This is a genomic window from Pseudomonas sp. NPDC077408, assembly GCF_050269105.1.
Taxonomy (GTDB): Bacteria; Pseudomonadota; Gammaproteobacteria; order Pseudomonadales; family Pseudomonadaceae; genus Stutzerimonas.
Window position 1 is genome coordinate 1 of sequence record NZ_JBNNHS010000013.1, and the last position, 110136, is coordinate 110136.

97 protein-coding genes and 1 pseudogene are annotated in these 110136 nt (G+C 60.9%); 56 read left to right on the forward strand and 42 right to left on the reverse strand.

Annotation, left to right across the window (positions count from 1 at the left end):
• Positions 1-125: 125 nt before the first annotated feature.
• Together fadD1 and fadD2 are read right to left on the reverse strand one after the other, a co-directional pair.
• A complete protein-coding gene (gene fadD1 / locus ACQKEK_RS21540; protein ID WP_499144274.1) occupies positions 126-1814 on the reverse strand; it encodes a long-chain-fatty-acid--CoA ligase FadD1 in 1689 nt (562 codons plus the stop codon).
• Positions 1815-2026: 212 nt separating this feature from the next.
• Positions 2027-3715 (reverse strand): long-chain-fatty-acid--CoA ligase FadD2, encoded by a 1689-nt coding sequence (fadD2, locus tag ACQKEK_RS21545; RefSeq protein ID WP_128118798.1) that lies wholly within the window; start codon positions 3713-3715, stop codon positions 2027-2029.
• Positions 3716-3990: 275 nt separating this feature from the next.
• Between fadD2 and ACQKEK_RS21550 the strand changes: the two genes are divergently transcribed.
• On the forward strand, positions 3991-4461 hold the full coding sequence (locus tag ACQKEK_RS21550) for a MaoC family dehydratase (protein WP_046162517.1): 471 nt from the start codon (positions 3991-3993) through the stop codon (positions 4459-4461).
• A gap of 327 nt (positions 4462-4788) precedes the next feature.
• On the opposite strand, the gene ccoM is transcribed toward ACQKEK_RS21550, so the two are convergent.
• The 4 genes from ccoM to ACQKEK_RS21570 all read right to left on the reverse strand — a co-directional run bounded on the left by ccoM (position 4789) and on the right by ACQKEK_RS21570 (position 6192).
• Entirely contained in the window at positions 4789-4899 is a 111-nt protein-coding gene (gene ccoM / locus ACQKEK_RS21555; protein ID WP_045425123.1) for a cytochrome c oxidase subunit CcoM, read from the reverse strand.
• A 222-nt stretch (positions 4900-5121) separates the two neighbouring features.
• On the reverse strand, positions 5122-5283 hold the full coding sequence (locus ACQKEK_RS21560; protein ID WP_167369793.1) for a hypothetical protein: 162 nt from the start codon (positions 5281-5283) through the stop codon (positions 5122-5124).
• Entirely contained in the window at positions 5280-5906 is a 627-nt protein-coding gene (locus tag ACQKEK_RS21565) for an alpha-ketoglutarate-dependent dioxygenase AlkB family protein (protein WP_128118797.1), read from the reverse strand. Before ACQKEK_RS21565 ends, ACQKEK_RS21560 begins: the two co-directional genes overlap by 4 nt.
• On the reverse strand, positions 5893-6192 hold the full coding sequence (locus tag ACQKEK_RS21570) for an aspartate-semialdehyde dehydrogenase (RefSeq protein ID WP_128118796.1): 300 nt from the start codon (positions 6190-6192) through the stop codon (positions 5893-5895). The genes ACQKEK_RS21565 and ACQKEK_RS21570 overlap by 14 nt, the downstream gene beginning before the upstream one ends.
• A 179-nt stretch (positions 6193-6371) precedes the next feature.
• On the opposite strand from ACQKEK_RS21570, the gene rapA reads away from it, so the two are divergent.
• Entirely contained in the window at positions 6372-9221 is a 2850-nt protein-coding gene (gene rapA, locus ACQKEK_RS21575; RefSeq protein WP_128118795.1) for an RNA polymerase-associated protein RapA, read from the forward strand.
• A 163-nt stretch (positions 9222-9384) separates the two neighbouring features.
• On the opposite strand, the gene ACQKEK_RS21580 is transcribed toward rapA, so the two are convergent.
• Entirely contained in the window at positions 9385-13803 is a 4419-nt protein-coding gene (locus ACQKEK_RS21580; RefSeq protein WP_499144275.1) for a DEAD/DEAH box helicase, read from the reverse strand.
• Positions 13804-13925: 122 nt separating this feature from the next.
• Between ACQKEK_RS21580 and ACQKEK_RS21585 the strand changes: the two genes are divergently transcribed.
• From ACQKEK_RS21585 to ACQKEK_RS21610, 6 genes are all read left to right on the forward strand, one after another.
• Entirely contained in the window at positions 13926-14237 is a 312-nt protein-coding gene (locus ACQKEK_RS21585; protein ID WP_128118793.1) for a DUF1652 domain-containing protein, read from the forward strand.
• Between the two features lie 27 nt (positions 14238-14264).
• Entirely contained in the window at positions 14265-14960 is a 696-nt protein-coding gene (locus tag ACQKEK_RS21590; RefSeq protein WP_499144276.1) for an SDR family oxidoreductase, read from the forward strand.
• 218 nt (positions 14961-15178) lie between these two features.
• Entirely contained in the window at positions 15179-16474 is a 1296-nt protein-coding gene (gene egtB, locus ACQKEK_RS21595; RefSeq protein WP_128119276.1) for an ergothioneine biosynthesis protein EgtB, read from the forward strand.
• A gap of 3 nt (positions 16475-16477) precedes the next feature.
• Positions 16478-17443: an L-histidine N(alpha)-methyltransferase gene (gene egtD / locus ACQKEK_RS21600; protein WP_499144277.1), complete on the forward strand. Its 966-nt coding sequence runs from the start codon at positions 16478-16480 to the stop codon at positions 17441-17443.
• Complete coding sequence (locus tag ACQKEK_RS21605) at positions 17440-19191, forward strand: S8/S53 family peptidase (protein ID WP_499144278.1); 1752 nt, start codon at positions 17440-17442, stop codon at positions 19189-19191. The genes egtD and ACQKEK_RS21605 overlap by 4 nt, the downstream gene beginning before the upstream one ends.
• A gap of 504 nt (positions 19192-19695) precedes the next feature.
• A complete protein-coding gene (locus tag ACQKEK_RS21610) occupies positions 19696-21807 on the forward strand; it encodes a glycoside hydrolase family 5 protein (RefSeq protein WP_499144279.1) in 2112 nt (703 codons plus the stop codon).
• Between the two features lie 46 nt (positions 21808-21853).
• Here the strand turns inward: ACQKEK_RS21610 and ACQKEK_RS21615 are convergent, their stop codons facing one another.
• On the reverse strand, positions 21854-22234 hold the full coding sequence (locus ACQKEK_RS21615; RefSeq protein ID WP_128118789.1) for a transcriptional regulator: 381 nt from the start codon (positions 22232-22234) through the stop codon (positions 21854-21856).
• 154 nt (positions 22235-22388) lie between these two features.
• Between ACQKEK_RS21615 and ACQKEK_RS21620 the strand changes: the two genes are divergently transcribed.
• The gene (locus ACQKEK_RS21620; protein ID WP_499144280.1) at positions 22389-22685 is read left to right on the forward strand and encodes a hypothetical protein; all 297 of its coding nucleotides are present in this window, start codon (positions 22389-22391) and stop codon (positions 22683-22685) included.
• Between the two features lie 46 nt (positions 22686-22731).
• On the opposite strand, the gene ACQKEK_RS21625 is transcribed toward ACQKEK_RS21620, so the two are convergent.
• On the reverse strand, positions 22732-24078 hold the full coding sequence (locus ACQKEK_RS21625; RefSeq protein WP_128118787.1) for a DEAD/DEAH box helicase: 1347 nt from the start codon (positions 24076-24078) through the stop codon (positions 22732-22734).
• A gap of 181 nt (positions 24079-24259) precedes the next feature.
• On the reverse strand, positions 24260-24580 hold the full coding sequence (locus tag ACQKEK_RS21630; RefSeq protein WP_064480413.1) for a hypothetical protein: 321 nt from the start codon (positions 24578-24580) through the stop codon (positions 24260-24262).
• Positions 24581-24648: 68 nt separating this feature from the next.
• On the opposite strand from ACQKEK_RS21630, the gene ACQKEK_RS21635 reads away from it, so the two are divergent.
• The 3 genes from ACQKEK_RS21635 to ACQKEK_RS21645 all read left to right on the forward strand — a co-directional run bounded on the left by ACQKEK_RS21635 (position 24649) and on the right by ACQKEK_RS21645 (position 26679).
• On the forward strand, positions 24649-25581 hold the full coding sequence (locus ACQKEK_RS21635) for a LysR family transcriptional regulator (protein WP_128118786.1): 933 nt from the start codon (positions 24649-24651) through the stop codon (positions 25579-25581).
• A 64-nt stretch (positions 25582-25645) separates the two neighbouring features.
• Positions 25646-26197 (forward strand): peptidylprolyl isomerase, encoded by a 552-nt coding sequence (locus ACQKEK_RS21640; protein WP_045425088.1) that lies wholly within the window; start codon positions 25646-25648, stop codon positions 26195-26197.
• 68 nt (positions 26198-26265) lie between these two features.
• The gene (locus ACQKEK_RS21645) at positions 26266-26679 is read left to right on the forward strand and encodes a DUF6306 domain-containing protein (RefSeq protein WP_045425085.1); all 414 of its coding nucleotides are present in this window, start codon (positions 26266-26268) and stop codon (positions 26677-26679) included.
• Between the two features lie 44 nt (positions 26680-26723).
• Here the strand turns inward: ACQKEK_RS21645 and ACQKEK_RS21650 are convergent, their stop codons facing one another.
• From ACQKEK_RS21650 to ACQKEK_RS21695, 10 genes are all read right to left on the reverse strand, one after another.
• Positions 26724-27620 carry a CHAD domain-containing protein gene (locus ACQKEK_RS21650; protein ID WP_499144281.1) on the reverse strand — a complete coding sequence of 299 codons (897 nt, stop codon included), beginning with the start codon at positions 27618-27620 and terminating at the stop codon, positions 26724-26726.
• Between the two features lie 55 nt (positions 27621-27675).
• Positions 27676-28941, reverse strand: a complete 1266-nt coding sequence (locus ACQKEK_RS21655; RefSeq protein ID WP_499144282.1) for an Hsp70 family protein — start codon at positions 28939-28941, stop codon at positions 27676-27678.
• A 129-nt stretch (positions 28942-29070) separates the two neighbouring features.
• A complete protein-coding gene (locus ACQKEK_RS21660) occupies positions 29071-30423 on the reverse strand; it encodes a spinster family MFS transporter (protein ID WP_128118783.1) in 1353 nt (450 codons plus the stop codon).
• Between the two features lie 126 nt (positions 30424-30549).
• Complete coding sequence (locus tag ACQKEK_RS21665; protein WP_499144283.1) at positions 30550-31332, reverse strand: hydroxypyruvate isomerase family protein; 783 nt, start codon at positions 31330-31332, stop codon at positions 30550-30552.
• Entirely contained in the window at positions 31329-32216 is an 888-nt protein-coding gene (locus ACQKEK_RS21670) for an NAD(P)-dependent oxidoreductase (protein WP_499144284.1), read from the reverse strand. Before ACQKEK_RS21670 ends, ACQKEK_RS21665 begins: the two co-directional genes overlap by 4 nt.
• Before the next feature lie 68 nt (positions 32217-32284).
• Positions 32285-32608, reverse strand: a complete 324-nt coding sequence (locus ACQKEK_RS21675; RefSeq protein WP_046162533.1) for a protealysin inhibitor emfourin — start codon at positions 32606-32608, stop codon at positions 32285-32287.
• Positions 32609-32631: 23 nt separating this feature from the next.
• Positions 32632-33690 carry a M4 family metallopeptidase gene (locus tag ACQKEK_RS21680; RefSeq protein WP_499144285.1) on the reverse strand — a complete coding sequence of 353 codons (1059 nt, stop codon included), beginning with the start codon at positions 33688-33690 and terminating at the stop codon, positions 32632-32634.
• A 173-nt stretch (positions 33691-33863) separates the two neighbouring features.
• The gene (locus ACQKEK_RS21685) at positions 33864-34196 is read right to left on the reverse strand and encodes a hypothetical protein (protein WP_499144286.1); all 333 of its coding nucleotides are present in this window, start codon (positions 34194-34196) and stop codon (positions 33864-33866) included.
• 136 nt (positions 34197-34332) lie between these two features.
• Positions 34333-34668: a hypothetical protein gene (locus ACQKEK_RS21690; RefSeq protein WP_499144287.1), complete on the reverse strand. Its 336-nt coding sequence runs from the start codon at positions 34666-34668 to the stop codon at positions 34333-34335.
• 43 nt (positions 34669-34711) lie between these two features.
• Positions 34712-35038: a hypothetical protein gene (locus ACQKEK_RS21695; protein ID WP_499144288.1), complete on the reverse strand. Its 327-nt coding sequence runs from the start codon at positions 35036-35038 to the stop codon at positions 34712-34714.
• A gap of 323 nt (positions 35039-35361) precedes the next feature.
• On the opposite strand from ACQKEK_RS21695, the gene ACQKEK_RS21700 reads away from it, so the two are divergent.
• From ACQKEK_RS21700 to phnE, 4 genes are all read left to right on the forward strand, one after another.
• On the forward strand, positions 35362-36213 hold the full coding sequence (locus ACQKEK_RS21700) for a putative selenate ABC transporter substrate-binding protein (protein ID WP_128118777.1): 852 nt from the start codon (positions 35362-35364) through the stop codon (positions 36211-36213).
• Positions 36214-36290: 77 nt separating this feature from the next.
• Entirely contained in the window at positions 36291-37139 is an 849-nt protein-coding gene (locus ACQKEK_RS21705) for a phosphonate ABC transporter ATP-binding protein (protein ID WP_499144289.1), read from the forward strand.
• Positions 37133-37966: a PhnE/PtxC family ABC transporter permease gene (locus tag ACQKEK_RS21710; protein WP_499144290.1), complete on the forward strand. Its 834-nt coding sequence runs from the start codon at positions 37133-37135 to the stop codon at positions 37964-37966. The genes ACQKEK_RS21705 and ACQKEK_RS21710 overlap by 7 nt, the downstream gene beginning before the upstream one ends.
• A complete protein-coding gene (gene phnE, locus ACQKEK_RS21715) occupies positions 37963-38730 on the forward strand; it encodes a phosphonate ABC transporter, permease protein PhnE (protein WP_499144291.1) in 768 nt (255 codons plus the stop codon). The genes ACQKEK_RS21710 and phnE overlap by 4 nt, the downstream gene beginning before the upstream one ends.
• 13 nt (positions 38731-38743) lie before the next feature.
• Here the strand turns inward: phnE and ACQKEK_RS21720 are convergent, their stop codons facing one another.
• Entirely contained in the window at positions 38744-39061 is a 318-nt protein-coding gene (locus ACQKEK_RS21720; RefSeq protein ID WP_499144292.1) for a DUF2288 domain-containing protein, read from the reverse strand.
• A gap of 200 nt (positions 39062-39261) precedes the next feature.
• Between ACQKEK_RS21720 and ACQKEK_RS21725 the strand changes: the two genes are divergently transcribed.
• The 6 genes from ACQKEK_RS21725 (at position 39262) to ACQKEK_RS21750 (ending at position 45845) form a co-directional block, all read left to right on the forward strand.
• Positions 39262-40380, forward strand: a complete 1119-nt coding sequence (locus ACQKEK_RS21725; protein ID WP_045425062.1) for a branched-chain amino acid ABC transporter substrate-binding protein — start codon at positions 39262-39264, stop codon at positions 40378-40380.
• A 261-nt stretch (positions 40381-40641) separates the two neighbouring features.
• Positions 40642-41565: a high-affinity branched-chain amino acid ABC transporter permease LivH gene (gene livH / locus ACQKEK_RS21730; protein ID WP_128118773.1), complete on the forward strand. Its 924-nt coding sequence runs from the start codon at positions 40642-40644 to the stop codon at positions 41563-41565.
• Positions 41562-42818: a high-affinity branched-chain amino acid ABC transporter permease LivM gene (locus ACQKEK_RS21735; RefSeq protein ID WP_499144293.1), complete on the forward strand. Its 1257-nt coding sequence runs from the start codon at positions 41562-41564 to the stop codon at positions 42816-42818. The genes livH and ACQKEK_RS21735 overlap by 4 nt, the downstream gene beginning before the upstream one ends.
• Positions 42815-43582, forward strand: a complete 768-nt coding sequence (livG, locus tag ACQKEK_RS21740) for a high-affinity branched-chain amino acid ABC transporter ATP-binding protein LivG (protein WP_128118771.1) — start codon at positions 42815-42817, stop codon at positions 43580-43582. Before ACQKEK_RS21735 ends, livG begins: the two co-directional genes overlap by 4 nt.
• Positions 43583-43584: 2 nt before the next feature.
• Positions 43585-44286 (forward strand): ABC transporter ATP-binding protein, encoded by a 702-nt coding sequence (locus tag ACQKEK_RS21745; RefSeq protein WP_046162544.1) that lies wholly within the window; start codon positions 43585-43587, stop codon positions 44284-44286.
• A 203-nt stretch (positions 44287-44489) separates the two neighbouring features.
• Positions 44490-45845, forward strand: a complete 1356-nt coding sequence (locus ACQKEK_RS21750) for an 8-oxoguanine deaminase (RefSeq protein ID WP_499144294.1) — start codon at positions 44490-44492, stop codon at positions 45843-45845.
• A 182-nt stretch (positions 45846-46027) separates the two neighbouring features.
• On the opposite strand, the gene ACQKEK_RS21755 is transcribed toward ACQKEK_RS21750, so the two are convergent.
• Positions 46028-46552, reverse strand: coding sequence for a nucleoside 2-deoxyribosyltransferase (locus ACQKEK_RS21755; protein WP_499144295.1), 525 nt, complete (start codon positions 46550-46552; stop codon positions 46028-46030).
• Positions 46553-47406: 854 nt separating this feature from the next.
• On the opposite strand from ACQKEK_RS21755, the gene xdhA reads away from it, so the two are divergent.
• From xdhA to guaD, 4 genes are all read left to right on the forward strand, one after another.
• Positions 47407-48846 carry a xanthine dehydrogenase small subunit gene (gene xdhA / locus ACQKEK_RS21760; protein ID WP_499144296.1) on the forward strand — a complete coding sequence of 480 codons (1440 nt, stop codon included), beginning with the start codon at positions 47407-47409 and terminating at the stop codon, positions 48844-48846.
• Positions 48839-51229 carry a xanthine dehydrogenase molybdopterin binding subunit gene (gene xdhB / locus ACQKEK_RS21765; protein ID WP_499144297.1) on the forward strand — a complete coding sequence of 797 codons (2391 nt, stop codon included), beginning with the start codon at positions 48839-48841 and terminating at the stop codon, positions 51227-51229. The genes xdhA and xdhB overlap by 8 nt, the downstream gene beginning before the upstream one ends.
• A gap of 246 nt (positions 51230-51475) precedes the next feature.
• Positions 51476-52318: a xanthine dehydrogenase accessory protein XdhC gene (gene xdhC / locus ACQKEK_RS21770; protein ID WP_499144298.1), complete on the forward strand. Its 843-nt coding sequence runs from the start codon at positions 51476-51478 to the stop codon at positions 52316-52318.
• 223 nt (positions 52319-52541) lie between these two features.
• Entirely contained in the window at positions 52542-53846 is a 1305-nt protein-coding gene (gene guaD, locus ACQKEK_RS21775) for a guanine deaminase (RefSeq protein ID WP_499144299.1), read from the forward strand.
• Positions 53847-54191: 345 nt separating this feature from the next.
• Here guaD and ACQKEK_RS21780 read toward each other — a convergent pair whose 3' ends face one another.
• The 4 genes from ACQKEK_RS21780 to ACQKEK_RS21795 form a co-directional block, all read right to left on the reverse strand.
• Entirely contained in the window at positions 54192-55064 is an 873-nt protein-coding gene (locus ACQKEK_RS21780; protein ID WP_499144300.1) for a metal ABC transporter substrate-binding protein, read from the reverse strand.
• A 10-nt stretch (positions 55065-55074) separates the two neighbouring features.
• Positions 55075-55893, reverse strand: a complete 819-nt coding sequence (locus tag ACQKEK_RS21785) for a metal ABC transporter permease (RefSeq protein WP_499144334.1) — start codon at positions 55891-55893, stop codon at positions 55075-55077.
• A gap of 41 nt (positions 55894-55934) precedes the next feature.
• Complete coding sequence (locus ACQKEK_RS21790; protein ID WP_499144301.1) at positions 55935-56606, reverse strand: metal ABC transporter ATP-binding protein; 672 nt, start codon at positions 56604-56606, stop codon at positions 55935-55937.
• 385 nt (positions 56607-56991) lie between these two features.
• Entirely contained in the window at positions 56992-57747 is a 756-nt protein-coding gene (locus ACQKEK_RS21795; protein ID WP_499144302.1) for a GntR family transcriptional regulator, read from the reverse strand.
• A gap of 367 nt (positions 57748-58114) precedes the next feature.
• On the opposite strand from ACQKEK_RS21795, the gene ACQKEK_RS21800 reads away from it, so the two are divergent.
• Both ACQKEK_RS21800 and ACQKEK_RS21805 read left to right on the forward strand, forming a co-directional pair.
• Positions 58115-59461, forward strand: a complete 1347-nt coding sequence (locus ACQKEK_RS21800) for an NCS2 family permease (protein WP_064480431.1) — start codon at positions 58115-58117, stop codon at positions 59459-59461.
• Positions 59462-59624: 163 nt separating this feature from the next.
• Positions 59625-60251: a LysE family translocator gene (locus tag ACQKEK_RS21805; protein WP_499144303.1), complete on the forward strand. Its 627-nt coding sequence runs from the start codon at positions 59625-59627 to the stop codon at positions 60249-60251.
• A gap of 327 nt (positions 60252-60578) precedes the next feature.
• Here ACQKEK_RS21805 and uraH read toward each other — a convergent pair whose 3' ends face one another.
• Entirely contained in the window at positions 60579-60932 is a 354-nt protein-coding gene (gene uraH, locus ACQKEK_RS21810) for a hydroxyisourate hydrolase (protein WP_499144304.1), read from the reverse strand.
• Between the two features lie 355 nt (positions 60933-61287).
• Between uraH and puuE the strand changes: the two genes are divergently transcribed.
• From puuE to ACQKEK_RS21855, 9 genes are all read left to right on the forward strand, one after another.
• Positions 61288-62220 (forward strand): allantoinase PuuE, encoded by a 933-nt coding sequence (gene puuE / locus ACQKEK_RS21815; protein ID WP_499144305.1) that lies wholly within the window; start codon positions 61288-61290, stop codon positions 62218-62220.
• Positions 62217-62732 (forward strand): 2-oxo-4-hydroxy-4-carboxy-5-ureidoimidazoline decarboxylase, encoded by a 516-nt coding sequence (gene uraD / locus ACQKEK_RS21820; RefSeq protein ID WP_499144306.1) that lies wholly within the window; start codon positions 62217-62219, stop codon positions 62730-62732. Before puuE ends, uraD begins: the two co-directional genes overlap by 4 nt.
• Before the next feature lie 38 nt (positions 62733-62770).
• Positions 62771-63766, forward strand: coding sequence for an allantoicase (alc, locus tag ACQKEK_RS21825; protein ID WP_499144307.1), 996 nt, complete (start codon positions 62771-62773; stop codon positions 63764-63766).
• Between the two features lie 239 nt (positions 63767-64005).
• Positions 64006-64530 (forward strand): ureidoglycolate lyase, encoded by a 525-nt coding sequence (locus tag ACQKEK_RS21830; RefSeq protein WP_499144308.1) that lies wholly within the window; start codon positions 64006-64008, stop codon positions 64528-64530.
• Positions 64531-64667: 137 nt separating this feature from the next.
• Positions 64668-65921, forward strand: coding sequence for a urate hydroxylase PuuD (locus tag ACQKEK_RS21835; RefSeq protein WP_499144309.1), 1254 nt, complete (start codon positions 64668-64670; stop codon positions 65919-65921).
• 207 nt (positions 65922-66128) lie between these two features.
• Entirely contained in the window at positions 66129-67475 is a 1347-nt protein-coding gene (locus tag ACQKEK_RS21840; protein ID WP_499144310.1) for a nucleobase:cation symporter-2 family protein, read from the forward strand.
• A gap of 159 nt (positions 67476-67634) precedes the next feature.
• The gene (locus ACQKEK_RS21845) at positions 67635-69185 is read left to right on the forward strand and encodes a cation:proton antiporter domain-containing protein (protein WP_216707203.1); all 1551 of its coding nucleotides are present in this window, start codon (positions 67635-67637) and stop codon (positions 69183-69185) included.
• A gap of 215 nt (positions 69186-69400) precedes the next feature.
• The gene (locus tag ACQKEK_RS21850; RefSeq protein ID WP_127839912.1) at positions 69401-70900 is read left to right on the forward strand and encodes a nucleobase:cation symporter-2 family protein; all 1500 of its coding nucleotides are present in this window, start codon (positions 69401-69403) and stop codon (positions 70898-70900) included.
• A 76-nt stretch (positions 70901-70976) separates the two neighbouring features.
• Positions 70977-71798, forward strand: a complete 822-nt coding sequence (locus ACQKEK_RS21855; protein ID WP_499144311.1) for an outer membrane protein OmpK — start codon at positions 70977-70979, stop codon at positions 71796-71798.
• Between the two features lie 116 nt (positions 71799-71914).
• On the opposite strand, the gene ACQKEK_RS21860 is transcribed toward ACQKEK_RS21855, so the two are convergent.
• Positions 71915-72652: a methyl-accepting chemotaxis protein gene (locus ACQKEK_RS21860; RefSeq protein WP_499144335.1), complete on the reverse strand. Its 738-nt coding sequence runs from the start codon at positions 72650-72652 to the stop codon at positions 71915-71917.
• Between the two features lie 117 nt (positions 72653-72769).
• Positions 72770-73846, reverse strand: a pseudogene (locus ACQKEK_RS21865) (HAMP domain-containing protein); the annotation flags it as partial.
• Between the two features lie 339 nt (positions 73847-74185).
• Here ACQKEK_RS21865 and ACQKEK_RS21870 point away from each other — a divergent pair.
• The 4 genes from ACQKEK_RS21870 to ACQKEK_RS21885 all read left to right on the forward strand — a co-directional run bounded on the left by ACQKEK_RS21870 (position 74186) and on the right by ACQKEK_RS21885 (position 79335).
• Complete coding sequence (locus ACQKEK_RS21870) at positions 74186-74809, forward strand: TetR/AcrR family transcriptional regulator (RefSeq protein WP_499144312.1); 624 nt, start codon at positions 74186-74188, stop codon at positions 74807-74809.
• Between the two features lie 201 nt (positions 74810-75010).
• Positions 75011-77071, forward strand: coding sequence for a putative bifunctional diguanylate cyclase/phosphodiesterase (locus ACQKEK_RS21875; protein ID WP_128121862.1), 2061 nt, complete (start codon positions 75011-75013; stop codon positions 77069-77071).
• Between the two features lie 63 nt (positions 77072-77134).
• Positions 77135-77818 carry a spermidine synthase gene (locus ACQKEK_RS21880; RefSeq protein ID WP_499144313.1) on the forward strand — a complete coding sequence of 228 codons (684 nt, stop codon included), beginning with the start codon at positions 77135-77137 and terminating at the stop codon, positions 77816-77818.
• Between the two features lie 131 nt (positions 77819-77949).
• Entirely contained in the window at positions 77950-79335 is a 1386-nt protein-coding gene (locus ACQKEK_RS21885; RefSeq protein ID WP_499144314.1) for a sensor domain-containing protein, read from the forward strand.
• Positions 79336-79373: 38 nt separating this feature from the next.
• Here ACQKEK_RS21885 and ACQKEK_RS21890 read toward each other — a convergent pair whose 3' ends face one another.
• Both ACQKEK_RS21890 and ACQKEK_RS21895 read right to left on the reverse strand, forming a co-directional pair.
• A complete protein-coding gene (locus ACQKEK_RS21890; protein WP_499144336.1) occupies positions 79374-80219 on the reverse strand; it encodes a GIDE domain-containing protein in 846 nt (281 codons plus the stop codon).
• Between the two features lie 40 nt (positions 80220-80259).
• Positions 80260-80832, reverse strand: a complete 573-nt coding sequence (locus ACQKEK_RS21895) for a LemA family protein (protein WP_499144315.1) — start codon at positions 80830-80832, stop codon at positions 80260-80262.
• A gap of 188 nt (positions 80833-81020) precedes the next feature.
• Between ACQKEK_RS21895 and ACQKEK_RS21900 the strand changes: the two genes are divergently transcribed.
• From ACQKEK_RS21900 to ACQKEK_RS21930, 7 genes are all read left to right on the forward strand, one after another.
• Positions 81021-82361, forward strand: coding sequence for an imelysin family protein (locus tag ACQKEK_RS21900; protein ID WP_499144316.1), 1341 nt, complete (start codon positions 81021-81023; stop codon positions 82359-82361).
• Between the two features lie 170 nt (positions 82362-82531).
• Positions 82532-83947 (forward strand): di-heme oxidoreductase family protein, encoded by a 1416-nt coding sequence (locus ACQKEK_RS21905; protein WP_499144317.1) that lies wholly within the window; start codon positions 82532-82534, stop codon positions 83945-83947.
• 41 nt (positions 83948-83988) lie between these two features.
• Positions 83989-85062 carry an imelysin family protein gene (locus ACQKEK_RS21910; protein WP_499144318.1) on the forward strand — a complete coding sequence of 358 codons (1074 nt, stop codon included), beginning with the start codon at positions 83989-83991 and terminating at the stop codon, positions 85060-85062.
• Between the two features lies 1 nt (position 85063).
• Positions 85064-86158, forward strand: a complete 1095-nt coding sequence (locus ACQKEK_RS21915; protein ID WP_064480449.1) for a DUF1513 domain-containing protein — start codon at positions 85064-85066, stop codon at positions 86156-86158.
• A gap of 118 nt (positions 86159-86276) precedes the next feature.
• Positions 86277-87902, forward strand: coding sequence for a methyl-accepting chemotaxis protein (locus ACQKEK_RS21920; protein ID WP_499144319.1), 1626 nt, complete (start codon positions 86277-86279; stop codon positions 87900-87902).
• A 290-nt stretch (positions 87903-88192) separates the two neighbouring features.
• Positions 88193-89359 (forward strand): efflux RND transporter periplasmic adaptor subunit, encoded by a 1167-nt coding sequence (locus tag ACQKEK_RS21925; protein ID WP_499144320.1) that lies wholly within the window; start codon positions 88193-88195, stop codon positions 89357-89359.
• 32 nt (positions 89360-89391) lie between these two features.
• A complete protein-coding gene (locus ACQKEK_RS21930; RefSeq protein WP_499144321.1) occupies positions 89392-92439 on the forward strand; it encodes a multidrug efflux RND transporter permease subunit in 3048 nt (1015 codons plus the stop codon).
• Between the two features lie 51 nt (positions 92440-92490).
• On the opposite strand, the gene ACQKEK_RS21935 is transcribed toward ACQKEK_RS21930, so the two are convergent.
• The 5 genes from ACQKEK_RS21935 to ACQKEK_RS21955 form a co-directional block, all read right to left on the reverse strand.
• Positions 92491-92721, reverse strand: coding sequence for a hypothetical protein (locus tag ACQKEK_RS21935; protein ID WP_081262947.1), 231 nt, complete (start codon positions 92719-92721; stop codon positions 92491-92493).
• A 212-nt stretch (positions 92722-92933) separates the two neighbouring features.
• Positions 92934-94583, reverse strand: a complete 1650-nt coding sequence (gene groL / locus ACQKEK_RS21940; RefSeq protein ID WP_127839924.1) for a chaperonin GroEL — start codon at positions 94581-94583, stop codon at positions 92934-92936.
• Positions 94584-94640: 57 nt separating this feature from the next.
• Positions 94641-94934 carry a co-chaperone GroES gene (locus ACQKEK_RS21945; protein WP_019340746.1) on the reverse strand — a complete coding sequence of 98 codons (294 nt, stop codon included), beginning with the start codon at positions 94932-94934 and terminating at the stop codon, positions 94641-94643.
• A 249-nt stretch (positions 94935-95183) separates the two neighbouring features.
• Positions 95184-95648 (reverse strand): FxsA family protein, encoded by a 465-nt coding sequence (locus tag ACQKEK_RS21950; protein WP_127839925.1) that lies wholly within the window; start codon positions 95646-95648, stop codon positions 95184-95186.
• 126 nt (positions 95649-95774) lie between these two features.
• Positions 95775-96479: a HugZ family pyridoxamine 5'-phosphate oxidase gene (locus tag ACQKEK_RS21955; RefSeq protein WP_499144322.1), complete on the reverse strand. Its 705-nt coding sequence runs from the start codon at positions 96477-96479 to the stop codon at positions 95775-95777.
• 100 nt (positions 96480-96579) lie between these two features.
• Here ACQKEK_RS21955 and ACQKEK_RS21960 point away from each other — a divergent pair, with 100 nt between their 5' ends.
• Complete coding sequence (locus tag ACQKEK_RS21960) at positions 96580-97338, forward strand: SDR family oxidoreductase (RefSeq protein WP_064480455.1); 759 nt, start codon at positions 96580-96582, stop codon at positions 97336-97338.
• Between the two features lie 56 nt (positions 97339-97394).
• Here the strand turns inward: ACQKEK_RS21960 and ACQKEK_RS21965 are convergent, their stop codons facing one another.
• On the reverse strand, positions 97395-98411 hold the full coding sequence (locus ACQKEK_RS21965; RefSeq protein ID WP_128121876.1) for a DUF481 domain-containing protein: 1017 nt from the start codon (positions 98409-98411) through the stop codon (positions 97395-97397).
• Positions 98412-98538: 127 nt separating this feature from the next.
• On the opposite strand from ACQKEK_RS21965, the gene ACQKEK_RS21970 reads away from it, so the two are divergent.
• A complete protein-coding gene (locus ACQKEK_RS21970) occupies positions 98539-98910 on the forward strand; it encodes an MGMT family protein (protein WP_499144323.1) in 372 nt (123 codons plus the stop codon).
• Positions 98911-98946: 36 nt separating this feature from the next.
• The gene (locus ACQKEK_RS21975) at positions 98947-100647 is read left to right on the forward strand and encodes an AmpG family muropeptide MFS transporter (RefSeq protein ID WP_499144324.1); all 1701 of its coding nucleotides are present in this window, start codon (positions 98947-98949) and stop codon (positions 100645-100647) included.
• Positions 100648-100694: 47 nt separating this feature from the next.
• Here the strand turns inward: ACQKEK_RS21975 and ACQKEK_RS21980 are convergent, their stop codons facing one another.
• Together ACQKEK_RS21980 and ACQKEK_RS21985 are read right to left on the reverse strand one after the other, a co-directional pair.
• A complete protein-coding gene (locus tag ACQKEK_RS21980; protein WP_499144325.1) occupies positions 100695-101519 on the reverse strand; it encodes a mechanosensitive ion channel family protein in 825 nt (274 codons plus the stop codon).
• A gap of 86 nt (positions 101520-101605) precedes the next feature.
• Positions 101606-102085 (reverse strand): YajQ family cyclic di-GMP-binding protein, encoded by a 480-nt coding sequence (locus ACQKEK_RS21985; RefSeq protein ID WP_045425002.1) that lies wholly within the window; start codon positions 102083-102085, stop codon positions 101606-101608.
• Positions 102086-102228: 143 nt separating this feature from the next.
• On the opposite strand from ACQKEK_RS21985, the gene ACQKEK_RS21990 reads away from it, so the two are divergent.
• From ACQKEK_RS21990 to ACQKEK_RS22010, 5 genes are read left to right on the forward strand one after another with little or no spacing between them, the layout of a single operon-like run.
• A complete protein-coding gene (locus ACQKEK_RS21990; protein WP_499144326.1) occupies positions 102229-103194 on the forward strand; it encodes a response regulator in 966 nt (321 codons plus the stop codon).
• Positions 103194-104111, forward strand: coding sequence for a putative 2-dehydropantoate 2-reductase (locus ACQKEK_RS21995; protein ID WP_499144327.1), 918 nt, complete (start codon positions 103194-103196; stop codon positions 104109-104111). Before ACQKEK_RS21990 ends, ACQKEK_RS21995 begins: the two co-directional genes overlap by 1 nt.
• Positions 104112-104153: 42 nt before the next feature.
• A complete protein-coding gene (locus ACQKEK_RS22000; protein ID WP_499144328.1) occupies positions 104154-106169 on the forward strand; it encodes a sensor histidine kinase in 2016 nt (671 codons plus the stop codon).
• A gap of 14 nt (positions 106170-106183) precedes the next feature.
• Positions 106184-106768: a cob(I)yrinic acid a,c-diamide adenosyltransferase gene (locus ACQKEK_RS22005; protein WP_499144329.1), complete on the forward strand. Its 585-nt coding sequence runs from the start codon at positions 106184-106186 to the stop codon at positions 106766-106768.
• Positions 106761-107786: an ion transporter gene (locus ACQKEK_RS22010; RefSeq protein ID WP_499144330.1), complete on the forward strand. Its 1026-nt coding sequence runs from the start codon at positions 106761-106763 to the stop codon at positions 107784-107786. Before ACQKEK_RS22005 ends, ACQKEK_RS22010 begins: the two co-directional genes overlap by 8 nt.
• Here ACQKEK_RS22010 and ACQKEK_RS22015 read toward each other — a convergent pair.
• The 3 genes from ACQKEK_RS22015 to ACQKEK_RS22025 form a co-directional block, all read right to left on the reverse strand.
• Positions 107783-108556 (reverse strand): alpha/beta hydrolase family protein, encoded by a 774-nt coding sequence (locus ACQKEK_RS22015; protein ID WP_128121846.1) that lies wholly within the window; start codon positions 108554-108556, stop codon positions 107783-107785. The genes ACQKEK_RS22010 and ACQKEK_RS22015 overlap by 4 nt on opposite strands.
• The gene (locus ACQKEK_RS22020) at positions 108540-109667 is read right to left on the reverse strand and encodes a DUF3182 family protein (RefSeq protein WP_499144331.1); all 1128 of its coding nucleotides are present in this window, start codon (positions 109665-109667) and stop codon (positions 108540-108542) included. Before ACQKEK_RS22020 ends, ACQKEK_RS22015 begins: the two co-directional genes overlap by 17 nt.
• A 229-nt stretch (positions 109668-109896) precedes the next feature.
• On the reverse strand, positions 109897-110136 hold a 240-nt coding region (locus tag ACQKEK_RS22025), incomplete at its 5' end, for an FAD-dependent oxidoreductase (protein WP_256044805.1).

Consider the following 110136-nt stretch of genomic DNA (forward strand, 5'->3'; position numbering starts at 1 on the left):
CTGAATGGGCATAAAAAATCCGATACCAGAGGACTGGTATCGGATTTTCTAGAAGCCCCGGCCTGGACTCAAATGCTTAAGTGAACAGCATTACGCCAAGGCGGGGCTTTTGTGTACCACTACGGTTATTTCTTTCCGAGCTTCTTCAGCTCTTCGTCACGCAATTCGCGACGCAGGATCTTGCCCACGTTGGTGGTTGGCAAGGTGTCGCGGAACTCGACGGTCTTGGGCCGCTTGTAGCCCGTAACGTTGTCATGCATGTGCTGCATGACCTGCTCCTTGGTCAGGCTTTCGCCCGGTTTGACCACTATGAACAACTTGATCGCCTCGCCCGATTTTTCGTCTGGCACGCCAATCGCTGCACACTGCAGCACACCGGGCAATGTGGCGAGCACGTCTTCCAGTTCGTTGGGATAGACGTTGAATCCGGACACTAGAATCATGTCTTTCTTGCGGTCGACGATGCGCATGTAACCGTCGTCCTGGATGATGCCGATATCGCCTGTCTTCAACCAACCGTCAGCATCCAGGATTTCATCAGTGGCATCCTGGCGCTGCCAGTATCCCTTCATCACCTGAGGACCCTTGACGCAGAGTTCGCCGATCGCGCCCATCGGCAGGTCGTTACCCTCATCGTCGATGACTTTGCATAGTGTCGATGGCATCGGGATGCCGATTGTGCCGATCTGAATGCCGCCGAACGGGTTGACCGAGACTACCGGGCTGGTTTCGGTCATGCCGAAGCCTTCGCAGATCTCGCAGCCAGTGACTTGCTGCCAGCGCTCAGCAGCGGCCAATTGCAGGGCCATACCACCGGAGAACGTGGCTTTCAGTGAAGAGAAATCCAGCTTGCGGAAGTCTTCGTTGTTGCACAGCGCCACAAACAAAGTGTTGAGACCAACAAAACCGGTGAAACGGTACTTGCCGAGATCCTTGACGAAGGTCGGCAGGTCGCGTGGGTTAGTGATCAGCACGTTATGCGCGCCGATCAGCATCATGGTCATACAGTGAAAGGTGAATGCGTAGATGTGATAGAGCGGCAGCGGCGCAACCATGGTTTCGCAACCATTACCCAGCTCGGAGCCCATCAACGCACGGCACTGCAGCATGTTGGCGACGATGTTGCGGTGGGTCAGCATCGCTCCCTTGGCTACGCCTGTAGTACCACCGGTGTATTGCAGAACCGCCACGTCATCACTGGCCGGATTGGCTTCGCGCAACGCCTTGCCGCGACCCAGCGCCATGGCATCGGTGAACTTGACCGCCTTGGGTAAGTTGTAAGCCGGCACCATCTTTTTCACATGCTTGACCACAGCATTGACCAGCATACGCTTGACGGTCGGCAGCATGTCGCCGACTTCGGTCACCACCACGTGGCGGATGCCGGTTTTCGGAAGCACTTCTTCTGCTAGGTGGGCCATATTGGCCAGGCAGATCAGGGCCTTGGCGCCGGAATCATTGAACTGATGTTCCATCTCCCGCGCCGTGTAGAGCGGGTTGGTATTAACCACAATAAGACCAGCGCGCATGGCGCCGAACACGACGATGGGGTACTGGAGAACGTTGGGAAGCTGGACCGCGATGCGATCGCCGGGCTGCAGATCGGTGTTCTGCTGGAGATAGGCTGCGAATTCACCGGACAGTTTGTACAGCTCACCGTAGGTCAGGGTCTTGCCGAGGTTGCTGAAGGCCGGCTTGTCTGCGAATTGCTCACAGGACTGTTTGAGCACAGCCTGAATGTTCTGGTACTCATCGGGATTGATCTCGCTCTTGACCCCGACAGGATACTTATCCTTCCAGAAGTTATCGGTCATGGAACCCCACTCCTAAGCGACAGCTTTACTGCATATAGCAGCTGTTTTGTTGTGTTTTGTTAATTTTTGTACGGAAGTTCCCGCCAAAAAGTGGACTGGAGGTTAGCAGTTTTGGAACTGGCCGAACAGTGTCCGGCTAGCTCAGAAAGGACACAAAGTGACCGGGGCGGATTAGCCGGTCACTTCTAGAGCGTCATCAGGCGTCGCTCGGTTCAAGCCTGATCGCGCAATTCCCGGCGAAGAATCTTGCCCACAGGTGTCATCGGAAGCGAATCTCGGAAGACCACGTGCCGGGGCACTTTGTAGCCCGTGAAGTTTTCCCTGCAATAGGCCTTCAGCTCATCGACGGTCAGGCTGGCGTCGCTGCGCACAGCGAACAACTTCACGGCTTCACCGGACTTCTCGTCGGGCACGCCGATCGCTGCGCAGGCAGCCACCTTCGGGTGCGCCATGACCACGTCCTCGATCTCGTTGGGGTAGACGTTGAAGCCGGACACAATAATCAGGTCCTTCTTGCGATCAACGATGCGGACAAAGCCATCGGCATCAATCACCGCGACATCACCAGTTTTAAGCCACCCCTCAGCATCCAGCACCTCGGCAGTCGCGTCTGGGCGTTGCCAGTAGCCCTTCATAACCTGCGGACCTTTGACGCAGAGCTCACCGCGCTCGCCGAGGGGGAGCTCGCTGCCGTCATCGTCGATCACTTTCAACGTCGTGCCCGGCACCGGCAGGCCGACGGTTCCCAGACGTGAATGTTCACCATGAGGATTGGCGCAGACCACAGGTGAAGTTTCGGTCAAGCCATAGCCTTCGGTCACAGTGACGCCGGTCATGCCCTTCCAGCGCTCGGCTACCGCGGAAACCAGCGCCGTGCCGCCTGAGTTGGTGCCCTTGAGCGAGGCGAAGTTGATTTTCTTGAATTCAGGATGCGACATGAGCGCGACGAACAACGTATTCAGTCCGAGGAAGGCTGTGAACTCCCACTTCTGCAGCTCTTTGACGAAACCATCAATGTCGCGAGGATTGGTGATCAGCACATTATGGTTGCCGGTCACCATCATGCACATGCAGTTAACTGTGAAGGCGTAGATGTGGTACAGCGGCAGCGGCGCGATCATGATTTCCTGCCCTTCCTTGATGATCGTGTGCCCCTGCTCGTCCAGCTGCTGCATGTTGGCGTGAACCTGCTGCATATTCGCCACCAGGTTGCCATGGGTCAGCATGGCGCCTTTGGCCACGCCAGTCGTGCCGCCGGTGTATTGCAGGACTGCAATATCGTCCAGCGTCAGCGCAACCGGCTTGAGGCCATGCCGCCCACCATCACGCAGCACGTGCTTGAACGACACGGACTGCGGCAGGCTGTAAGCCGGCACCATCTTCTTTACATGCTTGACAGCAGCGTTGACGAGCAGCCCCTTGAGCGAAGGCAGCATGTCGCCGATACGCGCCTCGATGAGGACCTCGATACTGGTGTCGGGTACAACTTCCTGCACGAGCTTCCCGAAAGTATTCAGGTACACCAGTGCCCGCGCACCGGAATCCTTGAACTGGTGGCGCATCTCCCGCGCGGTATACAGCGGGTTGGTATTGACCACGATAAGCCCGGCGCGCAACGCACCGAACACAGCGATGGGGTATTGCAGCAGGTTGGGCATCTGCACTGCGATGCGGTCACCGGGCTGCAGGTCGGTGTGATTTTGTAGCCAGGCCGCGAAAGCCGCCGAGTAACGTTCCAGGTCCGCATAGGTCAGCGTCACACCCATATTGCTGAAAGCGGGACGGTCTGCGTGAGTCTTGCAGGAGCGCTCGAATACTTCCACCACCGAGCGAAAGCCGCCCAGGTCCACGTCGTTGGGCACACCAGCGGGGCGTTTGTCATTCCAGAAGTCAGGTTGCATTGTTATTGGCCTCTATACCTGAGAGTGTCTGGCCCACTCGCGGCGGGCTGTGGCGAACTTAACAGCTCCGCTGTGCCGCGCAATAGCGAGGCGGGTGTAATCAGTGGCGTGAATCTCCAGCCACTGCGCTAACCCTGCCCTGGAACAGGACAACCCCGCCGCAGACCTCTAGAATGCAGCCACCCAAGCGCCCACACCGGCGCGCCCGCCATTACCTGCCGCGGCTTCTGTCGAGGCTGGGGCTATCGTCCGTTTCCGTATTCCGAGGTTTACGCATGAGCACATTGAGCAATACCCCCTACGCTGATCTGGAAGTGGGCCAAAAGGCCACTTACAGCAAGACCGTAGAAGAACGCGACATTCAATTGTTCGCTGCAATGTCAGGCGACCACAACCCGGTCCACCTGGATGCCGAGTTCGCCGCCTCGACGATCTTCCGTGAGCGCATCGCCCATGGCATGTTCAGCGGCGCACTGATCAGCGCAGCCGTCGCCTGTGAGTTGCCCGGGCCCGGCACCATCTACATCGGCCAGACGATGCGCTTCGTCCTTCCGGTCAAGCTCGGCGATACCTTGACCGTGCGCCTGGAGATTCTTGAGAAGCTGCCAAAATTTCGCGTCCGCATCGCCACTCAGGTATTCAACCAGCGCGACGAGATGGTCGTTGACGGCGAGGCCGAAATTCTCGCCCCGCGCAAGGCACAGACCGTCGAAATCAAAGCCCTGCCCCCGGTCACAATTGGCTGAATCAACGAACATCGCTAGAGCCTTCCGCCGCACAAGCCCATCGTTTGACGGCTGCTGAACTATGCAGGGAGGCTCACGCACCACGGCGTCTGATTGTCGCCCTTCGGCAATTGACTGGCCCCAGCGACATGAGGCGCATCGGTACCTTGGGGAGCAGCCTTCAAGCACACGCCAAGACGCCAAGCCACGGTGTGCCAATGAATCAATATCCCGCCCTGAACCCGCCACTCGGTTCATGCGCCCCCAGCGCCGCCGCTGAAACGCAGGCAAAAAAAAGGGCGACCTAAGTCGCCCAAATGCCTTGCGTGCTCTTTGCCTCTAGCCGGATCACCGCTTCTTATGCGCGTCCCGCCAGATGAAATATCCGAAACCGCCAAGGAAGGCGACCATAAGGCCGACCGTGACCACCCCTGCGAGCACCACATTATCGACGAACATGATTTCCTACCTCCAAGCTGTTTCGCTGTCTGATGGCTGCATAGTCTTCCTCTCTGCCGATAAAAAAATTGACCGACGTCAATCGCTGCGGAGCCTTTGAACAAAGGCTCCGCAGGAGCTGATCTGGATCAAAAAAAACGGGGTTTCAGAAGGATGCTGCGGGACAAAAGCCACGCGATCGGCTGTCGCACTGGCTTGGAAACGGACGGTCAGAGAGACCTGTCAGCGCTTTTTCGGCTTGGTCTTGGGCTTCTTCTTCGGCTTGCTCAGCGGTAGCACTTGCTCGAAGGCCTGGCGCATCTCGACGAGTCGCTTTTCCTTGATGTCGTGGATGCGCTTTTCACGTTCAGCGCTGAAGTCGATCAGCTTTTCGTCACTGCTCATAGGATGGGCTCGCGGATGATCTGGCGGAAAGTCAGGTTGAGACGCGGTGCTCGGACCTTTCGTGTTCTGGCGATCTGGTGCTGCCAATGATGCTGTGTGAGACCGCTCATGACCAGCAGCGATCCATGCTCGAGCGCGATGGAGTACTCAATACGGCTGGTTCCCTTGCGGCGAAAGTCGAAGCGCCGCGTTGCGCCAAGATTGAGCGAGACTACCAGGGGCCGATGGCCCAGCTCTCGCTCGTCATCGCTGTGCCAGCCCATGGCGTCTTGCCCGTCGCGATAGAAATTGAGCAGCGCACCGTTCAACGACTGGCCGACCTGCTGTTCCACCTGCTGGCGGATATCAGCCAGCAATGGCGTCCAAGGAAGCGGTTCATGAGTGAGGCCTGAATACCGGTAGAGCGCGTCAGCATCGCCATACCAGGCGACCAGTCGCGGCACGGCGATGCTGCGGCCATAGAGTCTTATCTGTGGTTGAGTCCATGGCGTCTGTGCCGAAAGCTCCGAAAGCCATTGATCAGCCAGGCCTGCATCGACCCATTGCGGGAAGTAGCGCAGATCCGCATCTGGCAGCTCGATCACCTCGCTGTTGACTGTTCGAGTCGAATCAAACCTCGACATCCACCCATAACCCCTGTCGCGGAAGCTCTTCAAGGGCGGCCTGATCTTCTTCGGCGGTCTCGCCCTCGGCCAGCTCCTGAGCGGTATAGCCACGACGACGCTGCCGCCTGCGTTGCTCGTCGCGAAGCATCTGCTCGGCTTCCTGAGGGTGACGACGATCGAGGCCCACCGAGCTTTCGTTGGCGCTCGGCTGAACGGGCGTCACCGGCGCGATTTCAGGTCTCGGCTTGACCACGTCCTGTTGCGCGGTGACCTGGACTGTACCGGGTGGAATAACTGGCAGCATCTGTGCTCTCCAAAAGCAACGCCAAGATCAAGGGCCATTCGGACAGCCCTGAACCAACCGAACGCTTAACCTGCTGTCGACTTTAACAGCAACGCTACACTGACTGGCGCGGCATCTATCGTCGCTCTATCGGCAGTGTTCCGTTAATATAGCGGGCTTTTTCACAGCGGAGGCAGGGCATGGCGCAGCAGTATCTACCAGGGCAACGCTGGATCAGCGACAGCGAAGCGGAACTCGGTCTGGGAACCATCCTCATGCAAGATGGCCGCATGCTCACCGTGCTCTATCCCGCAACGGGTGAGACTCGCCAGTACGCCGCCCGCAGCGCCCCGCTGACCCGTGTGCGTTTTGTTCCGGGCGACGAGATCACGCATTTCGAAGGCTGGAAAATGACCGTGCGCGAGGTCGACGATGTCGACGGCCTGCTGGTCTATCACGGCCTGACTGCACAGAGCGAAGCCCGCACGCTGCCGGAAACCCAGCTGTCGAACTTTATCCAGTTCCGCCTTGCCAGTGATCGCCTGTTCGCCGGGCAGATCGACCCGCTGAACTGGTTCAAGCTGCGCTACCACACCCTGGAAAACCAGAGCAAACAGCTGACTTCTTCGCTGTGGGGGCTGGGCGGCGTGCGTGCGCAACCCATCGCGCACCAGCTGCACATTGCTCGTGAAGTCGCCGACCGCATCGCTCCGCGCGTTTTGCTCGCGGACGAAGTGGGCTTGGGCAAGACCATCGAAGCCGGCCTGGTGATCCATCGCCAGCTGCTCTCTGGCCGCGCCAAGCGCGTGTTGATCCTGGTTCCGGAAAATCTTCAGCATCAGTGGCTGGTGGAAATGCGCCGCCGTTTCAACTTGCAGGTTGCCCTGTTCGATGACGAGCGTTTCATCGAAAGCGATGCCAGCAACCCGTTCGAAGACACCCAGCTGGCCCTGGTGTCGCTGGAATGGCTGAAAGACGACGAGCGCGCTCAGGACGCTGCCTTTGCGGCCGGCTGGGACCTGCTGGTGGTGGACGAAGCGCATCACCTGGTCTGGCATCCGGAAAACGCCAGCGCCGAATACAAGCTGGTCGAGCAACTGGCCGAAGTCACCCCCGGTGTTCTGCTCTTGACCGCTACCCCTGAACAACTCGGTCAGGAAAGCCACTTCGCACGCCTGCGTCTGCTGGACCCGAACCGTTTCCATGACCTCGAAGCCTTCCGCGCCGAGAGCGCCAGCTACCAGCCGGTCGCCCGCGCGGTGCAGGAATTGCTCGACGAGGGTCGCCTGTCACAGGAAGCGCACCAGACCATCCATGACTTCCTCGGCGCCGAAGGTGAAGCCCTGCTCGCTGCGGCCACCGATGGCGACATCGAAGCCAGCAGTCGCCTGATCCGGGAGCTACTCGACCGCCACGGCACGGGCCGCCTCTTGTTCCGCAACACCCGCGCCGCTGTGCGCGGTTTCCCTGAGCGTCAGCTACATCCCTATCCGCTGCCCTGCCCCGCCGAGTACCTGGAGCTGCCGTTGGGTGAGCACGCCGAGCTGTATCCGGAAGTCAGCTTCCAGAGCCAGCAGGAGGAGCCGGATGCGCAGAACCGTTGGTGGAATTTCGATCCGCGCGTCGAGTGGCTGATCGACACCCTGAAAATGCTTAAGAAGTTCAAGGTGCTGGTCATCTGTGCCCACGCCGAGACCGCGCTGGATCTGGAAGACGCCCTGCGCGTGCGCTCCGGCATTCCCGCCACGGTATTCCATGAAGGCATGAGCATTCTCGAGCGCGACCGCGCCGCCGCCTACTTCGCCGACGAGGAGTTCGGCGCGCAGGTGCTGATCTGTTCCGAAATCGGCAGTGAAGGCCGCAACTTCCAGTTTGCCCATCATCTGGTGCTGTTCGATCTGCCAGCGCACCCTGACCTGCTGGAGCAGCGCATCGGTCGTCTCGACCGGATCGGCCAGGCGCATGTCATCCAGCTGCACGTGCCGTATCTGGAAACCAGCCCGCAGGAACGTCTGTTCAAGTGGTACCACGAGGCACTGAACGCCTTCCTCAACACCTGCCCGACCGGCAACGCCCTGCAGCATCACTTCGGGCCGCGCCTGTTGAATCAGCTGGAAGAAGGTGACGACGACGAATTCCAGAAGCTCATCGAAGAAGCCAGCGCCGAGCGCCAGCGGCTGGAAGCCGACCTGCACGCCGGCCGCGACCGCCTGCTGGAACTCAACTCCGGCGGTGGCGAACAGGGCAAGGCCTTGGTTGAAGCTATCGAAGAGCAGGACGACCAGTTCGCCCTGCCGATTTACATGGAAGAACTGTTCGACGCCTTTGGCATCGACAGCGAAGACCATTCCGAAAACGCACTGATCCTGCGCCCCAGCGAAAAGATGCTCGACGCCAGCTTCCCACTCGGCGACGACGAAGCCGTGACCGTCACCTATGATCGCGAGCAGGCGCTGGTCCGCGAAGACATGCAGTTCCTGACCTGGGAACACCCCATGGTGCAGGGCGGCATGGATCTCGTGCTGTCCGGCTCCATGGGCAACACCGCGGTCGCGCTGATCAAGAACAAAGCGCTCAAGCCCGGTACCGTGCTGCTGGAACTGCTCTATGTCAGCGAAGTGGTGGCACCGCGTGCCCTGCAGCTGAACCGCTTCCTGCCGCCACTGGCGCTGCGCTGCCTGCTGGATTCGAACGGCAACGACCTGGCTTCGAAAGTCGCGTTCGAAACCCTGACCGATCAGCTGGAAAGCGTCCCGCGCGCCAGTGCGAACAAGTTCGTCCAGGCCCAACGCGACGTACTGGCCAAGCAGATCGCCGACGCCGAAGCCAAGGTCACCCCTCGCCACACCGAGCGCGTCGCCGAAGCACAGCGCAAGCTGAAGGCGAGCCTCGACGAAGAGCTGGCACGCCTGACAGCACTGCAAGCGGTCAACCCGAGCGTGCGCGACAGCGAGATCGAAGCCGTGCGCAAGCAGCGCGAGGAAGGCCTGTCGATGCTGGAGAAGGCGGGGCTGCGTCTGGAGGCGATCCGCGTGCTGGTCGCTGGCTGAGGTTTACCACGGTACGAAAAGGCCGGCTGTGAGCAATCGCAGCCGGCCTTTTTGTTTGCGTGTCCGGACGGTTTTTCAGTGCTTGTCCATCGAGATCAATTACGTGCAACCGAGCAACCGCTCTCGCATGTTCAACCCTTCCCACATGAGAGTCGGTGCAGTACTAACGCCGCGCCACCGCCAGCAGTTGCCTGGCCTTTCGCTGGTCGTCTTCGTCCAGCTCTGCGAGCAGCTCCGGTTTTCCGGCAATTAGCAACGCCAGGGGTAAACCGTCGCGATAGAGGATGCGGTTGCCTGCAATAGCGGGGACGCGCTCGCCAGGTAGCAGCGTGCCGACCTGATTCAACGGGTCGACCGCCGAAACGGCAATCATCTCGCCGGTCAGCGGGCGCTTGCGTACCTCACGCAGCAGGCCAACCGCTTCGGGCAAGGCGAACTGTTCGCCCGGCACGCCCGCCACGAAACGCCCGCCGCGAATGTCTCCACGCGCTTCGAGCCGATGGTAGACCCGCAGAAGATCCCTCCAGGGCGGCAGCCAATCCGCCTCCCGGTCCAGCAAGCGCCAAAACACCACGCCGTAGCGACGCAGCAAGGTCATCGCAATGTGCTCCAGCACTTCGGGGTCGAGCGCGGGCCGACGCGCCGAGGTCTCGACCGGCGCTGGCGTGCCTTTGCGCACCAGCGCCCAACGGCCGGCATCAGCCATGCCGCCGATAAATGCGCCGCCGCGGCTCTGTCGGGTGCTGCGTGAACGCTTCGCAGCGGGCGCTAGTAGCGCCCGCAGACCGGCGAAGCTGTCCGCATTGACCAGCCCTACCGCGACCAGCTCACCTAAGGCATCCTCCAGTTCGCTGCGCAACAGGCGTGCGTCCTGCTGGAGTTCGTCGAAGAACAAAGCACCCTGTCCTTGCAACGTCTCGAACACTCGCTGCGCGCGTGACGAAAGCTCGGGCTGCGGCGCCTCGCTGGCCAGTGCATACCAGGCCGCCAGCTGCCGGCGCGGCAGCAGTACGATAGGCGTGCCGCGCACCGGCCCGCTGCTGGCTTTGATCCGCCCGGCCAGGCGCGTCCAGACGACGCGCCCGGAGCGACATAGCTCGTCCAGCCAGGTGCCGCCGTAATCCTTCAACCGCGCAGGCAGCAGGTCGCTTTCCCAAGCGCCCGCAGCGGCTTGGAAGCCTTCCAGTTGCTCGACCACGGTACCGAGCGCCTCGCGGCCCTGCATTCGCGTGGCCTCGGATAGGTGCTGCCAGTCGAACAGAAACCGCATGAAATCGGCGCGATCGACCGGTTCGATTTCGCGGCGCAGGCGCTTGACCGTGTAACGATGGATACGCGCCAGCAGGTGCCGCTCGCACCACTCATCTTCACGTGCGCCAGGCGTGAAGCGGCCGCGTAACACATAGCCTTCGGACTCCAGGCGCGTCAGCGCCAGCGCAACCGCCGAGGCCGGCAAGGCCAGCGGCCGGGCGATAAGCGGTACCGGCAAGGGGCCGAAGCCGGTCAGGCGCGCGCGGATCAGCTCGACCACCGCGTCGTCTTCGCTAGAGTGCTGATCGAAGCCCGGCAACAGCTTGAGCACCGGCTCGCAACGACTGCTGGGATAGATCGACTGCAGTAACGCCAGACGCTCGATGGGTAACCAGAGCGCGCGATCCTGCGCGACCTGCATCCGCGTTGCGCGCCCGCCACGAGCCAGTTCGCTCAGCCAGGCCAGCCACTGGGGATCGGCCTGCGCTTCCGCTTCAGCGATGCAGCCCAGTCCCGTCAGCGCTTCGTGCAACTCGTCCGGATTGCGTGCCTGGGGCCAGGCTTCCTCGCCCACCGCCTGGATCGCAGCGGCATCCAGCGCGCCGAGGTCATCGGAAGATTCAGGGTCGGTCCAGCGGCGATTGAGCACGGCCTGGGTTCGGCGCTCTTCCAGTGGCGCATCGTCGAGAAAGGCGTACGGCCGCGCGCCCAGCACTTCCATGGCCAACGGCGATGGTGCCGGCAGGTCGCGCGCCAGCAGCTCGATTTGGCCCGCCTCGATGCGCCGCAACAGCGCCAGCCAGCCTTCGCTGTCCATGGCCTCGTGCAGGCAGTCATTGAGCGTCTGTGCAACCAGCGGATGATCCGGCACCTCCCGCTCGCCGACGATGTTCTCCAGGCAGGCGACCTGGTCCGGGAAAACGGTGGCAAGCAGATCTTCACTCTTCATTCGCTGCAGTTGCGGGGCCACCTTGCGCCCGCCGGCCATCCGCGGCAGCGCCAGAGCGGTAGTCGCGTTCCAGCGCCAGCGCACCCCGAACAACGGCGCATCGAGCAGTGCCTGGATCAGCACCGCCTCGGCGCTGTTAGGGTGCAGGTAGCGCCACACCTCATCGAGCGGGAAACTGTGACTGGTGGACAGCGAAAAAATGATCGCGTCCTCGGTCGCCGCGGCCTGGAGCTCGAAATTGAAGGTGCGGCAGAAGCGCTTGCGCAGCGCCAGGCCCCAGGCACGGTTGATCCGGCTGCCGAACGGCGAGTGAATAACCAGCTGGGTGCCACCAGACTCGTCGAAGAAGCGCTCCATGATCAACCGCTGCTGCGTCGGCAGCGCGCCCAGCGCGGAACGGGCGCGCGCCAGGTACTCGACGATCTGCCGCGCCGCGGCGTCTGGTAGGCCAAGGGTGTCGGTGAGCCAGTCGATGGCCGGCTGGAGCCTTGAATAGACATCCGAGACAACGGTGCCATCGGCTTTTGTAGGAGCCAGCTCGCTGGCGATCCCAGCGGACTCAAAAGCATCGCCAGCAAGCTGGCTCCTACGAGACTCAGCTTTCGCCAGACGCTCATCAACCTCCCCTCGCAGTCGCGCCACCGCTGCGGATAACTCGTCGCTACGCCCGGGCGCCTCGCCAATCCAGAACGGGATATTCGGCGGCTGGCCTTGCGCGTCCTCTACCCGCACCCGCCCAGATTCGACCTTGATGATGCGGTAGGAGGTATTGCCCAGCTGGAAGACGTCGCCGGCCAGGCTTTCAACAGCGAAGTCTTCGTTCACGGTGCCGATATTGAAGCCCTGGGGCTCGAGCAGGACCGAATAGTCGGCATTGTCAGCGATGGTGCCGCCGGAGGTCAGCGCGGTCAGACGGCCGCCGCGTCGCCCGCGAAGGCTGCGGCTGACCAAGTCACGGTGCAAATAGGCGCCGCGCGCACCGTGACGGGTGGTGTAGCCCTCGGCGAGCATTGCCAGCAGCGCCTGATAGTCCGTCTCGCTCAATTTTGCGTAAGGCATGGCCCGGCGAATCAGCGTCAACAGCGCGTCTTCCTGCCACTCCTGGCAAGACACCTCGGCCACGATCTGCTGCGCCAGCACGTCCAGTGGCGCTTTGGGAATCACCAGTGTGTCCAGCTCACCGCGACGCACGCTGTCGAGCAAGGCGGCGCATTCGATCAAGTCGTCGCGTGAGCTGGGAAACAGGCGCCCCTTGGACACGCCACCGACCTGATGTCCGGCGCGCCCTACGCGTTGCAGGAAGGCAGAAATCGAGCGTGGCGAGCCCAGCTGGCAGACCAGTTCGACATCACCGATGTCGATGCCCAACTCCAACGAAGAGGTAGCCACCAGCACCCGAAGCTCGCCGCGTTTGAGCCGCTGCTCGGCATCCAGCCGTTGTTCGCGCGCCAGGCTGCCGTGATGGGCGGCGACCACTGCGTTGCCGAGACGCTCACTGAGGTGCCGCGCGGCCCGTTCGGCCATGCGCCGAGTGTTGACGAAAACCAGGGTGGTCCGATGTTCAGCCGCCAACGCGGCAAGCCGGTCGTACACCAGCTCCCAAACGTCGTTACTCATTACCGCTTCCAGCGGGACCGGTGGCACCTCCAGCGCCAGGTCACGCGCTCGCCCGTGGCCCACATCGACGATTTCGCAGCGGCGCTCCGCACCGACTAGGAAATCAGCAACTGCCTCGATGGGTTTCTGTGTTGCCGACAGGCCGACCCGCACCAGCGGGCATGCGCACAACGCCTCCAGCCGTTCCAGCGACAGCGCCAGATGGCTGCCACGCTTGTTACCGGCGATGGCATGAATCTCATCGACGATCACGCTGCGAACACCGGCCAGCATTTGCCGACCGGACTCGGAACCGAGCAGCACATAAAGCGATTCTGGCGTTGTCACCAGAATATGCGGCACCCGCTTGCGCATCGCTGCGCGCTCAGCCTGCGGCGTGTCGCCGGTGCGCACGGCGGTGCGAATTTCCAGAGATGGCAGACCGAGCGCTTGCAGCTGCGCGGAGATACCCGCCAGCGGCTGTTCCAGATTCACGTGGATATCGTTGGACAACGCCTTGAGCGGCGAGACATAGAGCACCGAAGTCTGGTCCGGGAGCCGGCCTTCGGCAACGCCCTGCTGCACCAGCTGGTCGATGGCGGCGAGAAAGGCAGTGAGCGTCTTGCCCGAGCCGGTTGGGGCTGCGACCAGCGTCGACTGGCCGGCGCGTATCAGAGGCCAGGCGCGGGCCTGAGCGGGAGTCGGCACCGGAAAGCTGCGACCGAACCAGCCGGCCACGGCAGGGTGAAACGCAGCCAGCGCTGGATGGACGAGAGAGTCTGTCATCTCCTGAATATGCTGCCGCAGCGGCTCATCTACAAGGCCGACTCAGCACATCCCGTCGCGTCAAAGGAAACGGCAGCGCCGCCTGGCGGTCCACTTCATACAGCCCGAAGACGGAGAAACCCATGAGCAACCAAGCCTTGAACCTGGACGAAGCGATGCAGCTCGTTTCAGAAGCCTTTCTACCTTGCGGTTGCGTGACCAGCGCCAACCCTGACGACGACAGCTTCGGCTTTACCGTGATGTCGGGCAGCGGTACCGAAGTGCTACGCGTTGCCAGCGTGTCACGCGAGGAATACACCAGCCCACAGCGCCTCGGCAGCGTCATCGAGCAAGCCAGGCTGGATGTCGAAGACAAGGATCAGCGCCTCGAGCCCTGGACCATGCCAGCCCTCGATGACGACACCGGCATCCCGGAAACCCCGCCGAACTATTGAGGCTTCTGCCAGCTGACGAGGACGACCATGAGCGACCCGGTACTTCTGATCACCGGCGCCTCCTCCGGGATAGGCGCTGCCACTGCCCGCCTCGCGGCTGAGGCCGGCTACCGCGTTGCCCTCGCCTCGCGCTCCGAGGACAAGTTGACGCGACTGGTGAATGAGCTTGGCGGCCCCGAGCGCGCGTTGGCGATCCGCTGTGACGTGAAGGAATACGCCGAGCAACAGGCCATGGTGGAGCAGGTGCTCAATCATTTTGGCCAGCTCGATGCGGTCTACGCCAATGCCGGCATGCCGGGCAGCGAAGGCGGCTTCAGTGGCGCCGATCCCGAAATCTGGCGCGAGATGTTGCTCACCAACGTCTACGGCGTCGGCCTGACGCTGCGCTGCAGCCTCGATGCGCTAAAGGCCAGCCGTGGCCATCTGCTGCTGACCGGCTCAGCCGCGGGCCGCTTCGTGATTCCCGGCTCCATGTACAGCGCCAGCAAATGGGCGGTGACCGGCATGGGCCTGAGCGTGCGTGAAGAGCTGCGCGGCACCGGCGTGCGCGTCACGCTGATCGAACCGGGGATGGTCGATACACCGCTGTTCGATCAGCCGCCCCCCTATGCGCTACAGCCCGACGACATTGCTCGCGCGGTGGTCTATGCGCTGTCGCAACCAGGCCATGTCGACGTCAATGAGATCCTGATCCGGCCAGTCCCGCCGATCGAAACCGGTTAGCCGGTCGGCTTTTTCAGACCGGACCGATCAAGCTGTGGAACAGCAGACGATGGAAGGTGGATGAGCGTCGAGCGGCCTGGCGATTCAACGCAGGGCTGCTTTCATGAATAACTTGGAAGAGGCGACCAGCCGCACGCTGCAGAAACTTTTGCGCCTCGCTTCGGGTCGCTTAATAGACGCGGTTTTGGCCGCTCCATGCATCGATCGGGGGGATGTCCATGGGTAACCTGGCGCAACAGCCGAAACAGCAACCGGCCCTGGCCGACATGGATCACTTGCTGCAGCGCTTCCAGCAGGTACGCGCCACCAGTGAGGCAATTTGTGCACCGCTGCAGATCGAAGACTACGTCATCCAGAGCATGCCCGACGTCAGCCCGCCGAAATGGCACCTGGCGCATATCAGCTGGTTTTTCGAGGCATTTCTGCTCAAGCCTTATCTGCCAGGCTACAAGCCGCTGAATGCGGCTTACGACCACCTGTTCAATTCCTACTATGAAACCCACAGCACGCCGTTCCCACGGGTTCAGCGCGGGCTGATCTCGCGCCCTGGCGTAGAGGACGTCTACCGGTTCCGCCAGCATGTCGATCGGGCAATGGGTGAGTTGCTGACCCATCCGCCACAACAGCACGCCGCTGAGATCATGCACCGGGTCGAGCTGGGTCTGCAGCACGAGCAACAGCATCAGGAATTGCTGTTGATGGACATCAAGCACATCCTTGCGCAGAACCCGCTGCACCCTGTCTATCGCAGCGACTTGAAACCTGCACCCGCACTGCATAACGACCGCGTTCGCTGGCACAGCTATGCCGGTGGCGTGCGTCATATCGGCCATGCTGGCAGTGGCTTCGCGTTTGATTGCGAGACGCCGCGACACCGCCAATTCGTCGAAGATTTTCAGCTGGCCGACCGCTTGGTCAGCAACCGCGAGTACCTGTCGTTCATCGCAGACGGCGGCTACGCGCGAAGCGAACTCTGGTTATCCGATGGCTGGGCGCATATCCGCCAGCACGGCTGGAACGCCCCGCTGTATTGGCATCGTGAGGACGGCGGCTGGTGCGAAATGACACTTGCCGGATTACAGCCACTGGACCTCGAAGCGCCCGTCTGCCACATCAGCTTCTATGAAGCGGACGCTTATGCACGCTGGGCCGACGCCAGGCTGCCCACGGAAGCCGAATGGGAGGTCGCCGCCACCGACCAGCCACGGCGCGGCAACTTTCTGGAAAGCGACCATCTGCAACCTGTTTGTGCCAGCGTGCCGCATGAGGGGCCGGCACAGTTGTTCGGTGATGTCTGGGAATGGACCGCCAGCGCCTATCGCCCCTACCCCGGCTTCCATCCGCTGGAAGGCAGTCTGGGGGAATACAACGGCAAATTCATGTCCGGTCAGATGGTCTTGCGCGGCGGTTGTTGCGCCACGCCTGAGTCGCACATCCGCGCCACCTACCGCAACTTTTTTCAGCCGGCGATGCGCTGGCAATTCGCCGGGCTGCGCCTGGCCAGGGAGCTATGAAACATGGCACTAGCCGTACACTTTCATGACCAGACGCAGCCGACCCACGATAGCTCCCTGCGCGACGAGGCACTGGAGGGTTTCGCCGCATCGCCGAAGCACATCTCGCCGAAGTTTTTCTACGACCGACGCGGCTCGGAGCTGTTCGAGCAGATCTGTCTGCAGCCCGAATACTACGTGACCCGCACCGAGGAAGAGATCCTCGCCAAGGCGGCAAACGAGATACTGGAAATCGCCGGCCCACAGACCGACCTGATCGAGCTGGGCAGCGGTGCCAGCCGCAAGGTACGCCTGCTGCTCGAGGGGCTGCGGCCGGTCAGTTACCTTGGCATCGATATTTCTGAAGACTTCCTGCTCACCAGTACTCAACGCCTCGCCGCAGACTATCCCTGGCTTGAAGTGCACGCAGCCTGCGCAGATTTCTCAGACGAGCTGAAGCTGCCGGACGATTTCACCTTGCATCATCCGCTGGTGTTTTTTCCGGGCTCTAGCATCGGCAATTTCACCCCACTGGAAGCTCGCAAACTGCTCGGGCACCTGCATGCAATCCTGCCGCCGGGCGGTGGCCTGTTGATTGGCGTCGATCTGGTCAAGGACCGCAGCGTCCTGGAGGCGGCTTATAACGATCGCGCCCACGTCACGGCCGCGTTCAACCTCAACCTGTTGCAGCGCATCCGCCAGGAGCTCGATAGTGATATCGACCCGTCGCGTTTTACCCACCGGGCGTTTTTCAACGAGCAGGACTCGCGGATAGAGATGCACCTGGTCAGCCGTGAGGCGCAGGACGTGATGATCGAGGGCCAGCGGTTCCATTTCGATGCGGGTGAAAGCCTGCATACCGAGAACTCCTACAAGTACACCTTGCAGTCGTTTGCCGACCTGGCCAATAGCGCCGGCTTCGACTGCAGCGGTCAATGGACCGACGCTCAAGATTTGTTCAGCGTGCACTACCTGCAACGTCGTCCATGAGGCTCATCACCCAATACGTATCCGCTCTCACCCTCGCGCTTGGCCTTGGCAGCGCTGCTGCTGAGGAACAGCCGCTGCGACTCAAGGACCTTCAGCGCTGCGGCGACCTGTTTTCAACCGAGCAGCTAACGTTCTGCCTGCGCAGCGAAGGCGTCGCCCAGGCGGATCTGAAGGTGATGCTAGGCGGCAAACCCGTCGAAACCGAACAGCAACAGCATGGTCGACTCCGCCTGACACTGAACCGAAAGGATCACCAGAGCGGTCCGCTGTGGCTGGAGCAAGGCGATCGCCGCAGCAATCCGGTCTGGCTCACCCTCAACGGTAGCCACGTCGTGCCGGCGAGCCCGGACGAAGTAGCCAAGAACATGGATGGCCTGACCACCTACGTGGACCTGGTCAGCCTGATCATCGAAGAGGATCACGACGGACTGGAGGAATCGCGACGCCTGGCGAAGAAATATGGCGCCGAAGTGGTTGGCGCCATTGCCCCACTCAATACTTATCAGCTGCGGTTGCCGGCCAAGAACCTGACCGAGCGCGACGCGCTGGTGCTGCGCCTGGGTAGCGAAACGAGCGTGGATGCGGTGGTTATTGAGGAATCGGGTGCCGAGGAGCCGCTGGAAGAAGACACGCAAACCAAGCCTCGCAACAGTGAATGGGTGGCCAACCGCTTTCTCGATGCCGTGGATTTCTATTTGCACCGGCTGCCCGGTCAGAAACCGTCTATCAAGACCCATCCGGTGCGGATTGGCATCATCGAGCGCGGCGTCGACTTCGATTCGCCCGAATTCGCGGCCTACCTGGGCAGCTGCGACCCAGCCAAGCCACGCACCTGTATCTACGCGCGTGATGCCGAGTCTCCAGCGGACCACGGCACCAGTGTCACCGGCATCCTCGCGGCACGCAGCGTCGACCCAGGCGACAGCGGCTTCCTCAGCGCCCTGGAACCGACCAGTTCCGGCTTCGAAGTGATCGTCGAGCGCAACTCGGATGCAGGCATCACCGCCAACGTCGCGGCCTCGGTCAATCTGGTCGAGGACGGCGTGCGCGTGCTGAACTGGAGTTGGGGCATTCACCGCGTCGGCACGCTCGACGTGGACGGCGAGAAGATCGATTCACTGGTGCGCTCCGGCGTGGCGATGAGTGGCTATGAAGAACTGCTTGAGGAGTTCTTCCTCTGGTTGCGCCGCGAGCATCCGGACGTGCTGGTGGTGAACTCCGCCGGTAACGGATCGGCGCATTCCGGCCAGGACGACTATCGGCTGCCCTCCTCCTTTATCACTGACCAACTGCTGGTGGTGGGCGCGCATCAGCGCGACTTCAGCAAGAACGTACCGGTTGACCACCCGGACTACGTGACCAAGCGCCCGTCGTCCAATATCGACATGCGAGTCGATATCACCGCCTCGGCATGCACCCGAGCGGCAACGCTGGAACTTGGCAAGCGCGGTGAGGTGCATTGCGGCACCTCGTATGCCACGCCAATGGTCACGGGGGTCGTCGGTGCGATGCTGTCGATCAACCCGGCCCTTGAGCCGGCACAGCTGCGTGAACTGCTGCGTCGAAGCGCGCTCACCATCGGCCGCAACAGCGACTTTGAAGCAGTAGAAGCCGATGACCTGACCGCGCCGATCCTGCCATCTGAGCGCAGCTACCAGCTCGACAATCAGGACATTGGCCGCTCCGCTCGCCTGGACATGCGCAAAGCATTGGAACTGACTGTCGACAGCCTGCAGCAGGTTCGTTGAACAACGGGCCGGCCACGGCCCGTCAACCACGTTATTTCCTTACGGCTGCAAGCTGTAGTTGCTTAGAACAATGCGGCTTCGCTCTGAAACACTCTGCAATAAAACCAAACGCATGACCATTCAAAGTCAAACCGCTCAAGCAAAGCGGCAACGCTAGGCCAATTTAGCCGTCAAATTTCGTAGTCCCGCGTTCAAACTCAGTTAAATCAGGAACTTGCTTAATACTGTCATTTCAATATTTATAAGCCACTATGTAATGGCAATATAGCAATCAGCCATTAAATATTTTCCGTTGCGTGGTTTTTTGGCGCCAATATAAGTTCAAAATTTAATAATCAATCTATATAAAGCCTATGCACGCAGCGACCGGGAACTTCCTGAGCCGCTAAAGCGTTGCCTGGTGGCGTCAACGGTCGGTGCTTCGTTCGATGCATGGGTCTTTGGGTGCCTTCGCACTTTTTAAAGGGCTTCGGCCCTTTGTCGTATTAAGTTTCGGAGATATCAATGCTCGTCAAAGCGACGGTTTGCACACGTAACGTGCTGCTCGGTGCTGCGTTATTCGCAGCCACTCTAGGCATGATCAGCCCAATCCAGACGGCCCACGCCGCTGCAGCCTCGACGGTTTCCACCCTGCAGACAGTCGCCACTGCCAAGGTCAACGACTTCACCGGTCCCCAATGGCTCAAAGGTAGCTGGCGCCAGTCGGCCGGTCTTTCGATCCCAGCCACAGCAGCCAATAAAGCGGCGTTCAAGAAAGGCGCCCAGGTCCGGACGGCAGACGGGCAGGTCCGCACCGTCAAAGTGGTTTACTTTTCAGGCGCCAACATGAGCGTGATGCTCTCAGGGGCGACGCTGAATGCATCTAAGAATGGCCATCCGAAAAGCGTCTCGGCCCTTGGCACAAGTGCCGCTGCAGGTAGTGCCGTAACTGCGCCCAGCAACAATGTCGCAGCTGATACTTCATCTCACAGCAGCGCAATCAACAACTACACCAATAACGACTGGTTGAATGGTGTATGGCGCAGGTCCGCAGGTTTTTCGATTCCCGCCAGCAGCGCGAACCGCTCGGCCTTCAAGGTCGGCTCCTCGGTGAAGTTGGCTGACGGCCAGGTGCGCAAGATCAACGCCGTGTATGTGTCCGGCAAGAACATGAGCCTGATGCTTTCCGGGGCGACCCTAAGCGGCAAACTCGGCTACCCGAACAAGCTGTTCTCGGCCACCGGCAGCAGTGCTCCGGCTTCGCCAGTTGCTCCAAGCAAGCCCGCTGCTCCGGCGCCAGAGCCGGTGGTTAGCCAGCCTGCGGCAGGCTCCTCCATGACGACTGCACTCAACGCCTTTAACGGCGGCGATTTCGTCAACGGCGTGTACAACACCAGCAAATTCGTCGGCATTTCGGTCAAGGCGACGGCAGAGAACAAGGCGGCGTTCCACAAGGGCGCGAAAATCCGTTTCTTCGGCGGCCAGGTGCGCACCATCAAGCTGATCTACCATTCCGGCGGCAACATGACCGTCATGGTCGATGGCGGCCCTATCGACGGCAAGGCTGTAGGTTATCCCCGTACCATCTCGGTTAGCAGCACCGGCTTCAGCAATACAAGCCCAAGCGCTGGCAGCACAGCACCCGCTGCCGGCGGAGCAGCACCGGCGCATCCGATCAATCTGGTTGGCATCAACCTGGCCGGCGCGGAGTTCGGCGCAGATGTCGCATTGCCCGGTGTGTACCTGAAGCAGTACATCTATCCAGGAGAGGCTGATTTCAAGCGTTACGCTGAGCGCAATCTGAAGCTGGTGCGCTTGCCGTTTCGCTGGGAACGGATTCAGCCGCGACTCAACGGCGAACTGAACAGCGTTGAGCTTGGCCGCATGCTGGCAACGCTCGACCACGCAAAGAAATACAACATGCAGGTCATCCTCGACATGCATAACTACTACCGCTACCACGGCAAGATGATCGGTTCCAACGAGGTGCCCGTGAGCGCGTTTGCCGATGCCTGGCGGCGTATTGCGCAAAAGGTCGCTAACCACCCGGCAGTCTATGGCTACGGCTTGATGAACGAGCCCCACACCACTAACGGTAAGTGGCCCGCCGCCGCACTGGCTGCTGCAAAAAGTATCCGCACCCTGGACGCCGATAACTGGGTCGTCATCGCGGGCGATCGCTGGTCAAGCGCCTTCCATTGGCCGTCCTACAACACTCAGTTGGTGAAGGACTCATGGATGCGCGACCCAAACAACAACCTGATGTTCGAGGCCCATCTATATTTCGATAAGGATTACTCGGGCTATTACACCAACCGCTACGAGAAGTACGACCCGATGATCGGCGTGGTTCGCGCAAAACCCTTTGTCGAATGGCTAACCCGCTATCGTCTGCGGGGCTTCATCGGTGAGCACGGGGCCCCGGACTTCTCACCATCGGCGGTGGTTGCCATGGACAACCTTCTCCAGTACCTAGGCCAGCACTGCATTCCCAGTACGTACTGGGCAGCCGGGCCTTGGTGGGGCGACTATGCGTTGTCGCTGGACGTAAAAAGCGGCAAACCTCGCCCTCAGTTGCCGATACTGCAGAAGCACGCCGCTAACAAATCTTGCGGGGCCGTTGGTCCGCTGCGGTAAAGACCTAACCGGCGCCCCGCATCTGCGGGGCGTTTTCCTACCGGCCCTAGCCTGCTGCCGCTAAGTCGTCGAATACTTCCGGGGTCAAAGCCGCCTCGCCTTTTTCGTCCAGACGGCGACGGTTCTCGGTTCGACCTGCCCCACCCTCCAGCATCTCCATCAGGCGCACGCCTCGGTCAGTCAGCACGAAATTCTCGCCATTGCCGCCTTGCTCCTCCGGGCGCGTCACCATGAAACCACCTTCGAACAGCATGCTCTCGTAGTTTTGCGCCTCAGCCTTCAAGGAATCCATGTTGGGCATTGGCTGGCCGGCCTCTTCCGCCGCCAAGGCATGCTCGTCAGCGTACTGACGTGGCGCGAAACTCTCGTTTCCGGATTTCTGCGCTTCGCGCAGCAGGCGTAGCATCAAGTCCCAGTCGTAGGTCATGTCCGTTCTCCTGTTGCGCCGCTTCGGGGAGGCGGCCATTGTTATTCGGACCCCATCCGCCGCGGCATGGTTCGATCCAGCGCAACCGCAAAAGGCTGAACTAAAGCGCGCCACTGGCGATCCACCAGATAGGTCGTTAATCAAGGAGCGCACCATGAAACGTCTGATTGTCCCGTTCACCCTCGCCCTGCTGGCTAGCCAGCCAGTGTTCGCCGAGCAATGCACCACCGACCAGATCAATGCCAAGGCCAAAGAGCTTGCCGACCGCGTCAACGCCCTGACAGAGAGCGATCCGAAGCGAGCCGCGGAGATCAACGAAGAGTTGCGCGATATGGAGGTCAAGCAGACTGCAGAACAGTTAGGCAGCGAATGCGAGGCCTACGAGAAGCGCATCATGCATGTGGAGCAGGCGGAGAAGCAGGCCGATATCGCACCGGCCGAAAAGCGCTAAGCATGGAAACGAGCCAGGGCAGCGATGCCGCCCCGGCTATTGCAGATCATTCTGCTGCGGGCTTTTTCCGCCGTAGAGGCGCGAGACCGTCCTGACTGACGAGCGGTGACGCTGGCGCTTCGCGTTTGGCGTTCTTCGGTCGCTTGGCTACTGGCTTGGCTGCGGCCTTGCCCTTCTTCTCTGCGGTTTTTTTCTTGTCGTCCTTTTTCTTCTTGGTGCCGGCGGCCTTGCCCGAGGCCTTTAGATTCTTCGGCCCCATGTAGCTGCCTTTCAGCCCTTTAATGACGCGGTGTTCGAAGCGCTGCTTGAGGTAGCGCTCGATGCTCGACATCAGATTCCAGTCGTTGTGGCAGATTAGCGAGATGGCCAAGCCTTCAGCCCCAGCGCGGCCGGTGCGGCCGATCCGGTGTACATATTCATCGCCCGAACGCGGCATGTCGAAGTTGATCACCAGATCCAGACCTTCGATATCCAGCCCACGCGCGGCCACATCGGTGGCCACCAGCACCTTGACCCCACCTTCCTTGACCCGGTCGATGGCCAGCTTTCGGTCTTTCTGATCCTTGTCGCCATGTAGAACGAAGGCCTTCACGCCTTCCGCGACCAGACGGCCATAGAGACGGTCTGCCTGTACGCGGGTGTTGGTGAAAATCACGGCTTTCTTGTAGGTCTCGTTGGCCAGCAGCCAATGCACCAGCTTTTCCTTATGCTCGGTGTTTTCGGCCGTGATGATCTGCTGGCGCGTGCCCTCGTTGAGCTCGCTGACGCGGTTGAGCTGCAGGTGCAGCGGATCACGCAACACGGCGGCGCTCATTTCGCGCAGCGCGGCGCCCCCGCTGGTAGCCGAGAACAACAGGGTCTGCTGACGCTTGGCACATTCTCCTACCAGGCGCTGCACGTCTTCGGCGAAGCCCATGTCGAGCATGCGGTCGGCTTCGTCAAGGATCAGCAACTCGACATCCTTGAGGATCAGGGTACCGGCGTTGAGATGTTCGATCATCCGGCCCGGTGTGCCGACTAGGATGTCCGGCACCTTGCGCAGGATCGCCGCCTGGACCTTGAAATCCTCGCCGCCGGTGATCATTGCCGACTTGATAAAGGTGAACTGCGAGAAGCGTTCGACTTCCTTGAGTGTCTGCTGGGCCAGCTCACGGGTCGGAAGCAGGATCAGCGCACGCACATCGGTACGCACCACGGCATCGCCGATCAGCCGATTGAGCATTGGCAGCACAAAGGCGGCGGTCTTGCCACTGCCGGTCTGTGCCGTCACCCGCAGGTCACGCCCTTCCAGCGCGGGGGGGATAGCCGCTACCTGTACCGGGGTCGGCTCGACGAATTTGAGTTCGGCGACCGCCTTGAGCAGGCGTTCGTGGAGGGCGAATTGGTCAAACAAAGGTGACACCTCAAGCAAGTCGAAAAAAACGTGGCATAGAGTAACCCGTCCGACGCGCGCAGAGTCGTCTTTGTACTGCGCGACGACAGGCCGACCGACAGCTAGAACCGGAAGTTCAGGTCGTGAAAAACAGCATTGGCTTCGCTCGCCGTCTCGGCGGATAGCGCGAGTCAGGGCAACGTCACTGAGGCTCGCAGGTCAGCTTGATGCGCAGGCGGATCACGTCGCGCTTGAACTTGGCGGTCATGGGCTTGCGTTCCCCTGACTCGAGCGTGACCCGTCGGGTGCGTGGCATTTCCGGTCCGTTGCGAAACGAGGCGGTACACTCGACCGGGCGGTCCCCAAGGTTCTGCAATACCAGGCCAGCCATATCGCGGTCGATGGTCTCGGTGCTCGCCAGCACCTCGGCGCCGTTGAGCTCCTGCTCGAGGTCCACGGGGTAGCTGACGGCAAGCGCACTCAGTGGGAAGATGACGAGCGCAGCGAAGCAGAGTCTTTTCATTTTTTATGTGGGCTCCTCGAATAGGCGACCGCCAGCGTACCAGACCGACGCAACAGGAAAACAATGGAATGAAAGTGCCCCGTGTGACCCTTGATCAATGGCGAACCCTGCAGGCGGTGATCGACCATGGCGGCTTCGCCCAGGCCGCCGAAATGCTGCATCGTTCGCAATCCTCGGTGAGCTATACGGTGGCGCGCATGCAAGAGCAATTAGGCGTCCCCCTGTTACGTATCGATGGCCGCAAGGCGGTACTGACCGATGCCGGCGAGGTGCTTTTGCGCCGCTCCCGGCAGCTGGTCAACCAGGCCGGACAGCTGGAAGAGTTGGCGCACCACATGGAGCAAGGCTGGGAAGCTGAAGTGCGGCTAGTGGTCGATGCCGCCTACCCCAACGCCAAGCTGATCCGTGCGCTGACCGCGTTCATGCCGCAAAGCCGGGGTTGCCGGGTGCGGCTGCGTGAAGAAGTGCTGTCCGGTGTTGAAGAGGTCCTCAAGGACGGCACAGCGGATCTGGCGATCAGCGGCCTGGATATCACCGGCTACCTTGGCCAGGAACTGGGCACTGTCGAATTCATCGCTGTCGCGCACCCCAACCACTCGCTGCATCAGCTGCAACGCAAGCTCAGCGTCCAGGATCTACAAAGCCAGATGCAGGTGGTGGTGCGCGACTCCGGCCAGCGCCAGCCGCGCGACAGCGGCTGGCTGGGGGCCGAACAACGCTGGACGGTCGGCAGCCTGGCCACTTCGGTCGGCTTCGTCAGCAGCGGCCTGGGCTTTGCCTGGCTACCTCGACACATGATTTATCGCGAACTGGCAGAAGGAGCCCTCAAGCCGCTGCCTCTGGTTCAGGGCAGCGTTCGCCGGCCGCTTTTCTACCTCTACACGAACCCCGACAAACCGCTCGGTCCGGCCACACAGATTCTCATCGACCTGATCAGGACGTACGATGCACAAGCGCAATCGCCTGTTCAGCCGGTGAGCAACATCAAGCACGACGGCTGAAGCACCTGTGCAACCGGCCTGCATGAACGGGCTGACCCAGGCTTACCCATACCAGGAATAGACCATGAAACGACTCGCACTCGCCGCCTGCTCACTGCTGCTCGCCGGCAACCTGTTCGCCGCGGAGAATCCTCACGTACTGCTGAACACCAGCATGGGCGAAATCGAAATCGAGCTGGAGGCCGAAAAGGCCCCGGTCAGCGTGAAGAACTTTCTCGAATATGTCGAAAGCGGCTTCTACGACGGCACCGTCTTTCACCGCGTGATCCCTGGTTTCATGATCCAGGGCGGCGGCTTTAACGAGGGCCTGAGCCAGAAGAAGACCCGTGAGCCGATCAAGAACGAGGCCGACAACGGTCTGCACAACGTACGTGGCACCCTCGCCATGGCGCGCACACAGAACGTCGACTCGGCGACCAGTCAGTTCTTCATCAACCACCGTGACAACGACTTCCTTGACCATGGCAGCCGCGACTTCGGCTATGCGGTATTCGCCAAGGTGGTGCGCGGCATGGACGTGGTTGACCAGATCGCCCAGGTGCCGACCGGCAACCGCAGCATGATGCAGAACGTACCGCTAACGCCGGTAAAGATTGTCTCAGCGAAGAAACTCTGACCTTTCCACGTCAGTCGACAGTGTGCACGGCACCCGCCGTGCACCGGCTGCTGAACAGGAGACCTGACATGAGTGAACAGAACATGCTGAACACCGCCGAAGGGGAAGCACAACTGCTTCAAGACCTACTAAGCGCGGAGCGCGCCGGGGCCAAGGTCGCCGGTGAAAGCCTGCAACAGTGCAACGATCCAACCCAGCAGAAGTTGCTCGAGCAGATCCGCCAGGGCGAGGTCGACAGCTGCCGGCTGGTCCTGAACTGCATGAATCATCTGAACATCGAGCCCAACCGCGAAACCGGTGCGTTTTACGGCAAGGCCATGGCCATCGAGTCGCTGGACGAGCGCCTGACTTTCGTTGACCGCGGCCAGCAGTGGGTGATCCGCAAGCTGCGTGAGTACCTGCCCGGCTGCAACGATGATTTCATCCGCACGGAGCTGGAAAAAATGCTGAAGATTCACGAGATCAACAGCCAGGCCGCCTGATGCCTGGCTCGCCGAGCAGTGCAGTGCAGTGCAGCTGAATTAGATCAGTCGGCGGCGACGTCCCAATAGCGCTGCCAGCGTGCCACCAGTTCTTTAGGCGCCTGCGAATAGATCTTCTCCCCCAGCTTGAGCGCGGCGCTCTGCAACTCGCTACGACGTTCTGCTATGGCAGTGTTGAGTCGCTCACGCAGGGTGTCGTCGCCGAACAATGCCGGCTGACTCTGCGTCAGCTCCGTCAGCACCGCCAGATCATGATCATCGCCCAGCTGATCCGCCAGATCCTTGAGCGAGTCGCTGCGCAGCTGCATCAGCTTCGGCCAACTCGGCGTCAGTAGCCTGGTCTGGTACCAGTGATCCTTGACCCGCTTGCGCCACTGGTGGAGCTGTTCGTCGCTGAGATCGAGCTTGGTTTTGGCCAGCTCAGCGCAACCGTCTGAGTAGGTGCGTTCGACACCGCCAGACAGCAAGTCGAAGCCCTTGGCTTGAAGTGACCAGGTGTCGATGCAGCTTCGCGCATCCTTCAGCTCATCGATCACTCTGCCGATGCGCGAATCGAGGTCGGTAGTGCCACTTTCGGCCTGCTTCGCCCGAGCCTGCAGGCGACGCCGGGTCAGCTTGAAATCCGCCTCGGCGAACAGGTTCGGGAAACGCTTGGCCAGCGCATCCCAGCTTTCCAACATGGCAGTAGCGTCACGCGACTCGGCCAAGGCGCGCCCCAGATCACGCAAACGGTGATTTTCTCGCTGAAACTCGTTTCCCAGCGGCTTGCGCACCAGGCGCAGAAGCGCCCGCAACTCTTTGAACCGTTTGCGCGCCTGATGCACGCCCTCGGCGCGGTCTTCGGGTGCAACGCTCAGCGCCTCGATGGCTTTGTCGATGCCCTGCCGGGCGACTTTTCGCACCTCGGCGGCAGGGTCTTGCGGACGCAGCTTGTAGCCCATGACAACTCCCGTTCAGGCCCGCTGCCACACTCGCACAGCAGGCATGACGGGCGATTCAACCGTAGCGCTTGCGCGCCTCGATGGCCAGGCCGCTACCGATACTGCCGAAGCGATTGCCTTCAACGTGGCGTGCCCGTGGCAGCAAGGCGGCGACGCTATTGCGCAGCGCCGGGATCGCACTGGAGCCGCCCGTGAAGAAGACCGTGTCGATGTCCTCGTGCTTGAGCCCGGCACTCTTGAGCAATTGACTGACATTGGTGCGGATTCGTTCGAGCAGGGGGTTGATCGCCGTTTCGAATACAGGACGCGTGAGTGTGGCTTCGAGGCCGGGTTCGATTCGCGCGAAGTCGATCAGGAAGCGTTCATGCTCGGTCAATTCGATCTTGCCCTGCTCGACCTGCATCGCCAGCCAATGCCCGGCGCGTTGCTCGATCAGGCTGAACAAACGGTCGATTCCGGTGGGGTCGACAATGTCGTAGCGCATGCTCTGCAATGCACGCAGCGAAGCTGGAGCGTAGACCGCGTTGATCGTGTGCCAGGTGGCCAGATTGAGATGAGTGCTGGTGGGCATGGGTGCATCGCTTTTCATCCGGCTGCCGTAGCCGAACAGGGGCATTACCCCCTGCAAGCTGAGCTGCTTGTCGAAATCGGTACCGCCGATGTGCACGCCAGAGGTGGCAAGGATGTCATCCTGACGGTCATCGATCTGCCGCCGCTCCGGTGCCAGCCGCACCAGTGAAAAGTCCGAGGTACCGCCGCCGATGTCGACGATCAGCACGCGCTCTTCCCGCTCGATGCGTGACTCGTAGTCGAACGCTGCGGCGATGGGCTCGTACTGGAAGGAGACGTCCTTGAAACCGATCTTGTTGGCCGCAGCGGCGAGTGTATTCGCCGCTTCCCTATCTGCATCCGGGTCGTCGTCTACGAAAAACACCGGGCGGCCCAGCACCACCTCATCGAACGAACGCCCGGCCTGCTCTTCAGCGCGTTGTTTGAGGGTCCCGAGAAACAGCCCGAGAATGTCCTTGAACGGCATGGCACCGCCGAGCACGGTCGTCTCACTCTTGAGGAGCTTGGACCCCAGCAGGCTTTTCAGCGAGCGCATCAAACGCCCTTCGTAGCCTTCTAGGTATTCGGCCAAGGCCAGGCGACCATAGACCGGACGACACTCTTCGGTGTTAAAGAACACCACCGAGGGCAAGGTCTGCTGATCGCCTTCCAGCACCAACAGCGGCTCGGCGTCAGGACGCCACCAACCGACCGTGGAATTGGAGGTACCGAAGTCGATGCCGCAGGCGCGGGCGGGGGACGAGTTATGCATGTGCGGTCCGGACTTCTAAAAACGGCCGCGCAGTTTATGCGAGCCCGCCGGCAAATGCAGGCCAATCGTCGGGCGGGCTCAACCAGGCAAACCACTGCGGCAGTCGAGCGCCGCCGCAGTGGAGCGCCGTTAGGCGAGTGACGGCTCGGCAGCGGCCGCGGCAGCGGAGTCGGTCATGCCGTCCGTCATGCGCTTGGCGTCATGGCAGAAAGTGCGGGAGGCCTGGAACAGGAACACCATGGTAAGCAGCAGCGAGCCGGGGATCAGGTACATCGCACCGTGTAAACCTTCGGCGCGGAAGACTTCGCTCATCTCACTGGCACCTGCGGCAAGCATTGCCGACTCGGCAAAGTGGTCCGACAGCAGCCCCACCACCACCGTGCCCATGCCACCACCAAGCAGATACAGACCGGCGAAGAACAGGGCCATGGCGGTGGCGCGCAGACGCGGTTCGACGACGTCCTGAATGGCGGTGTAGACGCAGGTGTAGAAGTTGTAGGAGAACAGCCAGCCGATACTGAAGACCGCGACGAACACGCCCACCTCAATCCGCCCGGCAAGCAACGCATAACCGGTCAGAGCGGTGGCGATGAGCATGCTCACCGCAGCGAAGATCAGGCGGCCGCGGGCAAAGCGTTGATGGATCTTGTCTGCTACCCAACCGCCGAGGGTTAAACCGATCAAACCCGTCAAGCCGACGATCACCCCGGTGGCGATCGAGGCCTCCACCAGCGGCACCGCGTGATAGCGCATCAGCAACGGCACCATAAAGGCGTTGCAGGCGTAGGTGGCGAAGTTGAACGCCAGCCCCGCCAGCACCAGCCACCAGAATGTGCGGATCGCGAACACCTTGCGAATCGGCTGCTCCACACGCGCCTGCGACACTTTTACCGTTTCCGCCGCGCCACGCTGGGGTTCCTTGACGAAAAAGATGAACAGCGCCAGCACCAGACCAGGCACTGCCGCGATGAAGAACGGTGCGCGCCAGCTGCCGAAATATTCCACCATCGAGCCAATGGTGAAGAAGGCCAGCAGCAGCCCCAGCGGCAGCCCCAGCATGAAGATACCCATGGCCCGAGCGCGTTTGTGCGCCGGAAACAGATCGCCAATCAGCGAATTGGCCGCGGGTGCATAGCTGGCCTCACCGATGCCGATGCCCATGCGCACCAGCAGAAAGGTCCAAAAATTCCAGGCCAGTCCGTTTACAGCGGTCAGCCCGCTCCAGACAGTCAACCCCCAGCCCATGATCTTGCGCCGTGAGCCGATGTCGGCCATGCGGCCCAGTGGCACGCCGGCGATGGCATAGATGATGGTGAAAGCGGTGCCGATCAAGCCCAGCTGGAAATCGTTGAGATCCCACTCCAGGCGGATAGGCTCGGCAATGATTGCCGGTATGGTGCGATCGAAAAAATTGAACAGGTTGGCCAGAAACAGCAGAAACAGGACGCGCCAGGCGTTCGCGGCTTGGGTGGATGGCTGCATGACGTCGCTCTCGATTTATTGTTATGCGTCGGTCGTGTGCCGACCGATTCTCGGAACTGACTCTAGGGTTCTAACGTGCGTCTGTCTGTCACCATCACTTTCGCTGATGCCGGCCGATGCGACGGATCAGCTCTGCCGCCAAGCCTCTAGCCAACCAAGGCTGGTTGAGGTCCCGGCGCTATCGGGGCGGTATTCGGCCGCCAACCAGCCGGAATAGCCCACCGCTTGCAACGCTTCGAGCAGCGGTTCGAACGCTACCGAACCCGTGCCGGGCGCGCCACGGCCGGGACAGTCGGCGAACTGCACATGACCTATCCGCGATCCCAGGAGCCGGATACCAGCGGCGACGTCCAGCCCTTGACGGGCCATGTGATACAGGTCCAGCTGAGCCTGGCAATTGGGATGGTCGACGCGCTCCAGCAGCGTTTGCAGATGCGCGGGTGTATTGATCAGAAAGCCGGGCATGTCGAGCGGATTGATCGCCTCGCACACCACTCGAACGCCAAGTAATGCGAACGCCTCGGCGCTTTTGCGCAGATTGGCTGCCAGGGTTTCCAAGGCTTGCTCACGCGAGACACCTTCGGCCAGCCGGCCCGGCAAGACGTTGACGCACAGTGGGCGCGTCATGGCCGCATAGGTCAGGCATTCCTGAAGCGCCGTATCGAACTCAGCCTGCCGTGACGGCACCGCCGCCAGCCCCGCACCGCCCTGCATGAAATCGCCAGCCGGCAGGTTAATCAGCACCAGCGGCAGACCTGCACGCTCCAGCAACTCCTTTAGCTGCAGGGCCGGCAGCTCGTAGGGGAACTGGATTTCCACACCGTCGAACCCGGCAATCCGAGCGGCCATGATGCGCTCGGCCAACGGCAGTTCGGTGAACAACATGGACAGGTTGGCTGCAATTTTCATTGATCTTGCTCCCGGAACATCCTGACCAGCGTGGACGGGTCATTTTCCAGCTCGCCCTGACTACCGTGCAGGCGCATCAGCTGTGCGGCGAGTCCGGTCATGGGCGTGGCTCCGCCTGCTTCACGAGAGAGCTGCACGGCCGTGTCGAGGTCCTTGAGCAGGGTGCGAACGCGCCACTTCACCGGCTCGAACTCGCTGTGGGCCATTTGCGGGGCGAGGATCTGCAGCGGTTTGGAATCGGCGAAACCGCCAGCCAGTGCCGACGCGATGAGAGTGGCGTCGACCCCGCAGCGTTCGGCCAAAGCCACCACTTCGGCGATGACCAATGCATTACAGGCGACGATCATCTGGTTACAGGCTTTGGTCACCTGGCCGGCGCCGACATCGCCCATGTGGGTCAACCGCTGGCCGAGGTGTGCCAACACGGGTCGAACCCGTTCGACATCCTCGCCGCGCCCGCCTGCCATGATTGCCAGGCTGCCCGTCTCGGCACCCGCCGTTCCGCCGGACACCGGTGCATCGACCCAGCGCATGCCGCTGCGGGATTCTAGTTCGGCGGCCATGGCGCGCGTGGCCGTTGGCTCCAGACTGGAATGATCGACCAGCAATTGGCCCGCTTTTGCTCCCTCGACGATACCACCCGAGCCAAACACCACCTCACGTACCACCGCGGTGTCTGCCAGACAAAGCAGCACCATGTCTGCGTCGCTGCATAGGTCGGCCGGATCGCTGGCCTGTCGCGCGCCGGCCTCTATCAGCGGGGCGCACTTTTCGGGGGAACGGTTCCAGACCGTCAATCGATAGCCGGCAGCGAGCAGCCGGCGGCACATTGGCAGGCCCATCAGGCCGATGCCGGCAAAAGCGATCAATGGCAAATCAGACATGCGGTGGGTTCCTCGAAAACCGGGCCCGGGATTCTAGCGCCGCGCAGGCGCCGATGGCCAAGCCGGCCTCAAAGCAGCTCCCCTTTGTCCCACAAGCGCACCAGCTCCCCAGGCGCTTGCTCTTCGGGGACTTGCAGCAGCATCTCGCCGTCATGCTCGTTTTCGCGATAATGAAGTTCGATCTGGTAGTAACGACGGTCGCCCTGCCCGGCGTCGGCACTCGCCAACGGAAGGCAGCCTTCCAGCACGGAGCAAATCTGGCCGCGCTGGCGTTCGTCACAGCTGGCGAAATCGATCTCACGCGGCCGAGAGAGTGCCTGCATCGCGGCGAACCCGCCCTGCCGTGAGAGGCGAACGGTTGCTTCTTTGCCCAGCGGTGGTAGCTGTTTCATGAGGTCTCCTCGTCGGGGCCTGTTCACAGCACAAGGACACCGACATCTGTCCATGCCTGCCTTACCGCCTGAGCCTCGCTACTGCCGGCACCGAAGCGGATCACCGCGTTATCGAGCGTCAAACCAGCGAACGCGACGAAATCCGCATCCTTGGCCAAACGCTGATCACAGAGGGTGTCATACCAGATGCGCCCAGCCTTCTCCCAGGCGTAACCGCCGAGCGCCCGAGCGGCGAGATAGAACGCGCGATTGGGAATGCCGGAGTTCAGGTGCACACCACCATTATCGTCACGGGTGTCGATAAAGTCGCGCATATGCGCCGGCTGCGGGTCCTTGCCCAGCAGCGGATCGTCATAGGCGCTGCCGGGGCTGGCCATTGAGCGCAGTGCCGAGCCGCTGACCTTGTCGGTCAGCAACTCGGCGCCGATCAACCAATCGGCCTGGTCCGCTGTCTGCTTGAGGCTGAATTGTTTCACCAACACACCGAACACATCGGATAGCGATTCATTCAGGGCACCGGACTGATCGAAGTACAGCAGCCCGGCTTCGCTTTCGATGACGCCATGGGTCAGCTCGTGCGCCACGACATCCAGAGATCGCGTGAAGCGATTAAAGATCTCGCCGTCACCATCGCCGAAGACCATCTGCGCGCCGTTCCAAAAGGCATTCTCGTAGCCAACCCCGTAGTGCACCGTGCCGATCAGTGGAAAACCATGATTGTCGATCGAGTCGCGCCCGAACACCTGCCAGAAGCATTCGTGAGCCTTGCCAAGTGCATCGTAGGCCTCGTCGACCGCCGCATCGCCAATCGGCGGCTGTCCCTCGATTCTCGCCAGCATCCCAGGCAGCAACATCTGCTGCCCTGCATCGTGAATGCTGCGTCGCGGTTCGCCGGGCAGGTCTCGTTCAGGCAACACGCTGACGATTGGCTGACGGTTGGGTGGCCCGGGGTTGGGCAGCAGATGATGAATATGGGACAGGGTGCCGAGCGCTCGTTCGCGCTGTGGGGCGGAGCCGTGCTCAATGATCCGGCTGAGTACGTAAGGCGGAATGAAGCCGTGGCGCATGGTTGAGTTGTGCATGGGTTCCCCTTTAGCCAGCTCGCTTGCAAGGCATCCACGCACGTTGATCCGATTAAGGCGCAGCGTTGTCGTGCCGGCTGTTTTCGATGTCTGCTTTCAGCAGGCTAGAGCAAAAGCCCAAGTCGGCAAGCCGCAAATGGGGCGCTTTGATTTTGGGGAGCGCAGCGGGAGATTCAGCCAGTGATCGAGCTGTCGTTGGCGGCAACATGCACCTCAGCGATCACGCTGCTGCGGTTGAGCGCTTCGATGGCCTGATCGAGCTGCTTGATGCAAAGGTCGACAGCCATTTGACGCAAAGACTCTGGCCACTCATGGTCGGTAACCGGTTCGGTCATGTCCAAGATATCGAAATAGCCGACGAGCATCCCATGCTTCACTTTTAGGGTTTCGCCAGCTGAAAGGACTGTGAGCGGATTTCGCGAGGTGATTACCGCCCCCGCATCGAGCAGTTCGTCGATGTGTTTACGCAGCGCATGGAGTGCGCGCTTGTCCTGGGTCGAATCCATATCAAAAAGCCATCATCCATAAAGGCGGCGGATTCTACTAAATGTGACAAACATCACAAATGCAATTTCAAATCTGCCGCACCGACCCCGCGTTATCGACTTGCCCCAGATCAAGCTGCGGGTGCGGAGCCATGCGTTAGCGCTTCGAAATGCTTTGCATCATGGGGCTTCTCTTCGGTTCGCCAGAGATACCGAAATCATCCTGACGAGTATCAACAAGCTGACCCAGACAAATCTCGATAGCGACGTGCCGTGATTCTGAGCACGGCCAAACGTGCCTGGCGATGACGGCAACCAAGCTCCGAATGCCGCTCTCATTGAAGAGCCTCCCATTACGCACCGTGAATGTGCAATCGTGAAAGTCGACGGTGATCGGACAGCGCCCGGTCAGGCCTGCTCCGGCGTTGAGCAGACAATCGATATGCCGGCGCAATGTATGGTTTTCACGACGTTCGGAGCGCATGGCGGTCATCTGCCGGTCCGGGGGCGCATCACCGCTAGCTGATCGTCCTGCATTAGCACGCCTGGCCTTGCTTGACCGAAGCGCCTTTCTCCGGATTATTTTCAAGCTCGGTGTCAATGGCATTGTCGAGCTGACGACAGCAGAGATCAGCAGCCATCTCGCGCAATGACTCCGGCCATTCGCCGTCTGTGGTCGGCTCGATCAGCGCGAGCGATTTGTAGTAACTGATGAGCATGCCGTGCTCGACCCGCAGGGCCTGACTGCCATCGAGCAGGATTAACGGATCCCGCTGGGTGATAACGGCCCCGCTCGCCAGGAGCGCATCGATGTGTTTTCGCAGCGCATGAAGCTTCCGCTTTTCTTCTCTGAAATCACTCATGCCGCAACCCTCGTCCTTGAAGGCACCGGATTCTAGTCAAACCTTGATGGCACTTAAATATCTAAATGCCACTACAGCCACCGTTTGCTGCTCTAAGCTGAGCAGCATTTGATCCATGTCATTATCGCCTGTGCCCACGCGGGGGGCTTATCGCAGTACGTGTGGGTTCCCGTCCGGACACACCGCGCACCAAACTGCCACACCCCGGCGTTTATCTCCGTTTCGCCAAGTGGCAGCGCCATCTCGGCCAGACGCTTGCGTTGGCGCAGCCTTCTACCTCTATAATCCGCGCGCTTTTTCCGCTATTGAACCGGAGAACCACAATGCTGAAGCGCACCCTGGCAGCCGTCACCGGCCTTGCCCTCTCGTTGTCTATTGTCACCACCCATGCCGCCGACGTCCTTCGCGTATCGGCCATCCCCGACGAAGCCCCGACTGAGCTGATTCGCAAGTTCGAACCGCTGGGCCAGTACCTCGAAAAAGAACTGGGCATGCCGGTGAAATTCACGCCGGTTTCCGACTACGCGGCAGTTGTCGAAGCACTTGCTTCCGACCGCCTCGACCTGGCCTGGCTCGGCGGTTTCACCTTCGTCCAGACTCGCCTGAAAACGGGCGATGCGATCCCGCTCGTACAGCGTGAGCAGGACGAGAAATTCACCAGCAAATTCATCACTGCCGATCCCGAGGTCAAAACGCTGCAGGACCTCAAGGGCAAGACCTTTGCGTTTGGCTCCGTGTCCTCGACCTCCGGCAGCCTGATGCCGCGCTACTTCATGATCAAGGACGGCATCGACCCCGAGCAGTTCTTCAAGCGCATCGCCTATTCCGGCGCCCACGACGCCACGGCCGCCTGGGTTCAGGCTGGCAAGGCCGACGGTGGCGTACTCAATGCCTCGGTTTGGGACAAGCTGGTCGCGGCTGGCAAGGTCGACACTGACAAGGTGCGGGTCATCTCAACCACGCCGCCCTATTACGACTACAACTGGACCGTACGCGGCAATCTGGAGCCGGCGTTGGCCGAGAAGATCAAAAACGCGTTTCTCAAACTCGACCCGAAGAACCCGGAACACAGGAAGATCCTTGATCTTCAGGCCGCAACGCGCTTCATCGAAACGCGCCCGGAAAATTACGAAGGCATCGAGGAAGCCGCGCGCGCCGCTGGCCTGTTGAAGTGAGTTCTGCCAGTCGGTCCGCTGCAACTCTGCGGACCGCTCGGGCAGTACCAGGCGAGCACGCTTGAATGAGCGTGTCGATGCTGTCTTCGAGCCCGCGCACTTCGCTAACAAACCAGACCGAACCGGCCCTGAGCCTGTCCGGCGTAAGCTATTGCCATGCCAACGGTCACGTCGCGCTGCGCGACGTTGACCTGCAGATCGCGAAAGGCGAGCGCGTTGCGCTTATCGGCCCCTCTGGCGCAGGCAAGACCACCTTGTTGCGCTTGCTTGCCACGCACGTGCAGCCGAGCAATGGTGAGCTCGAACTGCTCGGCTGCCAGCCCTGGACGTTATCAGTCGGTGCCCGGCAGAAACTGCGTGGTCGCATCGGTCTGATTCATCAGGCACCACCGCTGCCACCCCGCCAACGCGTGATTACCTCGGTGCTGGCCGGGCGGCTGGGGCACTGGTCGCTCGGCCGCAGTCTGCTCAGTCTGATCTATCCGCTGGACAAGAACGGCGCAGCCGAAGTACTGGGTAAGCTGGATCTGGCAGACAAGCTCTATGAGCGCTGCGATCAGTTGTCCGGTGGTCAGTTGCAGCGCGTCGGCATCGCCCGTGCGCTGTACCAGAGCCCGGCGCTCATGCTGGCAGACGAGCCGGTATCCGCGATGGACCCGGTGCTAGCGGCTTATTCGTTGAACGTACTAAACCGCGAAGCGACGCGTTGCCAGGCCACACTCATAGCCAGCCTGCACGCGGTCGAGCTGGCGCTGGAGCACTTCCCTCGGGTGATTGCCGTTCGTGACGGGCGAATCCTGTTCGATAAAGCATCCAACACCGTGACGCCGGGCGAGCTCGATGCACTCTATGCCAACGACCAGCTAGAAGGCTTCGCACGCGTTGAGCCGACACTGGGCCAGAGCCTGCATATTCCGCGATGCTGAACCCCGCCCTCACCCAGCGCGACCCTGCCGCTCGCTCACGCCTGTTGCTGACACTGGTAGCGCTGGCTCTGCTTTGGCCTGGACTGTCATTAAGCGAGCTGGATCTCAGCGTGCTCGTCGATGGCAGCAACGCCGACACCATGGGCGCCTTTTTGTCCGGTTTCTGGCCTCCGGCACACGACAGGGAATTTCTACTTCTGCTGGGGCGTGCAACGCTGGAAACGCTCGCCATCGCCACGGCGGGTATGGCGCTGGCGCTTGCTGTAGCCATTCCCTGCGCGCTTCTGGCAACACGCGCGCTGTCGATTTCAGCCCTGAGTCGCGGCGGCCGTCCGCACTGGTGGGCGCAGGCCGTTCGCTGGCCCGTTCGAGGGCTGCTGATCCTGCTACGCAGCGTGCCGGAAATCGTCTGGGCGCTGCTCTTCGTGCGGGCCGTCGGCCTTGGCCCAACCGCTGGCGTACTGGCCATCGCCATCACCTACGCCGGCATGCTCGGCAAGGTCTACGCAGAAATCTTCGAGTCGGTCGATCCGCTGCCGACGCGCGCATTGATCGGCGCGGGCGGTTCACGTCTGCAGGCCTTTGCCTACGGCGTGCTGCCACAGGCAACGGGCGAGATGCTGTCCTACACCGTCTACCGCTGGGAGTGCGCCATCCGTGCGTCGGTCGTCATGGGCTTTGTCGGTGCGGGCGGCTTGGGTCAGCAGATGGATCTGTCGATGCGCATGTTCGCCGGCGGCGAAGTGGCGAGCATGTTGCTGACCTTCCTCGTGCTGGTGCTGGTAGCGGATCTGTTCAGCCAGCTGCTGCGCAGGAGGTTCGTATGAAGTCGCTTGCGCGCTATGCGCTACCGCTATTGCTAATCATGGCGGTGGTCGCTTCGTTCGCCTACTTGCAGCTCGACACCAGCGCACTGATGAGCCGTGATGGCGCAGTGCAAATGGGCGAATACGCTGCTGCTTTCTTCAGCCCCGATCTGTCAGCGCCGCACCTACGCGCAATCGCTCACGGCGCCCTGGAAACACTGGCGATGTCGGCCATCGGCACGCTTCTCGCCGCCGTGCTCGGTTTGATACTGGCGCTGCCAGCCTCCGGACGCTTCGGATTGGTCTCCCAGGGTGCTTCACGGCTGCTGCTCAATGCGCTTCGTGCGATACCCGAACTCGTCTGGGCGGCGCTGATGGTGCTGGCGGCGGGCCTGGGACCGAATGCTGGCACCCTGGCCCTGGCGCTGCACACAGCCGGTGTGCTGGGTCGCTTGTTCGCCGAAGCGCTGGAAAACACACCGAGCGCGCCAAGCGAGGCGTTGCGGCTGGCCGGCAGTGGGCGGATCGGTGCGTTCTGCTACGGCACCCTTCCGACGTTATGGCCGCAAATCATGGCTTATACGCTGTACCGCTGGGAGAACAACATCCGCATGGCTAGCGTGCTCGGCTTTGTCGGCGCCGGCGGCCTCGGACAGATGCTTTACATGAGCCTCAGCCTGTTCCAAGAGGCCCAGGCCTCGACAGTCATTCTGGCCATGCTGCTGATGGTACTGGCAGTCGATGCGTTGAGTGGCTGGGCGCGCCAGCGCTGGGTGCGCAGCTAGCGACTGACTTGAATCAGTGCAGGCTGGGCTTGGCTGCCCTTTCCTGCACCAGCACCCAGGGCGCAACGACCACTGCCCAGAGTGACGGATCGCGTTCAAGCCAGTCCTGGGCCTGTTCTGCCTCAAGCTTGCCGAGACGGCCTTCTGCTAGCCATGCGGTCACTTTTTCCCGATCATCCTCAGCGACCGCCTGTGCCGCCGCGATCAGATCAAAGTCGCTGGCCACCCGTAGCAGCGCGCCACGAGCAAAAAACGGTTGCAGCTCCTGCCAGGTAATCGAGGCTGTTTCGCCGAGCAGCTTGGCATAGAGAGTGCTTGATTCTTCGCTCATGAGGTTCACCCGGTCTGAAAAGGGCGCAATGATAGCGCTCGGGTAAATCTCATCAACCGGATGGAATTCCTGACTGTGCAAACAGGTGCTGACGCTTCTACACTGTGCCGGTACAGTTGCCGTACCGTTTGGGGACGTTGAGCCCTTAACGACACTGCAGCCCGCAGGATCCAAACAATAATGATGCAAGTGGAGCGCATATGAAGACCAAGCAGCGTCTTTCGAAACTATTCATGGCTATCGCTTTGACGGGTGCAGCGAGCTACACGCTGGCCGCCGACAACATCAAGATCGGCTTGGCCGGTCCGGTTACCGGGGCTGTCGCGCAGTACGGGGACATGCAGTTCATCGGTGCCCAGATGGCCATCGAGCAAATCAACAAGGAAGGTGGCGTCAACGGTCAGCAGCTTGAAGGTATCGTTTATGACGACGCCTGCGACCCCAAGCAGGCCGTGGCGGTTGCCAACAAAATCGTTAACGACGAGGTCAGCTTCGTCGTAGGTCACCTCTGCTCCAGCTCCACCCAGCCTGCGTCCGATATCTATGAAGACGAAGGCATTCTGATGATTACCGCAGCATCGACCAGCCCGGACATCACCTCTCGTGGCTACGAGCTGATCTTCCGTACCATCGGTCTGGACAGCCTGCAGGGCCCGACCGCCGGTAACTACATCGCAGACACCGTCAAGCCGAAGAATGTAGCTGTTATCCACGACAAGCAGCAGTACGGCGAAGGGATCGCGACCGCGGTCAAGGAAACCCTGGAGAAGAAAGGCGTCAAGGTTGGCCTGTTCGAGGGCATCAACGCTGGCGACAAGGACTTCTCCTCGATGATTTCCAAGCTCAAGCAGGAGAATGTCGACTTCGTCTACTACGGCGGCTATCACCCAGAGCTGGGCCTGCTGCTGCGTCAAGCCAAGGAGAAGGGCCTTAATGTCCGTTTCATGGGCCCAGAAGGTGTAGGCAACAAGGAAATCTCCGCCATTGCCGGCCCGGCTTCCGAAGGCCTGCTGGTCACCCTCCCGCAATCTTTCGACCAGGATCCGCGCAACCAGAAGCTGGTCGACGCGTTCAAGGCGAAGAAGCAGGACCCGAGCGGCCCGTTCGTGTTCCCAGCCTATGCGGCTGTTCAGGTGATTGCCGAGGGTATCGAGAAAGCCGGCAGCACCGACACCGCGAAGGTGGCCGAAGCGCTGCGTAGCAACACCTTCGACACCCCGACCGGCAACCTCTCGTTCGACGAGAAGGGTGACCTGAAAGACTTCAACTTCGTGGTTTACGAATGGCACCAGGACGGCACCAAGACCGAAGCCAAGTAAACCTATAACCACAACCGATCCGAAGCCCACGGCATCCGCTGTGGGCTTTGTTTTAGCTGATCGGGGCCAACCCGGCCACAAGCACGGGACGCCCCAGCAACACCTTCAACCAAGCGAGTGGCCTGCACAGCTGGCCCGCCTCGAACCTGGCCCGTGCGTGATCCGCATATAGCCCTTGGCGCCGCATTCTCCGTGCAGCGTGTTCGAAGCAGGTCCGCCTTGGCGGTCGAGCACGGGCTGCTGGGTGTTCAGGAGAATGTAATGCCTGAGCTTTACCACTACTTCCAACAGCTGATCAACGGCCTGACCGTTGGCAGCACTTATGCCTTGATAGCCATCGGTTACACGATGGTCTACGGCATCATCGGCATGATCAACTTCGCCCACGGCGAGGTGTACATGATCGGCTCGTATGTCACCTTTATCGCCATCGTCGGGCTGACCATGATGGGGCTCGATTCGCTGCCCATCCTCATGATCGGCGCATTCGCAGCAGCCATGATCGTCACCAGCGCCTATGGCTACAGCATCGAGCGGGTCGCCTATCGACCGCTACGCGGAAGCAACCGGCTGATCCCACTGATCTCCGCGATCGGCATGTCGATCTTTCTGCAGAACGTCGTCCTGCTCGCCCAGGACTCCAAAGACAAGGCGATTCCCAACCTGATGCCCGGCAACTTCATCTTTGGTGAAAGCGCCATGAACGGGGTGGTGATTTCCTACATGCAGGTGCTGATCTTCGTCGTCACCATCATCGCCATGATGGGCCTGACCCTGTTCATTTCCCGCTCGCGCCTGGGCCGTGCCTGCCGCGCCTGCGCCGAAGACCTGAAGATGGCCAACCTGCTCGGCATCAACACCAACAGCATCATCGCCCTGACCTTCGTCATCGGCGCTGCGCTGGCAGCCGTCGCAGCCGTTCTGATCAGCATGCAATATGGCGTGATCAACCCGCACATCGGCTTCCTGGCCGGAATCAAGGCGTTTACCGCTGCGGTACTTGGCGGTATCGGAAGCATTCCAGGTGCCATGCTCGGCGGTCTGGTACTGGGTGTAGCTGAAGCCTTCGGCGCTGACATCTTCGGAGACCAATACAAGGACGTGGTTGCGTTCAGCCTGCTGGTGCTGGTGTTGCTGTTCCGTCCGACTGGCATTCTCGGCCGTCCGGAGGTTGAAAAGGTATGACTCGCAATCTGCGCACCGCATTTTTCAGCGCACTGCTGGTATTTGCCGTAGCGGTACCGGTTTTCGGCCTGAAACTCACCACCGTCGGCATTCGACTCGAAGTTCATGGCAGCGACGCTCAGACCTTCTGGATCATCGCAGCCTGTGCGGTTGCCATGTTCTTCTGGCAGCTGTTCCGTCACCACGCGGCGGCCGGCTGGGCGGCGTCGCCCAACCTGCCGAGGGTACCGGCCGGAGCGGGCAACTTCCTGACCCTGCCGTCGACCCAGCGTTACATCATCATCGGCCTGATTCTGCTGGCGCTGGTGTGGCCATTCTTCGGCTCACGCGGCGCGGTGGATATCGCCACGCTGATTCTGATCTACGTGATGCTCGGCCTCGGTCTGAACATCGTGGTCGGCCTGGCAGGCTTGCTGGATCTCGGTTACGTCGGTTTCTATGCCGTTGGCGCTTATACCTATGCCCTGCTCTCGCACTACTACGGGATCGGATTCTGGGTGGCGTTGCCGATTGCCGGAGCCATGGCTGCGCTGTTCGGCTTTTTGCTGGGCTTCCCGGTGCTGCGCCTGCGTGGTGACTATCTGGCCATCGTGACCCTGGGCTTTGGTGAAATCATCCGGTTGTTGCTGCGTAACATGACCGACCTCACCGGCGGCCCCAATGGCATCAGCGGCATCGAGAAACCGACGCTCTTCGGCCTCTCGTTCGACCGCCGCGCCGCCGAAGGCATGCAGACCTTCCACGAGTTCTTCGGGCTGGAATACCAGTCGATCAACAAGGTGATCTTCCTCTACCTGATCGCCGTGCTGCTGGTGCTGCTGACCCTGTTCGTGATCAACCGCCTGCTGCGCATGCCCATCGGCCGCGCCTGGGAAGCCTTGCGTGAAGACGAGATCGCCTGCCGCGCGCTGGGCATGAACCCCACCGTGATCAAGCTTTCGGCCTTCACCTTGGGTGCGACCTTTGCCGGTTTCGCCGGCAGCTTTTTCGCGGCGCGCCAGGGCCTGGTCTCACCGGAGTCGTTCACTTTCATCGAATCGGCCATCATCCTCGCCATCGTCGTATTGGGCGGCATGGGCTCACAGTTGGGCGTGATTCTCGCCGCCATCGTGATGATCCTGCTGCCTGAACTGATGCGTGAGTTCAGCGAGTACCGCATGCTGATGTTCGGCGCCTTGATGGTGCTGATGATGATCTGGCGTCCGCAGGGCCTGCTGCCCATGCAACGCCCCCACCTGGAGCTGAAGCGATGAGCCGCCCGATTCTCGAAGTAAGCGGCCTGACCATGCGCTTCGGCGGCCTTTTGGCCGTCAACGGGGTTGGCCTGACCGTACACGACAAACAAGTGGTTTCGATGATTGGCCCCAACGGGGCCGGCAAGACCACGGTGTTCAACTGCCTGACCGGCTTTTACCAGCCCACCGACGGCAAGATCCTGCTGGACGGCGAAGCGATCCAGGGCCTGCCCGGTCACAAGATCGCACGCAAAGGCGTAGTGCGGACATTCCAGAACGTCCGCCTGTTCAAGGACATGACCGCAGTAGAGAACCTGCTGGTTGCTCAGCACCGGCACCTGAACACCGGCTTTCTGTCCGGCCTGCTGAAAACCAAGGCGTTTCGCAAGAGCGAGCACGAGGCGATGGATTTCGCCGCGCATTGGCTCGATCAGGTCAACCTGACCGATATCGCCAACCGCCCTGCCGGCACCCTCGCCTATGGCCAGCAACGCCGACTGGAGATCGCCCGCTGCATGATGACGCGCCCGCGCATCCTCATGCTCGACGAGCCGGCTGCGGGGCTGAACCCAAAGGAAACCGAAGACCTGAAGGCGCTGATCGGCATGCTGCGCGACACCCATGGCGTCACGGTGCTGCTGATCGAGCACGACATGAAACTGGTCATGAGCATTTCCGACCACATCGTCGTGATCAATCAGGGTTGTCCGCTGGCTGACGGCACGCCGGAGCAGATCCGCGACAATCCGGACGTGATCAAAGCCTATCTGGGAGAGGCGTAACCATGCTGTATTTCGAAAACGTCTCGACCTTTTACGGCAAGATCCAGGCGCTGCACAACGTCAACGTAGAAGTCCGCAAGGGCGAGATCGTCACCCTGATCGGTGCCAACGGCGCCGGTAAATCGACCCTTCTGATGACGCTCTGCGGTACCCCCATGGCGTCCGAAGGCAGCATCCGCTTCGAGGGCGAGGAGCTGGTCGGCAAGCAGACCTGCGACATCATGCGCAAAGACATTGCCGTGGTGCCCGAAGGGCGGCGCATCTTTGCCCGCCTGACGGTCGAGGAAAATCTGGCCATGGGAGGTTTCTTCACCAACAAGGCCGATTTCCAGGAGCAGCTGGACAAGGTGTTGTTGCTGTTTCCACGACTGAAGGAGCGCTTCCAACAGCGTGGCGGCACCATGTCCGGCGGTGAGCAGCAGATGCTCGCCATTGCTCGCGCGCTGATGAGCAAGCCCAAGCTGCTGCTGCTCGACGAACCGTCGCTGGGGCTGGCGCCGATCATCATTCAGCAGATCTTCGACATCATCGAGCAGCTGCGTGAAGACGGCGTAACCATCTTCCTGGTCGAGCAGAACGCCAACCAGGCGCTCAAGCTGGCCGACCGCGCCTACGTGCTGGAGAACGGTCATATCGTCATGCAGGGCAGTGGCGAAGAGCTGCTGGTCAACCCCAAGGTCCGCGACGCCTACCTGGGCGGCTGATTCTGGGATGGGGAAAAAGCCGGGCACTTGCCCGGCTTTTTCATGTTCGCACGCAAGGGATGACAAGCGCGGACGGAGCCTTTATCGTGCTCCGCGTCACGTCATTCCCGACGCCCACCAGGGTGTCCCGACGAGGCCCCTGGATCAGCAGACAGGGCATAACTGAGCTGGCAATTCTGAACTCAACTCAGGAGAAGCCGGCCATGACTGCCAGCCGTATCTGGATCAAGAACCCCCTCGCCCTCTACACCGCCAACGATCACAAAGCCCCAGGCGGGCTGGTGATCGACCAAGGCGTCATTGTCGAAATGCTCGCCGCCGGGCAATCGCCATCGTTCGCCGTCGACAGCACTTTCGACGCCCGAGAGCACGTCGTGCTGCCGGGGCTCATCAACACGCACCACCACTTCTATCAAACCCTCACACGCGCCTGGGGCCCCGTGGTCAACCAGCCGCTGTTTCCGTGGCTGAAGACCCTGTATCCGGTCTGGGCGCGCCTGACACCGGATCGCCTGGCGCTCGCCAGTAAGGTGGCTCTGGCCGAGCTGCTGCTGTCCGGCTGCACCACCGCGGCGGATCACCACTACCTGTTTCCGGATGGCCTCGAAAACGCTATCGACATACAGATCGACGTGGTCCGCGAGCTGGGCATGCGCGCCATGCTCACCCGGGGTTCCATGAGCCTGGGCGAAGCCGACGGCGGACTGCCGCCGCAACATACCGTACAGACAGCCGAAGCGATTCTTGAGGACAGCGAGCGGCTGATCGGCCTCTATCACGAACGAGGCGCCGGCGCGCAGATACAGATCGGCCTCGCACCCTGCTCGCCATTTTCGGTTACTCCGGAAATCATGCGCGCCAGCGCCGCGCTGGCCGAACACCACGACGTGCGTCTGCACACGCACCTGGCCGAAACCCTGGACGAAGAAGAGTTCTGCCTGCAGCGCTTCGGCCTGCGCACCGTGGACTACCTGGACAGCGTCGGCTGGTTATCGGACCGCACCTGGCTCGCGCACGGCATTCACTTCAACGAGGAGGAAATTGCCCGCCTCGGCGCGGCCGGCACCGGCATCTGCCATTGCCCGTGCTCGAACATGCGACTGGCCTCAGGCATCTGCCCAACCGTGGCGCTTGAAGCGGCGGGCGCGCCTATCGGCCTTGGCGTGGACGGTTCGGCCTCCAACGATGCCTCGAACATGATTCTCGAAGCCAGGCAGGCGCTATACATCCAGCGGCTGCGCTACGGTGCGGAAGAGATCACGCCTGAGCGGGCTCTGGGCTGGGCGACACGCGGCTCGGCACGGCTACTGGGGCGCGACGATGTGGGCGAGCTGGCGGTCGGCAGGCAAGCCGATCTGGCCCTGTTCAAACTCGACGAACTGCGTTTTTCCGGCAGCCACGACCCGATCTCGGCCCTGCTGCTATGCGGCGCCGACCGTGCGGATCGGGTGATGGTCGGCGGGAAGTGGCGCGTGATCGATGGCCAGATCGACGGTCTGGACGTGGCCGGACTGATCGCCAACCACAGCCAGGCCGCACGCGAACTGATCGCGGGCTAGCCCCAAGGCAGCGGTTTCGCTCAGGGGCTGGCGAGTCGTATGACCGGCGAGCCACGACGCTCGCCGGCGTCAGGACTGAGCAGCCAGCTTCTCAGTGCTTCGATAAGCCAATCTTGAGCGAAACACGCGGATCAAAAGCAAACTGCCGGGCCAGGTCGGACGGCCAGTTTGCTCAGGCGAGTCTATGCATGCGGCGTTGGGCGCAGCGCCTTGGCCATGCACTGCAGGGCCTCACGCGGCCCACCGCAAATCAGCGTAGCGGGCACAGCCAGCATGAGATTCAGGGGCAGGTCGAACGCTTCCAGTTGCAGCCCATCGCAGTCTAGGCCAGGCACGCCACAGAGCTGCGGATGCTGACGTTGCAAGCGTTCGGCATAACTGCCCTCCCCCTCCAGATAGCCATAGATCGGCTTGCCCTGTGCCGCGGCATAACCGACTTCGAAACTGGTGCCGCTGTCCGGCTCACCACCTCGAAAGAAGTTCAGATCGGCAAGCACCGCATCGGCTTGATTGAGCAAGTCTAGGTTAGCCCGGTAGATCCAGGCTGCCTGCTCACGCGGTGCCTCGATCCCGTTCGGTATCTGTTTATCCAGCGGATACAAACCGATGAAGCCGAACTCGCTACACAACGCTTTGAGCCGCTCACCATGCTCTAGCGCGTCAGACCGGAACACACCGGGGCCGGCGAGGTAAATACGCAACGTCATCGAGGTTCCGTCCGACTGAGCAGGTCATAGCCCGATCAGCGCAAGCACAATGAAGGAGGCGAACAGCACGAAGAGGGTCATCCCTCAATTGTGTAAGTTTCGCCTTCGTTCAGATGGATAACGGCAACAGTAATAGTGATCAGAACGACGGTTAGCTGCGCCAGCGTCATCACTGTCTGAAACGGCTGGCTACTATAACAGCGCCAACGCCTCGATGATCGGCTGCCCGAATCACCGTAGACAGCGAGGCATCAAGCGCAACCTTAACCGCTGACTGCTTGCAGCTGGCCAGGCGTCGCGCGAGGTGGTCAGAACTTCCGGTACAGCCGCAATGGCACTACCAACAACACGCCAGAATGACGGTGCTCCGGGTTTGGCCGGGCTCACCGTAGTTCCCTGGAGGCTTGATGGTCCGACGCACTAAGCCGTAGCAAACGCCGCTTCGCATGCACCGTTCCGGATCGGCGGTGCCAAGCGCAGGGTTAGAACGCGGCCAGGGCGCTGAACAGCTTCCGTAACTGTCCAGCTGGTCAGCTTTTTGCATCTGATGCGGTAATCCTTGAGACCGACAGACTAAGCGGCATAAGCGTAGGAGCGGAGTCATCCAACCCGCCCCCAACAAACCCATTCCTCGCTTCGCCGACTCCACGCCTGTCGCCCCAGGCAGCAAGACCTGTCTGCCCGAGCCACACTCAAGACATATTCAAACCCGCCATTTGGCGTTGAATGTGGTCATCCAAGGTCTGCCCATCGGACGCATTGACTTTTGAGTCAGTAATTTCTTGACCGAAAAGTCAGATAACGATAATTTCCACCACCAGAGCCCAGAACAAAAACTCCCCCGGAGGCCCGCCTTGATCCAGTTTCTTCTCAATCGAGAACTGCGCCGTGAGCAGACACTCGATCCGAATACCACCGTGCTGGACTACCTGCGCGAACACCGCGGCAAGCCCGGTACCAAAGAAGGCTGCGCTTCCGGCGATTGCGGTGCCTGCACCGTCGTAGTCGGCGAACTGGACGGCGACCGTCTGCGCTACCGCACCCTCAACTCCTGCCTGACGTTTGTTTCTGCCTTGCACGGCAAGCAGCTCATCACGGTTGAAGACCTGAAACATCAGGGTCAGCTTCACAGCGTTCAGCAAGCCATGGTCGACTGCCACGGCTCGCAGTGCGGGTTTTGCACGCCGGGCTTTGTCATGAGCTTGTTCGCGCTGCAGAAGTCTGCGGACGGTTATGACAAGGCCGATACCCACGAAGCGCTGGCCGGTAACCTGTGCCGCTGCACCGGCTACCGCCCGATCCTGGATGCCGCCGAGCAGGCCTGCTGTGGCAAGCAGCCGGACCAGTTCGATGCGCGCGAAGCCGAGACCATCGCCCAGCTCAAAGCCATCGAACCTCATGAAACCGCTGAGCTGAACAGCGGCGACAAGCGTTGCCTGTCACCACTGACCGTGGCCGACCTCGCTGAAATCTACGGTGCCAATCCGGAGGCTCGTCTGCTCGCAGGCGGCACGGACCTGGCGCTGGAAGTCACTCAGTTTCACCGTGAACTGCCGGTGATGATCTACGTCGGGCATATCGCCGAGATGAAAAAGGTCGAGGTCACTGACAGTACGATCGAAATCGGCGCTGCCACCTCCCTGACCGATTGCTACGAAGTGCTTGCGCAGGAGTACCCGGACTTCGGCGAGCTGCTGCATCGCTTCGCCTCCCTGCAGATCCGCAACCAGGGCACCCTGGGTGGCAACATCGGCAACGCCTCGCCCATTGGCGACTCGCCACCGCTGCTGATTGCCCTGGGCGCGCAGGTGGTACTGCGCAAAGGCAGCAACAGCCGCACCCTGCTGCTGCAGGACTACTTCATCGACTACAAGGTCACCGCCCGCGAGCAGGGCGAATTCATTGAGAAGATCATCGTGCCGCGCGCCCAGCCGAACCGGGTGTTCCGCGCCTATAAGGTCTCCAAGCGCCTGGACGATGACATCTCCGCTGTCTGCGCAGCCTTCGATCTGAAACTCGAAGGCGGCCTCATCGATGACGCCCGCATCGCGTTCGGCGGCATGGCTGCCATTCCAAAGCGCGCAGTTGCCTGTGAACGCGCCCTGATTGGCGCGCCGTTCAATGCAGATACCATCGAACGGGCCTGCGAAGCCTTGAGTCAGGACTTCACACCGCTGACCGACTTCCGCGCCAGCCGCGAGTACCGCCTGCTGGTCGCACAGAATCTGCTGCGCAAATGCTTCCACGAACAACAAGCGCCGGCGTACGAGACGAGGGTCACTTCCTATGCATAAGCCAACCAAAACCCAGGAAGAAATCGCAGCCCTGTTCAAGCAGGATCTAGTCACCGGCGTGGGACGCAGCGTCAAGCATGACAGCGCTCCAAAGCACGTCACCGGCGAAGCCGTCTATGTCGACGACCGGCTGGAGTTTCCTAACCAGCTGCATGTGTACGCCCGCATGAGCGACCGCGCCCATGCCCGTATCGTCAGTATCGACACCAGCCCGTGCTACGACCTGCCCGGTGTCGCCATCGCCATCACTGCCAAGGATGTGCCTGGCCAGCTGGACATCGGCGCCGTCATGCCCGGTGATCCGCTACTCGCTGACGACAAGGTCGAGTACGTTGGCCAACCGGTCATCGCCGTCGCCGCCGACAGCCTGGAAACCGCGCGCAAGGCGGCCATGGCCGCGATCATCGAATACGAAGACCTGGAACCGGTGATCGACGTAGTGGATGCGCTGCGCAAGAAGCACTTCGTACTCGACAGCCACACCCACAAGCGCGGCGACTCCAGCGCGGCACTGGCCACCGCACCGCGCCGCCTGCAAGGCAGCCTGCACATCGGCGGCCAGGAACACTTCTATCTGGAAACCCAGGTGTCTTCGGTGATGCCTACCGAGGACGGCGGAATGATCGTCTACACCTCGACGCAAAACCCCACCGAAGTGCAGAAGCTCGTCGCTGAAGTGCTTGGCGTCTCGATGAACAGGATCGTCATCGACATGCGCCGCATGGGTGGCGGCTTTGGGGGCAAGGAAACCCAGGCCGCCGGCCCGGCGTGCATGTGCGCGGTGATCGCACACCTCACCGGCCGCCCGACCAAGATGCGCCTGCCGCGCATGGAAGACATGACCATGACCGGCAAGCGCCACCCGTTCTACGTTGAGTACGACGTTGGCTTCGATGACGATGGCCTGCTGCACGGTATCGAGATCGACCTGGCCGGCAACTGCGGTTATTCGCCGGATCTTTCCGGCTCCATCGTCGACCGCGCCATGTTCCACTCCGACAACGCCTATTACCTGGGCGACGCGACCATCAATGGCCATCGCTGCAAGACCAACCTGGCCTCGAACACCGCCTACCGTGGCTTTGGCGGCCCGCAAGGCATGGTCGCCATCGAGGAGATCATGGATGCGGTGGCACGCCAGCTCGGCAAGGACCCGCTGGATGTGCGCAAGCGCAACTACTACGGCAAGACCGAGCGCAACGTCACGCCCTACTACCAAACCGTCGAGCACAACATGCTCGAGGAGATGACCGCCGAGCTTGAAGCCAGCAGCGAGTACGCCCGCCGTCGGGAAGAGATCCGAGCATTCAATGACAAGAGCCCGATCCTGAAGAAGGGCCTGGCACTGACCCCGGTGAAATTCGGCATCAGCTTTACGGCTAGCTTCCTCAACCAGGGCGGCGCGCTGGTGCACGTCTACACCGACGGCAGCATCCATCTGAACCATGGCGGCACCGAGATGGGTCAGGGCCTCAACACCAAGGTCGCGCAGGTGGTGGCCGAGGTGTTCCAGGTCGATATCGACCGCATCCAGATCACCGCCACCAATACCGACAAGGTTCCGAACACCTCACCGACCGCGGCCTCCAGCGGGACCGACCTCAACGGCAAGGCGGCACAGAACGCGGCGCAGACCATCAAGCAGCGCTTGATCGAGTTTGCCGCGCGGCATTTCAAGGTCACCGAAGAGGACGTCGAGTTCAAGAACGGCCAAGTGCGCATTCGCGACGAGTACCTGTCGTTCGACGAGCTGATCCAGCAGGCCTATTTCGGGCAGGTGTCGCTGTCGTCCACCGGTTTCTACCGCACACCAAAGATCTACTACGACCGCAGCCTCGCGCGCGGCCGGCCGTTCTATTACTTCGCCTATGGCGCGGCCTGTTCGGAAGTGATCGTCGACACCCTGACCGGCGAATACAAGATGCTTCGCAGCGACATCCTGCATGACGTTGGCGCCTCGCTGAACCCGGCCATCGACATCGGCCAGGTGGAAGGCGGCTTCGTCCAGGGCATGGGCTGGCTGACCATGGAAGAATTGGTCTGGAACGACAAGGGCAAGCTGATGACCAGCGGCCCGGCGAGCTACAAGGTGCCGGCCGTTGCTGACATGCCGCTGGATCTGCGGGTCAAGCTGGTTGAGAACCGCAAGAACCCCGAGGACACGGTGTTCCATTCCAAGGCCGTCGGTGAGCCGCCGTTCATGCTTGGGATCTCCGTCTGGTGTGCGATCAAGGATGCTGTGGCGAGCCTGGCGGATTACCAGGTTCAGCCGAAGATCGACGCGCCAGCGACACCGGAGCGAGTGCTGTGGGGTGTGGAGCAGATGCGCAAGTTGAAGCGGACCGCCGCAACACCAGCGGTCGCGGAAACAACACCGGCCTGACGCAGGCCCTACGTAGGGTGGGATTCAGCCAACAATGGCTGACTCGATGGTGGGCTGAAGCGAAACGTTCCCCGGCGCACCAACGGGCAGATTTCGATGGTGGCCTAAAGTCCACCCTACGCCCGATGCGAAATCTTCGGAGGCCAAGCCGAAACGTTCAGCCAGGCTCTTTTCCCGGAGCAAGGACTGGCGACCCTAGGGCCCTCCACCCAGAACAAACGAATGCCATAGGCATCGGAGAACGACATGAACAGCTGGATAGACGCCCTCGCCGACCTGCAGCAACAAGGCGAACCCTGCGTGCTGGTAACCATCATCGAGGAGCGTGGATCGACGCCGCGCAACGCTGGCTCGAAGATGGTCGTCAGCCGTGAGCGCCTGTACGACACCATCGGCGGCGGCCATCTGGAATACAAGGCGCAAGAGATCGCCCGCGAGATGCTGGAGAGCCGCAGCCGCGATACCCGTCTGGAGCGCTTCTCGCTGGGCGCGAGCTTGGGCCAATGCTGCGGCGGCGCCACCGTCCTGCTGTTCGAACCCATGGGCCAGCCCCAGGCGCATATCGCCGTGTTCGGTGCCGGTCACGTGGGGCGCGCCCTGGTTCCGCTGCTTGCCAGCCTGCCGTGCAAGGTGCGCTGGATCGATTCCCGCGAGAGCGAATTTCCTGAGCAGATTCCTCAGGGTGTCGAGAAAGTGCTTAACGACGAGGTGGTGGACGAGGTGGAAAACATGCCCGCCGGCAGTTACTTCATCGTCATGACCCACAATCACCAACTCGACCTGGAACTGACCGCCGCGATCCTCGAGCGCAACGATTTCACCTACTACGGGCTGATCGGCTCGAAGAGCAAGCGCGCCAAGTTCGAACATCGCCTGCGTGACCGTGGCTTTCAGCCGGAAACGGTGCAGCGCATGCGCTGCCCGATGGGCATCGCCGAGGTGAAGGGCAAATTACCGATCGAGATTGCCGTGTCCATCGCAGGCGAAGTGATCGCGACGTACAACGCCAACTTCGGTGAAAAAACCGCGGATGGAGAGAAGCCGGTGCCCATGCTAGTCCCCGCTTCGCGCCGCTCGCGGACAGGCTGATTTTTCACTCCTCTCTTTCCTTTTTGGAAGGCGAACCCGGCCATGGCCGGCCATAAACTTTTACCCAAGAGCGGGCCTCCCACAAAAACGAAAAGCTTGCACGGCCCGCTCTTGTGGGAGGCGCGCCCCGCGGCGAACCGGCCGCAGGTCGGCTAAAAGCTTCGCCCCGAGGCGGGCCTCCCACACGAACGCCTTACCTCTACACCTTGATTCGAGACTCACCATGCCCCAAGCCAAAGCCTACCGTGCCGCCCTGCTCCACTGCCTCGCCGATCCGCGCGAAGTTGGCATCGAGCAATCACACGAATATTTCGAAGACGGCCTGCTGGTGGTCGAGGACGGCAAGATCGCGCGCATCGGCGCCGCCGCCGACCTGCTGCCAACGCTAGCGGCGGACACCGAAGTCGTCGAGTACCGGGACGCGTTGATCACCCCCGGCTTTATCGACACACACATCCATTACCCCCAAGTTGGCGTGATCGGCTCCTACGGGACTCAACTGCTGGATTGGCTGGAAACTTATACCTTTCCGAACGAAGGGCGTTTCAGCGACATGGCGCATGCCCGCGAGCAAGCCGACCTGTTCCTCAGCGAGCTGCTGCGCAACGGCACCACCACAGCGCTGGTGTTCGGCACGGTGCACAAGCAGTCGGTGGACGCCTTCTTCGAAGCGGCGGAAAAGCTCAACCTGCGGATGATCGCCGGGAAGGTTTTGATGGACCGCAACGCGCCGGACTTCCTCACCGACACCGCCGAGTCCGGCTACGCCGACAGCAAGGAACTGATTGAGCGCTGGCACGGCAAAGGCCGTTTGCACTACGCCGTCACCCCGCGCTTCGCACCGACCAGCACACCCGAGCAACTGTCCCTGGCCGGCAAGCTGTTCGCCGAATTCCCCGACCTCTACATGCACACGCATATCTCCGAGAACAAGCAGGAGGTCGAATGGGTCAAGGAGCTGTTCCCCGAGCGCAAGGGTTATCTGGACGTCTACGACCACCACGGCCTGATCGGCGCACGCTCTGTCTTCGCTCACGGCATCCACCTGTGCGATGACGAATGCAAGCGCCTCGGCGAGACCGGTTCGGCAGTTGCCTTCTGCCCCACGTCCAACCTGTTCCTCGGCAGCGGGCTGTTCGATCTGGCGAAGCTGGAAGGCTACGGCGTACGGGTAGGCCTGGGCACGGATGTCGGCGGCGGCACCAGCTTCTCGCAACTGCAAAGCCTCAACGAAGCCTATAAGGTGCTGCAGCTGCAGGGCCAGAAGCTCGATGCGTTCAAGGCGCTGTACCTCGCCACACTCGGCGGCGCGCGAGCCCTCTATCTGGACGACAGGATCGGCAACCTGGAACCGGGCAAAGACGCTGACTTCGTCGTGCTCGATTACAAAGCGACGCCGCTGATCGACTACCGTCTGAGCCAGGCCACGACGCTGCAGGAAAAACTCTTCGCCCTGATGATTCTGGGTGATGACCGCGCGGTGAAAGAAACCTACGCGGCCGGGGTTTCGGTGCACCGGAAAGCGTAAGCCGAATACCGCTGTGTAAATGGGTTTCATGCTGCGAGTAATGAGACACGCGAATCTGGTTGGCTAAAGCGGAGCGCCGCCCGGCCCACCCTACGCAGACCCACAAATGAAGACCGCGTACTGCACCGCGGGCTTCGTCCACTGTAGGGTGGGCTACAGCCCACCGCGACGGGGCCGCAAAACAATTGGTGGGCTAAAGCCCACCCTACTTCATGGCAAAGGAGCGCCGCCGGTCCACCCATGCCTGTCCTGGCATGCAGCTCGTAGAGTGGATGTCGCTCCTTACATCCACCACCAGTTCGCACGGAGCTCAAAGAACGCGCGATCGGTGAAGCGTCATCCGCCTTACGGCTTCAGCGCGGCCATCAGCGTGTCGAGGTTGTGCTCGAACATGCCAAGGTAGGTGCTGGCTGGCCCCTTACTTGCCAGCGCATCCGAATACAGGGTGCCGCCGACGGTGGCTCCGGCCTCGTCAGCGATCTGCTCGATCAGCCGCGGATCACGGATATTCTCGACGAACACGGCCCGCACGCCTTCGCTGCGTATCTGCCGGATCAGGCTGGCGACGTCAGCCGCCGAGGGCTCGTCATGGGTGGACAGCCCCTGCGGCGCGATGAATTCCAGCTGCCACGCCTGCCCCAGGTAGCCGAATGCGTCGTGGCTGGTCACCACCTTGCGCTGACTGGGCGGCAAGCTCGCAATCTGGGTATCGGCTCTCTTGAGCAATGCGTGCAGACGGGTCAGGTAGGCATCGCGGCGCTCGGCGTAAGCATCGCGGTGGGCTGGGTCCAGCTCGCCAAGCGCCTTGGCAATGTTGCGCACGTAGATCTCGGCATTGGTGAGGCTCTGCCAGGCATGCGGATCCGGCGCTCGCTCACCGTCCTCATCCAGCATTAACGGAACGACGCCGGCACTGGCATTGATGCGTTTGCCGGTGGGCTCGCTGCTGGCAAGCACGCGCTCCAGCCAAGGTTCGAAGCCCAGGCCGTTGGCGATGATCAGGTCGGCGCGCAACAGAGCCTTGGCATCGTCCGGGCTGGGCTCGTAGAGATGCGCGTCGGCATCGGCATCCACGAGATTGATCAGGTCGATGTGGTCGCCGCCGACTTCGCGAGTCAGATCCGCCAGGATGCTGAAGCTCGTCACCACATTCAGTTTTTCCGCCGCTTGCAACGACAAAGGCAGCCACAAGGCCAGGGCGAAAAGCAGGTAACGCATGATGAGCACCTCAAACAGTCATGGGAAATGGAGACGAGCGCAGCAGGCCGTGAACCGGGCCGGCTACCACCGAGACCAGATAAAAAACGCCGGCCAACAGCACGATGCACGGCCCGCTGGGCAGGCTGGCGTAGAAGGAAAGCAGTAGCCCGAGCCACACGCACACCGCACCGATCAGCGCAGCAAGCGGCAGCAGGACCAGCAATCTGCGGCTCCAGAAGCGCGCCGCTGCGGCGGGCAGCATCATCAGCCCCACCACCATCAGCGCGCCGATGGCCTGGAAGCCGATCACCAGATTGAGCACCACCAGCGTCAGGAAGGCGGCATGCGCCAGCGGACCGAAGCGACTGATGCTGCGCAGGAACAGCGGATCAAGACTGTCCAGCGCCAGGGCGCGATAGCTCAGCGCGAGCACCATCAGGCTGAACACCGCGGTGCCGAGCATGCCGTACAGCGTGGTCGTATCAACCGCCAGCGCCGAGCCGAACAACAGGTGCAACAGGTCCAGCTTGCGTCCGGCCAGCTCAAGCAGGAGCACCCCGCTGGCCAGCGAAATCGGATAAAGCGCAGCCAAGCTGGCATCCTCGCGCAGCCCGGTACGCCGCGTGACCCAGGCTGCTGCGCCCGCCATACCGAGGCCCGCCACCAGCCCGCCCGCGGTCAATGCTGGCAGGCTCAAGCCGAACAGCCAGAACGCCAATGCTGCACCGGGCAGGATGCCGTGGGCGATGGCATCACCGATCAGGCTCATTCGACGCAGGATCAGAAACACGCCCAGCGGCCCGGCACTGCAGGCCAGCGCCACGCCACCAAACAGGGCCCGGCGCATGAAGGCGAACTCGCCGAAAGGAGCCCAGAGGATGTCCGGCGTCACGCGACCTGACCGAGCCGTTGCCGCTCGGCCATGAACTGACGGATCGATGCCCTGATGCAACCGCTGCGCGCGATCAGCAACCCCTCGCAGTTTTTCCGCTCCAGCCCGGCAAGGTTATGGCTGACCAGTACCAGCGTCCTCCCCTCCTGTTGCCAGCGCTCGACGTGCTGCCAGAGCAAACGCAGCCCCACGTTGTCCAATGCCGCCTCGGGTTCGTCGAGCAACAACACCTGGGCATCGGTCAGGCTCAGGCGCGCCAACAAGGCGCGCTGCAATTCGCCGCCGGACAGCGCATGCAAGCCCTGGGTTTGAAGATCGAGCAGCCCCCAATCCATTAGCGTCTGACGCAGCCGCGCCTGACGCTCGCTCCGCCCGAGCCGGCTGCGCCAGAAACCGGCACTGACCAGTTCGGCAAGGCGGATGGGGAACTGCCGATCCACATGCTGTTGTTGCGGCAGATAGGACACACCTCCCAGAAGCGGTACGTTGACGTCGACTCGCCCTGCCAGGGGCCGGTCCAATCCCGCCATCACCTTGAGCAAGCTGCTTTTCCCCGACCCATTGCTGCCGATGACTGCGGTCAGGCTGCCTGCGGCGAGCTGCAAATCCAGCGGGGGCGTAAGAGCGCGGCCACCGGCGCCCCACTGCAAGCCATGGCACTCAATCATTATTACCTCGGTATTCGGTTGTTCCATGCCGCGACATGCTCAACATAGCCATCTTCACCAACGCGAAGGCGGTGCGACGGCTGTACTGGCGGAGGGCATCAAAAATTTATGCATAAGTTATAACATAACATTATGCGCATCCATCAAGGGTCGCGCAACAGGGTCGCAGAGGGACATTGAGGATCGGAGAAAGGGAAAACTGCGCACTCTGGCAGCTTGAAACCGACAGAGCGAAGGCCGTAAGAACTCATGGCAATGTGTCAGCCCCGCTACCGGAGCATCGGCCACAAGGGCTGATTTTTACGTGCTCATGCCTGGCACTATGGCCGGCTAGCGATTAGCTGCCGACGCTGACGCAGGGCGCGTCAGCGCAACCAGCAAAGAATTAACGTGCCGTGCGAGGCTTTTTCTTCGCCAGAGCGAGATGCGAAAAGACAGCGTGCAGATCGTCTGACGCGCTGTCTTCATCGAGGTTGAGCTTGCTGTCGATGTGATCCATGTGATGCATCATCAGACTCACGGCCCTCTCGCTGTCGCGCGCGGCAATGGCGTCAATCAGCTGGTTGTGTTCGTCGTAGGAGCAATGTGAGCGATTGCCGCTTTCGTACTGGGCAATGATCAGCGACGTCTGCGACACCAGGCTGCGCTGGAAACTGACCAGCGGCGCGTTCTTCGCGGCCTCGGCCAGCTTCAGGTGAAATTCGCCGGAAAGACGAATACCGGCGCCGCGATCACCGCGGGCGAAACAGTCCTGCTCATCGGTCACCATCTGCCGCAGCTCGCTCAGCTGGTCAGCGCTGGCGTGCAGCACAGCCAGTTCGGTAATGGCGCGCTCGACCATGCGCCGGGCAAAGAAGATCTGCCGCGCTTCGTCAACGCTCGGGCTGGCAACCACCGCGCCGCGGTTCGGCCGCAGAAGCACTACACCTTCATGGGCAAGCCGTGACAGGGCACGGCGAATGATGGTGCGGCTTACACCGAAGATCTCGCCCAACGCCTCTTCGCTGAGCTTGGTGCCCGGCGCCAGTCGCTGTTCAAGAATTGCATCAAAGATATGAGCGTAAACGATGTCGTCCTGGGTCCCGGTACGGGCCTTGCCGCTTCGTGTCGGCTTTTTCAAAGGCTGCAACTGTTCGTTCATGGTGACTCGCGTCGGAGGGGTCGGCGGGTTCGAACTTTACTGCCTTTCGTAACGCAGCTGGGAGACGCCAATACGAAAACAAGCAAATAAAGCGCATTTTATTGTGCACAATCAGTGCACCAATAATATTTCCATAACTCAAGCGGCCGCGCTAATCCGCACGCTTTCGCCTGTCACATCGCAAGCTGAATCAGGGAATACGCGGCAGCTAGGGAATTGCCTGTTGCATTTCTTGTATACAAAAGCATAATCGCGTCAAGCCTTTCTGACCTTTCGGTCAACAAACCGAATGAAAGCGCCCCACCATCACCTGCCCTCGAGAGCGCTGCTCTGGGTGATAGACAACAAGAACGATGAGGAACACCTTGTGGAAACCACCAAGCAGGAACAGCCGGCCCTCGGCCTGCAGCCAGAAAACCCCGGCTTGCTCGACCGATTTTTCAAACTCAGCGCTCACCGAACCACTATCAAGACAGAGATGCTCGCCGGCCTGACGACCTTCGTCACCATGGCCTACATCATCTTCGTCAATCCCAACATCATGGCCGACGCAGGTATCGACCACGGTGCAGCCTTTGTCGCGACCTGTATCGGTGCAGCGCTCGGCTGCCTGTTGATGGGCCTGTATGCCAATTGGCCGGTGGGCCTGGCGCCCGGCATGGGCCTCAACGCGTTTTTCACTTATACCGTGGTGGGCGAGATGGGCTATAGCTGGGAGATCGCCCTCGGGGCGGTATTCCTTTCCGGCATCCTGTTCATGATCATGAGCCTCTCCCGTCTGCGCGAGTGGTTGCTCAACAGCATTCCGATGAGCCTGCGCTTCGCAATGGGTGCCGGGGTCGGGTTGTTTCTCGGGCTGATCGGCCTCAAGACCGCCGGTATCGTTGTCGACAGCCCCGCTACCCTGCTGACCATGGGTTCGTTCGGAGAGCCCACCGCCCTGCTCGCCGCGGTGTGCTTCTTGATGATCGCAGTGCTCAGTCATCGCAACGTGTTCGGCGCGATACTGCTGAGCATGCTGGCAGTGACCGGAATCGGCTGGGCGATGGGGCTGGTCGAATACAACGGGCTGGTATCGATGCCGCCCAGCCTGGCCCCAACCTGGCTGGCCATGGATATCGCCGGTGCGTTGAACGTGACCATGGTCAGCGTGATCCTGGCGTTCCTCTTCGTAAATATGTTCGATACTGCCGGCACCTTGATGGGCGTTGCGCACCGTGCGCATCTGGTGGATGAAGACGGCAAGATCCAGAACCTCTCGCGCGCACTGAAAGCCGACAGCACATCCAGCGTCGTGGGCGCCTTCGTTGGCTGTCCACCAGTGACCAGCTACGTGGAAAGCGCTTCGGGCGTTGCCGCGGGTGGACGCACTGGCCTTACGGCTGTCACCGTCGGCGCGCTGTTTTTGATTGCGATGTTCTTCGCACCGCTGGCCGGCATGATCCCTGCCTACGCAACGGCTGGTGCGCTGATCTATGTGGCGATGCTAATGATGAGTGGCATGGCGCACATCGACTGGAAGGACCATACCGATACCATCCCGGCCATCGTCACCGTGGTGATGATGCCGCTGACCTTCTCCATCGCCAACGGCATCGCGCTGGGCTTTCTGACCTATGCGACGCTCAAGCTGCTGACCGGCCAGCGCGACAAAGTCTCGATCAGCCTGTATGTGTTGTGTGTAATCTTTATCGCCAAGTTCGCCTTCCTGTAAGCCAGGCGAGCTCAGAGCCCCATCGCTTCGGCGGTGGGGCTTTTGCACGTTCTGCCCTGAGACAAACCTGCTGAGCGACGTTGTCACCAGCCCTATGATCAGCGCGCCGCGGCCGTCTGCCGGCACGCAATACCTGCTATGCGCCATATGAAGGAGCACAGAGATGAGTCTGGAAACCTGGTTGTTGTTCGCGAGTTCGGCGTTGGTGGTCATCCTGATCCCTGGCCCGCTGTCGCTGCTGATGATCAGCAACAGCCTCAACTACGGCCTGCGACGTTCCTGGCCGGCGTTTGTCGGCGGGGTCAGTGCATCGATCTGCCTGCTCAGCGCTTCGGCGCTGGGGCTAGGCGCACTGCTGCTGGCATCGGAGCAAGTGTTCAGCGCTCTGAAAATCATCGGTGCGTTTTATCTCTTCTATCTGGCGTGGCAGAGCTGGCAGGAATCACGCCGCCCCGCCAGCGGGCCCAGCGTGACAAGCAGCGACGTAAGCCCGCGCTTTCGCCAGTTGTTCTGGCGGGCGTTCGGACTTGGCGCCAGCAACCCCAAGGACATCCTGTTCTTCGCCGCCTTCCTGCCGCAGTTTCTCAGTGCAGATCGGCCCTTCATGCCGCAGCTGCTGGTGATGATCCTGACCTGGGCGGTTCTGGATCTCTGTTGCAAGCTGGCCTACGGGCTGGGGGCACATGGGGCGGCGCGTTACCTGCGCACGGGCAAGGGGCAAGTTTGGTTCAACCGCGCCAGCGCTGCGCTGTTTGGGGGCGCAGGGGCGGCTTCGTTGGTGAGTCGATGAGGACGCTGAGTCCATTACACGCGAGCACCTGCGCCATGAATCGGTGCCGACAAGCGCTTGTCGCGCGGGCTGAAGTTCAGCACCGTCCACACCGCTGCCAGGCACCCTACGAGAAAACAGTAGGGTGGGCTTCAGCCCACCGGCCTTGACGCACCGGATTCGGTGGGCTGAAGCCCACCCTACCTGTCTGATCGACAGCGACCAGACACCACCGAACGCCCATTTCAAAAAAAACCCGCCATCGCTGGCGGGTCGGGGACTCAGGGGGAGTCAAGGTTTCACGCATGGGAGAAGTACCGCCGCGCCGCTGCAAACGCGGCATGGCCATCAGCTACCCCGATAGGTCGAGTAGCTATACGGCGAAATCAGTAGCGGCACGTGGTAGTGATCCTGCTCGGCACTGATGCCGAAGCGCAGCACCACTACATCCAGAAAGGCCGGTTCGGGAAGCGTCACGCCACGTGCGCGGTAATAGTCGCCGGCCGCGAACTGCAGCTGGTATACGCCGGAACGATAGTCTTCCCCCTCCAGTAGCGGCGAATCGCAACGGCCGTCGGCATTGGTCTGACGCGTGGTAACCAGTTCGAGGCGTTCACCTTCGACCCGATAGAGTTCGATGCGGATATTGCTGCCCGGGCAACCGTGGGCGGCATCCAGTACGTGAGTAGTCAAACGTCCCATAGATTCAGCATTGCGGGTTAACCGCCAATGCTCGCCTCCTTTAGTGATGAATGGTGGAGTTGGGTCGAGCATAGCATCTCGAATTAAAAATTAAAGACAGTTTAGAAAGAAATTGTACACAGTTTAAAATCCTTCAATCTGGCCCGCTTTCTGCTCACTAATTCTTACGCGGGCTTCTAGCGCACATGAAGTCGGTTATCCGAGCGCTCACCAATCCCCTAGGCACTGATGAGTGAACGAACAAAGCTGAGATTTTTGATTTACAAATCGCAAAACGTTTTGTATACAATTGAGCCATGACGGTTGCCCAGTACCTCCTAGCGGCGACCCGCGGATCAAACAAGGAATAACAACAGTGAGCGCCGACTACCCTCGCGACCTCATCGGCTATGCCGAGGACCCACCCCATCCACAGTGGCCGGGCGCTGCCCGTATCGCCCTGTCCTTCGTACTCAACTATGAAGAAGGTGGCGAGCGCTGCGTGCTGCATGGCGACAAGGAATCCGAAGCCTTCCTGTCAGAGATGGTTTCAGCCCAGCCGTTGCAGGGCGTACGCAACATGAGCATGGAATCGCTGTACGAATATGGTAGTCGCGCCGGTGTGTGGCGCCTGCTCAAGCTGTTTCGCAAGCACGATATCCCGCTGACCATCTTCGCCGTGGCCATGGCCGCGCAGCGTCACCCGGATGTGATCAAGGCCATGGTCGCCGACGGTCACGAGATCTGCAGCCACGGCTATCGCTGGATCGACTACCAGTACATGGACGAGGCGCAGGAGCGCGAGCACATGCTCGAAGCCATCCGCATCCTCACCGACATAGCCGGCGAGCGTCCGCTGGGGTGGTACACCGGCCGTACCGGGCCGAACACCCGCCGCCTGGTACGCGAGGAAGGCGGCTTCCTCTATGACTCCGACACCTATGACGATGACCTGCCCTACTGGGACCCTGAATCGACGCCAGACAAACCGCATCTGGTGATCCCCTACACGTTGGACACCAACGACATGCGCTTCACCCAGGTGCAGGGCTTCAACAAGGGTGACGATTTTTTTGAGTATCTGAAGGACGCTTTCGACGTGCTGTACGCCGAAGGGTGCGAGGGTGCGCCGAAGATGTTGTCCATTGGGATGCACTGCCGTCTGCTTGGTCGCCCCGCACGGCTGGCGGCGCTGCAGCGCTTCATCGAGTATGCCAAGGGCCACGAGCAGGTGTGGTTCGCTCGGCGCGTCGACATCGCCCGCCACTGGCACTCGACCCATCCCTTTACCCAGGAACGCAGCCAATGACACCGTTCAAGACCATCAAGCCCTCCACCCTCGACCGCGATGCCTTTATCGCAACCTTCGCCGACGTCTATGAGCATTCACCGTGGGTAGCGGACACCGTATTCCAGGCCGGCGTGGACGAGACGCTCGATTACGTCGAGGTGATGCACACCCGCATGTCGCAGGCGATGCTGGCAGCCCATCACGACACCCAGCTGGCGCTGATCAATGCCCACCCGGACCTTGCCGGCAAAGCCGCGGTACGGGGCGAGCTGACCGCCTCAAGCACCGCAGAACAGGCCGGCGCCGGCATCCATGAGTGCACCCCGGAAGAGTTCGCCCGCTTTACCGAATTGAACGATGCCTATAAAGCCAAGTTCGGCTTCATCTTCATCATGGCCGTCAAGGGCAGTAACCGGCACCAGATCCTGGCGGCGTTCGAAGAGCGCATGCACAACTCGCAGGATCAGGAGTTCGCGCGGGCCCTGGCTGAGATCAACAAAATCGCCCTGTTCCGTCTGCAGGCGATGTAAGCAAGCACCATCAGACGACACGAAGAGAAGAACAACGTATGAAGAGCTACGCCGTACCTTTCGAAAAATACGTCAACCTGGCCGACGCCCGCCTGGGCACCAAGGCCATCTCCGTCACAGACGACTGGTTCGCCGACGTCAACCGGCTGTTCCAGCCGACGCCGGCCGTATGGAAGGAGGGCGTTTTCGATGACAACGGCAAGTGGATGGACGGCTGGGAGTCGCGCCGCAAGCGCTTCGAAGGCTTCGACCAGGCGGTCATTCGCCTCGGCGTGCCCGGCTCGATCAAGGGCGTCGACATCGACACCAGCTTCTTCACTGGCAACTTCCCGCCCTCCGCTTCGCTGGAAGCCTGCTTCCTCGCCGAAGGCGATCCGGACGACAACACGGTATGGACTGAAATCCTTCCCGCGGTAGAGCTGCAGGGCAACAGCCATCACTACCATGAGATCGCGTTCGACAAGCCGGTCAGCCACCTGCGCTTCAACATCTATCCGGACGGTGGCGTAGCACGTCTGCGCGTGCACGGCATTCCGTACCGTGACTGGAGCCGCGTCGGCGACAACGAGCAGCTCGACCTGGCCTCGGCCCTCAACGGCGGCCGCGCGCTGGCCTGTTCCGATGAGCATTTCGGTCGCATGAGCAACATCCTCAACCCGGGCCGCGGGATCAACATGGGTGACGGCTGGGAAACCGCACGTCGCCGCACGCCGGGTAACGACTGGGTCATCGTCGCGCTGGGCGCGCCTGGCGAGATCGAGCGCATCGTCGTCGACACACTGCACTTCAAGGGCAACTACCCGGACAGCTGCAGCATCCAGGCGGCCTACGTCAAAGGTGGCACCGACAGCCAGATCGAAACCCAGAGCCTGTTCTGGCGTGAACTGCTGCCGAGCCAGAAGCTGGAAATGCACGCCGAACACGAGTTCAGCGAACAAATTGCCAAGCTTGGCCCGATCACCCACGTGCGCCTGAACATCTTCCCGGACGGTGGGGTCAGCCGGCTGCGGTTGTTTGGCAAGGCTGTTAAGTAGTGGCTGTAGGGTGGGCTTTAGCCCACCGGTTCTCAGCGCGGGTTAACCACATGAGCCTCTGTGACTAAGCCATGGTGGGCTGAAGCGGAGCGCCGCCCGGCCCACCCTACAGGCGGCATCGGCCAGATTTCGCCGCTGACATAGAGACATAACCCTGTAGGAGCGAGCTTGCTCGCGAATGACGCAACCGAGGATCGCGAGCAAGCTCGCTCCTACATTTTTCAGATAATGAGCACAGCATGCGCACACTCAAGATCGAACCGTTGACTAAGGAAGCCTTTGCCCCCTTCGGTGATGTCATCGAAACCGAAGGCAGCGACTACTTCATGATCAATAACGGTTCCACCCGCCGCTATCACAAGCTGGCGACGGTCGAGACCGCGCAGCCGGACGACCAGGCCATCATCAGCATTTTCGCCGCCGACGCGCTGGAAATGCCGCTGGTCATTCGCATGCTCGAAAGACACCCGCAGGGCAGCCAGGCATTCATTCCGCTGCTCGGCAACCCCTTTCTGGTCGTGGTCGCGCCATTTGGCGATGCACCTGTACCGGGTAACGTCCGTGCCTTCCGCAGCAACGGCAGGCAGGGCGTCAATTACCACCGCGGCGTCTGGCACCACCCGGTGCTGACGATCGAAAAGCGGGATGAATTCCTGGTGGTCGATCGCAGCGGTTCTGGCAACAACTGCGACGAGCATTTTTTCACCGAGGACGAGCAGCTTCTCCTCGACCCCCACCGGGACTCCGGCCAGGCAACCGATTGATCAGCGCGGGCATGACCGGCGCGGCTGTGGACTAGCCGACACCAGACATGCGTGCTTCGGAACAAGCGGGACACTTGCGACGAGTCGAATAAGAAGAAACAGCGGTTGGCGTGCCAGCCGTGCAAGAGGTAATTATCGTGGAAGCACATCTGACCGAATGGCTGAACCTTACTATTCGCTGGATTCACATGATCGTCGGCATCGCCTGGATCGGTGCGTCGTTCTACTTCGTCTGGCTGGAAAACAACCTTAACCGCGCCAACCCTCGAGACGGCTTGTCGGGCGATCTCTGGGCGATTCACGGCGGCGGCATCTACCACCTGGAAAAGTACAAGCTGGCACCGCCACAGATGCCGGACAACCTGCACTGGTTCAAGTGGGAGGCCTACACCACCTGGCTGTCGGGCGTGACCCTGCTGATGGTGGTCTATTACCTCAACCCCACGCTTTACCTGATCGCACCTGGCAGTGATCTGGCGCCAGCGATGGCCATTGCCATCGGCTTCGGTTCGTTGATCGTCGGCTGGTTCGTCTATGACCTGCTCTGCGACTCGCCGCTAGGCAAGAAGCCCGCACTGCTAGGCCTGATCCTGTTCGTCCTGGTGATCTTCGCCGCCTGGGCTTATTCGCAAGTGTTCAGCGGTCGCGCGGCCTACATCCACACCGGCGCGCTGATCGGCACCATCATGGTTGGCAACGTGTTCCGCATCATCATGCCGGCTCAGCGCGCGCTGGTTGCGGCCATCGAACAGAACCGCACGCCGGATCCGTTGCTGCCAGCCAAGGGCCTGCTGCGTTCGCGCCACAACAACTATTTCACCCTGCCTGTGCTGTTCATCATGATCAGCAACCACTTCCCGAGCACCTATGGCAGCCAGTACAACTGGCTGATCCTCGCCGGGATTTCGGTACTCGCGGTACTGGTGCGCCACTACTTCAACACCCGTCATGACAGCAACCGCTTCGCCTGGACGCTGCCGGCTGCGGCAGTCGGCATGATCTGCCTGGCGTTCGTCACCGCGCCCAACCGTCAGGGTGGTGTTCCCAACGCCGTGCCGACCAGCCCGCGCGAGCAGAGCATTGAGGCGCAACAGGCCGCTGCAGCAGCGCCGGCCGAGCAAACCGGCAACAGCGAGTTCGCCGAAGTCCATCGCATCATCAACGAGCGCTGCACCGTTTGCCACGCCGCTCAGCCGAGCAGCCCGCTGTTCAGCGCAGCGCCTGCAGGGGTGATGTTCGATACACCTGAGCAGATCCGCCAGCAGGCCGCGAAGATCCACGCCCAGGCCGTCGCGAGCCAGATCATGCCGCTGGGCAACATGACCAACATGACCCAGGAGGAGCGCGACCTGCTCGGCGCCTGGATCGACAAGGGCGCGCCGATCGACTGATCAGCGCCAACCAGCCGCGCTCCTGGGCGCGGCTTTTTTTCACCTGTTCGACGCTCAAGCCACGCAGCACGAGGCGAGGCCTCAGCTCAGCCCGAGATCAACCCCAACGGACGGCGATAGCCGCCCCCCGAGCACCCTATCCCGGCCCCGCACGTTCAGCGGGGTCACCGCGACCATCCAATAACAAAAGCGTCCGAGGTGTATTGCATGAACGATGTGACCGAGCGGGAAACCGCCCCAGCGGAGAAGCGACTGCCCTTGCTGCAAATGCTGCTGGTGAGCTTTCAGCACGTGCTGCTGATGTATGGCGGTGCAGTGGCCGTCCCGCTGATCGTGGGTCAGGCCGCCGGGCTGTCGCGTGAAGAAATCGCCTTCCTGATTAATGCCGATTTGCTGGTGGCGGGTATCGCCACGCTCGTGCAGTCGATGGGCATCGGGCCGGTGGGCATCCGAATGCCGGTGATGATGGGCGCCAGCTTCGCCGCGGTCAGCAGCATGGTGGTGATGGCAGGCATGCCCGGCGTGGGCATGACCGGGATTTTCGGCGCGACCATCGCTGCCGGTTTCTTCGGCCTGTTGATTGCGCCTTTCGTGTGCAAGATCGTGCGGCTGTTTCCACCGCTGGTGACCGGCACCGTGATCACTGCGATCGGGCTTTCGCTGTTTCCGGTCGCGGTCAATTGGGCGGGCGGCGGCAGCGGTACTGGCCAGTTCGGTGCCTTGCCCTACCTTGGCGTGGCGGCAGCGGTACTGGCGGTGATCTTGCTGATCAACCAGTTCATGCGTGGCTTCTGGGTCAACGTGTCGGTGTTGGTTGGCATGGCGCTGGGCTATGTGCTGGCTGGCAGCCTGGGCATGGTGGACTTGTCCGGCATCAGTGCTGCGCCAGCCTTCCAGGTCGTCACGCCAAACCACTTCGGTGCGCCGCAGTTCCTGCTCGCACCGATCCTGTCGATGTGCCTGGTGGTGGTGATCATCTTTGTCGAGTCCGCCGGCATGTTTCTCGCGCTGGGCAAGATCACCGGTCAGGAAGTGGACCCGAAACAACTGCGCCGCGGTCTGCTCTGCGATGCCGGGGCGACCTTTCTGGCCGGCTTCATGAACACCTTCACCCACTCTTCGTTCGCGCAGAATATAGGCCTGGTTCAGATGACCGGCGTGCGCAGTCGTTACGTCACAGCCATTGCCGGGCTATTTCTCATCAGCCTGAGTCTGCTGCCGAAGGCCGCGTTCATGGTTGCCTCGATTCCCGCAGCGGTATTGGGCGGCGCGGGCATCGCCATGTTCGGCATGGTGGCAGCGACCGGCATCAAGATCCTGCAGGAGGCCGATATCGGCGACCGGCGTAATCAACTGCTGGTCGCGGTAAGCATCGGTCTGGGCATGGTCCCGGTGGTGCGTCCTGAGTTCTTCGCGCAGTTGCCGCACTGGATGGAGCCCATCACCCACAGCGGCATCGCCGTAGCCACCCTAAGCGCAGTAACGCTCAACCTGCTGTTCAACGTACTCGGTGGAGCCGAACGCCAGGCGCTCACAGGCGCTGCGCATCACTGACAAACTCATTCCCTGTCAGCCCCCAGGCCCGCCATGTGCGGGCCTGATTTTTTCTGCCTTGCTTTATTCTCCAGGCGCCCGACACTCGACAAGCATCGCACCACCGTTAAAATGCCCCGCCGTCCTATCCCCGCCCGCACGAACGAGAAGGTCTGACCCATGATCGAAGCAACCTGGATCGCCTTCGCATTCATCCTCGGCCTCGCGGCACGTTCGATCGGGTTGCCACCCCTGATTGGCTATCTAGGCGCCGGCTTTGCGTTGGCCGCCTTTGGTGAACACGTCGGGGTCGGCCCGACCGACAGCGTGATTCTCGAACACCTTGCGCATCTGGGTGTGCTGCTACTGCTGTTCACCGTAGGCCTCAAGCTCAAGCTGAGCAACCTGGTTCGCCGCGAAGTCATCGGCGGCAGCCTGCTCCACTTCGGCATATCCAGCCTGGTCGTACTGCCGGCGATTCTCCTGTTTCTCGACACCAGCTGGCGCGAGAGTGTGCTGCTGGCGGTCGCATTGTCGTTCTCTAGCACCGTACTGGCGGCCAAGGTACTGGAAGGCAAGCGCGAGCTGCGTGCCTTTCACGGCCGAGTGGCCATTGGCGTACTGATCATTCAGGACCTGATCGCCCTGGTGGTGATGAGCATCGCCAGTGGCAAGGTTCCTTCGGCTTGGGCGCTGCTGGTGTTCGGCCTTCCGCTGCTGCGCCCGTTGCTGTTCCGCCTGCTCGATCACAGCGGCCACGAGGAGCTGATGGTGCTGCTGGGGCTGATGCTGGCGCTGGTCGCAGGCGGTCTCGGCTTCGAATATGTGGGCCTCAGTTCGGAACTGGGCGCACTGGCCTTTGGTGCAATGCTGGCCAAGCACAAGCGCGCCACCGAGCTTTCCAATTCGCTGTGGGCCATCAAGGAAGTCTTTCTGGTCGGCTTTTTTCTGCAGATTGGCATCGGTGGATTGCCGGGCATGGAGGCCATGCTCTTTGCCGGCGCGGCGGCGTTGCTACTGCCGTTGAAAGGCGCACTGTTCTTCTTCCTGTTCCTGCTGTTCCGCCTGCGCGCGCGCAGTGCCTTTCTCAGCGCCTCGAGCCTGACCAACTACAGCGAATTCGGCCTGATCGTTGCCAGTGTGGTGCTCCCGCAATGGCTCACCCCGCTGGCCATCACCGTGGCCCTGTCGTTCGTCATTTCCGCTCAGCTCAATCGTATCTCCCACCCGCTCTACGACCGCTTTGCCAGACGCCTGATCCCTCTGGAGCGCAACACACGCCACCCTGACGAGCAACCGGTGTCGCTGGGTGACGCGCAGATCCTGATCATGGGTATGGGCCGCACCGGACGTGCTGCCTACGATCACCTGCAGAATCAGGGCTGGCGATTGATCAGTCTCGATTCGGACCCGGTAACCGTAGAAAAGAGCAGCGAGAAAGGCCGCCACGTACTGTTCGCTGACGCCGAAGACCAGATGTTCTGGGAAAGCCTGGAGATGAACAAGGTCGAGGCGGTGATCCTGGCGATGAACGATGCCGAAGCCAAGATCATCTCCACGCGCAAACTGCGCGGCAAAGGGTTCGAAGGGCTGATCGTCTCCCATGCGATGTACGAAGACATTGCCCAGCAGATTGAGGAGGCCGGCGCAGATCGCACCTACCTGACCATGAGCGAAGCCGGCGCCGGCCTGGCCGAGAACGTCTCCCGCGAATTGCAAGCCAACCGCTGACCGGTAACCGTTGCAGCGCCATGCCTGGCGGGCTATCGAGGCTCGCCCGCCATAATTGTGCACAATTTTCAAATTTCTTGTTTCAACAGCTGTTCACAGGTTGTTATAGTCGAGTCCAACCTGACCGATCGAACAGCTTTTCGACGATCAGGTAGCGAGGTCCGTGCAGCCTCGAAAGCCCATGACCGAACAATAACGAATGGCAGGCTTGACTCATGACCGCAACCGAATCCAGGAGCGGTGACGCTCCCAACCAGGACCTGATCTATCAACTCGAAGATCGCCCGGGTCCGATCCCCGCTACATTCGCGGCGATACAGCACGTACTCGCCAGCTTCGTCGGGGTCATCACCCCCACCCTGATCATCGGCAGCGTGCTAGGCCTGGGCGATTATGTGCCCTACCTCGTCAGCATGGCGCTGTTCGTCTCCGGCATCGGCACCTTCATCCAGGCCAAGCGCATTGGCCCAATCGGCGCCGGCATGCTCTGCCTGCAGGGCACCAGCTTCGGCTTTCTCAGCGTGATTCTCGCGGCCGGCTTTATCGTCAAGAATCGCGGGGGAACGCCGGAAGACATTCTGGCCACGCTGTTCGGCGTGAGCTTCTGCGCGGCTTTCGTGGAAATCGCTGTCAGTCGATGCATCGACAAGCTGCGCCGAATCATCACGCCCGTGGTCACCGGCACCATCATCAGCCTGATGGGCCTGTCGCTGATCAAGGTCTCGATGACCGATATCGCTGGCGGCTACGGCGCTGAAAACCCGGGCGCCCTGCAGAATCTGGCATTGGCCGGACTGGTGCTGGGCACCATTATCGTACTCAACCGCTTCGGCATTCCGCTGCTGCGCTTGTCAGCCGTGATCGTCGCGCTGGTGGTCGGCTACGTGGCCGCCTGGATGATGGGCATGGTGGATTTTTCCAGCCTCGCCGCCTTGCCGGCCGTCAGCGTGCCGCAGCCATTCAAGTTCGGCTTCGCCTTCGACTGGATGGCCTTCATCCCGATCGCGGTGATCTTTCTGATCACACCGCTGGAAACCGCTGGCGACCTGACTGCCAACTCGATGATCTCGCGCCAGCCGGTCAAGGGCCCGCTGTACATGAAGCGGATCAAGGGCGGCATTCTTGGCGATGGCTGCAGCTCGCTGCTGGCGGCCACCTTCAACAGCCTGCCCATGACCACCTTTAGCCAGAACAATGGCGTGATCCAGCTGACCGGCGTCGCCAGTCGCCACGTCGGGCTCTACATCGCCGGCATCCTGATCCTGCTGGCGCTGTTCCCGGTAGTCGGAGGCGTGTTGCAACTGATGCCCAAGCCGGTGCTTGGCGGCGCCACGCTGATCATGTTCGGCACCGTAGCCATCGCCGGGATCAAGATCCTCGCCGAAGCGGGCCTCAACCGCCGCAACATGCTTATCGTGGCGATCTCGCTGGGCCTGGGGCTTGGCGTCGCCGCCGTTCCGGAAGTGCTGACCAACCTGCCCGATGTCCTGAAGAACATCTTCGGATCACCGATCACCATCGGTGCCTTCAGCGCCATCCTGCTCAACTTCTTCCTCCCGCGCGAGCCGGAAGAAATGGATGATTACGATCCGGACAATCTGATCGAGGACTCGGTCGGCACCAACACTTTGGCCGTGAATATCCCCGATTACTCCAAAGTCCATCCGAAAGCCACCACCTCGGACCCTTCGGCTCAGCTGACACCTACCGGCTGATCGACCCCGCGCCCGGCCAGACGAGCCGGGCGCTGCACCCGCATTCATCACAACAACAAAACCAAAGGGTATCTCCATGACTTTCAAGCGCACTCCCCTGTCGCTGGCACTGGCCGGCTGCCTGCTGTCCGCCCCGGCCTTCGCCGATGGCATGCTGCAGTGGCAGAACAACAGCCTCAGCTATCTCTACGGCAAGGATTTCAAAGTCGACGCTGGCGAGATCCAGCAGACCGTAACCTTCGAGCATGCCAGCGGCTGGAGCTGGGGCGACATGTTCCTGTTCGTCGACAGCAAGTGGTACAACGGCCTGTCCGGTGACGATGGACACACCTACTACGGCGAGTTCAGCCCGCGCCTGTCGTTCGGCAAACTGAGCGGCCAGGACATGAGCTTCGGCCCGGTCAAGGACGTGCTGCTGGCAGCCACCTACGAGCGCGGCGAAAGCAGCGCCGGCCGACCCAATCAGACCTACCTGCTCGGCCCAGCTGTCGATCTCGACGTGCCCGGCTTCGATCGACTGGCCATCAACGTCTACTATCGCAAACCCGACGGCACCACCCGCCGCGCCTCGGGCCAGTGGCAGGTCACGCCGACCTGGGCCATGACCTTCCCGGTCGGCAAATCGGACATTCTGTTCGATGGTTTCATCGACTGGGTAGTCAACGATGCCGGCTCCGAGCGCAGCGGAGACTTCATGTCGAAAAACCTGCATATCAACCCTCAGATCAAGTACGACCTGGGCAAGGCGCTGGACGGCGAGCCGGGCAAACTCTACGTCGGTATTGAATACGACTACTGGTCTGACAAGTACGGCATAGAAGACGGTGGGTTTGTGAGCGATCTGGTCGGGGGCACCAACCAGAACACCGCCAGCTTGCTGGTAAAGGCTCACTTTTAACCGCAGCCAGCTACAAAAAAAAGCAGCCAGATGGCTGCTTTTTTATTGCTACATGGCTACCGGTGATAGCGAACCGTCAGCGCGCAGCCACTCATCAAGAGGGACGCGCAGGGCCATCAGAGCTTGAAGCTACCCATCTGCCGACTGAGATCATCCGCCAGACGACTCAACTGCTGACAATCTTCACGACAACCCTGCACATCGCTGGCAGTCGCCTGTGCCAGATCGGCAATGCCTTGCACGTTATGGGTGATCTCCTCAGTAACGCTGCTCTGCTCTTCGGTCGCTGCCGCCACTTGGGTGTTCATGTCACTGATCGCCTCGACCTGTTCGGTGATGGCACCGAGGGAAAGCCCCGTGCGCTGGCTGGCTTGCACCCCAGCACCGGTCGCAGCCTGTCCCGCATGCATCGAATTGACTGCATTCTCGGCACCACTCTTGAGCCCCTGGATCATTTGCTGAATTTCATCCGTCGACGTCTGGGTCCGGCTGGCAAGCGTTCGTACTTCATCGGCAACCACCGCGAAACCACGCCCCATCTCGCCGGCACGAGCCGCCTCGATGGCCGCGTTGAGGGCCAGCAGGTTGGTCTGTTCGGAGATGCTCCGGATCACCGCCAGCACCTTGTCGATGGACGCGACCTGCTGCGCCAGGTCAGTAACCGACTCAGCCGCACGGCTAATCTCGCCTGACATCTTCTCGACATGAGCGATCGAGTCGCTGACGACTTTACGCGCGTCCATCGCCTCGCTGCGTGCACCTTGTGAGGCCTGTGCGGCATTGCTGGCGTTGCGCGCGATCTCCTGCACGGTCAGGCCCATCTCATGCACCGCAGTGGCAACCATATCGGTCATCTCATGCTGACGACCGGCACGTGTCGCGGTGTTGTCGACCACCTGAGTCACCTGTCCGACAGCGGTGCGCAGTTGCTGGCTGGTGTTCAGCACATCGCCGATCAATTCGCGCAGACTACCGATGAACCGGTTGAAGCCACGCGCCAAATCACCCAGCTCGTCGGCCCGGCTCTCGTCCAGACGACGGGTAAGGTCGCCACCGCCGCCACCAATTTCAACGAGCGCCTGGGTGACCTGGCGGATCGGCTTCACCAGCCCGCGCGCCAGCAGCACCACCAGGCCAAGGAAAACCAGTGCGATGCAGGCGCCAATCAGGCTAATGGTCCACATTGTGCGGCGCGCCTCGGCAAAGATTTCTGCTTCCGGCACTTCACTGACCAGCACCCAACCCAGACTTTCCAGAGGCTGAGCGATCGCCAGGAAGGCTTCGCCGTCACGCTCGAATCGCACCGCGTCGGGAGCGCCATTGAGGAGCTTCTGCGCGGCATCGCTGCCTGTCAGCGCGCTAAGCTCGACTTGGTCGTTGTTCTCGGTTTTGGGGTGAACCTTGACGCGGCCATCCGCGGCGATGAGGTACACCTCACCGCGCTCGCCGAAGCGGAAGTTGCTGACCAGCTCGGACATGCTTTTGAGACTGAAGCCAAGACCCGCCACACCCACCGTCTTGCCGTCAGCCTCGATGCGCTGGTTGATGAACAAGGTCGGCTGGCGAGAGGCTTTGTCGATGTCGATTTCAAAGCGCCGTTCGATACCGCTGTCGACCAGGCCGTAGAACCAGCCGTCACCCGCAGCACTGCGATTGAGCGTTCGCGAGAGTCCCGCTTCGGAGTAGTAGTTGCCACTGTCGAGCACGGCAATCGAGGTGGTCAACGCGTTCTGCTGAGCCTTGACGCCCGCAAGGTAACGGCCCATCGCGTCCGCCTGGTCAGCGCTCTCGCCTTCACGCAGCCAGTCCTGAACCAGCGTATTGCCGGCAATCCCGGCCGTCGCGGTAATCGGCGCCGCCAATGTGCGCTCAATATCGTTGCGGATTGCCGAAATATTGGCAGGCAACGCTTGCCCGACCAGGTAGCGCTCGGCGAGGCGATTGACTGCCGATGAATAAATCAGAATGACGATCAGGATGCTGGTCAGCAAGGCCGCCCCCATGCTGACGATCAATTGCCATTGAATACTGCGTTGCATGAAAGGCATGTGCGTTACCTCTGTTGTTTTTTGTTAACGTACACAACCTTGATAGCAATGTGTATACATAAATAATGTTTGACGCCAACATTCTATCGGTCGAAACAACCGAGGCTTGATGACCGTTTGGCGGACAGCGCAGTGCCAGCTCGATTGAGCGCTGTGGACCGGCGCTCTTGACTTGCTCCCTCTACAGACATGACTCGGCGGAAGGCATACGCTTGCCGTCTTCCAGCGCTCAGGCTCCGCTCATCTAGGTTGCCGTCCTGCCTTGAGGCCGTTCGGAAGCCGATGCTAGGATGCGGCGGCAGGCCACCAGGCTGGGTGGTCATGAATTGAACAGGCCCTATGTCCAGTATCCGCGAACGCAACAAAGAACTGATCCTTCGTGCTGCCAGCGAAGAATTCGCCGAGAAGGGCTTCGCCGCCAGCAAGACCAGCGACATCGCGGACCGCGCCGGGCTGCCCAAGCCCAACGTCTACTACTATTTCAAAAGCAAGGAAAACCTCTATCGCGAGGTACTGGACAGCATCGTCGAGCCCTTGCTGCAGGCGTCTGCTCCGTTCAATCAGCCGGGCGAACCGGCTGACGTGTTACGCGCCTACATCCGCACCAAGATTCGTATTTCCAGGGAACACGCTTGTGCCTCTAAGGTATTTGCCAGCGAGATCATGCATGGCGCGCCACATCTACCAGCCGAGCGTGCCGCGCAGCTCAATGCTCAGGCTAGCCATAATGTGGCTCGCATCCGGGGCTGGATTGAAAAGGGACTGATGGCGACGGTCGACCCTCATCACCTGATGTTCAGCATCTGGGCGGCGACCCAGACCTACGCCGATTTCGATTGGCAGATTTCCGCAGTTACCGGCAAGCCAGAACTCGATGATGCTGACTATGAAGCCGCCGCGGAAACGATCATCCGGATGGTCATCAAGGGTTGCGAGGTAAAGGAAGCGAGTCCTGTTGGCTAACTCTGCGATCAAAGCTCGCTGGGGCCTATGGCATAGCCCTGAGGCGTCTCTTTACGGTTCACTCTGGATTCGATCAAGGGCCCGGCAAAACATCCAACAATCTGATACGTTTTGCCTCGCGCGCATACCCGCCGTCTTTGACGCATCACTCACGACAACCAATACTTGCGCTGGGCACCGGCTCGGAAGAAGGAAGTTCTATTGACCGCATTGCGCAACAGTCTGTCTAGGAAGCTGCTCCGCATCGTTCTGCTGTCTGCGCTTGCCGTTGGCCTGGTACTGAGCTGCGCGCAGATCGTCTTCGATGCCTACAAGACCCGCCAGCTGATCGATGCCGAAGCCCAACGAATCCTGCGTATGACCCGCGACCCGTCCACTCAGGCGATCTATAGTCTGGACCGGGAAATGGGCGCGCAGGTCATGGAAGGACTGTTCCAGCACGAGTCGATTCGTAAAGCCTCGATTGGACACCCCGGGGAAGCGCCGCTGGCGGCCAAGTCCCGCCCGCTCATGCCACGTTCCTCGCGTTGGTTGACCGACCCGATACTAGGTCGCGATCAGGAGTTCTCGATCCCCCTGATCGGCCGCCCGCCTTATAACGAGTACTACGGCGACCTGCGTATCACACTCGATACCGCCCCCTATGGCGAAGCGTTTCTCAGCAGCTCGGCCGTGCTCTTTGTCGTCGGCATCCTGCGTGCACTGGTACTGGGCTTACTGCTGTATCTGATCTATGAATGGCTGCTGACACGACCGCTGACCAAGCTCATCGAGCACATGTCGCGTATCAACCCGGGCCGCCCCGGCGAACACTCGTTGCCGATGCCTAAGGGGCATGAGCGCAATGAACTGGGTCTTTGGGTCGAAACGGCCAACGGTCTGCTCGCCTCTATTCAGCACAACATGCAGTTGCGCCATGCCGCCGAAAGCAACCTGCAACGCATGACCCAATACGACTCGCTCACCAACCTGCCCAACCGCCTGCAGTTGCAACAGCAACTGGACAACATTCTGAGCGAAGCCGCCCGGCTGCAACGTCGCGTGGCCGTGCTCTGCCTCGGGCTGGACGATTTCAAGGGCATGAACGAACAGTTCAGCTACCAGAACGGCGATCGCCTGCTGGTAGCGCTGGCCGATCGTCTACGCAGCCAGAGTGGGCGTGTCGGAGCACTCGCCCGGCTGGGCGGCGACCAATTCGTACTGGTGCTGGTCGGTTTCGAACAACCCTACGAAGCCGCCGAGCTGGCGCAGAAGGTGCTCGATGATCTGGAGCGGCCCGTCACCCTCGACGATCAGCACATACGGTTGCGCGCCACCATCGGCATCACCCTGTACCCCGAAGACGGTAGCAGCACTGAAAAGCTGCTGCAGAAAGCTGAGCAGACCATGACACTGGCCAAGAGCCGCTCACGCAATCGCTATCAGTTCTACGTAGCCAGCATCGACAGCGAAATGAGGACGCGCCGCGAGTTGCAGAATGACCTGGCCGAGGCGCTTACCCGGGGGGAGTTTCATCTGGTCTATCAGCCGCAGATCGACTACCGCCTCAAACGCATCACCGGTGTCGAAGCCTTGCTTCGCTGGTCTCACCCAAGCGGCAAGATGGTTCCGCCCGATATATTCATCCCTCTCGCCGAACAGAACGGCAGCATTATCGCCATAGGCGAGTGGGTGCTCGACCAGGCCTGCCAACAACTGAGCGAATGGCATCAACAAGGTTTCAGTGATCTGCGCATGGCAGTCAACCTGTCCACGGTTCAACTGCACCACGCCGGGCTGCCGGCTATGATCAGCAACCTGCTCAGCAGTCACAGGCTGCCGCCCGAGACGCTAGAGCTCGAGGTGACGGAAACCGGCCTGATGGAAGACATCGCCGCCGCCACCCATAACCTGCACTGCCTGCGCCGCTCCGGCGCATTGATCGCCATTGATGATTTCGGCACCGGCTATTCATCGCTGAGCTATTTGAAAAGTTTGCCGCTGGACAAGATCAAAATCGACAAGAGCTTCGTTCGCGATATGGCGGCTGTTGAAGGCGATACGACCATCGTTCGAGCCATCATCCAGCTGGGCAAGAGCCTGGGCATGCTAGTAATTGCCGAGGGTGTGGAGACCGCCGAGCAGGAACGCTACCTGATCGACGAAGGCTGCAACGAAGGCCAGGGTTACTACTACAGCAAACCCGTAGCGGCGCCTGAACTAACCGCTTTGCTAGAGCAATCGCTGGGGTTCGAGCACAGGCTCAACTCCGAGCAGTTATAAACGCTGCTCGCCGCGCCGTGCACCAAGCGCGGCCCCTCTAATGCCAACCCAAGAGCGTCACCGATGAAGCGTTTTGTATTGATCGACACCGCCGAAATTCCGGATGGCGGCGGCGCCCTGTGCCTGTTCGAGTATGGCGACGACTTCGTTATCAAGATTCAGGGCGGTAACGGTAACCAGCTTATGAACACCCGCACGCACGGCTCGGAAGACGCGCTGGCGGAGATACCCTGCCGCAAGATCGCGCAGCGGCCGCAACCACGCGTGCTGATTGGCGGCTTGGGCATGGGCTTCACCCTCGCTTCGGCGCTCAGACATCTCGGCGATGATGCCGAGGTGCACGTCGCTGAGCTGGTTCCCGGCGTGATCAACTGGAACCGTGGCCCGTTGGGCGCGAAGTCCGGCATGCCGATCAACGATCCAAGAACCCGCGTGCTGCGTAGCGATGTCGCCGAGGTTCTGAAGAGCGAGCCGCAGGGTTATGACGCCATCATGCTCGATGTAGACAACGGTCCCGAGGGGCTGACCCGCAAGAGCAACAGCTGGTTGTATTCCTCAGCCGGGCTCGACGCTTGCGCCAGGGCGCTGCGCCCCAAAGGTCTGCTTGCCGTATGGTCGGCCAGTGCCGATCAGGCCTTCTCCCAACGACTTGCCAGGTCGGGTTTCCTCGCCGAAGAAGTCCAAGTGTTCGCGCACGGGAATCGCGGCACCCGGCATACCATCTGGATTGCTGAAAAGCGTGGATGATGATCATAGCGTCCAGTGAAGATGACTTAGTGCCGTCAAAGCAGCTGTCCGCTTCCGAGGCGCTCGCCTACACTCAAAGCACCCAAGACCGGTCCGTCCCCATACCGCGCAGTGCTCAAGTGGTACGTACGATGAAAACCGAGCCTCCCCCCTCGCTGGAAACTGTTCTGGATTTGATGCTTGATGCGGTCTGCGTGGTCGACGCCGATGGCTGCTTCGTCTATGTCAGCGCTGCTTGCGAAAGCATTTTTGGCTATACGCAGGAGGAGATGATCGGTCGGCAGATGATGGAGCTGGTGGCGCCCGAAGACCGCGAGCGCACCCTGCTGGCGGCGCAGCAGGTGATGTCAGGCCAGCCCAGCCTGCATTTCGAAAATCGTTATATCCGCAGAGACGGACAACGAGTAGATATCATGTGGTCGGCCCGCTGGTCAAAAGATGACCAGTTACGTGTCGGTGTGGCGCGCGACATTACCCGACGCAAGCGTTCCGAATCGCTGCAAGAAGCGGTCTACGCAATATCCGAGGCGGCCCATAATGCCGCCGATCTGACCTCGCTGTTCGAACAGGTCCATCAGATCACCAGCCGGCTTATCCCGACGCCGAGCTTTTTCGTCGCCTTGAACGCGCCCGATCAGGGCCGGCCGACATTTGCTTACGTCAGAACCGATGGCGAGCCAGCACGACTTCCCCTCGATCCGGCTGCGGTGCTGTGCGCAGAAGTCACTCGGACCGGGCAGGCGCTGCTGCTGACAGCGAGTAGCGAAAACGTCTGCGACACCCTCAAGGCATTGACCGCCACGGAGAGCTTCTGCTGGTTAGCAGCGCCACTCTCGACCCGTCAGGGCTGCATCGGCGCGCTACTACTCAACGATACGGCACAGAACGCGACTTATTGCGAGCAAGACATAGACCTGCTGCAGTTCATAGCCAACCAGGTCGCCACCGCCATCGAACGCAAACAGCTGCAGGCTCGCCTCGAGCGGATGGCGCAATACGATGAGCTTACCGGTCTACCCAACCGCGCCTTCCTCTTCGACCGGCTAAAAACCGCCCTGGCGCGCGCGCGGCGCAATGACGAGCGGTTATCACTGCTGTATCTGGATCTTAATGGGTTCAAACAGGTCAACGATGGTTATGGGCACAGCGTGGGCGACCTGCTGCTGCAAGCCTTCGCTCGTCGGCTTACCCAACACACCCGTGAAACCGACACGGTTGCGAGAATGGGTGGCGACGAATTCGTCGTGTTGCTGGAAGGCAGCCCGACAGCAGCCGATACGGCAGTTGTAGTCACTCACATTCTCGCAGCGATGCAGGCGCCGATAGAGCTCGCCGGCTTGGCCCTTGCGGTTCAACCGAGCATCGGCGTGGCTCACTTTCCAGAGCACGGAACTGACGAAGCATCGCTGCTCAGGCGCGCTGATGAGGCGATGTACCAAGCGAAATCAGCGAGCGCACAGCAGCGCGCAAATAACGGCCCTGTCATCGACATCGCGCTCCATCAAAATCATCGCTAAGCGATACGTGCATGGCTGGCTGACTCTGCCGTCGTGGCTCAACCTACCACCCGGGTTGCCAGCAACGCCGCGCCAAGCAGACAAAGCATCGCCCCGCCAGCCGCCTGCCCGCGATAGCGCCGAACGAGCACTTCCTCACCATGACTGGACAGCACGAACGGCAAATCCTCAGCGGGGCGCGCCAGCTTGTGCAGCGCTTGCCGGCCGCTGGCTAGTCGATGGCGTTGTTGCGCTTCCAGGCTGGCGGCGAGGCGCACACGGCTCCACTCCGCCTGATCGAGCTGGCCGTCGCGATTATGGTCAAAACGCTGCAATAGTCCGGCGTAGTCTTCTTTCCATTCGCGCACCACTTGGCCCTGGGCAGCCTGCAGGTCAAGGCCGTGCCGGCCACCACCAGATGTACGAAACTCGCCAATCGCATACAACGGCTCGTCAGCGTGCAATCGCTCTTCGGTGTACCGGTACTGACGGTGGCCAGTGAGCCAGGCCAGCACACCGCTGGACGGCGCACCTCGAGGGTGGCGCTGGTCACCAGTCCAGCAATCACGCCGTGCGGGGAGTACTTCAGCGCCTCGAGGATCGATCAGGCAGTCTCCGGTCGCATCAAACAACCGCAACAGCCCATCGCTGCTGCCCTGTTCCAACACGTTCCAGCTGCCGCGCTTGCTGCCGGTTCGGTACTCCTCGATACGATAGCGCCACCAGAGGCAGGGCGTGGCCGTCAGCGGTGCTATTAATGGCGGCGTATCGGGAAGGTCGCGCAGCACCCCGGCCAGCTCGACATAACCTTGCGCAGCCGAGCGAATCCTCGAAGTCGGCGTATCCAGCAAGTGGCGCAGTTTCGACCAGCGACTGACCCACAGCCAGCCGCCAACCAGACACATCGCCACGCCTGCAGCGATCAGCAGCACCTGAACCCCCAGCTCAACTGAACAGCGGCTTCAGGTCGACATTGGCTTTTTCCGCCTCGCTGAACTGCAGCAAAGGGGCGGCGCGGAAACCGAACGCGCGAGCCAGCAAGACATCGGGAAACTGCTCGATGCGTACGTTGTTCAGATTGACTGATTCGTTGTAGAGCTCGCGGCGATCGGCGATACCACTTTCCAGCCCACTGATGCGCTGCTGCAAATGACGAAAGCTCTCGTTCGCACGCAGCTCTGGATAGCTCTCGGCCAAGGCGAAGAGGCGTCCGAGTCCGGCGCGCAGTCCGGTTTCGGCCTGGCCAAGCGCACCAACGTTGCCTTGCTCGCGCGCATCGGAGACCGCAGTGCGCGCCCTGATCACCTGCTCCAGGGTGCTGCGTTCGTGCTGCATGTACTGCTTGCAGGTTTCCACCAGCTTGGGCAATTCATCATGACGCTGGCGCAACAGCACATCAATGTTCGACCAGGCCTTGCTTACTCCATGCTTGAGTCGCACCAGACCGTTATAGAGAACCACGGCATAAGCCGCGGCGAGAAACAGCAGGACCCATGCAACGGCGGCACTCAGGCTCATCAGGGCGACTCCATAAGGTAACCAGACTCGGAGGTGGCATTCTAGCCGCACCGGCTGAGGCGATACGCGACCTGTTACACGCATTTTCTTTGCACAAAATGCAAATCTTTCGCATTATGTTCTGCATCCGTTTGTCGCAGCCCTGCTGTCGGCTCACTCACACCACCCTGCAAGCAAAGGAACCCGCCATGCTACGCACTCCCGTCTGGGCTACCGCCAGCCTTCTGGCTGTCGCCATTTCACTCGCTGGTTGCGGCGAAGACAAAGCACCGGCCGAACAGGCCGCTGCCCCGCAAGCCGCCACAACCCAGAGCGAACCGGCACCGGCTGCCCAAGAGACCGTGAACAGCGAAGCCGCGCAGGCAGTGGTCAAGCACTACGCCGATATCGCACATGCTGTCTTCAGCGACGCGCACAGTGCCGCTCTGAAACTGCAGGAAGCCGTCGACGCTCTCCTGGCCAATCCGACCGAAGAAACCCTGCAAGCGGCCAAAGCGGCCTGGATCGCCGCCCGCGTTCCGTATATGCAGAGCGAAGTGTTCCGTTTCGGCAACCCGGTCGTCGACGACTGGGAAGGTCAGCTCAACGCCTGGCCGCTGGACGAAGGCATGATCGACTACGTCAAAGGCGACTATCAGCACGCCCTCGGCAACCCTGGCGCCACCGCCAACATCATCGCCAACAAAGAGCTGCAGATTGGCGAAGACAAGATCGACGTCAGCGAGATCACCGGTGAGAAGCTTGCCAGCCTTAACGAACTGGCCGGATCCGAAGCCAACGTCGCCACTGGCTACCATGCCATCGAGTTCCTTCTCTGGGGTCAGGACCTGAACGGCACCAACGCTGGCGCTGGCGAACGTCCGGTGAGCGACTTCATCGAAGGTGAAGGCTGCACCGGCGGCAATTGCGACCGCCGTCGCGCCTACCTGAAGGCCGCCACCGAGCTGCTGGTCAGTGACCTCGAAGAAATGGTCAACGAGTGGAAGCCGGGCGCAGACAACTACCGCGCCCGCCTCGAAAAAGAGTCGGCCGAAAATGGCCTGCGCAAAATGTTCTTCGGTATGGGTAGCCTGTCGCTGGGCGAGCTGGCCGGCGAACGCATGAAAGTCGCACTTGAAGCCAACTCGCCAGAAGACGAGCACGACTGCTTCAGCGACAACACGCATAACTCCCACTACTACAACGCCAAAGGCATTCGTAACGTCTACCTCGGCGAGTACGAGCGCATCGATGGCAGCAAGCTGACCGGTCCAAGCCTGGCATCGCTGGTCGAAGGCACTGCGCCTGAGGTCAACAGCACTCTTAAGACGGACCTGGAAACCACCGAAGCCAAGCTGCGCGTGCTGGTCGAAAGCGCCGAGAACGGTGAGGCCTTCGATCAGTTGATCGGTCCAGATAACAGCGAAGGCCAGGAAAAGGTCCGCGCTGCGATCGCCGCGCTGGTTCAGCAGACCGGTTCGATCGAGAAGGCAGCTGCCGCATTGGGCATCAGCGACCTGAACCCGGACACCGCTGACCACGAGTTCTGATACACCGGCCTAAGGGGTGGCGCAACGCCGCCCCTCTGGCACTGATGCGCCCTCTGACGCCAGCTTTACTGCTTGACTGGCAATCGGCTTTTCGCCAAATGCAAATTGCTCTTATTCAACCACCCGTAGCCTGCTAACATTAGCGCCCTTTCAAAGGCCTTGGGCTACCGATGCGTCCGTTTTTCTTCCCTGTCGTTTCGCTGCTGCTGGCTTTGGGCCTGACGGCTTGCGATGAAAACCCGCCACGCTTTGAACAGGCAGAACCAGGCGAGGCGCTATCGGGTGGCAGCACCACGGTCATCAAGTCCGACCAGAACGCCTTCTCGATGCCATCCGCCAACCTGTCACCGGTTCGCCGTCTGGACTTCAGCGTCGGCAACAGCTTCTTTCGCAACCCTTGGGTCATCGCGCCCTCCTCGACGACGGCACGCGACGGCCTTGGACCGTTGCTCAACACCAACGCCTGTCAGAACTGCCACATCAAGGACGGTCGTGGTCGTCCGGCGGAAGCCGAGCGTGGCAATGCAGTGTCGATGCTGGTGCGCCTGTCGATTCCGGCAGGCAAGGAGCACGCCGAGGTTATCCATGAGCGAGGCATCGCGCCCGAGCCCACCTATGGCGGCCAGCTGCAGGACATGGCGATTCCCGGCGTCGCGCCGGAGGGCAAGGTTCGCCTCAGCTACAGTACGCACACCGAACGATTCGCCGACGGCTTCCAAGTCGAACTGCGTTCGCCGCAGCTGACAATTACTGACCTGGGCTACGGCCCGATGCATCCCGACACCCAGTTCTCGGTTCGCGTGGCGCCCGCAATGGTCGGCCTTGGCCTGCTGGAGGCGATCCCGGAAGCGGCGATACTCGCCAACGCCGACCCGGACGACCGCAACGGTGATGGCATTTCCGGGCGCCCGAACCGGGTGTTCGATCAGGTCACACGTGAGACCAGCCTGGGTCGCTTCGGCTGGAAAGCCGGGCAGCCGAACCTGAACCAACAGAACGCTGATGCATTCTTCAACGACATGGGACTGACTACCAGCCTGCTGTCGGGCAACAGCTGCACGCAAGCGCAGACCGATTGCCTGGCGATGCCCGACGGCGGCGAGCCTGAAGTCAGCGACCACATTCTGTCGCTGGTGCTGTTTTATTCACGCAACCTGGGCGTACCGGCTCGACGCAACGTGGATGACCCGCAAGTGCTGGCGGGCAAGACGTTGTTCCACCGCGCGGGTTGCCAAAGCTGCCACATCCCGAAATTCACGACTGGCGAGGCGGCCGAGCCGGAACTCGCTAACCAGGTGATCCGCCCGTATACCGACCTGCTGCTGCATGACATGGGCGAAGGGCTGGCCGATCACCGTCCGGAATTCGAGGCCACGGGGCGTGAATGGCGTACCCCGCCGCTCTGGGGCCTCGGCATGACCGAGGCTGTCAGCGGGCATACCCAGCTTCTGCATGACGGTCGCGCGCGCAATCCGCTCGAAGCCATACTCTGGCACGGCGGCGAAGCGGAGCGCGCCAAGCAGGCCGTGCTCGGCTTCGACAGCGATGAGCGCAGCGCCCTGCTGGCCTTTCTCGAGTCTCTTTAATGCCGAACCAGACGCACCCGTGCCCAGCCCTGAGGAGCAACATGTACCCCAACCGAATCTTCCGTGCCGTCACTGCCACCGCACTGGGCCTGCTATTAGGTGCCTGTGCACCATCCGATCCATACGCGCAGACAAGCCAGGCACTGACCGAGGAAGTGCTGTTGCCTGCCTATGCCGACTGGGCCGAAGCCAACCGCCGTATGGCAGCCAGCAGCATCGCCTTCTGTGCAGACAACGAAGAGCTGGCCGATGCGCGCGAGGCGTTTCTTCAGGCGCAGCTCGCCTGGGCCGGATTGCAGCCCTTGCTGATCGGGCCGATGGGTGAGGGCAACCGGGCCTGGCAAGTACAGTTCTGGCCTGACAAGAAGAACCTGGTTGGTCGCCAGATCGGCTCGCTGTTGAAAAGGAAGCCCCAACTGACGCAGGCGGACCTGGAGAGCGGCAGCGTCGTACTGCAAGGGCTTTCTGCCTATGAATATGTGCTGTACGACAAGGCCGTCGATCTGACCGACAGCGCGACCAAGGCGCGCTATTGCCCCTTGCTGCAAGCCATCGGTGAGCATCAGCAGAAGCTCGCGGCCGACATGCTGCAGACCTGGAAGGCCAAAGACGGCATGGCCGCCCAGCTGAGCGAATTTCCCAACGAGCGCTACGCCGAATCAGCCGAAGCGATTGCCGACCTGCTCCGAGTCCAGGTCACTGCACTGGACGGCCTGAAGAAAAAACTCGGCGCACCGCTGGGTCGCCAGAGCAAAGGCTTTCCGCAGCCCTTCCAGGCCGAAGCCTGGCGCAGCGATGCCACTCTGCCCAGCATCGATGCCGCGCTCGCTGGCGCTCAGCAACTCTGGTTGGGCACGGATGGGAACGGTCTCAAGGCGCTGGTACCGACCGAGCAGGCTGATCTGACCAAACGCATCGATGTCGCGTACGAAACGGCGCGCCAGCATCTGGTGGATATCATGCTGCCGTTCAGTGAGTTGATTGCCGACGAAGCCGGTCGAGCACGTCTCGATGCGCTGTACCAGGACATCGATGCTTTGCACCGTCTGCACCAGACCGAACTGGCGCGCGCCCTCGGAGTGCAGATCGGCTTCAACGCCCACGACGGAGACTGATATGAAACGCCGTGCTTTCCTCGGCCTGGGCAGCGCGCTGGTGGCCGCCTCAGCCGTTGGCGGCTGGGCGTTGACCCATCACACCGAACAACCGTTACTTCTCTCGGCGCGTAACGATGCCGATGGCCGCCACTATGCGGTCGGCTACCGGCTCGATGGCAGCCCGGTATTCGCCACGCCGGTCAAGGAGCGCTGCCACGATGTCTATGCGCATCCGCACCTGCCGCTTGCGGTGTTCGTCGGGCGTCGACCGAGCCGTGAAAGCTATCTGATCGACAGCCGTGACGGGACGTTGCTTCAGGTACTGGCGTCACCACCTGACCGCCATTTCTATGGCCACGGAGTGTTCCACTCCAGCGGTGACTGGTTCTATACCACCGAAAACGATACCGCCGAAGCCGGTCGCGGCGTGCTTGGCGTCTATCGCGTCGAGGGCCGCCAACTGATACGGAGCGGTGAGCGTTCGACCCACGGTATCGGGCCGCACCAGCTATTGTGGATGCCCGATGGCGAAACCCTGGTGATCGCCAACGGTGGTATCCGGACCGAGGCCGACAGTCGGGAAATGATGAATCTCCACGCCATGGAGCCCAGCCTGGTGCTGTTGCACCGCGATGGCACGCTGATCAGCAAGGAACAGTTACCCGAGCAGATGAATAGCGTGCGTCACCTCGCGGTAGCGGCGGACGGCACGGTGGTGTCGGGCCAGCAATATGAAGGCGACCCGATGGATCCGGTGCCACTGCTGGCGATCAAGCGTCCCGGTCAGGCGTTCCAGGCTTTCCCGCTGGGTGAAGCGCAACGCCAGACCATGAACCAGTACACCGCCAGCCTGGCGATCAATGACAGCCTTCGCCTGCTGGCCGTGACCGCGCCGCGTGGCAACAAGGTGTTCATCTGGGACTTGGATACTGCCGCGCTGCGTGAGGAAATTCATCTACCGGACTGTGCTGGCGTCGGGGCAGTCGAGCAAGGTTTTGTCGTCAGCTCCGGACAGGGCCGCTGCCGCCTCGTAGACTGCACCGGCAAGGCGTTCGTCAGTACCCCGCTGCAGCTACCCCCAGGGCTTTGGGATAATCATCTGCGACTGGTCTGAAAGCCTTCAAGTATCGAACAAAGCGGCCGAAAAGCCGGCAAGCGAACAGTCTTTCTGACTGCACGTTGGAAACTTGCCCCTAGCGCAAGCGCATCCTCTTCGATACGAGAACGCCCAGATGTTCCTGAAAAAATCCCTGCGTGCCCAGCTGCTCGCGCTGATAGGCGGAAGCTTGTTGTTGATGCTGGCCATCGCGCTCGCCAGCTTTTCGTTTCTCTCCGATGACATCGGGGCGTATCAACGTCTTCTCAAAGGACCGATCGAAGCCTCACGCCTCATCGATCAATCCAACCTCGAGTTCAAAGTACAGGTTCAGGAGTGGAAAAACGTATTGCTGCGCGGTAAGTCACCGGAAAACCTGACCAAATACTGGCAGAGTTTCGAGGAGCAGGAACGCAAGGTACAAACGCTGCTTGGCACGCTGGTACAGCAAAGCCAGGGCGACCCGGCTTTGTCGGGCCAGATTAAAAGCCTGCGTGACGAACACTTGAAGCTTGGCACGGCCTATCGCGCGGGACGCGATGCATTCATCGCTGCCGGCGCGGATCCGGCTGTAGGCGACGCGGCTGTCAAAGGCATCGACCGGGAAACCAGCGAGCAGCTCAGCGCACTGGTCGCACAACTACGTGATTCGGCCCTCGGCAGCTCGGACACCATCAGCGAAGCGGCAGACCGGACCATCACCGCTGGGGCCCTGATCATGCTTGCCGCAGGCGTGCTGATCGCCCTGTTCAGTGCCTGGCTGGTCAATCGCAACCTGATCAATCCGATCCGACATCTGATCGATCATGTTGCCAATCTCAGCAAGGGCAACTTCAAAGAGCGTGTGGACACCAGCCGCGCTGACGAACTGGGTCGTCTGGCGGTAGCCGCCAACGTGCTGCGCGACTTCCTCGCCGATACCTTCACCCGTTTGCAGCGCAGCACATCAGATTTGGACACCGCCAGCGGGGAGCTCAACGCGATTGCGGCCCTGATGGGCCAAGGCACCCGCGAGCAGTTTTCCCGAACCGATCAGGTCGCCACAGCGATGCACGAGATGTCTGCCACCGCGCAAGAGGTCGCACGCCATGCGGCCGACGCTGCGCACGCCGCAGACGCTGCCGACCAATCTGCGCAACAAGGCGAGGCCATGATGCGCTCGACGATCGAGACGATCACCCACATGCGTGGCGAGATCAGCAATACCGCCACCGTGATCCGTCGGCTGGAAGCCGACAGCGGTCGCATCGGCAAGGTGCTGGAAGTGATCCGCGGCATTGCCGACCAGACCAACCTGCTCGCGCTGAACGCAGCCATCGAAGCCGCCCGTGCCGGCGATGCAGGCCGCGGCTTCGCCGTGGTAGCGGATGAGGTGCGTACGTTGGCCAAGCGTACCGCCGACTCGACAGCGGAAATTCACCAAATCATCGACACCGTACAGACGGGGGCGGTGAATGCCGTGCGGGCAATCGAAAGTGGCCAGAACCGCAGCGATGAAGGCGTCGAACAGGTCACCGAAGCGGGCGGCATGTTGCAGCGCATCACGTTGGAAGTGGAAGCGATTCGCGACATGAACCGCCAGATTGCGACCGCTGCAGAAGAGCAGACATCCGTCGCAGAGGACATCTCACGCAACCTCACTGAGATTACCGCCATCGCCACGGCCAATCAGGACAATGTTGAGCGCACCGAGAAGGCCAGCCAGGATCTACATGGGCTGTCCGCTCAGCTCAGCGAAGTCACTCACCGCCTGGCGGGCTGATTGCCAATTCAACGGAAAGGCCCTGCCCACCCGGGGCCAGGCGGAATTTGGTCGACAGGCATCTAGGGCCCCAGGGGCGCCGTTAGCGTCCCTCCCCTTACCGTCAGACGAAGCCTGATATCCCGCTTTACTTGCACCCACTTCATGGCTAACGTCCATTCTCCTTCTGCTCCAGGGCTGAAGCGCCATGGCAGCGAATAGCTGCACCTGCCCGTGGCTCGCGTGTTCAATAGAGCTGCGTCGCTTCATAGCCATGGTCAGCCGGCTCATTACTCCAAGGAATACGGAAAATGTTGCGCCGCATGCTGCTGATGCTTGGCGCGGTGATCGTCGTGGTATTGATCCTTGCCGCCCTCAAATTCAACTCGATCTACTCACAGATTCAGCAATTCAAGGCGCCTAAGCCGCCGATCAATGTCGAAGTCGTTACCTCCAGCAAGCAGCCCTGGCAGAGCCGTCTACCGGCCATCGGCACGCTTAGCGCATCGCAGGGCATCGACCTTTCGGTGGAGATCGCCGGCACCATCAGCGATGTGCAGTTCCGCTCGGGGGAAAAAGTGCGGCAGGGTCAGCCCATCGTCCTGCTCGACAGCGAGATCGAGCAGGCGAGCCTGGCAGCTGCAGAAGCGGACCTGCATCTGGCAAAGGTGGAATTCCAGCGTGCACGCAGTCTGATCGACGGACAGGCCATATCACGCAGTGAGTTCGATCGGCTCAACGCCCAGTCGCAGAAAGCCGCCGCTACGGTCGCCCAGCTGAAGGCCAGCCTGGCGAAAAAGCGCATTCTTGCGCCCTTTTCCGGCACCATTGGGATTCGTCAGGTCGATGTGGGTGACTTCGTTGCCGCCGGCACGCCGATTGCCACCCTGCAGGACCTTTCGACGCTGTTCGTCGATTTCTACCTGGCCGAACAGCAGGTGCCGTTGCTAGCCATTGGGCAAGCCGTGCGCATCCAGGTCGCCGCGTTTCCCGGCGAGCAGTTCGAGGCACGAATCGTCGCGCTGAATCCCAAGGTGGAAGTCACCACCCGTAACGTGCAGGTGCGTGCGGAGCTGGATAACCCCGACGAACGCCTGCTGCCAGGGATGTTCGCCGATCTGCAGGTGCTGCTGCCCAGCGAGGCGCCACGGGTCGTGGTACCGGAAACGGCCCTCACCTACACCCTGTACGGCAATTCGGTTCTCGTCGTGAAGGCCGGTGAAGCGCCTAGACCCGAGGAAGGAGCTGAAGACGCCACCGAGACTCCCGAGCGCGACGAGCCCTACCTGGTCGTGGAGCGCCGTTTCGTCACGACCGGCGAACGCCGTGACGGCCGCGTTGTGATCCTCGAAGGTCTGGAGCCTGGTGAACAGGTTGTTATCGCCGGTCAGCTCAAGCTGGACAACGGCGCTCATGTCGCCATCGCCGAGCAGCGCACGCTCGAACTCGAGCCAGACAGCGCGTCGGACGACCGCTGACTGAGGCACTGACTACAGGGACACAGATCGCCATGGCTTTTACCGACCCGTTCATACGCCGTCCCGTGCTGGCCAGCGTGATCAGCCTGCTGATCGTGCTGCTTGGCCTACAGGCTTTCAATAGCCTTGTGATTCGCCAGTATCCGCAGATGGAAAGTGCGCTGATCACGGTGACCACCGCCTATCCGGGCGCCAACGCGGAAACCATCCAGGGCTACATTACCCAACCGCTGCAGCAGAGTCTGGCCAGCGCCGAAGGCGTGGACTACATGACCTCGGTCAGCCAGCAGAACGTATCGATCATCTCGGTTTACGCGCGCATCGGTGCCGATACCGACCGGCTTTACACGGAGCTGCTCAGCCAGGCCAATTCGGTGAAGAACCAGTTGCCGCAGAACGCCGAAGACCCAGTGCTGAACAAGCAAGCCGCTGATTCCACGGCGCTCATGTACATCAGTTTCTACAGCGAACAACTTAGCAACCCGCAGATTACCGACTACCTGTCGCGCGTCATCCAGCCGAAGCTGGCCACCCTCCCCGGCATGGCCGAGGCAGAGATCCTCGGCAATCAGGTATTCGCCATGCGCCTCTGGCTGGACCCGGTGAAGCTCGCCGCCTACGGACTTTCGGCGGGGGACGTGAACGAGGCCGTGCGCAAGTACAACTTCCTCTCGGCGGCCGGCGAGGTGAAGGGGCAGTACGTTGTCACCAGCATCAACGCCGATACCGAACTGAAGACCCCGGAGGCCTTCGCCGCCATTCCGCTGAAGACCCAGGGCGACAGCCGCGTGCTGCTCGGAGATGTGGCGCGGGTCGAGATGGGTGCTGAAAGCTACAACGCTATCAGCTCGTTCGACGGCATTCCGTCGGTCTATATCGGCGTCAAGGGCACCCCGAGCGCCAACCCGCTGGATGTGATCAGCGAAGTACGCGCCGTCATGCCGGAAATCGAGTCGCAGCTACCACCCGGCCTAAAGGTCACCATCGCCTACGACGCCACCCGCTTCATCCAGGCGTCCATCGACGAAGTGGTAAAAACCCTCGCCGAGGCCGTGGTGATCGTGATCGTCGTAGTGTTCCTGTTCCTCGGCTCGCTGCGCTCGGTGCTAATCCCGGTGGTCACCATTCCGTTTTCGATGATCGGTGTGATGTTCTTCATGCAGACCATGGGCTACTCGATCAATCTGCTGACGTTGCTGGCCATGGTGCTGGCGATCGGCCTGGTGGTCGATGATGCCATCGTGGTGGTGGAGAACATCCACCGGCACATCGAAGACGGCAAGACCCCGTTTCAGGCGGCGATCGACGGCGCGCGGGAGATCGCCATGCCGGTCGTCACCATGACCATCACCCTGGCGGCGGTCTATGCACCCATTGGTTTTCTTCAAGGCGTGACGGGCGCGCTGTTTCAGGAGTTCGCGCTGACGCTGGCTGGAGCGGTACTGATCTCCGGCGTGGTGGCGCTGACGCTATCGCCGATGATGTGCTCTCGCCTGCTGCGTCATGAAGAGAACCCGACTGGGCTGGCCCATCGGTTGGACCTGATCTTTGACCGGTTGAAAGTTCGCTATCAACGGGCGCTGCACGGCACCTTGGACACCCGGTCGGTGGTGTTAGTGTTTGCACTGATCGTCCTCGGGCTGATTCCCGCCCTGCTCACTTTTACTGAAAGCGAGCTGGCGCCCGAAGAAGACCAGGGCATCATCTTCATGATGGCCAGCGCGCCGCAGACGGCCAACCTCAACTACCTCAACGCCTACACCGATCAGTTCCTGACTATCTTCAAAACGTTTCCCGAGTACTACTCCTGGTTTCAGATCAACGGCTTCAACGGCGTCCAAAGCGGCATCGGAGGCTTCCTGATGACGCCCTGGGACGAGCGAGAGCGGACGCAGATGGAGGTGCTGCCCGAGGTTCAGGCGCAAATCGACAAGATCCCAGGCTTGCAGGTCTTCGGCTTCAACCTGCCTTCCCTGCCCGGTACCGGCGAAGGCCTGCCGTTCCAGTTCGTGATCAATACGGCATCCGATTACGAGTCGCTGCTGCAGGTGACCGAGCGCATCAAGGAGAAAGCCCAGGCCTCGGGCAAGTTCGCCTTTCTCGACGTGGACCTGGCATTCGACAAGCCTGAGATCGTCGTCGATATCGACCGCGAAAAGGCCGCACAGATGGGCGTGACGATGGAAGACCTCGGCATGACCCTGGCGACACTGCTTGGCGAAAGCGAGATCAACCGCTTCACCATCGAAGGCCGCAGTTACAAGGTGATCGCGCAGGTCGAACAGGCCTACCGAGACAACCCAGGCTGGCTGAGCAACTATTACGTGAAGAACGATCAGGGCGAGATGCTGCCCTTGTCCACACTCATCACTGTCAGCGACCGCGCCCGTCCCACTCAGCTGAGCCAGTTCCAGCAGCTCAATGCCGCAACCATCCAGGGCTTTCCGATCGTCAGCATGGGCGAGGCCATCGATACGTTGCGCAGCATCGCTCGCGAGGAGGCGCCGCAGGGGTTCACCTTCGATTACGCCGGAGCCTCGCGCCAGTACATCCAGGAAGGCAACGCTCTGTATATGACCTTTGCACTCGCCTTGGCCATCATCTTTCTGGTCCTGGCGGCGCAATTCGAGAGCTTCCGCGACCCGCTGGTCATCCTTGTTACGGTGCCACTTTCCATCTGTGGAGCGCTGGTTCCCCTGTTTCTCGGCCTGTCGAGCATGAACATCTACACGCAGGTCGGACTTGTGACGCTGATCGGATTGATCAGTAAACACGGGATCATGATTGTCGAGTTCGCCAATCAGCTGCGTCGTGAACAGGGGCTAAACCGCAGAGAGGCTGTCGAGGAAGCCGCAGCGATACGTTTGCGACCGGTCCTGATGACCACTGCCGCGACAGTATTCGGCATGGTTCCGCTGATCCTGGCCAGCGGTGCCGGTGCGGTGAGTCGCTTCGATATAGGAATGGTGATCGCCACGGGCATGACCGTGGGCACCTTGTTCACGCTGTTCGTGCTACCAGCCGTCTATACCGTGCTGGCAAGCCCTGAGCGTGCCGGTAACGCGGCGACGGTAGATTAACCGTCGATAGTGTCAGTCAACGCCAAAGGGGCAACGTAGAGGCGGATCGACTCAACTGCGCCCTACAAGGCTCTGCGACAGCCCGTACATGAACAGCAGCAAATCCTGATCAGGTTGGGTGTTCTGTATCTCTGCGCGAGCAATACGCGGCACCGCACAGTGGCTGCTCTGGTCGCTTTGGGCAACAACTCTGGCATCCGGTTCGCTCCATGCCGCCGCACACAATGATGCGACGCCGAGCGAGCCGGCTAGGAATACTCCTCGAGCAATTTCAAGTTTCATTGCGCAAGCCTTTGTTATTTGGTGAATCGAGAAAGTCACCATAGACGACGTACTGCCAACGCGCCTAAAAAAAAGACAAATGGATCAAATTTCTTAAAAAGGCCACAGGAGCCGAGGCGACTGCATACGCCACGGTCGGATCAACCGAAACGACGGGCATAAAAAAGCCCCGCACGAGGCGAGGCTTTTTCTGATGCCAGGGACCGGCTGAATTACATCATGCCGCCCATACCACCCATACCACCCATGCCGCCCATGTCCGGCATGCCACCAGCAGCCTTGTCGTCAGCCACTTCAGCGATCATCGCTTCGGTGGTGATCATCAGGCTGGCAATGGAAGCCGCGGCCTGCAGAGCCGAACGGGTTACCTTGGCCGGATCGAGAATGCCCATCTCGATCATGTCACCGTACTCGTCGGTCGCAGCGTTGTAACCGTAGTTACCGCTGCCCTGCTTGACCTTATCGACCACAACGCTTGGCTCGCCACCGGAGTTGGCGACGATCTGGCGCAGCGGCGCTTCGACAGCGCGACGCAGCAGAGTGATGCCCACGTCCTGATCGGCGTTTTCGCCCTTCAGCTCGGAAATCGCCTGCAGTGCACGGACCAGAGCGACACCGCCGCCAGGTACCACGCCTTCTTCAACGGCAGCACGGGTTGCGTGCAGCGCGTCTTCGACACGGGCCTTCTTCTCTTTCATTTCAACTTCGGTACCGGCACCGACCTTGATCACGGCAACACCGCCAGCCAGCTTGGCCAGACGCTCTTGCAGCTTCTCTTTGTCGTAGTCGGAAGTGGTGTCTTCAACCTGCTTGCGGATCTGCGCAACGCGAGCTTCGATGTCGACCTGCTGACCAGCACCATCGATGATGGTGGTGTTTTCCTTGTTCAGCACAACGCGCTTGGCATTACCCAGGTGCTCCAGGGTAGCGGTTTCCAGGCTCAGGCCGACTTCTTCGGAAATCACGGTACCACCGGTCAGGATTGCGAGATCCTGCAGCATGGCCTTGCGACGATCACCGAAGCCAGGTGCCTTGACCGCAGCAACCTTGACGATGCCACGCATGTTGTTGACGACCAGAGTCGCCAGGGCTTCGCCTTCAACGTCTTCGGCAACGATCAGCAGCGGACGACCGGCCTTGGCAACGCCTTCCAGCACCGGCAGCAGTTCGCGGATGTTGGAGATCTTCTTGTCGACCAGCAGCAGCATCGGGCTGTCAAGCTCGGCCACCATGGTGTCCGGCTTGTTGATGAAGTACGGAGACAGGTAACCACGGTCGAACTGCATGCCTTCTACGACGGACAGTTCGTTTTCCAGGCCCGAGCCTTCTTCAACAGTGATCACGCCTTCTTTACCGACCTTTTCCATGGCTTCGGCGATGATCGCGCCGATGGAGCTGTCGGAGTTGGCGGAGATGGTGCCGACCTGAGCGATGGCCTTGAAATCGGCGCATGGCTTGGACTGGTTCTTCAGCTCAGCAACGATGGCGATGGTCGCCTTGTCGATGCCGCGCTTCAGATCCATCGGGTTCATGCCGGCAGCGACAGCCTTCAGGCCTTCGTTGACGATCGACTGAGCCAGAACGGTAGCAGTGGTGGTGCCGTCGCCCGCGTCATCGTTGGCACGGGAAGCAACGTCCTTGACCAGCTGCGCGCCCATGTTTTCGAAACGGTCTTTCAGCTCGATTTCCTTGGCAACGGAAACGCCATCCTTGGTGATGGTCGGAGCGCCGAAGCTCTTCTCGATCACGACGTTGCGGCCTTTCGGGCCGAGGGTCGCTTTTACCGCGTCAGCCAGGACGTTGACGCCAACCAGCATCTTCTTACGGGCGGAGTCGCCGAACTTAACTTCTTTAGCAGCCATGTTGATTCTTCCTCAAATTCTGTTGATGGAACGCAGTTCGCTGTAAGCGAGCGCTGATCAGGCTTCGACGACGGCGAGAATTTCGTTCTCGCTCATCACCAGCAGGTCTTCACCGTCAACCTTGACGGTGTTGCTGCCGGAGTAAGGGCCGAATACGACCTGATCGCCAACCTTGACGGCCAGCTGACGGACTTCGCCGTTGTCCAGAACGCGGCCAGTGCCAACAGCGACGATTTCGCCACGGTTTGGCTTCTCGGCAGCGGAGCCCGGCAGCACGATGCCGCCTGCGGTCTTGGTTTCTTCTTCGCTGCGACGAATTACGACGCGGTCATGCAGAGGACGAAGCTTCATTGTCGATCTCTCCTAGTACAGTGGTTTCCATGCCGATGCATTCTCATCGGCGGGTTGGCAAATCCGGCGGTGCCGGTTGCGGCCCGCAATGCGAGCCGCAGAAGACGGACTGTCAAAATGCGACAGCGACCTTGCGGTGACCGCTACATGCGGGCGTCAAAAATGATTTCAAGGGCGGGACGATGATTTTTTGCATTTACAGAAGATAAAAAGGCATGCCGTGGCATGCCTTGCTGGAGCGGATACGACCTACTTGTCGCGACGTTCCCACTCCCCCTCGATGACGTTAGGCCGCTGTGGCCCGTCGCGGTGTTCCTGCTGCTGGCGCAGATCGTCGGCAAAGGCTCGGCGACGCTGAGCCTGCGCCTCGACACGCCGCCCGACAAAGCCGAGGAACAGTTTGCGCGTCGGTGGAAACAGCACCAGCAGCGCGACGACGTCGCTGAGAAATCCGGGCAGGAACAACAACCCCCCAGCAAGGGCCATCATCAAGCCCTGGAGCATTTCCCGTTCCGGCAACTCACCGCGAGCCAACCGCTCGCGTGCACGCCAGGCGGTGGCAAATCCGGCCAGACGCATCAGCAGGATGCCGGCCATGCCGCTGATGATCAGCAGGAGAATGGTGGGCAACACGCCGATGGAGCTGCCGACCTTGATCAGCAACGCCAGCTCGGCCAGCGGAAACAGGAGAAACAGCAGTAAGAATATTCGCATCGATAATCCTTGGCGGAAGAACGGCTTCCGATTTCGTGTAGATGACGGCGGGCTGCAGCGAATTCAACCCATCCACCAGATAGGCTGTAACCGGATTATTCTTCGCTGCGCTTACGCGAGTATCAATCAGCGGCGAGCCATCGCCACCAGTGCCTGTCGCACGGCGCCTGGGCTGGTACAGCTATCCGGAAATACCAACCAGTGAATGGCCTGACCGATGCTCAAGTGAAAGCCTTCGCTATCGATTCCAATCATGCGCGCCTCCGGGGCAGACGGCAGGCCTGCCTGGTGAACGTAGTGAGCAATCGCCGAGCTGTGGTCCTGATTCATATGGTCAAGCATGTCGACCTCGCCACCGCTTGCGCGTGCAAACGGATTAGCCAATGCCACCTGATCCAGCCAATGGATCGCGCCGAAGCCCCCGATGTAGCGCCAGCGCACCGGCTGCAACGTCCAGAAGTCAAAGTCGTGAACGCGATGGTAGTCGCGCGATTCCGGGAAGTAACGGTAATAGCGTTCGGCCGCGGCGCCGACCGCAGCTTCGTCCGTGAGCGGCACCGCCTCGGCCAGCAGGGTGAGCCGGCCGGTTGCCTGCACGTCCTCGGCGCCACGTTCAGCGACCAGCAGAGAGCAGCGCGGGTCTGCCTGCAGATTCTTCGTATGCTGGGCGATCCGACTGATCAAGATCAGTGGCCAGCCTTCTTCGTTCAAGCAGTAAGGGACTGCTGAGCCAAAGGGAAATCCGGGCATGGCCTTGGAGTGAGTCGAGAGCACGCCGCGGTATTCCTTGAGCAGGAGTTGTCGGGCATGCTTGGCGGCTTGAACGCTCACGGGTGTTCCTCAACAGGGACGATTCGGCAGGGCATCAGCATAACGGTTTCGTCAGCGGACGTCGTTTACCGACGTCGGCAGGCATAGATAGGAGATAGGCATGCAGCTGAAAGACAAGGTCATCATTATCACCGGCGGTGGCCAAGGGCTCGGACGCGCAATGGGCGAGTACCTTGCCAGCAAAGGCGCCCGCCTGGCGCTGGTCGACCTTAATCAGGATCGGCTGGATGAAGCCGTGGCAGCCTGCAAGCACGCTGGCGGTGACGCACGCGCCTACCTGTGCAATGTCGCCAACGAAGAGCAGGTTAGCCACATGGTGAGCCAGGTCAGCGACGACTTTGGTGGCCTGGACGGCTTGGTCAACAACGCCGGCATTCTCCGCGATGGGCTCACCATAAAACTCAAGGACGGCGAACTGTCGAAGATGAGCCTGGCGCAATGGCAGGCGGTGATCGACGTCAACCTCACCGGCGTATTTCTCTGCACCCGAGAAGTCGCCGCGAAGATGGTTGAGCTGAAGCGCCAGGGCGCGATCGTCAACATTTCCTCGATATCCCGTGCCGGCAACATGGGCCAGGCGAACTACTCGGCCGCCAAGGCCGGCGTGGCTGCAGATACCGTGGTGTGGGCGAAGGAGCTGGCGCGCTACGGCATCCGCGTAGCCGGTGTTGCACCCGGCTTCATCGAAACCGAAATGGTCGCCAGCATGAAACCCGAAGCGCTGGAGAAGATGACCGCCGGGATTCCGCTGAAGCGTCTGGGCAAACCCCAGGAGATCGCCCACTCCGTGGCCTACATATTCGAGAACGACTACTACACCGGGCGCATCCTGGAGCTCGACGGAGGCTTGCGGCTGTAGAGCACCAGAAACGAAACCGGGCGCACTGAGGCGCCCGGTCGATCACGCTATAAGCCTTACCAGCCCACACCGAATCCGATGCTGTAGCGGGTTTCATCCAGCTCGCTCTCCGCACCGCTGACGATGTCCTTCTCGGCCTTCATGTTGAGCGACGCCCAGTCGGTCACTTTGTAACGCAGCCCCATTTCCGCGTCGAATTGATAGTCGGCGACATTTTCCAGTGGCTTGCCGATTTCACCGTTACTGAATATCTCGAAGGTCTTGCCCACCAGATAACGGTTGTAATTCCACTTCATGGCCAGCGAGTAAAACTGCTCCGTATTGCCGTTGGCGAACTCGTAGTCACTGCGGTTGGCCAGCGAAGCCAGCGAGAACGCGCCCAGTTCGTTGTCCCAGAACTGGTAACCCGGACCTGTACCCACAGTGCGCTGGCGCCGAACGTCCTCGATCTTGTCACGCTTGTATTCCAAGCGACCCTGCCAGAACCAGTGCTCATCGAGGAAGCGGTCCAGCGCGTACTCGGCCTCCCAGTTATCGGTGGCAGTTACACCGTCGCGGTACTCCCGGTTGTAGGCGCCGGAACCGTTGTGACGCCACAGGCCATGGCGCGCAGAGGTTTTGAACGAGATGTCATAGTCATCCGTGTCAGTTTCGGCACGTTTGTAGTCCAGCGCTACGTCAACGTTACCCTTCCAGGTCAGGTCCTGAATGAGTGGCTTCGGATGGATGATCTGGGTGATCGACTTGAGCGGGACCGTACGCGGCGCGCCACCATTACTCAGTGTGACCATGCCGTCATCGGCCGCTTGTAGTGATTTCGCGACCTCGCCAGAGGCATCGTCCTCCTTGACCAGCAACTGCTGGTTGCTTTCCAGTGTCGCGACCTGGCTCCATTTCACAGGAATGGAGCCACCGTACTCGGTTTCGATGAGCAGCTTGCCGCCATCGAGCACGCTGATCTTGCCAGTCAGGCGATCACCGTTCTTCAGCCACACGGTGTCGGCAAATGTCGGCAGAGAAAGCGTGGAAAGGGTTACGCAAAGCAAGGTTCGTGAGAGCGGTCGGGAGAACATAGGCAAGAGGGCGTCTGCGGGTATAAGAGAAAGGCAGGCATTATCCTTATGCGCCCCAAGACAACAAGCGCTGGCCGCCAAACGGAGCCTCGATCACCACCAGCCTCATCACTAATGGAGCCTTTACATGACGCGCCAGCCCTCTGATGCAGCGCACAGCGATCCGCGCACCGGTGACGCCGAAACCCGACGTGCCGCGTTATATCTGACATTAGCGCAGATTCCCGAAGGCAAGGTCACCAGCTATGGCGAACTTGCCGCCGTCGCCGGGCTGGGCCGTGCCGCACGCTGGGTCGGGCGGGTCCTGTCACAATTGCCTGACGATACGCGTCTGCCCTGGCACCGGGTGATGGGCGCAGGCGGCCGCCTGAGCCTGGCCGCCGGAACCGTCTCCGGCGAGGAGCAACGTGCCCGACTTCGCGCTGAGGGTGTGCAGGTGATCAACGACCGCGTCGACATACGTCGGCACGGCTGGCATTCAGCGGAGCACAGCGGGTAGAGTGCGCGCTTCATGTTCTGTCCCTGATTTGCCTTTATGTCCCGTGAAACCTGGCGCGCCGCGCTAGCCGCCTATGCCAGTCCAGCCTCACTGACTCTGCTGATCCTTGGCTTCGCTGCCGGGCTTCCTGCGATCCTGGTTTTTTCCACGCTTTCTGTATGGTTGCGCGAGGCGGGTGTGTCTCGCGAGACCATCGGTTTTGCCAGCTGGATCAGCCTCGCGTACGCGTTCAAATGGGTTTGGTCGCCGATGCTCGACCAGTGGCGGTTGCCCTGGATTGGCGGCCTGGGCCGGCGACGCTCGTGGCTGGTGTTGTCGCAGGCGGTCATCGCGATCGGCCTGATCGGCATGGCCCTGTGCAATCCGCAACAGAACCTGACCATGTTGATCGCACTGGCCGTAGCGGTGGCTTTCGCCTCGGCCACGCAAGACATCGCCATTGATGCCTATCGGCTGGAAATCGCCGAGGACAAATTGCAGGCGACGCTGGCCGCGAGCTACATGACCGGTTATCGCGTCGCCATGCTGCTGGCCAGCGCCGGCGCGCTGTTTTTAGCCGAGTGGCTGGGCTCTAGCAACGTCGAATACAACCAGGCCGCTTGGGCCACGACCTATATTGCCTTCGCTCTCCTCATCCTTCCGGGTCTTGTTACCAGCCTGTTGATTCCCGAACCCCAAGGCGCCGCGCCGCTGCCTCATGGGCCGTCCAGATTCAGCTTCAACCACCAGATGGCTGCGGTCGGCCTGCTGCTGGTGCTGCTGATTTCCGTTCCCGCGATGATCAACGCATTGATCGCCCAGGCCTGGCCACGTGCAACGCTGTATTTGCTGTTTATCATCGGTTCGCTGTCACCCTGGGGACGGTCACTGATGATTCCGGTGCGCCAGATGCTGCAACAGGCAGGCCAGCGCCAGCGCCCGGCACGCTTCGATTTTGTCCACCAGGCCGTATCGGTAATCATCCTGATCATCCTCATGGTGTCTACAACGGGGATGTTCCAGTCCTACTGGGGCGGCTACTGGCCACGCGGCACCATGTATCTGCTGATTTGCTGGGGCTGCCTCTCCGGACCGGGGCGGATTCTGATGGGGCCGGTGCTGACGCCCATCACCGACTTCATCCTGCGCTATCGCTGGCAGGCGCTGTTACTGCTCGGACTGATCGCCACCTACCGGATGTCCGATACGGTAATGGGCGTCATGGCGAACGTCTTTTATATCGACCAAGGCTTCAGCAAGGATCAGATCGCCAGCGTCAGCAAGCTTTTTGGTTTGATCATGACCCTGCTTGGCGCTGCGTTTGGCGGCTTGCTGATCGTGCGTTTCAGCATCCTGCCCATTCTGTTCATTGGCGGTGCGGCATCGGCCGCGACCAATCTCATGTTCATGTTGCTGGTGGAAATGGGCGCCAACCTCAACATGCTGATCGTCACGATCTCATGCGACAACTTCAGTGGCGGACTGGCCTCGACCGCATTCGTTGCCTATCTTTCGAGCCTGACCAATCTGAAGTTCTCTGCGACTCAGTACGCCCTGCTCAGCTCGTTGATGTTGCTATTGCCAAGGCTATTGGGTGGCTACTCGGGCGTGATGGTCGAGCAGCTCGGTTACAGCAACTTCTTTCTGGTGACTGCGTTGCTCGGCATTCCGACGCTGGTACTGATTGTCTGGCAATGGACACGCAGTCGTCCGCCATCCACCAGCGCCGAGCCGATATCCTCGACCGAACATAGCTAACCAAAAAGCCGGCTACTGCCGGCTTTTGTCATATTGCAGAACAGGTCTTAACGCTGGACCAGGTGTACCACCCGCTGCGGGAATGGAATACCGATCCCGGCTGCGTCGAAGCGCTCCTTGACCAACTCAGTAAAGCCGAAGGTCACGGGCCAGAAGTCACCGGTGGCGACCCATACCCGCAGCGACAGATTCACCGAACTGTCGGCCAGTGCAACAACATGGACCACCGGATCAGGATCACGCAGCACACGCTCGTCTTCAGCAATCTCCAGCAGGATCTTGCGCGCCAGTTTGATGTCGGCGCCGTAGTCGATACCGATATTGATGTCCGCGCGACGACGCGGCTCGCGGGAATAATTGGTGATATGGCCATTCGAAAGGCTGCCGTTGGGCACCACGATGGTTTTGTTATCGGCAGACTTGAGGACGGTGTGGAAGATCTGTATCGAGTGCACAGTCCCGGATACGCCCTGAGCTTCAATCCACTCACCGACGCGGATGGGTCGGAAGATCAGAATCAGCACACCGCCAGCGAAGTTGCCCAGGCTGCCCTGCAACGCCAGGCCAATCGCAAGGCCGGCTGCACCGATTACAGCGATAAATGAGGTGGTCTCGACGCCGATCATCGACGCAACGCTGATCAGCAAAAGTACCTTGAGGATGACGCTCGCCAGGCTCTCGATAAAGCCATGCAGCGAAGCGTCGAACTGGCGGCGCTTCAGTACGCCACCCAAATTGCCGACGAGCTTGTTGATCAGCCACCAACCGATGAGGAAGGTGAAAAGCGCCAGCGTAACTTGTGCGCCGTATTGAACGACAACAGGCAACCAGGCCTCGGAAAGCTCGCCCAGGTAATCGACACTGAAATCCATTGAAAAGGAATCTCCTTGGGACACCGAGCGCCCGGACTAGGGCCGCTCGGCAAATGCGGGAAGTGGCACGAACGTGCGCGGGGTGATCAATCGCGGAAGTTATTGAATTGCAGCGGCATTTCAAAATCCTTGGCGCGCAGCAGGGCGATGGCTTCCTGCAGGTCGTCGCGTTTCTTGCCGGTTACACGTACCTGCTCGCCCTGAATGGCCGCCTGCACCTTGAGCTTGGCCTCCTTGATGTACGCTACGATCTTCTTAGCCAGCTCCTTGTCGATACCCTCGCGCAGCACCACCTCCTGCTTGACGGTTTTGCCGGACGGATAGGGATCCTTCAGCTCCAGACACTGGATATCGATCTTGCGTTTGACCAGGCTCAACTTGAGGATTTCCAACATCTGCTCCAATTGGAAATCTGCGTCGGCGGTCAGATTGATGGTCAGTTCCTTGAATTCGAAACTGCCTTTGCCACGCAGGTCATAGCGCCGGTCGAGTTCCTTGACAGCGTTATCTACCGCGTTGGTTACTTCGTGTTTGTCCAGTTCGGACACCACGTCGAACGAGGGCATGGGCTTCCTCCTGTGGAAACGGCGCAACGGTGTGACCCAGCGCGCTTAGCTTGACGGTTCAAATGCGCCATCATTATAACTGTTCGCGCTGCTCAGGCCTTTCCATTCCCTGTTGCAGCCCCTCTCCTTCTCCGAGTCCCTGAATGCCCAACCCCCAACTCAGCATCCTGGTGGTCGACGACGCCAAGTTCTCCAGCGTGATGATAGGTCGCGCACTCAGCAAGGCCGGGTACGAAGACATTCGTTTCGCCAACAGTGCCAGCGCGGCGTTGGAGCTGATTGAACAACGCCCCGCCAATGTTCTCCTAGCTGATTGGCTGATGCCGGAAATGGATGGCCTGGAGCTGACCGCTCAGGTCCGCCAGCAGGACGAGATGTCCGATCATTACACTTACATCATTCTCCTGACCGGCCGCGACGGCCAAGACGTGCTGAGCAAGGCCTTCGATCACGGCGTGGATGATTTCATCGGCAAGTCGGTGATGAACGATCAGCTCGTGCCCAGAGTGTTTGCCGCCGATCGACTGTGCGGCTCACTGCAGCGGCTGATGCGCGAAAACCGTCTATTGACCGAAAACATCGCCAGTCTGGAAAAGCGCAACCTGATCGACCCGATCACCGGGCTCGGAAACAGTCGTTACCTGCATCAGCGCCTTGGCGACAGCTTGCGCCAGATCGAAAGCCGCGGCGGTGCGCTGTGCTTTCTGCTGATAGGCTTGCCGGAGGTTCCCAGCCAGCGGGAACGCTACGGTGAACAGTTTCATCAGGACCTGCTGCGAAGTGTCGCGAGACGTCTCCAGCAACTGGTACGCCCGCTCGACGTCCTCACCCGCCTGGATGATCGCCATTTCGGCGTGCTAACGCTGATTGATGACTTGCGCGGGTGCGCTCCGAGCAGTTTCAAGCGGCTGCATGAAGGACTCAACCTCAAGGCGTTCAAGACCGATGAGGGCTTCATTTCAATCAAGGCCGGTATCGCGATGATCAGCCTCGATGCAAGCGCGCTACCGGTCGATCCCAAGCGGGTCATCGCAGAGGCTGGATCGTTATTACCTGACGCATACGCCACCGGACGTATCGTGCCCATGCGCTACAAGCAGCCCGCCTGATGGCTGGCACCTGGCACGTACTGGGTGCCGGCAGCCTGGGCGGGTTGTGGGCGACGCGCCTGTTTCGCGCCGGCGTGCCGCTGCGCATTATCCTGCGTAATCCCCAACGGCTTGCGGAGTACCACGCCGCGGGAGGGCTTGCGCTGATCGAGAATGGTGCGAGCCGTGTCTATCCAATACTGGCAGAGCAACCAGGGGCTACGACACCGATAGAGCGGCTACTGGTCGCCTGCAAAGCCTATGACGCAGAGGCCGCCGTCGCGGAACTAGCGCCGCGACTTGCCAAACAGTCGGAAATCCTCCTGCTGCAAAACGGGCTGGGCAGCCAGCAGGCCATTGCGGCACGTTGGCCTGAGAGCCGCTGCATTTTCGTTTCCAGCACCGAAGGGGCTTACCGTCAGGCCGACTTTCGAGTCGTGCATGCCGGTCGGGGCCACAACTGGCTCGGCGATCCGGTCAACCATCAAGCGCCGCCCTGGCTTGCCGAGCTGGACATGGCGGAGATTCCGTACGTCTGGGCGGACGACATCATGGGCAAACTCTGGCGAAAGCTGGCGATCAATTGCGCCATCAACCCGCTTAGCGTGCTGAGCGATTGCCGTAACGGCGAATTGCTGAATCATCCCGAGCCGCTGCACCGGCTCTGCAACGAGCTCAGCGAGGTACTGCGGGCATGCGGCCAGCGCGCAGCCGCCGATGGGCTCGAGGCGGAAGTGTTGCGCATCATCGAGGCGACCGCGCAAAACTATTCATCGATGTATCAGGACGTGCGGAGCGGGCGCCGAACCGAAGTCGGCTTTCTGCTTGGGCAGGCTTGTCGGGCCGCACGTCAGCATGGCCTGGCGACGCCCGAGCTGAACGAACTGTTCGAGCGACTCCAGACGCTCCTGCGCTGTCACGGATTGCCCGCCGACTAAGCCCCCGCTACCCTGCAGAAACACCCTTCGCCCGTGCCTGCCATGACCCTGCGCCAGCGCCTTGAAAATCTTCCGGTCGGCCGCAAGCTGCTGATCGCTTTGCTCGTGCTGCTAGCAGCCTTGCTGCTGGTCTCCAACCTCACGTTTATCAGCGCGGCCTATTGGATATCCCGGCAGAGCGTCGCGCCCCAGGCGATGCATACCCTCGGCGCGCTGTTCGCAACACCCGAGCTGAGTGATCGCGCCCTGGAATCCAAAGCGGCTGCTGACGAGCTACTGGGGAAGCTGAACGAATATGCGCCGCTGCGGGCGGCTGTGGTCTATGACCGCACGGGGCGCAGCCTGGCTGAACTGTATCGTGGCGATCGGCTGGACTTACCGCAGCAGGTGAGCGACTTGCCGGCGTGGCAGAAGAGCGAGATGCGCGCCAATCTGTTGATCGAGCTGCCACAGGCTGCGGGGCCACCAGGTCATCTATTGATGGTCGCCAGCAGCGAACTGCCAGGCGCGTTCTACACGGGCACCTTGACCGCCAGCCTCGCCATCCTGCTCGCCAGCCTGCTGCTATGGGCGCTGGTGGCGCGGCAGATTCGTCGTCTGATTACCCGGCCGATCCGCGACCTAGAAGCCCTGTCCCGCCAGGTGACCCGAGAAGAAGACTACTCCCTCAGGGCGACACCGAAAAACCGGGACGAGATCGGCCACTTGGCCGATGCCTTTAACACCATGCTGTCGCGCATGGAGGCTCGCGAGCAGCAGCTCAAGCGTGCCCGAGACGATGCCCAGGAAGCCTTCGATCACGCGCAAGGCCTGGCAGAGGAGACCCGTCATTCCAACCGCAAGCTCGAGCTCGAAGTCCAGGTTCGCAGCAAAATCGAAAAGAAACTCACCGGATTCCAAAACTACCTGAACAGCATCATCGACTCGATGCCCTCGGTACTCATCGCGCTCGATGAGCAGCTCTACGTCACCCAGTGGAATCAACAGGCCAGTGTGCTATCCGGAACGTCAATCGATGACGCCTTGAACCAACCCGTTTTCATCGCCTTCGAGCCGCTAAGGCCCTTCCTGGCTCAGATCCGTCGTACATCTGAGCATCATCAGGTCGAGAAGATCGAACGTGTCACCTGGGCCTTCAATGGTGAGCCTCGGCATTATGCATTGACGCTCTATCCCCTGATGGGCGGTGGGGGTCGGGGCGTGGTGATCCGTATCGACGACATTACCGAGCGGATCAACATGGAAGAAATCATGGTGCAGTCGGAAAAGATGTTGTCGGTGGGCAGCCTTGCCGCAGGTATGGCGCACGAGATCAACAACCCCCTCGGTGCCATCCTGCACAACGCACAGAACATCCGCCGGCGGCTATCGCCTGAGCTTGAGCGGAACCGCGACGTTGCTCTGGATACCGGGGTCTCGCTGGAAGCCGTCAACCTGTATCTGCAGCAAAGGGAGATCCCGCAACTGCTCGACGGTATTCAGCAAGCCGGATCGCGAGCGGCCAAGATCGTCAGCCACATGCTGAGTTTCAGTCGCCTGAGCAACCGGCAACTGGCGGAGTGCCCGCTGGCCGTGCTTATTGACCAGGCGTTGGAGATTGCCGGCAACGACTTTGCACTGATGGACGGTTTCGACTTCCGCTCTATTGAGATCCTCCGAGACTTCGATCCCCAAGTGGACCGCGTCCCCTGTATCGCCAACGAGCTGGAACAGGTGTTGCTGAACTTGCTGAAAAACGCCGCGCAGGCTATCCATCAAAGACCGGAGCGAGGCCGCGGGCAGATCATTCTGCGCACACGGCTGAATCCGCCTTGGTGCGAGATTCAGGTCGAAGACAATGGCAGCGGGATTCCTGAACATATCCGCAAGCGAATTTTCGAACCCTTTTTCACTACCAAGGAGGTGGGTCAGGGAACCGGGCTGGGTCTTTCCGTTTCGTATTTCATCATCACCAACAATCACAAGGGCCAGATGGAAGTGCAGAGCAGGCCGGACCAGGGCACCTGCTTTACGCTGCGCCTGCCGCTGACATCCGCTATTGAACTTAACAACAGCTGAATCAAGGAATCCAGATGGGCAACCGACTCTCGAAGATCTACACCCGCACCGGTGATGCCGGAGAAACCGGCTTGGCCGACGGCCGCCGAGTGCCCAAGGATCATCCGCGAATCGAGGCGATGGGCGAAATCGACACCCTCAACAGTCAACTGGGCCTGTTGCTGGCCGAGCTGGCCGAAGCCCAGGCGCGCTGGCCGGATCTGGCCGAACTGATCGAAGTTCTGGGGCCCTGCCAGCATCGTCTGTTCGACCTGGGCGGTGAGTTGGCGATGCCTGAGTATCAGGCACTGACCGCCGCCGAGGTCGTCCGTCTAGAGGCGGCGATCGATCATTGGAATCAGGAGCTAGGCCCGCTGGAAGACTTCATCATGCCGGGCGGCTCACGGCTGATTGCCCTCGCCCATCTGTGTCGGAGCATGGCGCGTACCAGCGAGCGCCGTTGTCAGCAACTTAATGCGATCGAGCCGCTACGCGCGGTCGGCCTGGCTTACCTCAATCGCCTGTCGGACCTGTTCTTCGTAGTGGCCCGGCTGATTGCGCGGCGTCAGGGCTGCGCAGAAATCCTCTGGCATGCGGCCAGTGCGCCTGCCGATGCCTGAGCAAACGCGGCGGCGCGAGCGCTTAATCGACGGGCTGCACGCGGCTTGGGAAGTCCTGATCGTCCTGCTGGTGTGCATCAACCTTGGGCTCATCCTGTTCGATAGCCTGTTCATTTTGCAGCCAATCAACGACGCCCTGGCCGAATGGACTCCCGCCGTGCATCAACGCTACGACGCGCTGATTCACCAGAACTTCCAACACATCGACCTCGCCTTCGTCGCGATTTTTGTCTTCGACGTGCTGCTCGGTTGGACCGTCGCGTTGTTTGAACGCCGCTACGCACGCTGGTACTACTACCCCTTCGCTCACTGGTATGACGTGCTCGGCTGCATTCCGTTAAGCGGCTTCCGCTGGCTGCGGGTACTGCGCGTCGGCAGCCTGTTGATCCGTCTGCAACGGTTGGGGCTGATCGACATGCGACGCTGGGCGGTGTTTGGCCTGGCCAACCGCTATTACCTGTTGCTGCTCGAAGAACTATCCGATCGCGTCATGGTTCGCCTGTTCAGCCGCATGCAGCAGGAGATCGGAGCCAGCGACGACCTCTCCCGCCGCTTGCTGCAAGAGGTCGTCAGGCCGCGCAAGGAACGGCTGCTCAACGACCTTTCCCGTCGCATGCACAGCATGTTGGAGAGCGGCTACCGGGACAATCGGGGGGCCATCGAAGGCTATGTAGGCGGACTAATTCACCAGGCTCTGCTGAACAACCCGGAGGTGATCAGACTGCGCCGCCTGCCCATGGGGGGACGAGTCGCCGATACCCTGGATGAAGCGCTCAGTGATATCGCCGCCCAGCTACTTCAAGGAGCCGCCGAAGGACTTCAGAGCCCGCAGTTCCAGAGACTTGCACGAAACCTGGCCGACGAGTTCTTCGAGGCCTGGGTTTACCAGGACGAGAACACCGACCTGGCACTCGAAGAGCTGCTGGTGGATGTCATCGAAGTCCTGAAACAGCAGGTCCTCGATCGACGCTGGAGTCGTTTTGTCGGCCCCATTCAGCCACCTTTACCCCCAGGCTAGCGACGGTTCGCCGCGGCAACGCCTTCCTGCTGGTCGAGTCGAGCCCCGACTACCATCTCGGTCGCCCAGTTAACGAGGATGTCGGTATAGGCCTTCTGGCAGCAATCACTGGTTAGCGCATGATCAGCACCGAGAATGATCCGGTGCGTCAGGGAATGCGTCTGATGGAAGGCGGCGCGGTAACTCATGATGGTGCTGTGCGGAACCAAGTGATCGTGCTCGGACTCGACGATCAGCACGTCGCCGCGAAAGTCGGCGCAGGCTGCCAGTGCACGGTTTTCCTCCGGCACAACTCGTCGACCACGCAGTTGATTGAGCAGATCCCGGTTCAGCTGGCGCTTGGGCACCATCCAATCATCGTCCCCGTACAGCGCTGGAACCCGCATGGCCAACCATTTAACTGGCCTCAGCGCCGTAAGCAAAGCTGACAAGTAACCGCCGTAACTGGTGCCCACCACGGCAATCGCCGATGGGTCGATGTTCGGGTGTTGCGCCAGCAGATCGTAGGCGGCCAACAGATCATTGAGATTCTGCTCGCGCGTAACGGTCTGCTGTTGCGCCAGCGTCAAGGCATGGCCGCGCAAATCGAAGGACAAGCAGATGCAGCCCAATCCCGCTATACCTCGAGCGCGCGTCAGGTCACGTTCCTGACTTCCCCCCCAGCCGTGCACGAACAGGACGCCGGGCAGTTTGGTTGGCGGTGAGAGGAAAGTACCGGCGATATGTTCATCGTCAACCAGGATGTCTACGCATTCACTCTGAGTCGCCATAATCCTCCACCACTACGTACTTGGTGATAAAGCCAACCTCGGCGTCTTCGTCCCGGAACAGTACGGTCGCACCGGACGGAACTACTTGCGACTCACCATAGACTTCAACGGTAGACGCCCGTACTGCGCCGCTCTGGCCCTGCATGAGGGTCTCAAGCGCAGCGATTTCGGCACCGCTTGCGCCACCGATCCGCCATGACTGCTCCAGCACACCGGAACAGGCACGACCACGACCGTCGACGCCCTGGGCAATGTCGTAGTTACGACGGGACGCGAAAAATCCTCGAAAGCACGCCGATGCGGCATCGTCGTAGACCTGCGCTTGCATAATGGCCAGCCGGGCCTTCTCCGGAAGATCGAGCCTCAGCAAGGCCTCGAAGTCACCGTCCGATACGACCAGATCTGATCCGCCGTAAACCGTCTCGCCAGAATTGTCAGACGTCAGGCGCTGAGTCCCATAGTAGCTGAGCGTTCTCCCCGCCACCCGAATTTGCCCAACACTGAAGGTCGTCACGTGCTCCAGGTTGGCCTCGAGCACCAGCCCATAGTGAGCCATCTCCTTCTCGTCGACGTGTTCCAGCGCATTATCCAGCTGTTGCTCGGAATTGATGCGCTCCTGCCCTCTTCCGCCGGTGGCTCGCACTGGTTTCAGCCTCAGCGAACCTTCATGCAACAGCCGCCGCCCGGCTTCGCGGGCATCTGCGAGCGAAAAGACGCTATAGCCGGGAAGCACGCTGCCACTGACACGCGCCGCGAAGTCACGAGACCAACCAACTGGCGCATCTGCATCCGGACGCACCAGCGGATGCGTGATGGCCTTGGTTTCGATGAATGCCTGCGGTACCACGCCACCGAACAGATCTTCCTCATCATCGAGGCCTAGCTCACGGGCTGCGTCTGTACCGATGATGGTGCCAGACGGCACGAAATACAGTGGATGCGAATACTCGATGGATCGGTCGTACTCACCGAGAAACGTCAGGCCTTTAACTGCCGCTAGACGCTTGGCCAGATGCTCATGCACGGCCTTTTCATGTTTGGGGTCTCTGGACCTGTTGGCCAGAGTCACTACTGCCCCGCGGGGCGTTTGCGGCGCATCCGCATTGATCATATGAGGACTCGCTCCATGGACTGCTGATACATGCACGGCGAGCGGATCGATAGCCGCCCGTTTCGCTCGTTACCACCCGAGCCAAAGCGGATCCGGTGTAATAAGGTAGACCTTGGATATCGACTATCTATCCTTCGAATCGCATCCCGTGTGGGTCTGGACGTCAGCAGCCAGAAACAAAAAAGGGGAGCAGACCTTGGCCTGCTCCCCTTTCTTTTTACCTCGACGCTCAGTCTTCGACAGAGCTGCGGATCAGGTGGTCGAAGGCACTCAGCGACGCCTTGGCGCCCTCGCCAACAGCGATGACGATCTGCTTGTACGGCACAGTTGTGACGTCACCAGCGGCGAAGATACCCGGCAGTGATGTCTCGCCGCGCGCATCGACGATGATCTCGCCGCGCGACGTCAGCTCTACCGTACCCTTCAACCAATCTGAGTTCGGCAGCAGGCCGATCTGCACGAAGATGCC

Coding starts and splice junctions, on each gene's coding strand:
- ACQKEK_RS21860 (WP_499144335.1), bottom strand. CDS start 72,652: ATGACCGATATGGTTGCCACTGCGGTGCATGAGATGGGCCTGACCGTG.
- ACQKEK_RS21920 (WP_499144319.1), top strand. CDS start 86,277: ATGTTCCTGAAAAAATCCCTGCGTGCCCAGCTGCTCGCGCTGATAGGC.
- ACQKEK_RS21735 (WP_499144293.1), top strand. CDS start 41,562: ATGACTCGCAATCTGCGCACCGCATTTTTCAGCGCACTGCTGGTATTT.
- ACQKEK_RS21640 (WP_045425088.1), top strand. CDS start 25,646: ATGAAACGACTCGCACTCGCCGCCTGCTCACTGCTGCTCGCCGGCAAC.
- ACQKEK_RS21585 (WP_128118793.1), top strand. CDS start 13,926: ATGAGCAACCAAGCCTTGAACCTGGACGAAGCGATGCAGCTCGTTTCA.
- livH (WP_128118773.1), top strand. CDS start 40,642: ATGCCTGAGCTTTACCACTACTTCCAACAGCTGATCAACGGCCTGACC.
- ACQKEK_RS21580 (WP_499144275.1), bottom strand. CDS start 13,803: ATGACAGACTCTCTCGTCCATCCAGCGCTGGCTGCGTTTCACCCTGCC.
- ACQKEK_RS21845 (WP_216707203.1), top strand. CDS start 67,635: ATGATCGAAGCAACCTGGATCGCCTTCGCATTCATCCTCGGCCTCGCG.
- ACQKEK_RS21985 (WP_045425002.1), bottom strand. CDS start 102,085: ATGCCCTCGTTCGACGTGGTGTCCGAACTGGACAAACACGAAGTAACC.
- ACQKEK_RS21680 (WP_499144285.1), bottom strand. CDS start 33,690: ATGCACAACTCAACCATGCGCCACGGCTTCATTCCGCCTTACGTACTC.
- ACQKEK_RS22020 (WP_499144331.1), bottom strand. CDS start 109,667: ATGATCAATGCGGATGCGCCGCAAACGCCCCGCGGGGCAGTAGTGACT.
- ACQKEK_RS22005 (WP_499144329.1), top strand. CDS start 106,184: ATGGGCAACCGACTCTCGAAGATCTACACCCGCACCGGTGATGCCGGA.
- ACQKEK_RS21935 (WP_081262947.1), bottom strand. CDS start 92,721: ATGAAACTTGAAATTGCTCGAGGAGTATTCCTAGCCGGCTCGCTCGGC.
- phnE (WP_499144291.1), top strand. CDS start 37,963: ATGAAGTCGCTTGCGCGCTATGCGCTACCGCTATTGCTAATCATGGCG.
- ACQKEK_RS21720 (WP_499144292.1), bottom strand. CDS start 39,061: ATGAGCGAAGAATCAAGCACTCTCTATGCCAAGCTGCTCGGCGAAACA.
- ACQKEK_RS21895 (WP_499144315.1), bottom strand. CDS start 80,832: ATGAGCCTGAGTGCCGCCGTTGCATGGGTCCTGCTGTTTCTCGCCGCG.
- ACQKEK_RS21885 (WP_499144314.1), top strand. CDS start 77,950: ATGAAAACCGAGCCTCCCCCCTCGCTGGAAACTGTTCTGGATTTGATG.
- uraD (WP_499144306.1), top strand. CDS start 62,217: ATGACACCGTTCAAGACCATCAAGCCCTCCACCCTCGACCGCGATGCC.
- ACQKEK_RS21665 (WP_499144283.1), bottom strand. CDS start 31,332: ATGAAAATTGCAGCCAACCTGTCCATGTTGTTCACCGAACTGCCGTTG.
- ACQKEK_RS21590 (WP_499144276.1), top strand. CDS start 14,265: ATGAGCGACCCGGTACTTCTGATCACCGGCGCCTCCTCCGGGATAGGC.
- ACQKEK_RS21650 (WP_499144281.1), bottom strand. CDS start 27,620: ATGGGCTACAAGCTGCGTCCGCAAGACCCTGCCGCCGAGGTGCGAAAA.
- ACQKEK_RS21725 (WP_045425062.1), top strand. CDS start 39,262: ATGAAGACCAAGCAGCGTCTTTCGAAACTATTCATGGCTATCGCTTTG.
- ACQKEK_RS21790 (WP_499144301.1), bottom strand. CDS start 56,606: ATGATTGAGTGCCATGGCTTGCAGTGGGGCGCCGGTGGCCGCGCTCTT.
- ACQKEK_RS21745 (WP_046162544.1), top strand. CDS start 43,585: ATGCTGTATTTCGAAAACGTCTCGACCTTTTACGGCAAGATCCAGGCG.
- ACQKEK_RS21890 (WP_499144336.1), bottom strand. CDS start 80,219: ATGTGTCTGGTTGGCGGCTGGCTGTGGGTCAGTCGCTGGTCGAAACTG.
- xdhB (WP_499144297.1), top strand. CDS start 48,839: ATGCATAAGCCAACCAAAACCCAGGAAGAAATCGCAGCCCTGTTCAAG.
- ACQKEK_RS21930 (WP_499144321.1), top strand. CDS start 89,392: ATGGCTTTTACCGACCCGTTCATACGCCGTCCCGTGCTGGCCAGCGTG.
- ACQKEK_RS21995 (WP_499144327.1), top strand. CDS start 103,194: ATGGCTGGCACCTGGCACGTACTGGGTGCCGGCAGCCTGGGCGGGTTG.
- ACQKEK_RS21965 (WP_128121876.1), bottom strand. CDS start 98,411: ATGTTCTCCCGACCGCTCTCACGAACCTTGCTTTGCGTAACCCTTTCC.
- alc (WP_499144307.1), top strand. CDS start 62,771: ATGAAGAGCTACGCCGTACCTTTCGAAAAATACGTCAACCTGGCCGAC.
- ACQKEK_RS21780 (WP_499144300.1), bottom strand. CDS start 55,064: ATGCGTTACCTGCTTTTCGCCCTGGCCTTGTGGCTGCCTTTGTCGTTG.
- ACQKEK_RS22015 (WP_128121846.1), bottom strand. CDS start 108,556: ATGGCGACTCAGAGTGAATGCGTAGACATCCTGGTTGACGATGAACAT.
- ACQKEK_RS21700 (WP_128118777.1), top strand. CDS start 35,362: ATGCTGAAGCGCACCCTGGCAGCCGTCACCGGCCTTGCCCTCTCGTTG.
- ACQKEK_RS21910 (WP_499144318.1), top strand. CDS start 83,989: ATGTACCCCAACCGAATCTTCCGTGCCGTCACTGCCACCGCACTGGGC.
- ACQKEK_RS21850 (WP_127839912.1), top strand. CDS start 69,401: ATGACCGCAACCGAATCCAGGAGCGGTGACGCTCCCAACCAGGACCTG.
- ACQKEK_RS21690 (WP_499144287.1), bottom strand. CDS start 34,668: ATGACCGCCATGCGCTCCGAACGTCGTGAAAACCATACATTGCGCCGG.
- fadD1 (WP_499144274.1), bottom strand. CDS start 1,814: ATGACCGATAACTTCTGGAAGGATAAGTATCCTGTCGGGGTCAAGAGC.
- ACQKEK_RS21960 (WP_064480455.1), top strand. CDS start 96,580: ATGCAGCTGAAAGACAAGGTCATCATTATCACCGGCGGTGGCCAAGGG.
- ACQKEK_RS21900 (WP_499144316.1), top strand. CDS start 81,021: ATGCTACGCACTCCCGTCTGGGCTACCGCCAGCCTTCTGGCTGTCGCC.
- rapA (WP_128118795.1), top strand. CDS start 6,372: ATGGCGCAGCAGTATCTACCAGGGCAACGCTGGATCAGCGACAGCGAA.
- groL (WP_127839924.1), bottom strand. CDS start 94,583: ATGGCTGCTAAAGAAGTTAAGTTCGGCGACTCCGCCCGTAAGAAGATG.
- livG (WP_128118771.1), top strand. CDS start 42,815: ATGAGCCGCCCGATTCTCGAAGTAAGCGGCCTGACCATGCGCTTCGGC.
- ACQKEK_RS21710 (WP_499144290.1), top strand. CDS start 37,133: ATGCTGAACCCCGCCCTCACCCAGCGCGACCCTGCCGCTCGCTCACGC.
- ACQKEK_RS21655 (WP_499144282.1), bottom strand. CDS start 28,941: ATGCATAACTCGTCCCCCGCCCGCGCCTGCGGCATCGACTTCGGTACC.
- ACQKEK_RS21880 (WP_499144313.1), top strand. CDS start 77,135: ATGAAGCGTTTTGTATTGATCGACACCGCCGAAATTCCGGATGGCGGC.
- ACQKEK_RS21660 (WP_128118783.1), bottom strand. CDS start 30,423: ATGCAGCCATCCACCCAAGCCGCGAACGCCTGGCGCGTCCTGTTTCTG.
- egtD (WP_499144277.1), top strand. CDS start 16,478: ATGGCACTAGCCGTACACTTTCATGACCAGACGCAGCCGACCCACGAT.
- ACQKEK_RS21695 (WP_499144288.1), bottom strand. CDS start 35,038: ATGAGTGATTTCAGAGAAGAAAAGCGGAAGCTTCATGCGCTGCGAAAA.
- ACQKEK_RS21970 (WP_499144323.1), top strand. CDS start 98,539: ATGACGCGCCAGCCCTCTGATGCAGCGCACAGCGATCCGCGCACCGGT.
- ACQKEK_RS21915 (WP_064480449.1), top strand. CDS start 85,064: ATGAAACGCCGTGCTTTCCTCGGCCTGGGCAGCGCGCTGGTGGCCGCC.
- guaD (WP_499144299.1), top strand. CDS start 52,542: ATGCCCCAAGCCAAAGCCTACCGTGCCGCCCTGCTCCACTGCCTCGCC.
- ACQKEK_RS21605 (WP_499144278.1), top strand. CDS start 17,440: ATGAGGCTCATCACCCAATACGTATCCGCTCTCACCCTCGCGCTTGGC.
- fadD2 (WP_128118798.1), bottom strand. CDS start 3,715: ATGCAACCTGACTTCTGGAATGACAAACGCCCCGCTGGTGTGCCCAAC.
- ACQKEK_RS21785 (WP_499144334.1), bottom strand. CDS start 55,893: ATGCGCCGGGCCCTGTTTGGTGGCGTGGCGCTGGCCTGCAGTGCCGGG.
- ACQKEK_RS21705 (WP_499144289.1), top strand. CDS start 36,291: ATGCTGTCTTCGAGCCCGCGCACTTCGCTAACAAACCAGACCGAACCG.
- ACQKEK_RS21980 (WP_499144325.1), bottom strand. CDS start 101,519: ATGGATTTCAGTGTCGATTACCTGGGCGAGCTTTCCGAGGCCTGGTTG.
- ACQKEK_RS21635 (WP_128118786.1), top strand. CDS start 24,649: ATGAAAGTGCCCCGTGTGACCCTTGATCAATGGCGAACCCTGCAGGCG.
- ACQKEK_RS21905 (WP_499144317.1), top strand. CDS start 82,532: ATGCGTCCGTTTTTCTTCCCTGTCGTTTCGCTGCTGCTGGCTTTGGGC.
- ACQKEK_RS21975 (WP_499144324.1), top strand. CDS start 98,947: ATGTCCCGTGAAACCTGGCGCGCCGCGCTAGCCGCCTATGCCAGTCCA.
- ACQKEK_RS21615 (WP_128118789.1), bottom strand. CDS start 22,234: ATGACCTACGACTGGGACTTGATGCTACGCCTGCTGCGCGAAGCGCAG.
- ACQKEK_RS22000 (WP_499144328.1), top strand. CDS start 104,154: ATGACCCTGCGCCAGCGCCTTGAAAATCTTCCGGTCGGCCGCAAGCTG.
- ACQKEK_RS21645 (WP_045425085.1), top strand. CDS start 26,266: ATGAGTGAACAGAACATGCTGAACACCGCCGAAGGGGAAGCACAACTG.
- ACQKEK_RS21855 (WP_499144311.1), top strand. CDS start 70,977: ATGACTTTCAAGCGCACTCCCCTGTCGCTGGCACTGGCCGGCTGCCTG.
- ACQKEK_RS21620 (WP_499144280.1), top strand. CDS start 22,389: ATGAAACGTCTGATTGTCCCGTTCACCCTCGCCCTGCTGGCTAGCCAG.
- ACQKEK_RS21550 (WP_046162517.1), top strand. CDS start 3,991: ATGAGCACATTGAGCAATACCCCCTACGCTGATCTGGAAGTGGGCCAA.
- egtB (WP_128119276.1), top strand. CDS start 15,179: ATGGGTAACCTGGCGCAACAGCCGAAACAGCAACCGGCCCTGGCCGAC.
- ACQKEK_RS21565 (WP_128118797.1), bottom strand. CDS start 5,906: ATGTCGAGGTTTGATTCGACTCGAACAGTCAACAGCGAGGTGATCGAG.
- ACQKEK_RS21670 (WP_499144284.1), bottom strand. CDS start 32,216: ATGTCTGATTTGCCATTGATCGCTTTTGCCGGCATCGGCCTGATGGGC.
- ACQKEK_RS21795 (WP_499144302.1), bottom strand. CDS start 57,747: ATGAACGAACAGTTGCAGCCTTTGAAAAAGCCGACACGAAGCGGCAAG.
- ACQKEK_RS21675 (WP_046162533.1), bottom strand. CDS start 32,608: ATGAAACAGCTACCACCGCTGGGCAAAGAAGCAACCGTTCGCCTCTCA.
- ACQKEK_RS21755 (WP_499144295.1), bottom strand. CDS start 46,552: ATGACGTTGCGTATTTACCTCGCCGGCCCCGGTGTGTTCCGGTCTGAC.
- ccoM (WP_045425123.1), bottom strand. CDS start 4,899: ATGTTCGTCGATAATGTGGTGCTCGCAGGGGTGGTCACGGTCGGCCTT.
- xdhC (WP_499144298.1), top strand. CDS start 51,476: ATGAACAGCTGGATAGACGCCCTCGCCGACCTGCAGCAACAAGGCGAA.
- ACQKEK_RS21630 (WP_064480413.1), bottom strand. CDS start 24,580: ATGAAAAGACTCTGCTTCGCTGCGCTCGTCATCTTCCCACTGAGTGCG.
- ACQKEK_RS21840 (WP_499144310.1), top strand. CDS start 66,129: ATGAACGATGTGACCGAGCGGGAAACCGCCCCAGCGGAGAAGCGACTG.
- ACQKEK_RS21945 (WP_019340746.1), bottom strand. CDS start 94,934: ATGAAGCTTCGTCCTCTGCATGACCGCGTCGTAATTCGTCGCAGCGAA.
- ACQKEK_RS21990 (WP_499144326.1), top strand. CDS start 102,229: ATGCCCAACCCCCAACTCAGCATCCTGGTGGTCGACGACGCCAAGTTC.
- ACQKEK_RS21870 (WP_499144312.1), top strand. CDS start 74,186: ATGTCCAGTATCCGCGAACGCAACAAAGAACTGATCCTTCGTGCTGCC.
- ACQKEK_RS21950 (WP_127839925.1), bottom strand. CDS start 95,648: ATGCGAATATTCTTACTGCTGTTTCTCCTGTTTCCGCTGGCCGAGCTG.
- uraH (WP_499144304.1), bottom strand. CDS start 60,932: ATGGGACGTTTGACTACTCACGTACTGGATGCCGCCCACGGTTGCCCG.
- ACQKEK_RS21610 (WP_499144279.1), top strand. CDS start 19,696: ATGCTCGTCAAAGCGACGGTTTGCACACGTAACGTGCTGCTCGGTGCT.
- ACQKEK_RS21685 (WP_499144286.1), bottom strand. CDS start 34,196: ATGGATTCGACCCAGGACAAGCGCGCACTCCATGCGCTGCGTAAACAC.
- ACQKEK_RS21570 (WP_128118796.1), bottom strand. CDS start 6,192: ATGCTGCCAGTTATTCCACCCGGTACAGTCCAGGTCACCGCGCAACAG.
- ACQKEK_RS21805 (WP_499144303.1), top strand. CDS start 59,625: ATGAGTCTGGAAACCTGGTTGTTGTTCGCGAGTTCGGCGTTGGTGGTC.
- ACQKEK_RS21830 (WP_499144308.1), top strand. CDS start 64,006: ATGCGCACACTCAAGATCGAACCGTTGACTAAGGAAGCCTTTGCCCCC.
- ACQKEK_RS21750 (WP_499144294.1), top strand. CDS start 44,490: ATGACTGCCAGCCGTATCTGGATCAAGAACCCCCTCGCCCTCTACACC.
- ACQKEK_RS22010 (WP_499144330.1), top strand. CDS start 106,761: ATGCCTGAGCAAACGCGGCGGCGCGAGCGCTTAATCGACGGGCTGCAC.
- ACQKEK_RS21560 (WP_167369793.1), bottom strand. CDS start 5,283: ATGAGCAGTGACGAAAAGCTGATCGACTTCAGCGCTGAACGTGAAAAG.
- ACQKEK_RS21925 (WP_499144320.1), top strand. CDS start 88,193: ATGTTGCGCCGCATGCTGCTGATGCTTGGCGCGGTGATCGTCGTGGTA.